General features: G+C 53.9%; 105 protein-coding genes and 1 pseudogene (2 of these 106 only partly in view). 60 read left to right on the forward strand and 46 right to left on the reverse strand.

Annotated elements, in window-relative coordinates; all coding sequences use genetic code 11:
- The 5 genes in view from ACR0IY_RS09230 to ACR0IY_RS09250 are tightly spaced (at most 55 nt apart) and all read left to right on the forward strand, a layout consistent with a single transcriptional unit that may run on beyond the window.
- On the forward strand, positions 1-577 hold the final stretch of the coding sequence (locus ACR0IY_RS09230) for an ABC transporter substrate-binding protein (RefSeq protein ID WP_480672476.1). It extends 998 nt beyond the left edge of the window; 577 of the gene's 1,575 nt are visible here — the last part of the coding sequence; the start codon falls outside the window, past its left edge; it ends in the stop codon at positions 575-577.
- A 55-nt stretch (positions 578-632) separates the two neighbouring features.
- Positions 633-2,186, forward strand: coding sequence for an ABC transporter substrate-binding protein (locus ACR0IY_RS09235; protein ID WP_480672478.1), 1,554 nt, complete (start codon positions 633-635; stop codon positions 2,184-2,186).
- On the forward strand, positions 2,187-3,155 hold the full coding sequence (locus ACR0IY_RS09240) for an ABC transporter permease (RefSeq protein WP_480672480.1): 969 nt from the start codon (positions 2,187-2,189) through the stop codon (positions 3,153-3,155).
- Positions 3,152-4,066, forward strand: coding sequence for an ABC transporter permease (locus tag ACR0IY_RS09245; RefSeq protein WP_480672482.1), 915 nt, complete (start codon positions 3,152-3,154; stop codon positions 4,064-4,066). Before ACR0IY_RS09240 ends, ACR0IY_RS09245 begins: the two co-directional genes overlap by 4 nt.
- Positions 4,063-5,751, forward strand: a complete 1,689-nt coding sequence (locus ACR0IY_RS09250; protein ID WP_480672484.1) for an ABC transporter ATP-binding protein — start codon at positions 4,063-4,065, stop codon at positions 5,749-5,751. Before ACR0IY_RS09245 ends, ACR0IY_RS09250 begins: the two co-directional genes overlap by 4 nt.
- 198 nt (positions 5,752-5,949) lie before the next feature.
- On the opposite strand, the gene ACR0IY_RS09255 is transcribed toward ACR0IY_RS09250, so the two are convergent.
- On the reverse strand, positions 5,950-6,378 hold the full coding sequence (locus tag ACR0IY_RS09255; RefSeq protein WP_480672486.1) for a hypothetical protein: 429 nt from the start codon (positions 6,376-6,378) through the stop codon (positions 5,950-5,952).
- A 284-nt stretch (positions 6,379-6,662) separates the two neighbouring features.
- Here ACR0IY_RS09255 and htpX point away from each other — a divergent pair, with 284 nt between their 5' ends.
- Entirely contained in the window at positions 6,663-7,568 is a 906-nt protein-coding gene (gene htpX / locus ACR0IY_RS09260; protein WP_480672488.1) for a zinc metalloprotease HtpX, read from the forward strand.
- Between the two features lie 278 nt (positions 7,569-7,846).
- Here htpX and ACR0IY_RS09265 read toward each other — a convergent pair whose 3' ends face one another.
- Positions 7,847-9,283: a LuxR C-terminal-related transcriptional regulator gene (locus ACR0IY_RS09265; RefSeq protein WP_480672490.1), complete on the reverse strand. Its 1,437-nt coding sequence runs from the start codon at positions 9,281-9,283 to the stop codon at positions 7,847-7,849.
- 169 nt (positions 9,284-9,452) lie between these two features.
- Between ACR0IY_RS09265 and ACR0IY_RS09270 the strand changes: the two genes are divergently transcribed.
- Entirely contained in the window at positions 9,453-9,833 is a 381-nt protein-coding gene (locus ACR0IY_RS09270) for a nuclear transport factor 2 family protein (protein WP_480672492.1), read from the forward strand.
- A 347-nt stretch (positions 9,834-10,180) separates the two neighbouring features.
- Here ACR0IY_RS09270 and ACR0IY_RS09275 read toward each other — a convergent pair whose 3' ends face one another.
- Positions 10,181-11,092, reverse strand: a complete 912-nt coding sequence (locus tag ACR0IY_RS09275; protein ID WP_480672494.1) for a LysR family transcriptional regulator — start codon at positions 11,090-11,092, stop codon at positions 10,181-10,183.
- A gap of 214 nt (positions 11,093-11,306) precedes the next feature.
- On the opposite strand from ACR0IY_RS09275, the gene ACR0IY_RS09280 reads away from it, so the two are divergent.
- Together ACR0IY_RS09280 and ACR0IY_RS09285 are read left to right on the forward strand one after the other, a co-directional pair.
- Complete coding sequence (locus ACR0IY_RS09280) at positions 11,307-12,974, forward strand: GMC family oxidoreductase (protein WP_480672496.1); 1,668 nt, start codon at positions 11,307-11,309, stop codon at positions 12,972-12,974.
- A gap of 41 nt (positions 12,975-13,015) precedes the next feature.
- Positions 13,016-15,526, forward strand: a complete 2,511-nt coding sequence (locus ACR0IY_RS09285) for a CoA transferase (RefSeq protein WP_480672498.1) — start codon at positions 13,016-13,018, stop codon at positions 15,524-15,526.
- A gap of 534 nt (positions 15,527-16,060) precedes the next feature.
- Here ACR0IY_RS09285 and xylB read toward each other — a convergent pair.
- On the reverse strand, positions 16,061-17,497 hold the full coding sequence (xylB, locus tag ACR0IY_RS09290; RefSeq protein WP_480672500.1) for a xylulokinase: 1,437 nt from the start codon (positions 17,495-17,497) through the stop codon (positions 16,061-16,063).
- Positions 17,498-17,605: 108 nt separating this feature from the next.
- On the opposite strand from xylB, the gene ACR0IY_RS09295 reads away from it, so the two are divergent.
- The 7 genes from ACR0IY_RS09295 to ACR0IY_RS09325 all read left to right on the forward strand — a co-directional run bounded on the left by ACR0IY_RS09295 (position 17,606) and on the right by ACR0IY_RS09325 (position 25,146).
- Positions 17,606-18,631: a LacI family DNA-binding transcriptional regulator gene (locus ACR0IY_RS09295; RefSeq protein WP_480672502.1), complete on the forward strand. Its 1,026-nt coding sequence runs from the start codon at positions 17,606-17,608 to the stop codon at positions 18,629-18,631.
- Between the two features lie 95 nt (positions 18,632-18,726).
- A complete protein-coding gene (locus tag ACR0IY_RS09300) occupies positions 18,727-20,031 on the forward strand; it encodes an ABC transporter substrate-binding protein (RefSeq protein ID WP_480672504.1) in 1,305 nt (434 codons plus the stop codon).
- Positions 20,032-20,138: 107 nt separating this feature from the next.
- Positions 20,139-21,005, forward strand: a complete 867-nt coding sequence (locus ACR0IY_RS09305; RefSeq protein WP_480672506.1) for a carbohydrate ABC transporter permease — start codon at positions 20,139-20,141, stop codon at positions 21,003-21,005.
- 12 nt (positions 21,006-21,017) lie between these two features.
- On the forward strand, positions 21,018-21,848 hold the full coding sequence (locus tag ACR0IY_RS09310; protein WP_480672508.1) for a carbohydrate ABC transporter permease: 831 nt from the start codon (positions 21,018-21,020) through the stop codon (positions 21,846-21,848).
- A 12-nt stretch (positions 21,849-21,860) separates the two neighbouring features.
- On the forward strand, positions 21,861-22,865 hold the full coding sequence (locus ACR0IY_RS09315; RefSeq protein WP_480672510.1) for an ABC transporter ATP-binding protein: 1,005 nt from the start codon (positions 21,861-21,863) through the stop codon (positions 22,863-22,865).
- Positions 22,862-23,635 (forward strand): L-iditol 2-dehydrogenase, encoded by a 774-nt coding sequence (locus ACR0IY_RS09320; protein ID WP_480672512.1) that lies wholly within the window; start codon positions 22,862-22,864, stop codon positions 23,633-23,635. Before ACR0IY_RS09315 ends, ACR0IY_RS09320 begins: the two co-directional genes overlap by 4 nt.
- Entirely contained in the window at positions 23,635-25,146 is a 1,512-nt protein-coding gene (locus tag ACR0IY_RS09325; RefSeq protein ID WP_480672514.1) for a mannitol dehydrogenase family protein, read from the forward strand. Before ACR0IY_RS09320 ends, ACR0IY_RS09325 begins: the two co-directional genes overlap by 1 nt.
- Before the next feature lie 198 nt (positions 25,147-25,344).
- Here the strand turns inward: ACR0IY_RS09325 and ACR0IY_RS09330 are convergent.
- Positions 25,345-25,698 (reverse strand): annotated as a pseudogene (locus ACR0IY_RS09330) (DDE-type integrase/transposase/recombinase); the annotation flags it as partial.
- Positions 25,699-25,864: 166 nt separating this feature from the next.
- On the opposite strand from ACR0IY_RS09330, the gene ACR0IY_RS09335 reads away from it, so the two are divergent.
- Positions 25,865-27,004, forward strand: a complete 1,140-nt coding sequence (locus tag ACR0IY_RS09335; protein WP_480672516.1) for an NADH:flavin oxidoreductase/NADH oxidase — start codon at positions 25,865-25,867, stop codon at positions 27,002-27,004.
- A 68-nt stretch (positions 27,005-27,072) separates the two neighbouring features.
- On the forward strand, positions 27,073-27,705 hold the full coding sequence (locus ACR0IY_RS09340) for an FMN-binding negative transcriptional regulator (RefSeq protein WP_480672518.1): 633 nt from the start codon (positions 27,073-27,075) through the stop codon (positions 27,703-27,705).
- Positions 27,706-27,815: 110 nt separating this feature from the next.
- Here the strand turns inward: ACR0IY_RS09340 and ACR0IY_RS09345 are convergent, their stop codons facing one another.
- Positions 27,816-29,204, reverse strand: coding sequence for an aldehyde dehydrogenase family protein (locus tag ACR0IY_RS09345; RefSeq protein WP_480672520.1), 1,389 nt, complete (start codon positions 29,202-29,204; stop codon positions 27,816-27,818).
- Positions 29,205-29,635: 431 nt separating this feature from the next.
- Between ACR0IY_RS09345 and ACR0IY_RS09350 the strand changes: the two genes are divergently transcribed.
- Together ACR0IY_RS09350 and ACR0IY_RS09355 are read left to right on the forward strand one after the other, a co-directional pair.
- Positions 29,636-30,364, forward strand: coding sequence for a GntR family transcriptional regulator (locus tag ACR0IY_RS09350; protein ID WP_480672522.1), 729 nt, complete (start codon positions 29,636-29,638; stop codon positions 30,362-30,364).
- Positions 30,361-31,497 (forward strand): mandelate racemase/muconate lactonizing enzyme family protein, encoded by a 1,137-nt coding sequence (locus tag ACR0IY_RS09355; protein WP_480672524.1) that lies wholly within the window; start codon positions 30,361-30,363, stop codon positions 31,495-31,497. The genes ACR0IY_RS09350 and ACR0IY_RS09355 overlap by 4 nt, the downstream gene beginning before the upstream one ends.
- A 281-nt stretch (positions 31,498-31,778) precedes the next feature.
- On the opposite strand, the gene ACR0IY_RS09360 is transcribed toward ACR0IY_RS09355, so the two are convergent.
- The 20 genes from ACR0IY_RS09360 to ACR0IY_RS09455 form a co-directional block, all read right to left on the reverse strand.
- Positions 31,779-32,186 (reverse strand): carboxypeptidase-like regulatory domain-containing protein, encoded by a 408-nt coding sequence (locus tag ACR0IY_RS09360; protein WP_480672526.1) that lies wholly within the window; start codon positions 32,184-32,186, stop codon positions 31,779-31,781.
- Positions 32,155-33,000 (reverse strand): carbohydrate ABC transporter permease, encoded by an 846-nt coding sequence (locus tag ACR0IY_RS09365; protein WP_480672785.1) that lies wholly within the window; start codon positions 32,998-33,000, stop codon positions 32,155-32,157. The genes ACR0IY_RS09360 and ACR0IY_RS09365 overlap by 32 nt, the downstream gene beginning before the upstream one ends.
- Positions 32,972-33,880 (reverse strand): carbohydrate ABC transporter permease, encoded by a 909-nt coding sequence (locus ACR0IY_RS09370; RefSeq protein ID WP_480672528.1) that lies wholly within the window; start codon positions 33,878-33,880, stop codon positions 32,972-32,974. Before ACR0IY_RS09370 ends, ACR0IY_RS09365 begins: the two co-directional genes overlap by 29 nt.
- Before the next feature lie 63 nt (positions 33,881-33,943).
- A complete protein-coding gene (locus ACR0IY_RS09375) occupies positions 33,944-35,191 on the reverse strand; it encodes an ABC transporter substrate-binding protein (RefSeq protein WP_480672530.1) in 1,248 nt (415 codons plus the stop codon).
- 41 nt (positions 35,192-35,232) lie between these two features.
- The gene (locus tag ACR0IY_RS09380; protein WP_480672532.1) at positions 35,233-36,258 is read right to left on the reverse strand and encodes a Gfo/Idh/MocA family protein; all 1,026 of its coding nucleotides are present in this window, start codon (positions 36,256-36,258) and stop codon (positions 35,233-35,235) included.
- The gene (locus ACR0IY_RS09385) at positions 36,255-37,337 is read right to left on the reverse strand and encodes an ABC transporter ATP-binding protein (protein ID WP_480672534.1); all 1,083 of its coding nucleotides are present in this window, start codon (positions 37,335-37,337) and stop codon (positions 36,255-36,257) included. Before ACR0IY_RS09385 ends, ACR0IY_RS09380 begins: the two co-directional genes overlap by 4 nt.
- Positions 37,338-37,339: 2 nt before the next feature.
- Complete coding sequence (locus ACR0IY_RS09390) at positions 37,340-38,173, reverse strand: HpcH/HpaI aldolase family protein (RefSeq protein ID WP_480672536.1); 834 nt, start codon at positions 38,171-38,173, stop codon at positions 37,340-37,342.
- Positions 38,170-39,261 carry an alanine racemase gene (locus tag ACR0IY_RS09395; RefSeq protein ID WP_480672538.1) on the reverse strand — a complete coding sequence of 364 codons (1,092 nt, stop codon included), beginning with the start codon at positions 39,259-39,261 and terminating at the stop codon, positions 38,170-38,172. Before ACR0IY_RS09395 ends, ACR0IY_RS09390 begins: the two co-directional genes overlap by 4 nt.
- Positions 39,262-39,362: 101 nt before the next feature.
- A complete protein-coding gene (locus ACR0IY_RS09400) occupies positions 39,363-40,538 on the reverse strand; it encodes an amidohydrolase/deacetylase family metallohydrolase (RefSeq protein WP_480672540.1) in 1,176 nt (391 codons plus the stop codon).
- A complete protein-coding gene (locus ACR0IY_RS09405) occupies positions 40,532-41,203 on the reverse strand; it encodes an SDR family oxidoreductase (RefSeq protein WP_480672542.1) in 672 nt (223 codons plus the stop codon). Before ACR0IY_RS09405 ends, ACR0IY_RS09400 begins: the two co-directional genes overlap by 7 nt.
- A gap of 19 nt (positions 41,204-41,222) precedes the next feature.
- A complete protein-coding gene (locus tag ACR0IY_RS09410; protein WP_480672544.1) occupies positions 41,223-42,107 on the reverse strand; it encodes an SMP-30/gluconolactonase/LRE family protein in 885 nt (294 codons plus the stop codon).
- A complete protein-coding gene (locus tag ACR0IY_RS09415) occupies positions 42,100-42,978 on the reverse strand; it encodes an aldose epimerase family protein (protein ID WP_480672545.1) in 879 nt (292 codons plus the stop codon). Before ACR0IY_RS09415 ends, ACR0IY_RS09410 begins: the two co-directional genes overlap by 8 nt.
- Complete coding sequence (locus ACR0IY_RS09420) at positions 42,963-43,463, reverse strand: RidA family protein (RefSeq protein WP_480672547.1); 501 nt, start codon at positions 43,461-43,463, stop codon at positions 42,963-42,965. Before ACR0IY_RS09420 ends, ACR0IY_RS09415 begins: the two co-directional genes overlap by 16 nt.
- Position 43,464: 1 nt before the next feature.
- Entirely contained in the window at positions 43,465-44,247 is a 783-nt protein-coding gene (locus ACR0IY_RS09425; protein WP_480672549.1) for an IclR family transcriptional regulator, read from the reverse strand.
- Positions 44,248-44,808: 561 nt separating this feature from the next.
- Entirely contained in the window at positions 44,809-45,606 is a 798-nt protein-coding gene (locus ACR0IY_RS09430) for an SDR family NAD(P)-dependent oxidoreductase (RefSeq protein WP_480672551.1), read from the reverse strand.
- Between the two features lie 191 nt (positions 45,607-45,797).
- Positions 45,798-47,222 (reverse strand): sulfatase family protein, encoded by a 1,425-nt coding sequence (locus ACR0IY_RS09435; RefSeq protein WP_480672553.1) that lies wholly within the window; start codon positions 47,220-47,222, stop codon positions 45,798-45,800.
- Positions 47,219-48,016, reverse strand: a complete 798-nt coding sequence (locus ACR0IY_RS09440) for a shikimate dehydrogenase family protein (protein WP_480672555.1) — start codon at positions 48,014-48,016, stop codon at positions 47,219-47,221. The genes ACR0IY_RS09435 and ACR0IY_RS09440 overlap by 4 nt, the downstream gene beginning before the upstream one ends.
- Positions 48,013-48,828 (reverse strand): carbohydrate ABC transporter permease, encoded by an 816-nt coding sequence (locus ACR0IY_RS09445; RefSeq protein ID WP_480672557.1) that lies wholly within the window; start codon positions 48,826-48,828, stop codon positions 48,013-48,015. The genes ACR0IY_RS09440 and ACR0IY_RS09445 overlap by 4 nt, the downstream gene beginning before the upstream one ends.
- A complete protein-coding gene (locus ACR0IY_RS09450; protein ID WP_480672559.1) occupies positions 48,825-49,727 on the reverse strand; it encodes a carbohydrate ABC transporter permease in 903 nt (300 codons plus the stop codon). The genes ACR0IY_RS09445 and ACR0IY_RS09450 overlap by 4 nt, the downstream gene beginning before the upstream one ends.
- A gap of 102 nt (positions 49,728-49,829) precedes the next feature.
- The gene (locus tag ACR0IY_RS09455) at positions 49,830-51,203 is read right to left on the reverse strand and encodes an ABC transporter substrate-binding protein (RefSeq protein WP_480672561.1); all 1,374 of its coding nucleotides are present in this window, start codon (positions 51,201-51,203) and stop codon (positions 49,830-49,832) included.
- A gap of 177 nt (positions 51,204-51,380) precedes the next feature.
- Here ACR0IY_RS09455 and ACR0IY_RS09460 point away from each other — a divergent pair, with 177 nt between their 5' ends.
- From ACR0IY_RS09460 to wrbA, 6 genes are all read left to right on the forward strand, one after another.
- The gene (locus ACR0IY_RS09460; RefSeq protein WP_480672563.1) at positions 51,381-52,112 is read left to right on the forward strand and encodes a FadR/GntR family transcriptional regulator; all 732 of its coding nucleotides are present in this window, start codon (positions 51,381-51,383) and stop codon (positions 52,110-52,112) included.
- A 4-nt stretch (positions 52,113-52,116) separates the two neighbouring features.
- A complete protein-coding gene (locus tag ACR0IY_RS09465; protein WP_480672565.1) occupies positions 52,117-53,199 on the forward strand; it encodes an ABC transporter ATP-binding protein in 1,083 nt (360 codons plus the stop codon).
- A gap of 95 nt (positions 53,200-53,294) precedes the next feature.
- On the forward strand, positions 53,295-54,266 hold the full coding sequence (locus ACR0IY_RS09470) for a formylglycine-generating enzyme family protein (protein ID WP_480672567.1): 972 nt from the start codon (positions 53,295-53,297) through the stop codon (positions 54,264-54,266).
- A gap of 626 nt (positions 54,267-54,892) precedes the next feature.
- The gene (locus ACR0IY_RS09475) at positions 54,893-55,066 is read left to right on the forward strand and encodes a hypothetical protein (RefSeq protein WP_480672568.1); all 174 of its coding nucleotides are present in this window, start codon (positions 54,893-54,895) and stop codon (positions 55,064-55,066) included.
- 15 nt (positions 55,067-55,081) lie between these two features.
- Positions 55,082-55,585, forward strand: coding sequence for a hypothetical protein (locus ACR0IY_RS09480; protein ID WP_480672570.1), 504 nt, complete (start codon positions 55,082-55,084; stop codon positions 55,583-55,585).
- Positions 55,586-55,959: 374 nt separating this feature from the next.
- Positions 55,960-56,559 (forward strand): NAD(P)H:quinone oxidoreductase, encoded by a 600-nt coding sequence (gene wrbA / locus ACR0IY_RS09485; RefSeq protein WP_480672572.1) that lies wholly within the window; start codon positions 55,960-55,962, stop codon positions 56,557-56,559.
- 622 nt (positions 56,560-57,181) lie between these two features.
- On the opposite strand, the gene ACR0IY_RS09490 is transcribed toward wrbA, so the two are convergent.
- The 4 genes from ACR0IY_RS09490 to ACR0IY_RS09505 are packed head-to-tail and all read right to left on the reverse strand — an operon-like array spanning position 57,182 to position 61,144.
- The gene (locus ACR0IY_RS09490; RefSeq protein WP_480672574.1) at positions 57,182-58,627 is read right to left on the reverse strand and encodes an NAD-dependent succinate-semialdehyde dehydrogenase; all 1,446 of its coding nucleotides are present in this window, start codon (positions 58,625-58,627) and stop codon (positions 57,182-57,184) included.
- 41 nt (positions 58,628-58,668) lie between these two features.
- Positions 58,669-59,589 carry a flavin reductase family protein gene (locus tag ACR0IY_RS09495; RefSeq protein WP_480672576.1) on the reverse strand — a complete coding sequence of 307 codons (921 nt, stop codon included), beginning with the start codon at positions 59,587-59,589 and terminating at the stop codon, positions 58,669-58,671.
- A gap of 25 nt (positions 59,590-59,614) precedes the next feature.
- Positions 59,615-60,208 carry an amino acid synthesis family protein gene (locus tag ACR0IY_RS09500; protein WP_480672578.1) on the reverse strand — a complete coding sequence of 198 codons (594 nt, stop codon included), beginning with the start codon at positions 60,206-60,208 and terminating at the stop codon, positions 59,615-59,617.
- 60 nt (positions 60,209-60,268) lie between these two features.
- Positions 60,269-61,144, reverse strand: coding sequence for an NAD(P)-dependent oxidoreductase (locus tag ACR0IY_RS09505; protein ID WP_480672580.1), 876 nt, complete (start codon positions 61,142-61,144; stop codon positions 60,269-60,271).
- Between the two features lie 107 nt (positions 61,145-61,251).
- Between ACR0IY_RS09505 and ACR0IY_RS09510 the strand changes: the two genes are divergently transcribed.
- From ACR0IY_RS09510 to ACR0IY_RS09545, 8 genes are all read left to right on the forward strand, one after another.
- Positions 61,252-61,929, forward strand: coding sequence for a hypothetical protein (locus tag ACR0IY_RS09510; protein WP_480672582.1), 678 nt, complete (start codon positions 61,252-61,254; stop codon positions 61,927-61,929).
- Between the two features lie 5 nt (positions 61,930-61,934).
- Entirely contained in the window at positions 61,935-63,128 is a 1,194-nt protein-coding gene (locus ACR0IY_RS09515; RefSeq protein WP_480672583.1) for an amidohydrolase family protein, read from the forward strand.
- A gap of 66 nt (positions 63,129-63,194) precedes the next feature.
- Positions 63,195-64,232 carry a C4-dicarboxylate TRAP transporter substrate-binding protein gene (locus ACR0IY_RS09520; RefSeq protein ID WP_480672585.1) on the forward strand — a complete coding sequence of 346 codons (1,038 nt, stop codon included), beginning with the start codon at positions 63,195-63,197 and terminating at the stop codon, positions 64,230-64,232.
- 200 nt (positions 64,233-64,432) lie between these two features.
- Entirely contained in the window at positions 64,433-66,277 is a 1,845-nt protein-coding gene (locus ACR0IY_RS09525; RefSeq protein ID WP_480672587.1) for a TRAP transporter large permease subunit, read from the forward strand.
- Positions 66,278-66,364: 87 nt separating this feature from the next.
- Positions 66,365-68,071 carry a thiamine pyrophosphate-binding protein gene (locus tag ACR0IY_RS09530; RefSeq protein WP_480672589.1) on the forward strand — a complete coding sequence of 569 codons (1,707 nt, stop codon included), beginning with the start codon at positions 66,365-66,367 and terminating at the stop codon, positions 68,069-68,071.
- An 11-nt stretch (positions 68,072-68,082) separates the two neighbouring features.
- The gene (locus tag ACR0IY_RS09535) at positions 68,083-69,621 is read left to right on the forward strand and encodes a 4-hydroxyphenylacetate 3-hydroxylase N-terminal domain-containing protein (RefSeq protein ID WP_170609233.1); all 1,539 of its coding nucleotides are present in this window, start codon (positions 68,083-68,085) and stop codon (positions 69,619-69,621) included.
- A 3-nt stretch (positions 69,622-69,624) separates the two neighbouring features.
- Positions 69,625-70,815, forward strand: a complete 1,191-nt coding sequence (locus tag ACR0IY_RS09540; RefSeq protein ID WP_480672591.1) for a CaiB/BaiF CoA transferase family protein — start codon at positions 69,625-69,627, stop codon at positions 70,813-70,815.
- A gap of 2 nt (positions 70,816-70,817) precedes the next feature.
- On the forward strand, positions 70,818-71,198 hold the full coding sequence (locus ACR0IY_RS09545; protein ID WP_480672593.1) for a YciI family protein: 381 nt from the start codon (positions 70,818-70,820) through the stop codon (positions 71,196-71,198).
- Between the two features lie 1,212 nt (positions 71,199-72,410).
- On the opposite strand, the gene ACR0IY_RS09550 is transcribed toward ACR0IY_RS09545, so the two are convergent.
- Positions 72,411-72,872 carry a cupin domain-containing protein gene (locus ACR0IY_RS09550; protein WP_480672595.1) on the reverse strand — a complete coding sequence of 154 codons (462 nt, stop codon included), beginning with the start codon at positions 72,870-72,872 and terminating at the stop codon, positions 72,411-72,413.
- A 140-nt stretch (positions 72,873-73,012) separates the two neighbouring features.
- Between ACR0IY_RS09550 and ACR0IY_RS09555 the strand changes: the two genes are divergently transcribed.
- Positions 73,013-74,023, forward strand: coding sequence for a cupin domain-containing protein (locus tag ACR0IY_RS09555; protein ID WP_480672597.1), 1,011 nt, complete (start codon positions 73,013-73,015; stop codon positions 74,021-74,023).
- 139 nt (positions 74,024-74,162) lie between these two features.
- On the opposite strand, the gene ACR0IY_RS09560 is transcribed toward ACR0IY_RS09555, so the two are convergent.
- The 8 genes from ACR0IY_RS09560 to ACR0IY_RS09595 form a co-directional block, all read right to left on the reverse strand.
- On the reverse strand, positions 74,163-75,197 hold the full coding sequence (locus tag ACR0IY_RS09560) for a branched-chain amino acid ABC transporter permease (RefSeq protein WP_480672599.1): 1,035 nt from the start codon (positions 75,195-75,197) through the stop codon (positions 74,163-74,165).
- Positions 75,194-76,057 carry a branched-chain amino acid ABC transporter permease gene (locus tag ACR0IY_RS09565; protein WP_480672601.1) on the reverse strand — a complete coding sequence of 288 codons (864 nt, stop codon included), beginning with the start codon at positions 76,055-76,057 and terminating at the stop codon, positions 75,194-75,196. The genes ACR0IY_RS09560 and ACR0IY_RS09565 overlap by 4 nt, the downstream gene beginning before the upstream one ends.
- A 1-nt stretch (position 76,058) precedes the next feature.
- Positions 76,059-76,766: an ABC transporter ATP-binding protein gene (locus tag ACR0IY_RS09570; RefSeq protein ID WP_480672603.1), complete on the reverse strand. Its 708-nt coding sequence runs from the start codon at positions 76,764-76,766 to the stop codon at positions 76,059-76,061.
- Positions 76,759-77,490: an ABC transporter ATP-binding protein gene (locus ACR0IY_RS09575; RefSeq protein WP_480672605.1), complete on the reverse strand. Its 732-nt coding sequence runs from the start codon at positions 77,488-77,490 to the stop codon at positions 76,759-76,761. Before ACR0IY_RS09575 ends, ACR0IY_RS09570 begins: the two co-directional genes overlap by 8 nt.
- Before the next feature lie 101 nt (positions 77,491-77,591).
- Complete coding sequence (locus ACR0IY_RS09580) at positions 77,592-78,872, reverse strand: ABC transporter substrate-binding protein (protein WP_480672607.1); 1,281 nt, start codon at positions 78,870-78,872, stop codon at positions 77,592-77,594.
- 564 nt (positions 78,873-79,436) lie between these two features.
- Entirely contained in the window at positions 79,437-80,579 is a 1,143-nt protein-coding gene (locus tag ACR0IY_RS09585) for a DUF6081 family protein (protein WP_480672609.1), read from the reverse strand.
- Positions 80,580-81,177: 598 nt separating this feature from the next.
- Entirely contained in the window at positions 81,178-82,671 is a 1,494-nt protein-coding gene (locus ACR0IY_RS09590; protein ID WP_480672611.1) for an aldehyde dehydrogenase family protein, read from the reverse strand.
- A gap of 85 nt (positions 82,672-82,756) precedes the next feature.
- Positions 82,757-83,308, reverse strand: a complete 552-nt coding sequence (locus tag ACR0IY_RS09595) for a MarR family winged helix-turn-helix transcriptional regulator (RefSeq protein ID WP_480672612.1) — start codon at positions 83,306-83,308, stop codon at positions 82,757-82,759.
- Positions 83,309-83,446: 138 nt separating this feature from the next.
- Between ACR0IY_RS09595 and ACR0IY_RS09600 the strand changes: the two genes are divergently transcribed.
- The 4 genes from ACR0IY_RS09600 to ACR0IY_RS09615 are packed head-to-tail and all read left to right on the forward strand — an operon-like array spanning position 83,447 to position 86,982.
- Positions 83,447-84,208: a citryl-CoA lyase gene (locus tag ACR0IY_RS09600; RefSeq protein WP_480672614.1), complete on the forward strand. Its 762-nt coding sequence runs from the start codon at positions 83,447-83,449 to the stop codon at positions 84,206-84,208.
- Between the two features lie 49 nt (positions 84,209-84,257).
- Complete coding sequence (locus tag ACR0IY_RS09605) at positions 84,258-85,250, forward strand: TRAP transporter substrate-binding protein (RefSeq protein ID WP_480672616.1); 993 nt, start codon at positions 84,258-84,260, stop codon at positions 85,248-85,250.
- The gene (locus ACR0IY_RS09610; protein WP_480672787.1) at positions 85,250-85,720 is read left to right on the forward strand and encodes a TRAP transporter small permease; all 471 of its coding nucleotides are present in this window, start codon (positions 85,250-85,252) and stop codon (positions 85,718-85,720) included. Before ACR0IY_RS09605 ends, ACR0IY_RS09610 begins: the two co-directional genes overlap by 1 nt.
- Complete coding sequence (locus tag ACR0IY_RS09615; RefSeq protein ID WP_480672618.1) at positions 85,717-86,982, forward strand: TRAP transporter large permease; 1,266 nt, start codon at positions 85,717-85,719, stop codon at positions 86,980-86,982. Before ACR0IY_RS09610 ends, ACR0IY_RS09615 begins: the two co-directional genes overlap by 4 nt.
- Positions 86,983-87,066: 84 nt before the next feature.
- On the opposite strand, the gene ACR0IY_RS09620 is transcribed toward ACR0IY_RS09615, so the two are convergent.
- Positions 87,067-87,417: a winged helix-turn-helix transcriptional regulator gene (locus tag ACR0IY_RS09620; RefSeq protein ID WP_480672620.1), complete on the reverse strand. Its 351-nt coding sequence runs from the start codon at positions 87,415-87,417 to the stop codon at positions 87,067-87,069.
- 252 nt (positions 87,418-87,669) lie between these two features.
- On the opposite strand from ACR0IY_RS09620, the gene ACR0IY_RS09625 reads away from it, so the two are divergent.
- The 5 genes from ACR0IY_RS09625 to ACR0IY_RS09645 are packed head-to-tail and all read left to right on the forward strand — an operon-like array spanning position 87,670 to position 91,403.
- Positions 87,670-88,905 (forward strand): hypothetical protein, encoded by a 1,236-nt coding sequence (locus ACR0IY_RS09625; protein WP_480672622.1) that lies wholly within the window; start codon positions 87,670-87,672, stop codon positions 88,903-88,905.
- A 12-nt stretch (positions 88,906-88,917) separates the two neighbouring features.
- A complete protein-coding gene (locus tag ACR0IY_RS09630) occupies positions 88,918-89,748 on the forward strand; it encodes a hypothetical protein (RefSeq protein WP_480672624.1) in 831 nt (276 codons plus the stop codon).
- 35 nt (positions 89,749-89,783) lie between these two features.
- A complete protein-coding gene (locus ACR0IY_RS09635; RefSeq protein WP_480672626.1) occupies positions 89,784-90,398 on the forward strand; it encodes a glutathione S-transferase family protein in 615 nt (204 codons plus the stop codon).
- 2 nt (positions 90,399-90,400) lie between these two features.
- Positions 90,401-90,976 (forward strand): hemerythrin domain-containing protein, encoded by a 576-nt coding sequence (locus ACR0IY_RS09640; RefSeq protein ID WP_480672628.1) that lies wholly within the window; start codon positions 90,401-90,403, stop codon positions 90,974-90,976.
- On the forward strand, positions 90,969-91,403 hold the full coding sequence (locus ACR0IY_RS09645; RefSeq protein ID WP_480672630.1) for an SgcJ/EcaC family oxidoreductase: 435 nt from the start codon (positions 90,969-90,971) through the stop codon (positions 91,401-91,403). Before ACR0IY_RS09640 ends, ACR0IY_RS09645 begins: the two co-directional genes overlap by 8 nt.
- An 830-nt stretch (positions 91,404-92,233) precedes the next feature.
- Here ACR0IY_RS09645 and ACR0IY_RS09650 read toward each other — a convergent pair.
- Positions 92,234-93,010, reverse strand: coding sequence for a DeoR/GlpR family DNA-binding transcription regulator (locus ACR0IY_RS09650; protein ID WP_480672632.1), 777 nt, complete (start codon positions 93,008-93,010; stop codon positions 92,234-92,236).
- A gap of 203 nt (positions 93,011-93,213) precedes the next feature.
- Between ACR0IY_RS09650 and ACR0IY_RS09655 the strand changes: the two genes are divergently transcribed.
- From ACR0IY_RS09655 to ACR0IY_RS09670, 4 genes are all read left to right on the forward strand, one after another.
- The gene (locus ACR0IY_RS09655; RefSeq protein ID WP_480672634.1) at positions 93,214-94,212 is read left to right on the forward strand and encodes an ABC transporter substrate-binding protein; all 999 of its coding nucleotides are present in this window, start codon (positions 93,214-93,216) and stop codon (positions 94,210-94,212) included.
- Positions 94,213-94,332: 120 nt separating this feature from the next.
- Entirely contained in the window at positions 94,333-95,373 is a 1,041-nt protein-coding gene (locus ACR0IY_RS09660) for an ABC transporter ATP-binding protein (protein WP_480672636.1), read from the forward strand.
- Positions 95,373-97,067, forward strand: coding sequence for an ABC transporter permease subunit (locus ACR0IY_RS09665; RefSeq protein ID WP_480672638.1), 1,695 nt, complete (start codon positions 95,373-95,375; stop codon positions 97,065-97,067). The genes ACR0IY_RS09660 and ACR0IY_RS09665 overlap by 1 nt, the downstream gene beginning before the upstream one ends.
- A gap of 5 nt (positions 97,068-97,072) precedes the next feature.
- On the forward strand, positions 97,073-97,783 hold the full coding sequence (locus ACR0IY_RS09670; protein ID WP_480672640.1) for an HAD family hydrolase: 711 nt from the start codon (positions 97,073-97,075) through the stop codon (positions 97,781-97,783).
- A gap of 128 nt (positions 97,784-97,911) precedes the next feature.
- On the opposite strand, the gene betI (ACR0IY_RS09675) is transcribed toward ACR0IY_RS09670, so the two are convergent.
- Positions 97,912-98,505: a choline-binding transcriptional repressor BetI gene (gene betI, locus ACR0IY_RS09675; RefSeq protein WP_480672642.1), complete on the reverse strand. Its 594-nt coding sequence runs from the start codon at positions 98,503-98,505 to the stop codon at positions 97,912-97,914.
- Positions 98,506-98,675: 170 nt separating this feature from the next.
- Between betI (ACR0IY_RS09675) and betB the strand changes: the two genes are divergently transcribed.
- The 5 genes from betB to choV all read left to right on the forward strand — a co-directional run bounded on the left by betB (position 98,676) and on the right by choV (position 104,738).
- Positions 98,676-100,127: a betaine-aldehyde dehydrogenase gene (gene betB, locus ACR0IY_RS09680; protein ID WP_480672643.1), complete on the forward strand. Its 1,452-nt coding sequence runs from the start codon at positions 98,676-98,678 to the stop codon at positions 100,125-100,127.
- An 8-nt stretch (positions 100,128-100,135) separates the two neighbouring features.
- Positions 100,136-101,779 carry a choline dehydrogenase gene (betA, locus tag ACR0IY_RS09685; protein ID WP_480672645.1) on the forward strand — a complete coding sequence of 548 codons (1,644 nt, stop codon included), beginning with the start codon at positions 100,136-100,138 and terminating at the stop codon, positions 101,777-101,779.
- Positions 101,780-101,875: 96 nt separating this feature from the next.
- Entirely contained in the window at positions 101,876-102,802 is a 927-nt protein-coding gene (gene choX, locus ACR0IY_RS09690; protein ID WP_480672647.1) for a choline ABC transporter substrate-binding protein, read from the forward strand.
- Between the two features lie 76 nt (positions 102,803-102,878).
- Positions 102,879-103,709 (forward strand): choline ABC transporter permease subunit, encoded by an 831-nt coding sequence (choW, locus tag ACR0IY_RS09695; RefSeq protein WP_480672649.1) that lies wholly within the window; start codon positions 102,879-102,881, stop codon positions 103,707-103,709.
- 3 nt (positions 103,710-103,712) lie between these two features.
- Positions 103,713-104,738, forward strand: a complete 1,026-nt coding sequence (gene choV / locus ACR0IY_RS09700; RefSeq protein WP_480672651.1) for a choline ABC transporter ATP-binding protein — start codon at positions 103,713-103,715, stop codon at positions 104,736-104,738.
- Between the two features lie 13 nt (positions 104,739-104,751).
- On the opposite strand, the gene ACR0IY_RS09705 is transcribed toward choV, so the two are convergent.
- Positions 104,752-105,654: a LysR family transcriptional regulator gene (locus ACR0IY_RS09705; protein WP_480672652.1), complete on the reverse strand. Its 903-nt coding sequence runs from the start codon at positions 105,652-105,654 to the stop codon at positions 104,752-104,754.
- Between the two features lie 81 nt (positions 105,655-105,735).
- Here ACR0IY_RS09705 and ACR0IY_RS09710 point away from each other — a divergent pair, with 81 nt between their 5' ends.
- Both ACR0IY_RS09710 and ACR0IY_RS09715 read left to right on the forward strand, forming a co-directional pair.
- Positions 105,736-106,899, forward strand: a complete 1,164-nt coding sequence (locus ACR0IY_RS09710; RefSeq protein ID WP_480672654.1) for a CaiB/BaiF CoA transferase family protein — start codon at positions 105,736-105,738, stop codon at positions 106,897-106,899.
- A gap of 2 nt (positions 106,900-106,901) precedes the next feature.
- Positions 106,902-108,044, forward strand: coding sequence for an acyl-CoA dehydrogenase family protein (locus ACR0IY_RS09715; protein WP_480672656.1), 1,143 nt, complete (start codon positions 106,902-106,904; stop codon positions 108,042-108,044).
- A 46-nt stretch (positions 108,045-108,090) separates the two neighbouring features.
- Here the strand turns inward: ACR0IY_RS09715 and betI (ACR0IY_RS09720) are convergent, their stop codons facing one another.
- The gene (betI, locus tag ACR0IY_RS09720) at positions 108,091-108,732 is read right to left on the reverse strand and encodes a transcriptional regulator BetI (RefSeq protein WP_480672658.1); all 642 of its coding nucleotides are present in this window, start codon (positions 108,730-108,732) and stop codon (positions 108,091-108,093) included.
- Positions 108,733-108,842: 110 nt separating this feature from the next.
- Here betI (ACR0IY_RS09720) and choX (ACR0IY_RS09725) point away from each other — a divergent pair, with 110 nt between their 5' ends.
- The 4 genes from choX (ACR0IY_RS09725) to ACR0IY_RS09740 are packed head-to-tail and all read left to right on the forward strand — an operon-like array spanning position 108,843 to position 112,561.
- Positions 108,843-109,778 carry a choline ABC transporter substrate-binding protein gene (gene choX / locus ACR0IY_RS09725; protein WP_480672660.1) on the forward strand — a complete coding sequence of 312 codons (936 nt, stop codon included), beginning with the start codon at positions 108,843-108,845 and terminating at the stop codon, positions 109,776-109,778.
- Positions 109,778-110,680, forward strand: coding sequence for an alpha/beta fold hydrolase (locus tag ACR0IY_RS09730; protein ID WP_480672662.1), 903 nt, complete (start codon positions 109,778-109,780; stop codon positions 110,678-110,680). The genes choX (ACR0IY_RS09725) and ACR0IY_RS09730 overlap by 1 nt, the downstream gene beginning before the upstream one ends.
- A gap of 11 nt (positions 110,681-110,691) precedes the next feature.
- Positions 110,692-111,528, forward strand: a complete 837-nt coding sequence (choW, locus tag ACR0IY_RS09735) for a choline ABC transporter permease subunit (RefSeq protein ID WP_480672664.1) — start codon at positions 110,692-110,694, stop codon at positions 111,526-111,528.
- Between the two features lies 1 nt (position 111,529).
- Positions 111,530-112,561 carry a quaternary amine ABC transporter ATP-binding protein gene (locus ACR0IY_RS09740; RefSeq protein ID WP_480672666.1) on the forward strand — a complete coding sequence of 344 codons (1,032 nt, stop codon included), beginning with the start codon at positions 111,530-111,532 and terminating at the stop codon, positions 112,559-112,561.
- A 12-nt stretch (positions 112,562-112,573) separates the two neighbouring features.
- On the opposite strand, the gene ACR0IY_RS09745 is transcribed toward ACR0IY_RS09740, so the two are convergent.
- Both ACR0IY_RS09745 and ACR0IY_RS09750 read right to left on the reverse strand, forming a co-directional pair.
- Complete coding sequence (locus ACR0IY_RS09745) at positions 112,574-113,272, reverse strand: GntR family transcriptional regulator (RefSeq protein WP_480672668.1); 699 nt, start codon at positions 113,270-113,272, stop codon at positions 112,574-112,576.
- Positions 113,272-114,642: a formimidoylglutamate deiminase gene (locus ACR0IY_RS09750; protein ID WP_480672670.1), complete on the reverse strand. Its 1,371-nt coding sequence runs from the start codon at positions 114,640-114,642 to the stop codon at positions 113,272-113,274. Before ACR0IY_RS09750 ends, ACR0IY_RS09745 begins: the two co-directional genes overlap by 1 nt.
- Before the next feature lie 109 nt (positions 114,643-114,751).
- Here ACR0IY_RS09750 and hutI point away from each other — a divergent pair, with 109 nt between their 5' ends.
- Positions 114,752-115,343, forward strand: partial view of an imidazolonepropionase gene (gene hutI, locus ACR0IY_RS09755; RefSeq protein ID WP_480672789.1) — the 5' portion only. The gene runs 569 nt beyond the window's last position; the window shows 592 of its 1,161 coding nt (coding positions 1-592); the start codon lies at positions 114,752-114,754; its stop codon lies beyond the right edge, outside the window.

The raw sequence follows: 115,343 nt of genomic DNA on the forward strand, positions 1-115,343 counted from the left end.
TAACGGCTGGACCGCCGACATGGACGGCGAAAGCAACACGGACGTCGAAGGGGCAAAAGCCCTGTTGGCAGAGGCAGGCTATCCTGACGGATTCTCAATCCGACTGGACTGCCCTAATGACCGCTACATCAACGATGAAGGCATCTGTCAGGCCGCTGTCGGGATGCTGGGCCAAATCGGTATTACCGTGAATCTTGATGCCAAGCCGAAAGCGCAGCACTTCCCGCTGATCACTGACGGAAAGACCGATTTCTACATGCTGGGCTGGGGCGTTCCGACTTATGATTCGGAGTACATCTTCAACTTCCTGGTTCATGGTCGCGAAAGCGATATTGGCACGTGGAACGGCACTGGTTTTAACAACGATGAGCTGGATGCCAAGATTAAGTCATTGGCCTCGAACACTAATCTTGTCGAGCGCAATGAGGATATCGCAGAGATCTGGCGTGTGGTGCAGGACGAACAGCTGTATATCCCGATCCACCACCAGGTGCTGAACTGGGGCATGGCAGAAAACCTGGATATCAACGTAGATCCCGAAGATCAGCCAATGGTTAAACATTTCGGCCTGAATTAAGAAACGTGGCCGGGCCTCGGTATCCGAGGCCCGCCACCAAAAAGTGGGAGCAATCATGAAACGTCTGACCACTGCCGCGCTCTTAGGGGCGCTTGCCTTACCTGTCGCAGCCAAAGAGTTCACGTTTGCCGTCGAAACAGACCCGCAAACGATGGATCCTCATGCGGTCAACTCTGCCCCCGTGCTGGGGTTTCTGAATAATGTCTACGAAGGTCTTGTTCGGCGGGGTAAGGATATGACCATCGAACCGGCGCTCGCGACAAGTTGGGAAACTATCGGTGACGGCGCAGGTTGGCGGTTCAAGCTGCGCGAGGGCGTTACATTTCATGATGGGGCCGAGTTCAACGCGGATGACGTAATTTTCTCATATCAACGCGCCTCGGACGAGAATTCGGACACCCGCAGCTGGTTCGCACCGGTCAGCGAGGTGGTGAAGGTTGACGACTTTACCGTCGATGTCATGACGACTGCGCCCAACCCGATCTTCCCGGACAGCATCGCCAACTGGATGATCATGGATAGTGGTTGGGCCAAGACAAACGATGCAGCTCTTCCCGACAAAGAGGCTGGCAACTACGCGACCCTGAACGCCAATGGCACCGGTGCCTTCCGCGTCACAGCGCGAGAACCAGGCTTACGTACTGTTCTGGAACCCTTTGAGAACTGGTGGGACGAGGCCGAACACAACCTGACTCGCGCTGAACTGGTTCCGATCCAGAACCCAGCGACAGCTCTGGCGGCGCTCATGTCTGGTGATGTGGATTTCATCAATCCGGTGCCCATTCAAGATATCGACCGGTTGCAAGGCAACCCAGAAGTGAAGGTCATTCAAGGCATCGAAGCACGTGTTATCATGTTGGGCTTTGACCAGCAGGAAGGCGCAAACGAGGCCGGGCAAGGTGGGTCCGACGTCTTCCGCGACGCGCGCGCACGTGAGGCGGTTGCCAAGGCGGTGAATGTACCTGCCATCCTGCAAACCATCATGCGTGGCAACGCCGAAGTAGCAAGCCAATTAGTCAGTCCAGCGATGCGGGGGTACTCTGCTGCGAACGCAGACCCTTATGATTATGACCCTGAAGGTGCGAAAGCGCTGTTGACTGAGGCCGGAGCGGAGGGTGCCGAGGTCAGCTTTAAGTGCTCTAACAATCGGTATCTGAATGACGAATCCGTATGTCAAGCGATCACCGCTATGCTGTCACAAGTTGGATTTAATGTGACGCTCGACGCGATGCCGGTGCAGAACTACTGGCCGGAACTGCGGGCCGACAATTTTGACATGTACCTGTTAGGCTGGTCGCCAGGTACTTTTGATGCCGAACATCCCGTGCGCTTTTTGGCCTCTACTCCGAACGAGGAAAAGAAGTTGGGCTCGTGGAACTTCGGCGGCTACTCCAACGCACGCGTGGACGAATTGCTGCCGATGATCCAATCTGAGATTGACGAGCCTAAACGTCAGGCGATGCTGGATGAGGTCGCGGGTATCCTGCAAGACGAGGTGGCCTATGTACCACTCTATGTCCAGCCACTGGTCTGGGGCGTGCGCAGCAATATCGAGCTGACACAACGGCCCGACAACTTCTTCCTTCTACGCTGGGTCACGGTCAACTAAATGCTATCATACATAATCAAGCGTGTAGCCCAGTCGGCACTGGTTCTGTTCGTCGTGGGCCTTGTCGCCTTTTCCATGTTCCGCTTTGTTGGCGACCCGATCGACAATATGCTGGGGCAGGAACGGACTATGGAAGACGTGGAACGCCTGCGCGCTCAGCTGGGCCTCGATCAGCCGTTTCCGGTGCAATATGTGAAATTCTTGCAGGAAGCGGCGCAGGGAAATTTTGGCGTCAGTTTCCGCCAGGGCCGCCCGGTTGCGGAAATTTTGGTAGAACGCGCACCGGCCACGTTGGAATTGGCATTGGTCTCAGCCTTATTTGCCATTGTTTTGGGCATCGCCCTAGGTGTGTTCACCGCGATCCGACGAGACGGGTTTGCGGCGAATTTCATCATGTCGGCTTCTCTGATCGGTGTATCCCTGCCCACCTTCCTGATCGGTATCCTGCTCATTTACATTTTTTCGGTTGAGCTTGGATGGCTGCCCAGCTTCGGGCGCGGAGAGGTGGTGGATCTGGGCTGGTGGAACACCGGGTTACTGACCAGCAGTGGGCTTAAAGCCTTGATTTTGCCTGCGATAACGCTGGGTCTTTACCAGATGACCTTGATCATGCGGCTGGTTCGCTCCGAGATGCTGGAAGTACTCCGACAGGACTACATCCGCTTTGCCCGCGCCCGTGGTCTGAGCGATCGGACCATCAACTATCGCCACGCACTGAAGAACACGATGGTTCCCGTTATCACCATTATCGGCCTGCAACTGGGGGCGATCATCGCCTTCGCGATCATTACCGAGACAGTGTTTCAGTGGCCAGGCCTTGGCCTTCTGTTCATCAATGCAATCCAGTTTGTGGATATTCCTATTATGGCAGCATATCTGATGATGATCTCGGTCATCTTCGTCACCATCAACCTCGCGGTCGACATCCTCTATGCCTTCATTGACCCGCGCCTGAGGGTCAGCGCATGAGCCGTATGAAACGCATTCTGGACAGCGACCAGTTCTACGCCTTTCGACGCTCGCCTGTAGCCATGGTGTCGGCAGCGGTGGCGTTGATCCTTATCCTTGCCACCATCTTTGCGCCGCTGATTGCGCCGACAAACCCGTTTGATCCGTCGAGCCTCAATCTGATGAACGGCTTCACCCCACCAATGGAACCCAATGCCTTTACCGGCGAAAGCTTCCTGATGGGCACTGACGATCAGGGGCGTGATGTGTTCTCGACAATCCTGTACGGAATGCGGATTTCGCTGTTTGTAGGGGTCGCGGCGGTTCTGTTCGCCATGGTTTTAGGGATCATTCTAGGTCTTTTGTCGGGCTACTTCGGCGGCTGGACCGAAACCATCATCATGCGTACTGCGGATGTGCAGCTAACCTTCCCGTCAATCCTTTTGGCGATGCTGATCTTTGGCATCGCCAAGGGCATAACGCCCATTGAATACCGAGATCAAATGGCGATCTGGGTGCTGATCCTTGCTATTGGCTTGTCCGACTGGGTGCAGTTTGCCCGCGTCGTCCGGGGCGCAACGCTGGTGGAGAAGAACAAGGATTATGTCGCCGCCGCGCGTATCATCGGGCAAAACCCTATGACCATCATGCTGCGCCACATTTTGCCGAATGTGCTGTCACCGGTGCTGGTGATCGCCACCATCTCACTCGCACTGGCGATCATTGCCGAGGCGACGCTCAGCTTTCTAGGCGTTGGTGCGCCACCCACGCAGCCGTCGCTGGGCACGCTGATCCGCATCGGGCAGGGCTTCCTGTTCTCAGGCGAGTGGTGGATCTTGTTCTTCCCGGCGTGCACCCTTCTGGCGCTGGCGCTGAGCGTAAACTTGCTGGGCGACTGGCTGCGCGATGTTCTTAACCCGAGGCTGAAATGACCGATCCCGTTCTTTCGATTCGCAACCTGACGGTGGAAATCCCCACCCGCCACGGTGTCTTCAAGCCGGTAGAGCATGTGACCTACGACCTACATCCCGGTGAAATCCGTGGCGTTGTTGGCGAGAGCGGCGCAGGCAAGTCCATGACCGGCAATGCGGTGATCGGTCTTCTGGACCCCCCGGCTCATGTCTCCGAGGGCGAGGTCTGGCTGAACGGCCGCCGCATCGATGAACTGGACGCCGAAGACAAGCGCCGGATCAGGGGCAAAGAGATCGGGATGATCTTTCAGGACCCGCTGACCTCGCTGAACCCACTGTTCACAGTGGGTGAGCAATTGGTCGAGACGATCCAGCTGCACCTCGGCCTGTCCGCGTCCGAGGCCAAAAAGCGCGCCATTGCCCTGCTGGATCGCGTATCCATCCCGGACCCGGCGGATCGGTTCAACCAGTACCCGCACCAGTTTTCCGGCGGGATGCGTCAGCGGGTGGTGATCGCACTTGCGCTTTGCACCGAACCCAGCGTTCTGATCGCGGATGAACCCACGACCGCCCTGGACGTGTCCGTGCAGGCCCAGGTACTGGATCTGATCAAGGAACTGGCCAAGGAGCGCCAGGTGGGAGTGATCCTCGTGACGCACGACATGGGTGTTATCGCCGACACTACCGATACGGTCACCGTCATGTATTCCGGCCATGTGGTCGAAAGCGGCACCACTGATCAGATCCTCGGCGCACCGACGCATGAATATACCAAATCCCTGATTGCCGCTGTGCCACGACCCCACACTAAAGTAGAACGCTTTCCGGTGGTCAGCTATGGCGAGCGGGAAAGAACCTTCAAGATTGATGATCTGGCGGCGCATTGGGAAAAGACCGATTTGTCAAAATCCGGCAAGCTGCTTGAGGTCGAGGCCATCACCAAGACGTTCCTGCAAAAGGGCGGCCTGTTGCCATCACAGCGGAACTATCTCACCGCCGTCGATCAGGTCAGCTTCGACATTAGGGACGGTGAGGTTTTTGGCCTTGTTGGTGAAAGCGGCTCTGGCAAGTCCACTGTCGCGCGGATGATAGGCACACTGTATCCCGTTGACGGTGGACGAATAATCTTTGACGGGCAAGATGTGACTGCCATGGGGGCCGACGCCCTACAAGCCTATCGTCGCCAAATTCAAATGATCTTTCAGGATCCTTTCTCAAGCCTCAATCCACGCATGAGGGTTGGGGACCTCGTGGCCGAGCCGATCCATCATCATAAAATTCTGCCCAAGCCCGCTGTCGAACCTCGTGTGCGCGAATTGCTTGACTGGGTTGGGCTGGCCAAGGACGCGTGGCGTAAATATCCACATGAATTTTCCGGTGGGCAGCGTCAACGCATTTGTATTGCTCGCGCCCTAGCAACTCAGCCCCGTTTTCTGATCTGTGACGAACCGACCAGCGCCTTAGATGTGTCCATTCAGGCGCAAATCCTCAATATCCTCAAAGATCTGCAAGACCACCTCGGCTTGACTATGCTCTTTATCAGCCACGATCTCCCGGTCGTACGTCAGATGTGTGACCGGGTGGGCGTGATGCGTCATGGGAAGCTGCTTGAGGTTCAGGAGACGGACTCATTGTTCGTAGCTCCAGAGCATCCGTATACGCGGGAACTTTTGGATTTGATGCCCCGGCTAAAGCAATTGGCCTAGTTGTGCCGGCTTGGTCTTGCATCGTTTTTTACAGAAGCACTTGACTTGCGAAGTGCAGATGCAAGTTACCGACGGTGATTTAAACGCGGACACCATCTTGATAAGGTTCCGTCACCAAGTATCGAGTCGATCCTGTAGACCTAAGAGTGTCTCAGGTTCACGGTGATGGGCCGGACACTCACAGCCATTCATCGCACTTCAATTTTGACGACTATCCGGCTCCCTATCGGCTTGTCCAGCGACGCCAATCACCCGGTCATCGCCTATCCGGACGCAGGTTGCAGGTAGCTTCCAACCCAATTCCCTTTTGGGTGAGGTCATCCAAAACGCACATTGCCATGGTGTCATGTCGCGCGGCAGCGCCTTTAGCACTTTTTCCATTAACGGCAGCGGCGTGCCGTCTTCAGCGAACTGAAACGAAGGATAGGCGTCTGCGCCTTCGTAAGGAACCGACAGTATTTTCCCCGTGCGTTTCCAGATGTCCCCGATGCGTGTGATCTGCCACGAACCGTTCTTCCATTTTGCGTGAACAGCAGCGTCATCCAGCAATGGGTGTTTCCGCGCAAACTTGTTTCGCTGAACGTCGCTTGTAGCATCACAACGCCGGTCGATCTTCGACAAATACATCTACTGACTCACAATACTCGTCAACCACATGTGATGTATTCTACCCGAAAGCGCTTCCCACCAAAGTGAAACACTTCACTTGTTGAACATCGGATGCCAACGTGTCCAAGTTGCCGTTACTGTGCATGGGAGAGTGACAATGGACGACCTACAGGGCGTGAAAAGCCAGCTTTGACGCATTGGCGAATGCCATCCACTTTGTCACAGTCCATGGAAACCAACCCCGCAGACAATATATGATAGGGTGATTTCTTACCTGGTGATTTTGCACGAGACCGCAACGCATGGGCTATACGAAAACTGCGATCCTGATGGCCGCTATGACGGCTTTGTTCATGGGGTTGGGATATCTTCTCGCCGGTACCGGGGGGATGTTTCTGGCTCTGATCATTGCCGCTGGCATGAATGTGATTACGTGGTGGAACTCGGACAAAATGGTTCTTCGCATGCATAATGCACGGCCCGTTCCAGACGGTGACCGGTTGGGGCTTTCTCAGATGGTCGAGGATCTGGCGAAAAACGCCAACATGCCGACCCCTGCTGTCTATTTGCTGGACACACCTCAGCCAAATGCATTCGCTACAGGGCGCAACCCGAATAACGCGGCGGTAGCTGTCACTTCGGGGCTGATGCAGACGTTGTCCCGCGACGAACTTGCTGGTGTCATTGCCCACGAGCTTGCGCATATCAAGAACCACGACACCGCCATAATGACTGTCACAGCCACCTTCGCAGGTGCCATTACAATGCTGGCAAATTTTGCGCTGTTCTTCGGAGGAAGGCGGGACAGTGCGATCGGTCTGGTTGGAACAATCGCGCTGATGATCCTGGCGCCACTGGCCGCAGGGCTGGTGCAGATGGCAATAAGCCGAACACGAGAATACGCGGCAGACCGGATCGGTGCCGAAATTTGTGGCCAGCCGCTGGCCCTGGCTTCAGCCTTGGATCGTATCCAGCAGAGTGCAGCCCGAATTGATAATGATGCGGCCGAAAGGAACCCGGCGACTGCGCATATGTTCATCATCAATCCCCTGCATGCCCATACCCGCGACAAACTGTTTTCGACGCACCCCTCGACTGCAAACCGCATTGCGGAGCTAAGGAAACTTGCCCGGCAAACGGCCTCTCCACGCCAAAGCGACACTGGGCGGGAAAACAAGGGGCGGATTGATTCAGGTCCGTGGGGATAAGGTTTTTCAAGCCGGGTTGAGACGCCCCCGCTGGTATCGGTGTACCATTGTGGAAATGCAAACAATGTGAATGGAGGTGTCGGAACAAGTACTGCACCCTATCGTCGGACGCTTCGCATTCAGAGGAGGACAGCCCATAGCGGGCACTTGATGGGCCGAGCCTTGCCGCGTTGCAGCTTCACCAAACCAGTCATTCGCTGCGCATTCCAACCCTAAACTCAATATGTATTCGCCGGTAGAAAGACACTGCTGTTCGCTTCTCCGCGCTCGGATAACTGCTACTCGCGCAATCCGGCCTCACGCAAACAATCTTTAATCCGTTCCATCTCGGCGGCATCCTTCAGTGCCATACGATCAAGATCGGAAACCGATGCGTTGGGTAAGGCAGAGTAACAGCTTTCGACAGCAGCCTTTGCGTCCTCGTGCCGACCTGCCCTTACATAGCTGGCTATTAGAAGGAATTGACCGAAATACCATTGAGGCATGAGGTGAACAGCTTTTGAAGCCCACTCGATTGCCGTATCAAAGCGCTCTGCCAGATAATGGGCTAAAGCCATACCACTAAAACGAAAGAATATGCTGGGATCGCGCGGGTTGGATCTGATGGCGATTTCCTGACTTACGATCGCCTCGTCCGTGCGGCTCAGCAATCCCAGCGCGGTTCCCAGTGATCCTTGGGCAACCGAACAATTTGGATTGAGCTCTATCGCTCTTTCCAAGGCCGTGACAGCTTCCTCATGACGGCGCAGAGCAAAACAGCTAAGCCCAAGGGCCCATTGCGCATATTCGTTTCTATCATCCAGACGTGTTGCGCGCCTGCCCTGTTCGTACGCTTTTTTTGCGGTTGCCGAAGCGTCGTCGGCAAAGCCCAAAACGAAACTATGATAAAGGATCACCGAATAAACCAAGTGTGCTTCAGCACTCTCGGGATCGCGCTCCAGCGCCTGTCCAAGCAATGCTTCGGCTTTGGCATAGCTCTCGGCATCGAAATCATAGAGAAAATGCCAGGCGCGCATGGTTAGCTCCCATACCGTTAGGTCCGGGCGCAGGCGCTTTTCTACGGGTTCACCTGCAGTCAGGTGTACCCTTGTCAGAATTGAAGCAACAACATTTCCTGTGATCTCGTCCTGAAGGTCGAATACATCGGCAAGCAGACCATCGTATCGCTCTGACCAGACATGCCCGCCAGATAGGCCATCAATCAGCTGCGCAGTCACCCTGATCCGATCGCCGGATCGACGAACGCTACCTTCGAGCACATATCTAACACCCAGATCATCAGCAACACGCTTCACGTCAACCTTCGCGCCCTTATAGGTAAATGTTGTATTTCGGGCGATAATGAACAGCCACGGCGAGCGCGACAAAGCCGTAATTATGTCGTCGGTAATTCCGTCCGAGAAATACTCCTGATCCGGATCCCCTGACATATTTTCGAAGGCCAATACTGCTATTGAAGGTTTGTCAGGAAGTGGTGTGCCACGACTGATTGCGTCCTCCGAGTTCGGAAACGCTTCCTCAAGAAACTTGTGCAACTCCAGCTTTGAGGAAACCCCAAGTTTTCGATAAATGGTTGTCAAATGTGTCCTGACGGTCGAAGGCGCAATAAATAACCGATCTGCAATCTGGTTGTAGCTTTCCCCATCGGAGTACGCTTTTGCGATCTCCTCTTCCCGAGGACTCAGTTGTTCAACCTGCGCAGAGGGTTTTTCCACAACTCACCTCGGTAGCCATCTACTGAGAGCGGGCGCAAACCGGAGCTCATCCAAATGCAGTACACCATTTACTGCAGCTGCAGTAACCAAAATGGAGCACTCGGCTGATACCGTACTGTTTAACCGCTCCCTAATGTTGCGAGACTACTGCAACAAATGGAGAAGTAAAATGCTGGATACAAAGCGATCAAGTGATGCAGAAATAGTTGAACGCGGATGGGGCGCGGTTGCCCGGGGTGATTGGGATACACTGCTTGCGGACTACACCGAAGACATGATTTTCGCGATGCCGGGTCAGAATGATGTGCTAATCGGAAAAGCCCTATTTCGCAACGCACTAAAGGATCTTGGGTCAGCATTGCCGCCCGGCTTTGAAATAACTTCGATCCGACAGATCGGTGAAAGCGGCGAAGTTATCTCGATTGTTGAGTGGACCAGTGATAGCGTTCCCGAGGGCAGCCAACTGGCCGTATTGTTCAAATTCACCAACGCAAAAATTTACGAGGAGCGTTGGTTCGTGGACACCGAACAATGGAAAGCTGCATTCTGAAACTCCCTCGCATCCAGCTGGACCTGCGGTATTGGTTCGAAAACCAACCTCGGGCAAATGCTCAACGGCGGCGTTCCTGAAAATACGTCCATTCATTTGACGTGTGCCATCTGCCGTGGACGGCCCTTAGCTGCCGTCTAACGGAATATCCGAATGCCGCGCTGCGGCCTGCCAGACCGGACTTTCAGGTGTTGGCCTGAGCTTATTCCTTGAAGTCTGGACAGAACATAGCACTTGGGGCCGAGCAGGTTTATAGGGCCGCCCACCATATCACTCGCAGAACGCGCCAGATGGTAATACGCGCTACGCCTCCAGTGGGCATCTTTGTGCCGCTCCTGATGATAAGATCACCAGGACCGGCGCAACAGGTCGAATGTTTCGGCAATCATAGGGTTGTCTTTGCGCCGTTCTAACGCCACGAAACACAGGCAAGCAGGAACTGACACAGAATTGCAGACGGCAAGCCCGAAGGATTGTTTTTGATGGAGCGCGATGGAATCGCGACAGAGGCTCAGGCCAATGCCCGATCTTACCATTTCAAGCATCGAAGCTTCTTGATCCACCAAGGCAACCACATTCGGGCGGCTGCCGTGATGTTCGAAAATCTTGGCCAATAAGCGATGGTGGACAGAGGCTTCGGGTGTGCCAATCCAAGGAAGGGCTGCAAGCGAGGACCAGTCGGACTCTTCCACCTGCTTCTGCCAGCCAGCCGGCCCGATCACGCGATACGTAAAATCGGCCAGCTTTTTGGCGTGCACCGGATCGCCTCCGTCCGACCCAATGCTGGAAAGGTCATCGGGGCCACATAGGTAGAACCCGGCATCGACTCGACCCCGTCTGAGCCATGTCAGGATGTCCCCGCTGACCCCGTGCATCAGCTCGGTTTCTACATCAGGATGCTCTGATCGCAGATGCGCTAACAGACGGCCCAATCGAATGAATTCCGGATCGACGATTGTGCCGATCGTCAGTTTTCCACTCAAACGACCAATACGCTGGCGGGCGCTGCGTTGGAAATCACTGACTGCATCGAGGACTTGTTGAGCCTTCGCTAAAACCGCAGCGCCGTCATGGGTGATCTGCAACCCTGTTGCGGTTCTGTTGAACAGCGTAAGTCCCGTCTCTTCACTAAGACGCTTGATTTGATGGCTGATGGCCGGTTGGGTCAGGTTCAACACTTCGGCAGCGCGTGAAACGCTCCCTTCACGGGCCACCGTCACAAAGGCCAGGATGGTGTTAATATTCGAAAACCGGTCCATATAAAATTTTCTAATATGGCATTGTGCGAATTGTCATTAGCTTTTTGTGTGCCGCTCCCGCAGAGATCAGTGAAACCAACGTTGTGCGGTGGCGTATGGATCGCTCCCCGACCTTCGGAGGTGAATTGAAAAGGCCGCGTACCAGAAAACAGGATTCCGTTTCCTGTCCGGTGCGCAAATGGCGAAGCAACGACTGAATAGGTGGAAGACAAAGATGTCTGACGGCGCAAACAGGTTCGACTATATCGTGATTGGTGGCGGTTCAGCCGGGTGTTTGATGGCCAACAGGCTGAGCGCTGACGCTAATAACAGAGTATTGCTGCTTGAGGCGGGCAAGCCCGATACCTATCCATGGATACACATCCCTGTTGGCTATCTCTACTGCATCGGCAACCCTCGCACAGACTGGATGTACAAAACCCAACCGGCCAAGGGCCTGAACGGACGCAGCCTGCTTTACCCGCGCGGTAAGACGCTCGGCGGGTGCTCCTCGATCAATGGGATGATCTATATGCGGGGTCAGGCCCGCGACTATGACAATTGGGCCACGCTCACCGACGAAGAGGCCTGGAGTTGGGAAAACTCGCTGGCCGACTTTAAGGCACATGAGAACCACTACAGATTGGATGACGGTGCCGATCCACGCACCGGCGACAACAGCCGGTTTTCTGACCTGCACGGGCATGGCGGCGAATGGCGGGTCGAAAAACAGCGGTTGCGTTGGGAAGTTCTGGACAGTTTTGCCGATGCCGCAGTCGAAAACGGCATCCCCAAGACCGATGATTTCAACTCTGGCGACAATACCGGGGTGGGCTATTTCGACGTCAACCAGCGATCGGGCTGGCGTTGGAACACGTCCAAGGCGTTTCTGCGCCCCGCCAAATCGCGTCCGAACCTGACGATCTGGACCGAAGCACAGGTCGAGAAATTGACCTTCGATAAAGGCGAGGATGGTCGGTTGCGTTGCACCGGCGCTGTTGTCCACCACAAGGGACAGCCCGTCACGGTCCAGGCCTCAAAGGAATTGGTTCTTTCAGCGGGTGCCGTGAACTCTCCGCAAATCCTGCAACTATCGGGGATAGGCCCGGCGGCGATTTTGAAAGAGTACGGAATAGATGTGGTGATGGATGCGCCTTACGTGGGCGAGAACCTGCAGGATCACTTGCAAATTCGTGCGGTCTACAAGGTCAAGGGCACCAAGACGCTAAACACCCTTGCCAATTCTCTGGTGGGCAAGGCCAAGATCGGCTTGGAATATGTGCTGAAACGCTCTGGTCCGATGAGCATGTCGCCCAGCCAATTGGGTGCTTTCACTAGATCGGATCCAGAACGCCCGCACGCCAACCTTGAATATCATGTCCAACCGCTGAGCCTGGAAGCCTTTGGCGAAGACCTACATGACTTCCCCGCCATTACCGTCAGTGTTTGCAACCTGAATCCGACCAGCCGCGGCCATGTCCGCATCGCGTCTTCGGATTTCCGTCAGCCGCCCGAGATAACTCCCAATTATCTGGACACAGACGAAGATCGGAAAGTGGCCGCCCAAAGCCTGCGGCAGGTGCGAGAAATCATGGCGCAGCCCGCAATGGAAGCTTACGATCCGGAAGAATTCAAACCGGGCATCCAATACCAAACCGACGAGGAGCTGGCCAGGTTGGCAGGCGACATCGCCAGCACGATCTTTCACCCTGTCGGCACGATCAAGATGGGTCGCGAGGACGATGAAACCGCCGTTCTCGACCCGCATCTACGCATGAAGGGGGTGGCTGGCCTACGCGTAGTCGATGCTTCGGTCATGCCAGAGATCACAAGTGGAAACACCAATTCACCCACGATCATGATCGCAGGAAAGGCCGCGGGCTGGATGCTGGCAGGCCAATAAGACCTGTCAGCATGCAGGTATAAGAGTTTCTGGGAGGAACCATGCGCAACTCGTTTTCCAAACTGCCGCTGACAGGCGTGAAGGTCGTCGATTTTGGTCAGTACATCGCGGGTCCTGCCGTCGCGATGTTGCTGGGCGATCTGGGCGCAACCGTGGTTCACATCGACCCACCTGACGGCCCGATGTGGGACAGCCCGGCAAACGCGGCGCTGAACCGGAACAAGGTGATTGTGAACCTTGATCTTAAAAACCCAGAGGGGCTGGACAGGGCCAGAACGCTCTGCGCCGAAGCCGATATCATCGTCGAGAACTTCCGCCCCGGTAAGCTGGCCGCGCTTGGGATTGACTTTGCCGCGATGCGCGATGAAAGGCCCGAGCTGATCACGCTCTCAATCCCCGGTTTTGCCTCGAACGACGAAGAACGGCGCGAGTTACGCGCATATGAAAGCATCGTCGCGGCAAGTTCGGGCGTGTTCACCGACATGGGGCTGAATCGGGTTCTGATGGGGTTGAACCCGTCATTCTCGCCGCTGCCACTGGCCTCGGCATACGCCTCACAAATCGCTGCATCCGCCGCGGTGCTGGCGTTGCAGTCCCGGCAGCTGACGGGCCTTGGCGACCAGATCGAAGTTCCTCTGGCTGCCGCCGTGATGGAGGGGCTGTGTTACAACTCGATCAAGGTCGAAAACATGCCCGAGCGCTATCTGACTCAGCGCGAAGTCGAGATCGAACGTCGGCGCATCGAAGGTCTGCCGATGAACGTTGCATATGAAGGCCTGCAAGAACTGCTGGACCCATTCTTCCGTAGCTACATGTGCAAGGACGGGCGCATGTTCTACGTGGTCTGCCCCAGCCATAAAAACCACGCCCGCCGCTGTCTGGAAGTGCTCGGCATTTATGACGAGTTGGTCGCCGATGGGCTGACATCGGAAGAAGACACATACAAGCCCTGGTCGGAATGGACACACGACACCTCACTTGGGGTCTATCCGATGCCGAAGTTCTGGGCCGACAAAATCGCCGCGCGTATGAAAGAGGTCTTCATGACCCGCACATCGCACGAGTGGAAAAAAATGTTCGGGCGTGGGCTGATCCCCGGCGCACCGCAACGCTGGCTGCAGGAATGGATTCACGACGAATACGCCGAGACCTCGGGGCTGATGATCGACGTCCACGACCCGATCTATGGTGATATGACGCAACCCGGCCCGGTGGTTTGGATGGAGGAAAGCGGCGAAGAAGCGTTGCAGCCAGAGCCCCGCCGATGGGTCAATTTCGACGAAGCGTTGAAACTATTGAGGACCCACCGCACAGAGATACCGGAACCTTCTGAAGAAACAGCCAACGAAAGCTGGCTGTCCGGCGTACGGGTTTTGGACCTGTGCAATGTGATCGCGGGCCCGCATTCGGCCAGCTATCTGGCACGCTTCGGGGCCGAGGTTATCAAACTCGACCCGTCGGTGCCGATGTATGACAGTTGGAACACCGTCATCTATGGCATGTCGCAGATGCGCGGCAAACGCTCTGTTCTGGCAGACATCACCTCGCATCACGGATGCCGGATTTTCGAAGATCTTGTGAAGTCTGTCGACGTCATCGTTTGGAACGCACCCGACAATCAGATCAAGAAAATGGGTCTGGATGCTGACAGCCTGCGCAAGCTCAACCCTGATGCGCTGTTCTGCAAACTCGACTGTTTCAGCGGTGTGCGTCGGGGCACGCGCACCGATTACATCGGCTACGATGACCTGGTTCAGGCCACAACCGGCATCATGCTGCGCTTTGGTGGTGCCATGGACCGACCAGAGGAACACGCCCATGTAGGCACGATCGACGTTATGTGCGGATTTGGTGGCGCACTTGGAGTGGCCGCAGCACTCTATCAGAAATACCGCTTCGGTCGTGTTGGGCGCGGGCGGACTTCGCTCAATGCCAATAGCGGCCTTTTGCAGATCCCCTTTGCTTTTGACTACATAGGCCGTGGGCTTTTCGACGAACCGTCGGGCCCCGAGGCAAATGGCTATGATGCACTGACCCGGTTCTATAGTACTGCGTCGGGGCGTTATGTGCTGCTCAGCGCCTATGAAGCCGATCTGCCACGGTTCCGAAAAGTCGAAGGCTTGGAGGATCTGCCTGATCTTCCAGAAGAAGACCGCGCGGCCTACCTGGCGACTGCATTCCAATCTCTGCCTGCATCGGATTGGGTAGACAAGCTGCACGCAGCCGATATCGGTGTGGCAATATGCGAAAACCTCGACGCTTTGCGTGCGCGGAATTCACGCGCGGCAGATGGCACACCGGGCACCGAAAATGGCAGCTACTCTTTCTCGATTTACACCGATCACCCCAGCGGGCATGAAGTGACACAGCTTGATCCTTACGCGGTGCGTCCAGCCCGCGCAAAGGTGATTGCTGTCGAGCCATCCGAGAAGTTTGGTACTTCAACCCGAACGATCCTCGGTGAACTCGGCTATGCGGACGAGGCCATCGAATTGATGATCAGATCTGGCGATGTAGCCGAATCCTGGAGTGAGGAATATCTGCCGAGCTAAGTGAATACCCAAATCGCTTGTGGCAGGGAGCAGAGGCAAATCTGTTTTTGCGACTGGCAGCCCAAACCGGGCTCTCAACACCTCGCTCGAAAGCTTCGGATGCAGCCCGCGTACCGGACACTCGCTGCGAACGCATATTTGGGAAAGTCTTCGGAGTGTGGCACCGCAGGCGAAGCTGTCTGGCGCTGTAGGGCGGACCCAAATGCCCGTTCCACGCCTGCCTTGCGGAAATAACTGGCGCGAGATAGTGCCTGAACGGATGTCTGCCTACAAAGATGGTTTCCACTGGGACGACGCGGCGACCACACTCCACGCCGCAGAAAAGATCTCAGAGGGCCAGATAGTTGCGGAATTCGTGTGGCCGTTTTGAATCAGTTTGGATTGTGTTCGGTCAACGCGGCATACGCCAAAGCGGATATTGTCACGCGACGCGGCAGTCGAAGATTTGGACGAAATTCCAGACTTCATGCGATCATGCTAGGCTTCTCGCCGCAAATCATCGTTGTGTGACGTCTGCCTTCGACGAGAAGGCAGCTAATCGACCGTACTGACTGCAGTGTAAAGCCTGCGAAACCGCAACAATCTTTCGGGCAATGCTACCATGTCAGCGGGCTCGAACCGATTGGTTGTCGGCGGTTGAAGTGCTAGGTCGTCTTTACTCAAAGCACCGTCACCCCGGGCCGCCAATCGGGCCGCGCCAAAGGCTGGACCGGAATCCGCACCTTTCGAGCGCACAATCGGTTTCCCAGTTACCGTCGCAATCAGTTCCAGCAAAAAGTCTGAACGGCTGCCTCCACCGATGGCTGCCAGTTCCGGCAAACTGTCTATCGTGTCACCGAAACTCTGCGCGGCATCGGCAAAGCAGAAGGCAATTGCCTCGATCACTGAACGACAGATATCCGCACGCGTCGTGGCATCGTCGAGACCAAAGAAACAGGCCCGGATATGAGGATCTCCAAGAGGGCTGCGTTCGCCCGTCAAATACGGCAAGAAAATCGGAACGCGATCACCGTTGACCGTCTCGGCAAGAGCAACAACTTCGGCAGCCGACAGCCCCAGCTGACCTCCAATCCAAGAAATAGGCCGTGCACCGTTCAGCATCGCCGCCATTTGATACCAGCGGTCGGGCAGCGTGTGGGCAAATGCGTGCACATATCGTTCTGGGTTGGGCTTATAGACCCGATCCGCCACGAACAACTGGCCGGACGTCCCCAGAGAGATAAAGCCCCGCCCCGGTTCGGTGGCACCCAAAGACACCGCTCCGGTTGCTGCATCTCCTCCTCCGGCAACGACGGGCACGCCGGGCTTCAACCCGGTCTCGGTAGCGGCTTGCATCGTCACACCTCCAACGACTGCGTGGCCGTCGAACACGTGCGGCAACCAGCCGGTCGCGACACCAGAAGCTTGGGCAACTCCGGCATGCCAATTGCGCGATGCCTGATCCAGCCACAATGTCCCTGCGGCATCTGACGTGTCGGTTGCCAACTCTCCATGCAGGCATAAGCCGATATAGTCTTTGGGCAGCAGGATATGGCAAAGCCGGGCATAAGCGGCCGGTTCATGCTTTTTCAGCCAGGCAATCTTGGGCGCAGTAAATCCCGGCAATGGAAGAACACCCGCGATGAGGCCAATCTGCGGCTGTGCAACACGCAGTTCATCACACTCCCGTACCGCCCTGCTGTCATTCCACAGAATTGCCGGACGGATCGGGCGAAGATCGCGGTCCAATAAAACAGCACCGTGCATTTGGCCGGACAACCCGATGGCCTTGACCTCTGACAGCGCGATTTGCCCGGCGAGCTGGTTCAACGCATCGCACGTAGCCTTCCACCAGAGATCCGGGTGTTGTTCCGACCAACCTGACTGCGGCGAGGACGTTTGGATCGCAACGGAAGAAGACGCGAGAATTCGATCAGTATCCGCACAGACAAGCTTGACTGCTGACGTTCCGATATCGATCCCGAGATACATTCAAACCCCTTGCCTGACTTATGCATGGCTATTGATTTTTTTGCGCGCGAAAAGAATATGTAAAACGATGATAAGATCAAGGCGGCTAAGTTCCGCAGGCAGACTGGCATGACCAAAATTAAGAACATGGAAGAATTCGCAACCCTCAGCGGTATCTCGCGACCCACGGTGTCAAAATACTTCCACGACCCCGACAGCGTGCGCCCAACGACCCGTGCCCGCATCGAAGAGGCGCTGGAGAAGTTCGACTATCGCCCGAATATCTACGCCGTGAACCAGAACCGGAAGCTGACCAAGAATATCGGTATCGTCGTACCCTATCTGGCAGATCCGTTCTTTGCCGAAATCGCGCGCTATCTTGAGCAAAGCTGTATAGCTGCGGGATACCGCCCCTCCCTGTTCAGCTCTCACGGCGAACAAAAACTGGAAAACGAGATTCTGGACGGCTTGCAAGCACTGAAACCCGCCGGAGTTCTTCTAGCACCACTGGGGCGGATTTCTGACCGATCAGCGATCGAGAAATTCTGTACCAATGTGCCGACCGTTTTGTTTGACAGTAACTTGGATGGCCTGGGGGCAGCCTTTATCGGGTCGGACAATTTTAGCTTTGTGTCGCAGACCGTGGAATACATGACCCGGACCGGCGAGCCGCCTTCGTTTTTTGAAATGCGCACTCCGGCAAACCCGAACGCCAACAAGAGACGGAAGGCCTATGTTGACGTGATGGAGCGGCTTGGGTTTGAGCCTCACATCATCAAAGTCGACGGCAAGGGCTGGGCGTTTGAAGAGATCGGCCACAAGGGCGCTCTGAAAACTCTGGAGGAACGCGCGTTGCGTACGGACTCGGTGCTGTGCAGCAATGACCGTCTTGCCATTGGCTTTCTTGCGGCCTGTTTCGAACAGGGGATTCGGGTTGGCCGGAAAGAAGATTGCACGCTGCGCGTGGCCTCAAATGACGACCACCCGTTTGCAAAATTTACGTGCCCCTCTTTGACCACGGCAGCGCATGACTATGACAACGTGGCCAGCCGTAGCGCGGAAACCTTGTTCGAACTTATTGAAAGTGGGGGAAAATTCGACACACGAACGGAAACTTTATTTTCGGCAAGGCTTGTTCTAAGGGAGTCTGCCTGATTATCTATTTTTAACGCGCGTAAAGTTTTTATTGACGGCGCGATAATTTACGAACTACGCTCTCTGCACAGCATCCAAGCTCAGGGAGGACAAGGATGTATTTGAAACACGCACTTCGTGCGGCGACAGCACTAACATTCGTCGCAACGGCCGCAGCCCAAGCGGAATCCATCACGATCGCCACAGTGAACAACGGCGACATGATCCGGATGCAGGGCTATACCGACAAATTCACCGAAGCGACCGGCATCGACGTCGAATGGGTGACGCTGGAAGAAAACGTGCTGCGTCAGCGCGTGACCACCGACATCACCACCAAAGGTGGTCAGTTCGATATCATGACCATCGGCATGTACGAAACGCCGATCTGGGGTGCAAATGGCTGGCTGGTGCCGCTGGAAGGGATGTCCGCCGAATATGACGTGGACGACATCCTGCCCGCGATGCGCAACGGCCTGAGCAATGACGGCACGCTGTACGCCGCGCCGTTCTATGGCGAAAGCTCAATGGTGATGTATCGCACCGACCTGATGGAAAAAGCCGGTCTGGAGATGCCCGACGCGCCGACCTGGCAATTTATCCGTGAAGCGGCGGCCGCAATGACGGATCGCGACAATGACATCAACGGCATCTGCCTGCGCGGCAAGGCCGGCTGGGGCGAGGGCGGTGCCTTCATCACGGTGACCGGGAATTCCTTTGGCGCGCGCTGGTTCGACGAGGAATGGAAACCTCAATTCGATCAGCCCCAGTGGAAAGAAGCGCTGACTTTCTTTGTCGATATGATGAATGAATCCGGCCCGGCGGGTTACGCCACCAACGGCTTCAACGAAAACCTGTCGCTGTTCCAGCAGGGCAAGTGCGGCATGTGGATCGACGCGACAGTTGCGGCGTCCTTCGTGACAAACCCTGATGACTCGACCGTAGCCGACCAGGTTGGCTTTGCGCTGGCTCCGAATTCGGAAGGTGTCGACAAGCGGGCAAACTGGCTTTGGGCATGGGCGCTGGCAATTCCAGCGGGCACGCAGCAAGAGGATGCCGCCAAGCAGTTCATCGAATGGGCTACGTCCAAAGAGTACATCGAACTGGTGGCCGAGAACGAAGGCTGGGCCAATGTGCCCCCTGGTGCGCGGACCTCGCTGTATGAGAATCCCGAATACCAGAAGGTTCCGTTCGCACAGAAGACGCTGGACTCGATCCTCGCAGCCGACCCAGATAACTGCTGTGCGCAACCGACGCCCTATGTTGGCATCCAATTTGTTGCGATCCCGGAATTCGCAGGCATCGCCACGCAGGTGAGCCAAGAGTTCTCGGCAGTCTACGCCGGGCAGCAAACAGTGGAAGAAGCGCTGGAAAAAGCACAGGCCTTCACAGCCGAAGAAATGGAAGCCGCAGGGTACTAAAGGCTTCTCCCCGCGGGTGGGCAGAGGTCTGCCCCCCCGCCTTTCCCTTCCACAATTCGCGTTTTTCTCGCAGGCTGGGTTACGCCTGAACAGAGAGGGTTTGCGTTATGGCAACTCAACATTCCCGATCCGTCGCGCGCCTGATGATGGCACCCGCAGTGGTCCTGCTGCTTGGCTGGATGCTCGTGCCGCTGACGATGACGCTGTACTTTTCCTTCAAGAAGTACCTGCCTCTGCGGGGCGGTGATCTGGGCTGGGTCGGGTTCGACAACTACGTCCGGTTCGTCTCGTCCAGTTCCTTCTGGCCAGCGGTTCAGGCAACTTTGGTGATCGTAGGCGGAGTTCTGGTGATCACCGTTGTTTTGGGCATCCTTCTGGCCATGCTGCTGGATCAACCCATGTGGGGCCAAGGCGTCGTCCGAATCCTGGTGATCGCACCCTTCTTTGTGATGCCCACGGTATCGGCGCTGGTCTGGAAGAACATGTTCATGGACCCGGTCAACGGACTGCTGGCGCATTTGTGGCGCTTTTTCGGGGCCGAGCCGATCTCATGGCTGTCCGAGGCGTCGATGACCTCGATCATCATGATTGTCTCGTGGCAATGGCTGCCCTTTGCAACGCTGATCCTGCTGACCGCAATCCAGTCGCTGGACAGTGAACAGCTTGAAGCGGCCGAAATGGACGGCGCTCCGGTTATGAAACGCTTTTACCACATCATCCTGCCGCATCTGAGCCGTGCAATTACCATCGTGATCCTGATCCAGACGATCTTCTTGTTGTCGATCTTCGCCGAGATCTTCGTGACCACCGGCGGCGCATTCGGCACCCGCACCCTCACCTACCTGATCTTCCAGCGCGTGCTGGAAAGCCAGAACGTTGGCCTCGGATCAGCCGGAGGCGTCTACGCCATCATCCTTGCCAATATCGTTGCCATTTTCCTGATGCGCATCGTCGGCAAAAACCTGGACGCGTGAGGAGGGAACACCATGGCCCGCGCCGTCACAACACAACGCAAAACACTGAACACCGCCATTGCCTGGGGTATAGGTCTGCTGATCTTCTTTCCGATCCTCTGGACTGTCTTGACCAGCTTCAAGACCGAAGCGCAGGCAATCGCTAGCCCGCCCCTGTTCCTGAACTTCGATTGGACGCTGGAGAACTATGCCATCGTGCAGGAACGTTCGGACTACATGCGCTTCCTTTGGAATTCAGTCATCATCGCAGGTGGCTCGACCATTCTGGGGGTAATCATTGCAGTGCCCGCCGCGTGGGCGATGGCCTTTGTACCCTCGAAACGTACCAAAGACATCCTGCTGTGGATGCTGTCGACCAAGATGCTGCCTGCGGTTGGCGTGCTCTACCCGATCTACCTGCTGTTCATTCGGTTGGGTCTGCTAGACACGCGTGGGGGGCTGGTCGTGGTGCTGATGCTGATCAACCTGCCGATCATCGTTTGGATGCTTTACACCTATTTCCGCGAAATTCCGGGGGAGATTCTGGAAGCCGCGCGAATGGACGGCGCAACGTTGAAAGAGGAAATCCTCTATGTCCTGACCCCTATGGCCATTCCGGGCATCGCCTCGACCGTGCTGCTGAACTTCATCCTAGCCTGGAACGAGGCGTTCTGGACGCTCAACCTGACCGCCGTCGACGCAGCCCCGCTCACGGCCTTCATCGCCAGCTATTCCAGCCCGGAAGGCCTGTTCTTTGCCAAGCTCAGCGCGGCCTCGACCATGGCGATTGCACCGATCCTGATCCTTGGCTGGTTCAGCCAGAAACAACTTGTCCGCGGCCTGACCTTCGGCGCTGTGAAATAAGGAAGACATCTTATGGGACGCATTCAACTCAAGTCCGTGACCAAAAGCTTCGGCGACGTGCAGGTCATTCCCCCGCTGGACCTAACCATCGAAGATGGCGAATTCACGGTCTTCGTCGGCCCCTCGGGCTGCGGTAAATCCACCCTGCTGCGCCTGATCGCTGGGTTGGAGGATATCACTTCGGGCTCCATCGACATTGACGGGTCGGATGCCACCGATGTGCCACCTGCCAAGCGCGGTCTGGCGATGGTTTTCCAGTCTTATGCTCTTTACCCGCATATGACCGTTCGCAAGAACATCGCCTTTCCGTTGCGCATGGCGAAGCTGGACCAAGCCGAGATCGACAAACGCGTCGAAGGCGCGGCGAGCGTGCTGAACCTGAGCGACTATCTGGATCGCCGTCCCGGGCAGTTGTCCGGCGGTCAGCGTCAGCGGGTCGCTATTGGGCGTGCGATCGTGCGGGAGCCAGCGGCGTTTCTGTTCGACGAACCTCTATCGAACCTCGATGCCGCGTTGCGCGTTGGAATGCGTTTAGAGATCAGCGAACTGCATGAACGCCTCGCCACGACAATGATTTATGTGACTCACGATCAGGTCGAGGCCATGACCATGGCAGACAAGATCGTTGTCCTTCAGGCCGGGGTGATCGAACAGGTCGGCTCTCCGCTGGAGCTTTACCGGACCCCGCGCAACCTGTTTGTTGCGGGCTTTATCGGATCGCCCAAGATGAACTTCATCGAAGGCGAAGAGGCCGCGAAACACGGCGCGCATACGATCGGGATACGTCCCGAACATATTGCTGTTTCGGAAAGCGAGGGCACATGGTCCGGTGTTGTCGGCGTATCGGAGCATCTTGGGTCAGACACGTTCTTTCATATCCATGAAACTGGTCTGGCAGAAACGATCACCGTCCGGGCAGATGGCGAGGTCGGGTTTCGCCACGGCGACCGCATCCACCTGACCCCACGGGCAGATGTGATCCACCGCTTTAACGCGCAGGGGCTACGGATCGAATGAACCGCCTGGCAGGCAAAACCGCCCTGATCACCGGGGCCGCGCGTGGCATAGGATTAGCCTTTGCCAAGGCTTACGTCGCCGAAGGCGCGCGCGTCGCAATTGCAGACATTGACGGCCCTCGGGCGCAAAAGGCCGCGAACGAAATCGGTGACGCCGCCGTGGCCGTTGAGATGGACGTGACCAACCAGCGCAGCATTGACGCAGCCGTTTCACAAACGGCCGCCCATTTCGGCCCCGTCGACATACTGATCAACAACGCCGCCATCTTCACCGCTGCCCCAATCGTCGATATCGAGCGCGAAGATTACAACCGCGTCTTCGACATCAACGTTGCGGGCACACTGTTTACGATTCAGGCCGTCGCGCGCCACATGATCGAACACGGAACCAAGGGCCGGATCATCAACATGGCGTCTCAAGCTGGGCGCAGGGGTGAGCCTTTGGTCGCCGTGTACTGTGCGAGCAAGGCCGCGATCATATCTCTGACCCAATCGGCGGGTCTGAACCTCATCTCCCATGGGATCAACGTGAACGCCATTGCCCCTGGTGTTGTCGATGGCGAACACTGGGACGGTGTGGATGCGTTTTTTGCAAAGCACGAAGGCAAACCCACTGGCCAGAAAAAGCGCGAAGTGGCGGCGGCCGTCCCTTACGGCCGGATGGGACGTGCCGAAGACCTGACCGGCATGGCTGTGTTTCTGGCCTCGGACGAGGCCGAGTACATCGTCGCGCAAACCTATAACGTCGATGGCGGAAACTGGATGAGCTGATGACTCCACTGGCGAACGCAAATCCCCCGATTCAGCTGAACAGCGACAGCCTCTCAGACTTGCCTGTTGGTGTTGGCATTCCGAAATACCGGCGCAACGATCTGCGCCCCGGTATTGTTCATATTGGTCTGGGCAATTTCCACCGTGCCCATCAGGCGTGGTACATCCACCAGATGATGCAGCAGGGTCTGGCCAATGACTGGGCAATCATAGGGGCCGGCGTGCGAAATTATGATGTCGTGATGCGAGAGAAGTTGCTTGCACAAGACTGCCTGACCACCTTGATCGAACTCGACCCGCAAGGAATATCCGCCGAGGTGATTGGCCCGATGATCGACTACCTGCCGATTGACGAGGGCAACCCCGCCTTGATCCGCAAGATGGCCGACCCATCGATCCGGATTGTGTCGCTGACAGTAACAGAAGGCGGGTATTTTCTGGACGCAAACACCGGAGCGTTCGACGCCGATCACGAAGATATTCGTCATGATGCGAGGAACCCGAACCAGCCCCGCACGGCCTTTGGGTCCATTGTCGCGGCACTAAAGCAGCGTCGAGCGAACGGCCTAAAACCCTTTACTGCGCTCAGCTGCGACAACCTTCAGGACAACGGCAGGATCCTGCGCGACTGTGTAGTTGGTCTGGCACGCATGTCCGACCCTGATCTGGCCAACTGGATTGATGACACCGGCGCATTCCCGAATTCGATGGTGGATTGCATCGTACCGGCGACGACGGACCAAGTGGTGTCGCAATGCCTCGCGCTTGGCGTCGACGACCGCGCTCCGGTCTCGCACGAGAATTTTCGCCAATGGGTGATCGAAGATGACTTTTGTGCGGGTCGGCCACCTTTGGAACAAGTTGGTGTAACGCTCACTCATGATGTTCACAGCTATGAGATCATGAAACTGCGGATTTTGAACGGCGGCCACCAGCTGCTCGCAAATGCCGGGGAAATTATGAACATACCGACGATTTCAGACTGCATGCAGGACCCGGATATCCAGGCTTTTTTTGAGAAAGTTCAATCGGAAGAAATTCTACCTCATATCCAAGCCGCGCCCGGGACGACGGGCAAGGAATATCTTGAGTTGGTAAAAAAGCGATTTTCCAATTGTGCAGTTCACGACACTACTCGCCGGGTCGCGTTTGACGGATCTTCCCGACATCCGGTTTTTCTGCTGCCATCTTTGCGTGATGCGATTGCAACCGGGTCTTCCTTACATGGGCTGGCACTGGCCGAAGCGTTTTGGTGCAGGATGTGCACTGGCATTCGTGAAGATGGCACCGAAATCGCCCCAAACGACCCGCATTGGGACAACCTAAAGAATGCGGCACTGGCATCCAAAGCCGATCCGGAACATTGGCTAAACCAACGCCAGTATTATGGTTCATTTAGCATCAGCAAACAGTTTTCCGAAGCCTTCACCAGGTGGATGAACGCGATCTGGCAAAGTGGTGGTCGGGCAGCCATAGCAGAATATGTCGCGCTGGATTTGAAGTCACACTGAACTCCCACCGCTAATCAGGGTCAGTTTCAGAAATAGTTTTCGTCTTGCGATGATCAGAAATATTGCGCCGACGTATGTTACTTGGGCCTCTATGAAAGCACATTCAACGAAGATCCGCTTCGGTTGTTTCGCAAACTTTCAAAGTGACCAAAGCCAAGGTCTAACTGGGCACACTTATCTTGCGGTCTCCGCAAACATTCAAAGTCCAGAAACTGTCGCGGTTGGAAATTGGTGTTTTCGGATCATGTTGGCTACTTCTATACCTTCCAACGTCGCGGACCCGGATGTGAATGACTTGAACCCGCACATGGGTCGTACGCGGCGTTTGATAAACCTGTGATCCTGTTCCACGATGTTGTTAAGGTATTTGGACCTGATTGTCTGCACTTTGGCTTGGCTGCCAAACCGCCTGAGGATCCTGTTCACTTCCCGAATTCCAGCTGTGTTGGCACCACTCTTGTCTATTACGATCTTGTTGGGGATCCTGTTGGACGTCAGTGCTTTCGCAAAGAACCTGGTTGCCGCTGGACCGTTCCTGCGCTCAGACAGCAGTGCGCTCGAACTGACGGATGCTGCGTCGTGACGTAACTGTTGATTTCTCCTGAAAGCGGACCTTACCTTTCCAAACTTATAGTGCCCTGGCTTAGCTCGCTGTCAAAATTTCTTCGGTCGTGCAGGCTGCGGCCGAAGCATACAATAACTTCGAAAGCACACGCACATGTCACTCCTCTTTTCCCCCTGCCAACTCAGAGGAGTGCAATTCAAGAACAGGATCGCAGTTTCTCCTATGAGCCAATACCGGGCTTTGGACGGGCATGCTAACGCCTGGCATCTCGTGCATCTTGGACGATTTGCGATGGGTGGCGCGGGGCTGGTTTATATCGAGGCCACGTCCGTGGAACGACGGGGCCTGCGAACGTTGGGCGATCTGGGGCTGTGGGATGATGCGCATGTTGAGGGGTTGTTGCCGATTGCTGCATTCCTTGAACAGGAAGGTTCGGTGCCCGGTATTCAGCTGTCACATGCCGGGCGCAAGGCGTCGGAACGACGACCATGGCATGGCGATTCACCGCTTGACGATGAGGATTTGTCTGAGCGGGGAGAAAAGCCCTGGGCTACAATTGGGCCATCTGCCATTCCATTCGCCGATGGGTGGCCAATCCCGCACGAGATGACAGCGGCTGAAATCAAACAGGTGATTTCTGATTTCGGCCAGGCGGCGCGCCGGGCATACGAGGCCGGAATCAAAATAATCGAAGTTTACGCCGCACACGGGTTCCTGTTGCATCAATTCCTTTCACCCATCAGCAATCGACGCCAGGATGAATGGGGCGGTTCTGCCGAGAACCGCCGCCGATTTGCCATCGAAGTTGCGCGTTCCATTCGCAAGAACTGGCCGGAAGACTATCCGCTAGCCTATCGGCTGTCGGCTACCGATTGGTTGCCGGGAGGTCTGGAAGTTGAAGACACTGTAGAAACGGCCAAAGCCCTGAAATCCGCGGGCGTAGATATAATTGATTGCTCCACCGGTGGCATCGGCGGTACGGAACGACCACGCCGAATGATAATCGAAGACGGCTATCAGGTTCAGTTTGCAGAGCGGGTACGGCGGGAAGCAGATATTCCGACGATGGCGGTCGGGCTTCTGCGAGATGCGCGTGCCTGCGACGATATCATCCGGTCGCAACAGGCGGATTTCGTGGCCCTTGCCAGAGAACTCCTGGATGATCCGAACTGGCCGCTTCATGCCGCCAGCGCGCTAGGGCTTGATGACAATCACGACATGTGGCCCCCAGAGTTCGGGTGGTGGCTGATGAAACGCAAGCGGTTATTGACCAAGCTTGGACTGCAGAAGTAGCCTTCGAACCGGTCGATTGACCACAATGTACCATGGCTCGCTGCCAATCTGGTTTTTCAGGAGTTCTCATGTACAGCCCATCTCATTTTACCGAGGAACGGGTAGAAGTTTTGGTTGCAGCAATGCGAGACATTCAGTTTGGCACCTTCATTACGCAGGCGGAAAACGGCCTGGAAATCTCGCACGTTCCTACCTTCGTGCATCATCGGGACGAGCAAGACAAGATTATCATCGAGGCACATGTTGCCCGAGCCAACCCACATTGGAAGGCGCTGAACGATCAGCACACAACCGTTATCTTTTTGGGACCGCAAGCCTATGTTTCGCCTTCCTGGCTTCCATCCAAACAAGTGGACGAAAAGGTTGTCCCGACGTGGAGTTATGTTGTTGTTCATGCCCGCGGCCACCTTGAGGCGGTTACCGATCCGAATTGGATGTTGCGCCACCTCAATGACCTGACACGTCAGAACGAAGCCCGAATGGAAGACCCTTGGGAGGTTTCGGACGCGCCTGAAAAGTTCACTGCGGCGCTCATGAGGGGCATTGTCGGGTTTAGGCTAACCGTTGAGCATCTGGAAGGCACATGGAAAATCAATCAGAATATGCCGGAAGCTGACCGCCGCGGTGCTGCCCGTGGGCTGGCAGAATCGAGCGAGGCGGGTGGTCAGCTTGCAGCTGCCTTACGAGATGATTTCGCCTGACTCCTCGTATCGGTTTTTGCGGCCAATTCGCGAAATAGGTAGAACTGAGATGCCGGTGCCGTGTCCAAACCCCTGTATCTACCCGGGTGGTGCTGAACTCAGACAAAGGGTTAGACCGTTGCCCGACGATAAACCGTGTGCTCTGTCGTATAAAACTGGATTGTCGAAGGCCCATTCGAGCCGCCAACACCCATGGCGCTGTCCTTTATCCCAACAAAAGGTGCGTGGTTCTCAGGGAAGCTTCCGGCATTGACATGAATCATGCCGCTTTCGCTTTCCGCAACAAATTTTTCGACCACATCGGTACGTTCTGAAAAAAGGCAAGACGACAAACCAAAGGCCACGTCATTGGCGATGCTCATAGCCTCGTCAATCGTATCATAGCCGATCACAGAGAGGACCGGTCCAAAGACTTCTTCGCGAGCAATTTCCATATCCCGGGTGACGCCGGAGAGAACGGTTGGTGCGAAGAAATGCCCGCCTGCCGCCGTTGCAATCTTCTTTCCGCCCGCCGACACAATTGCACCCTCGGCCTCGGCGCGGGAGACAAAGGCATCGACGTCGCGAAGCTGTTTCGCACTGGAAAGCGGTCCAAACCTTGCGCCTTTCGCCATGCCGTCCATCGGTTGGATCGCTTCCACTCGTGCAACCAGGCCTGCCACAACCTCTTTTTCAATTGCTCGGTTTACGATAACCCGGCTGACGGCGGTACAACGTTGTCCGCAAACGGAAAACGCCGCAGCGGAAATTTGATCAAGGGCCGCGTCCAGAGCGCTGGCGTCATTCAGGATTGCGGGGTTCTTTCCCCCAAGCTCTAACGAGACCTCTGCCAGATGCCCTGCCGCCGCCGCTGCAACACGTTTGCCGATCTCGACCGAGCCAGTGAAGCTGACCGCATCGATGCCTGTGTGTTCAGACAGGGTCTGCCCCAATTCACCGCCGCCTATTATGGCTTGAACAAGGTGCGGCGGAAAAATCTCGATGGCAATTTCGGCCATCAAAGCAATCGCGCCTGGGGTAAGGGACGCCGGTTTGAGAAGGATCGCATTGCCGTACAAAAGCGCCGGAATAGCTTTGCGCATCGGTGTGCTGAACGGAAAATTCCATGGATTGATGCCAAGTATCACACCTCTTGGGCGACGGGTCGAATAGACCACAGTGCCAGAGACTTGTGACGGAAGAACCTCGCCAATCGGCGCGCCTGCGCGTCCGATGCAAGCGCGCGCTTCGCCGATTGCCTTCTCGACCTCGCCACGCGCTTCGACCAAGGGTTTGCCCATTTCCTTGGTGATTGACTGGGCGATTTCGTCGGCGCGCATCTGCAAAGCATCGACAAACTTGCCGACAAGCACGCCGCGCTCGGGCTGTGGTAATTCAGCCCAGGCAATTTGAGATCGGCGTGCTCGCGCGACGCAATCGTCTAACGCATCTATCGACGTTGCTTCATAGGTTGCAACGATCTCGTTAGGAGCGGCGGGGTTGCGGATTTCAATGGGCATGAGCGGATTCCTGTTTTGAGCCAGTAACGTCGGCGCGGATCATGGCGGAAGCTACTATTGCGACTATGGCGGTGGGTGCGTGGGTATCGGCCAAAGCCCTTTTCGGAAAAGCAAAACATCCGACGATTTTTTCAATAGTCGCAGCGCATCGTTGGATGATCGGCCTTCAGTAGTAGGCTCTGCCAAGTCGTCAAATCTCGTGGTCGGCCTGTAAATGTAAATCAGCCCTGGGCCAGATCTTGGCCCGCCCGACATATGAATCCAATGACAATTCAATGCCTGTCCACTGATACCGGACCAGACGATGATGCCGTTAAAGTCCGTCACGCTCCGCTCCAAAAGTTCTTATTCTGGGAATAATTGAAATGTCCTAGCGGGGCAAATAAAAATTCTATAAGTAGAACTTTAGAATTAATTGGAATCAAACGTCAATGACCGACACCCTTCGTCAGAGCCGATCCCCGCTATACCTTCAAATCGCTGAAATCCTGAGGCAGGATTTGGATCGGCGCGCTTGGAAACCAGGTGAATTATTACCAACAATTTCAGATCTATCGGCGAAGTACTCAGTTGCTAAGATCACTGTGCGACAAGCCGTCAAGATACTGGAAGAAGAGGGCTTGCTGGAATCGCGGCGTGGACGTGGAACAAAGGTACTTCCCCGCCCCCCTGCCCGCGACCGGCTGCATTTGGGTACGCGCCTTTCCAGTGTGGTTGACCTAAATCGTGGCGATAAGCCGTCCGACGTACTCTTGGAAGATTGCGAATCCGATGTGCCGGGCGTGCCGATTATCGGTACTTTGTCTCAAGGTGGTTATCATCTGTTGCGGCGAACCCATACACGCGAGGGCGAGACGTATTGCGTTATTTCGATCTACCTGGAAAAAGAACTCTTTGCGCGTTACGAAGCCGAGTTCAGAACACGCCTTGCCTTGCCGCTGTTGGTCGATTCTGATGACATCGAAGTCGCTCGTGCCCGGCAGTCGCTGACCATCAGCAAATGCGATTATGACACGGCGGGCCTGCTGGGGCTTGCAGTCGGCGACCCCGTGGTCGACGTCCGACGCGTCATCTGCGACGGTCAGGATCGCGTGATCTATCTGGCTGATGTGACCTATCGCAGCGACTTTGTTTGTTTAGAGATGGACCTCCTCGCATGATCAATATTGCACGCATTCAGGCCTGGGCATTTCGGTACCCAACGAAAACACCCGTCGCAACATCCTTTGGCATCATGCGCGACCGACCGGCGGTGCTGGTCCGGCTCGAAGACCGCGACGGTTCCTATGGATGGGGCGAGATCTGGGCCAATTGGCCTTCTGCCGGTGCCGAGCATCGCGTTCGCCTGCTGGAAATGGACGTGGCGCAATTGGTCCTTGAAATGCAGGCTGAAACGCCGACTGAGTTTAGCCAATTGCTGGAGGATCAAACGAAGATTCGTGCTGTACAATGCGGCGAGATCGGCCCGTTCGCGCAAGTCGTAGCCGGGCTGGATATCGCTTTTTGGGACATGGCAGCGCGCCGCCAAGGGGTGCCCCTTCGCCGATTGATAAGCAGGGCCGCACCGGACTGCGTCCCGGCCTATGCCAGTGGAATCCAGATTACGGCCGCAGAAGACGTTGTGCCGCGCGCGCGCGCCAATGGGCACAAGAGATTCAAGCTGAAAGTCGGCTATAACATGGAGACCGACATTGCGGCGCTGCACAAGATATCGGTGGAAATTGCCGAGAACGAGTTGATCGCTTGCGATGCGAACCAAGCTTGGTCGTATGATCAAGCTAAGGAATTCCTTTCCGGCAGTGATGGCGTGCCTCTGCACTGGCTAGAGGAACCGCTTCCGGTATTTAGTGATGCCGCCGAATGGCAGATCCTCGCTGGTCACACATCCATTCCGTTAGCCGGTGGGGAAAACATTGTCGGCAAATCTGACTTTGATCACGCGATCAGAGAAGGAGCCTTGTCCATCATCCAGCCCGACGTAACCAAATGGGGTGGCGTTTCCGGCAATCTTGCGGTGGCAAGAAACGCATTGGCAAACGGCCGCCGATATTTCCCACACTATCTTGGCGCAGGGGTCGGCATGGCGGCCTCGGCCGAGTTGCTGGCGGGCGCCGGTGGCGATGGTTTGTTAGAGGTTGACGTCAATCACAACCCGCTTCGCTCAATGTTCTACCAGGACGGCGAGCCTGTGTTGGACGGATTGTGGCGCTGTTCTGAAAAGCCTGGGTTGGGTATCGACACCATTCCGCAAGAGCTGATGGCGTTCCAGTCACTTTATGCCGAGATCTGCTAGAACAGACGGAAGGGCAGCGCCGTTTCAATCTTTCTGGCTCTGCCTTCGCGTGACATGCGCCCTGAACGCCACATAACCTGCCGAGGTAACAGAGGCCGGTTTGCCCCCCAATCAGCTTGTCGGCGGCCATTCGAACGCATCAAGACATCAAAAAGCCTGATCAGCAAGGGCAGCAAGTTGCAACTCTTTCTCAGTCCTGTGGTTGCAATCTTGCTGGCCCTCCACTGCCCGTCGTTCACTAAACACTGGCCGAAAATAATATTCGCTCAAAGACTCGCATATCAGGGATTGACCACAATGGGTTCCTCCATGACAAGGTTCTGATTGCGAAACCACAGCCGGATGGTCATTCTTTCAGATTTGGCGTCGCCGGACGACGCCATCAGAATCAAGGCGTACTCGCCATGTTCATCAAACGTGAAGATGCCACTGGAATCTGTTGTTGTCTTATCGGCCACCTCGACAGATGTGACTGTCTCGCGCGAGAGAGTAACGTTGGCACCCGCGATGCCGTTCCCGGATGCATCAACCACCCGGCCCTGTATTTTTCCCTCATTGTTCTGCGAAACATAAATGTTCCACGCCACAACAACCACTAAGGCAGTCGTCAGTGTTATGACGAAACGGTTCAAAACTAACGGACGCAATTCCATATCATCAGCCTTTTGTTGCCCCAGACGTAAGTCCACGGATGAAGTCCTTTTGCGCCAGCAGGAACACCAGCATACTGGGGAGTACGACCAAAACACAAAACGCGTAAAGCGAGCCTGTCGTATCTTCAAACGAGGCCAAGAATGACACGAGGCCAAGAGGCAACGTTTGCTGGTCGGGGCTCCGGACCACAATAAGCGGCCACAGGAACTCGTTCCAGGACCAGATAAAGGACAGGATGACATTAGTCGCTACCGCCGGTTTTGAGAGCGGCAACATGATCTTGGTCAGAATCTGCCACTCTGAAAGTCCGTCCAGTCGCGCTGCTTGAACCAATGACGACGGCACAGCCTCGAAATTGGACTTGAACAGCAGAATACAAACGATGTGGCTGAGTGCTGGCAGCGCAATACCGAGTTTGCTGTCGAGCAGGCCAATTTTTGCTGTCATCAGGTAAGCCGGAATGATTGTTGCGTGAAACGGAATCATCATCGACATCAACAGAAATGTAAGAACGAGGCCCTTACCCGGAAACTGCTTGGTCAGAGCGTATCCGGCCATTGCATTGAGGAATAGATTGCTGATTACGACAAGCGTTGCGATAACCAGGCTGTTGGAAAACATCTTGACGAAGCTGACCGTGTACCACGCCTCAACATAGTAGAACAGGTTAGGCTCGACCGGAAGGATGGATGGCGGATAGGTAAAAAGATTGTCGCCGGTCAGACTGGTTTTCAGAACCCAATAAATCGGCGTCAATATCAGGATCGATACCAGTGTGAGCAATATATGGCTGACTATTTTTGGGGATGTTCTCATTGGATTAATCCGCAATATCGACTTTGCCGGCATCACCACCCGAAAGCCGATTAGCGACGATGGCAAGGCAAAGATAAGTCAAAAACATCACGACCGTGACCGCAGCGGCATAGTCGAAACGGCTGAGCGTAAAAGAGAGCTTGTAGATATACGTGATCAACAGTTCAGTGGCCAAACCTGGTCCACCTCCGGTCATCGTGTATATGAGATCGAAGCTCGTGAATGAGGCGATGACCCCAAGGATTACGCAAAGGAAGATTGAGGGGCGCAGTAAGGGCAGCGTGATGCGCCAGAACCGGTGATGCGCACGTGCGCCGTCGATAATAGCTGCCTCGTACAGGTGCGTGGGAATGTTCTGAAGCCCTGTGAGCATGATGATCATGAAAAACCCGGTGATTTGCCAAATCGCTGCAACCATCACTGAGAGCATTGCGAAGTCGTAGGATTCCAGGAAAGCCACCGGTTGATCGATAATACCTAGAGATCTCAGAAGGTAGTTCACCAACCCTACGTTGTCGTTGTAAAGCCAGCGCCAGACAATTCCGACCGCCACAATCATCATTGGATATGGTAAGAAGATTAGAGTTCGGTAGAGTGATCGCCCTTTAATTTTTTGGTCGACAAGCAGCGCAAGTCCGAGCGAAATGGTGATAGCGATTGGCGTTGCCAGCATGAATATTGCCGTGTTCTTCAAAACAACCCAGAACGAATCGTCGAAGTAAAGCATCTCTTCGTAATGATACAGGCCGGCAAACTCGAATGGCTTTCCGGGCGCCCAGAACGAAAACGACAGAACCATGTTCCACAACAGTGGAATGACGCGGTAGAAGAGATAGATGGCAAGCGCAGGAAGCAGCAACACCCAAACAAAGGCTAGCTCCCGGCTTCTCTTGGTTTTGAACAGCGATGACACTATCGAAACTCCTACGTTGGCGTTTGGGCCCGCGCCAAGTCACGATGCGGGCCCAAACTGGTTTCAGGGTCGCGAAAGGATACGGTTGACCTTCGCTTCGGCGGCGCTAAGGGCCTCGCTCGGATCGGCCTGGCCCAGAAGCGCAGGTTGTACCGACGTCCAGAAAGCATCTTTGATGCGGGCCTCGAGTGGCGACTTGATGTAACCGGTGATTTTGTCGAGCTTTGAACCTGCAAGTTCCAAAACCTGTGCCTTCAGCGGCGCCTCGGCCTGGAATTTCTCAACCAGCTTTGGGTCAACGCTCTTGTTCAATGTCAGGATCGAGAATGTGCTGGACATGGTATCCTGCCATTTGTCCGATGTCGCGATCTTGACCAAATCGACAGCGGCGTCCGGATGTTTGGATGAAGCGGATACGCCCCAGCCGTGATGGTTCGGAGCCCACCAGTCGCCCGGCACGTCATAAACCTCGACACTTTCTTCATTGATCCAGTCAGCTTTGCTGGCTGCCCAAAACAAGGCCGAGTTAGGTGCCATATACATGCCAACATTGCCCGCGCCGAATGCGGTGTTGGGCTCCACCCAGCGCCCGGTCCACGAAATGTTGTTAATCGCGCCGCTCTTTGTAGCTTCGGCAAGCTGCGTCAGGGTCTCGACGGCTTCCGGCGTGTTGAATGCGGCCTTGGTCATATCCTCGTTGAGGATCTCAACGCCGTTCATCTTGAACAGCGGCCAATAAAGCCAGTCGAAATTTGTCGTCAAGAAGCCAGACTTGCCTTCGCCCTTCATCTTGTCGGCAGCCGCCATCAAATCGTCAAAACTTTCAATCGGCGTTTCGATGCCAGCTTCCTCGATCATCTTCTTGTTCAGATAAAGCAGCGTGCGGTTGAAATACCACGGCACCAAGTAAGTCTTGCCATCATCGGTCTTCCAAAGGTCCAGTGCACCATCGACGAACCGGTTGGCAAACTCTTCATCGGCGTCAAGATAGGGCGCCAGATCCAAAAGTTGCCCGTTTGCGGCATATTCGGACCACAATGCCCCCTGGATGTTAACCACGTCCGGCTGTGTACCGGCCGCAATCTGGGTCTGGAAGAAAGTTGCCCATTCCGTCCCCTTCTTGTCGATCCACTCGACTTCGATATCGGGATGCTTTTGGTTGAATTCCTCGATCCAACCCTCGATTTTTTCGCCATAGATCGGCAAATTCCAAGTTAGAACCGTTATTTTGTCGTCGGCGAGCGCCGGTGCCGTCAGCACCATCGTAGCGACCGAAGCGGCTCCGATCGTTTTCATGATTTGTCTTAGCATTTTGTTTCTCCTTTTGATGCTCACAAAGAGCGAAAAGTCCATTAATTTGCTAACTCGACGGGTTGGCCCTGGCGAAACGACTCTTCTGCAGCAAGGCAGATTTCGACTGCGCTCCGGGCTTCATTTGGTGGTAAGATGGAATGGCCTTGCTGAAACCCAGCAAATGCCGCGCGCAGATTTTCCTCTAGTTCAAAGACTTCGCCCGACCGTGGAATGTCCACGGTCTCGACGTCCAGTGTTCCGCTCTTCACTTTCAGCTCGAAACTTGGATCGAGCGTGCGGTCGAGTGCACCGGACCACCAGCTCCTTACACCGCCATCCGTGCCACCTATTTCCAGCAAGGTGTGATGTTCAAAACCCGAAAGGCATTGGTTGAGAACGGCCATTGAGCCATCAGACCATTCGAGAACGGCAGTGAAATTGTCGGTCAGTTCACCATGCAATCCGTTGCCGTAGGCAGTGACTTTCGCTGGTTTACCGTTTTCGTGGGCGTACCAGATAATGAGATCGAAGAAGTGGACGAGTTCCTCAAGAATCCACGATCCCACGCGGGCCGGATCGTACCGCCAACCTTCTGACCCCTGGCGAAACGCATTCCGGTATAGGGACAAATGTTGGTAGCGAACCGCTCCTATAAGACCGTCCGAAACGACGTCGCGTACAGCACGCCATTGATGCGACACTCGTAGTTCGTGGTTGAGGGCGACCAAGCGGTTATTACGTTCCGCAGCCTCTGCAACAGTGTCGCACTGTTCAAGAGTCAGTCCCAATGGCTTTTCAAGGAATACATTCGCACCCGCATCAAGAGCCGATATTGCAAACCTCGAATGAACGTCATTGGGCACTGTGATATCGACGACGTCATAGTCGCTTTTTTCGAGCATTTCATCATAGTCAGAAAACCGTTCCGCATCAGGCAAAAGCTGCGCTGCAGCGTTTGCCGAACGTTCGGAGTGGCAATAGACCGACACGATCTCGACGTGATTGATGTTGGCAATTGCACGAGCATGCTGTTGCCCCCAAGCGCCGAATCCGGCCAGTGCGACTCTGATGGGCTCGGTGCTCATCCAATAGCCTTTCCGGTCGCCGCATCAAAAAGATGGGTACGTGCCATGTCGATCTCGAACATCACAGTTTCGCCCGCACTGACTTTGACTTCCGGTCGGACGCGCGCCGTGATCGTGTGCCCGCCAACGTCAGCGAAGACCAAAGTGTCCGGCCCCAGCGCCTCGACAACGTCGACGACACCTTTGGCGATTGCGTTGTTCGGATTCGGGCTACTGTCCGCGACCTTGATGTCTTCCGGCCTTACGCCAAAGACCAATCCGCCACGCGCTCCCGCTTTCCCTTTTGGGGGATTTACAACGAACCCGTCAGCCCCGCAGACTTTAATGCGAGTATCCGAGATCGGCTCGGCCGGTAAAAGGTTCATGGTCGGAGAACCGATGAAGCCAGCCACGAACAGGGTTTTTGGCGAGTAATAAACCTCCTCCGGTGTTCCGATCTGGTCGATTTCGCCAGAATTCATGACTACGACCCGGTCGGCCAGGGTCATAGCCTCGATCTGGTCATGCGTGACATAGACAGTGGTAACGCCAAGATTGCGGTGCAATTTCTTGATTTCGAGCCGCATGGATCCGCGCAGTTTTGCATCAAGGTTTGACAGTGGCTCATCAAACAAAAATACCTGCGGCTTGCGAACGATCGCACGACCCATGGCGACCCGCTGCCGTTGCCCGCCGGACAACTGCTTTGGTTTGCGATCCAAAAGGTCAGTTAGTCCAAGAACTTCGGCCGCTTCCGTTACGCGCTGTCTGATCTGACTTTTGCCGGTGTTACGATAGCGCAGCGAAAATGCCATGTTCTCATAGACTGACATATGTGGGTAAAGCGCGTAGTCTTGAAACACCATCGCAATGTCGCGGTTGCGCGGTTCAATTTCATTTACGACCCGGTCGCCGATGCGGATTTCACCGGAAGTTATGTCTTCCAGGCCAGCAAGCATGCGAAGCGATGTGCTTTTCCCACAGCCGGACGGACCGACCAGAACAATGAACTCACCGTCGTTTATGTCCAGGTTGATGCCGTGAACAACTTGCAGTTCGCCATATTTTTTTACGAGATTTCGGAACTCAACGGTCGCCATCTTCAGATTCCCGACTTTGAAATTTTTGATCGAGCCATCTGACCAAATCGCTTGGCCGTTTCTCCTGCGGTCGAGAACAGCATCGCCGCTTCGTTGGCAACCGAGACGAAATCGTAACCGGCCTCAAGGTGGCGCTCACCAATCTTGGGGTTGGGAGCAAGAACACCCACGGCCTTTCCGGCAGCCTTAACCTTTTCGGCGGCTTGATCGATTGCGGCCGTAACGTCCGGGTCTGCAGCCCGCCCAAGTTTGCCCATGCTCGCAGCCAGATCGCCAGGACCGAAAAACACGGCGTCTACGCCATCAACTTCGGAAATGGATGTAATGTTGTCGAGCGCCTGGGCAGTTTCCGCCTGGACAATCAGGTAAACCGAGTCGGATGCCTGGCTCAAATATTCGCGTTCAAAGCCAAATCGACCGGCGCGATGCATCGCTGCGACACCTCGCTTGCCATGCGGTGGGTAATGCATGGCCTCGACCGCAGTCTTCGCCTCATCTGCGGTTTGCACATATGGCAACATCAGCGTCTGCGCCCCGGCATCAAGAAACTGTTTGAGCAACACACTGTCATTCCATGGCAATCGCACGATCGGTATTGTCGGCGTCGCGCAAAGGGCCCGCATGTGCATCATCGCATCGGCCAATGTGATTGGCGCATGCTCACCGTCAATCAAAAGCCAGTCGTATCCGGCCCAACCGAGACCCTCGGTTGCATTAACTGAGTTCAGCATTGACCAGATTCCGATCAAAGGCCGCCCGTCGGCCAGAGCACGCCGAAACGGATTGGAAAGTTGGCCATTGCCATCACGTATTCTTGTCTTGGTGTCCAAGGTCACCTTACCCTCCCACGAGCGTCGATTTTCAACATGCGTCCCCTGCCCTTCCCTCCAATCACGACGATTTCGTCAAAAAGATTAACCACCGGACAGGCATGGTTCGGAAGAATTCGCACGATCTCACCGACTTGCGGCACGCTGGCGCAGTTCGACACATCGACGAAGCCATGTTCTTCGGCAAAGCGTTCCAGGCGCGCTTCCGGATAGTCGATAAGTACGCCGTGGTCCTTGAAGCCCGCCAAATCGCTGGTCAGGGTCTTAGAGCCGGCGTCCAGCATGACTCGCCCCGGTTCAGGACTTGAGATCACGGTTGCAAGCACGAACAATGCGCAATCCTTCGGATCCGCAGCGCCCACACCAACCATTTGCCTGTCATTGAAAATCGAAGTTCCGGATCGAAACTCGGTTTCGCCAAAACTGCCGACACTGGCGAGATTGGGCGTGCCACCGGCAGAGACAACCTGAATGTCGAGCCCAAGAGCAGAACAGCGCTCCCTGGTTTCATCGACAAAGGCGGAGGCCTCGCGCCACTGACCGTTAGGCGGATAAAGCAGCAGCCCGGAAAACTTCAGCCCTGGGAGTTTGTCGATCTTGGCAGCAAGCTCGGCAGCGGAAGCGGGTGTGACAACACCACATCGATGTCGCCCGGTGTCGCACTCAACAAGCACCTTGAGATCCCGACCGGACGAAGCAACCGCCTCTGACAAATCCTTCGCAACCACTTCATTGTCGCAACAAACGGTCAAGTTTATTTTCGAATGAAGGTTTGCCAGCCGAGCGTGTTTCGCCGCGCCAATCACATTGTAGCTGATCAGGATGTCATCGATCCCGGCGCCTGCCATCACTTCTGCCTCGCCAAGTTTTTGGCAGGTGATACCGCGGGCGCCATGTTTCAACTGCAGCTTGGCAAGTTCAATTGACTTGTGGGTTTTGATATGTGGCCGGTTCGCGATTCCGGACTTGTCGCAGATTTCCTGAACCTTCTTGATGTTCTCTTCAACGGTTTCAATGTTCGCAACAACAACCGGCGTATCCAAGAGCGCAGGCTCAAGATTGTTAATGACGCTAGCTTCCCAGTTCGGTGGCATCCGATTTCCCCAGCTTTGTCCCCTATTTCGGAACTATACTGAAAAAACGGTGTGATCCAAGAATAATCTTATATATTGATATCAAGTATCACATCGTGAGACTAAGGCGTCTCAAAGGCGCGCGGCATGCTGTCAAAGAACGCTCCGCGCACATAACCACCGCAGCAAACAAGACGCGAGTTACCGATTCGCTCGACGCCTTGAACGTCGGCAAAGCGGATGGGTGCTTCCTTCACCTTCAGCAATGTCAGGTCCGCTTGGCTGCCCTCAGCCAGATCACCGAGATCTGGCCGCCCTATCGCCTTCGCCGCACGATCGGTAGTCATCGCGACGATGTCCGACAACGCGACTCCGCAATGCATGAGCTTGCTCATTGTGTGCAGAAGATCGAAAGCTGGGCCGTCGACACATAGCGCATGGACATCGCTGGAAATGATGTCGGGCAGAAAACCCTGCGCAATGGCGGCTTCGGCACTGTCAAAACCGAAAGCCCCCATCCCATGGCCAATGTCGAACAAGACGCCTCGTTTCCGGGCCTCGATCAGCGCCGGAAGTACGCTGCCCGCTTCATCGATCGGGGCATTTGGCGCCGGACGAAAACAATGGGTCAGTACGTCGCCGGGGCGGAGCCGGGCCAATATTTCCGGATAAGTTGGCGGCGGTATTCCGATATGTGTCATTATCGGCAGATTCGTTTTCTCAGCCGCGTCGATGGCACGGTCCAGCGCAAGCAGCCCAATATCACCCGATGTGTTTACACCAAGCCGAACCTTCACGCCGACAACCACGTCGCGATGAGCGTTGACGGCATCGACGCAATGATCCACAGACAGCAATTCGCGTACAGCTGCCTCACCAATCACATAGTCGCGGTCAAACGCGAAAATGCCCGGATAAGAGATGTTGACATAGGCGAGAAGACGTCGTGGCGAATTGGCAATCACAAAATCGCGAAGGCCTGCAAAGTTGCCGGCACCGGCGCTTCCAGCATCCACCATCGTAACGACACCGGATCGCCTCGCGACCGGTTCCGGATCCACACCATACGAAGTCGCACGGTGATAGATATGTGTATGTATGTCGATAAGGCCAGGCACGACAAACATGCCTTCGGCGTCGAATATCTCACGAGCCTGGTTGCGCGGTAGCGACGGGCCGATCGCAGCAATTTTGCCATCTCTAATTGCAACATCACCGACCATATCAATGCAACGCCTGGGATCAAGGATACGTCCCCCTGCAATCAGTTGGTCCCAGGAAGTTTTTGGATTCAACATGTCAAAGGCGTCCCGTCGTAATTGTAGATCTGGCCGGTTTCGTGGTTGCCAAGCCGTCTGATTAGTTCGCGCATCGCTGCCACACTTTCGCCAACGGGCATTGCAGCGCTTCCTCCACCGCCAGCGGTGTCGACCCAACCCGGATGAATCGATGTAACGGTGATACCGCGGGCAAAAAGGTCGATCGCCAAACTGCGCATTACGGCGTTTAGTCCAGCCTTGCTGGCACGGTATCCATAGTGACCACCCGAAAGATTGAGACCGATGCAACCCATGCGGCTGGTGATCGAAACGATCCGTCGCATATTGCTGGCAGCGATGTTTTCTGCCAACACCTCGATCAGACGAAGCGGACCAATGGTGTTGATCTCGAACATGGTTCGAACATAAGTGAAATCCAGATCACCCAACCGGCCTACATCCAGACCAACACCGGCATTCGATACGAGCAGATCGATCGGTTCGTCTCCGAGCGTTTTCGATAACCCCGAAAAGTCCTCGTCGACCGTCAAGTCGAGTTTCAGGTTACGCAACACTTTGCTTTCCGGAAGTGCATTTAAAAGATCGCGATGAGTGGCGATTACGTCCCAGTCGTCGCCGGCAAATTGCTCTGCAAATTCTCGCCCAATTCCGGCATCGCAACCGGTGATTAATACTGTAGGCATTGTGCTTTGTCCCGAGTTGCTATTGCACGACCGCTCCGAAAAGCGGTTCCGGTACGCCTTTCGCTCCGAGGCCATCGATGCGAAACACCTTGCCCGCATTTGGCCATTGCCCCTTTTCGCTTTCGTCAAGCAGCACCGACGCAGAAGTGACGTAAAGAGTGGAAAGATCGGCGCCGCCAAATGCGACCATTGTCGGATGGCGACACGGAATTTCTATGCGTTCAATCATCCGTCCTTCCGGCGAGATGCAGGCAATTGCCCCAGCGTGAACCAATGCGCACCAATAGTTACCTTGCGTATCACAAGCCGCGCCATCGACACGTCCCTCGATGTCTGCGGTTGAAAAGAACTTGCGGCGGTTTGAAATTGAACCGCGATCCAGGGCGAAATCGTAGACCCAGACAGTTTCATCGCGGCTGTCCGCAAAATACATTCGGTCATCGCTTGGTGGAAATGCAATGCCATTGCCGATGATGAAACCGCTGTCCATTTGTCTGACGGAAAAATCGGGATCCAGCCGGTAAATGGCTGCCTGCCTGCCGACAAAGTCTGAATGAACGCTGGCACACCAATATCTTCCGCGACGATCGCACTTGCCATCGTTGAGCAACAGCCGCGAATCCGGACCCAGAGGATTGACGATTGGCTGCACCTCGCCGGTTGCAATATCGATGCGGTGAAAACCACCGCGCATACCGGCAATCACGCTCCCGTCTCGTGCAAAAACAAAAGAGCCGATGTCGGCTGGCAAGTCCAAAGTCCATACATTGCCTGCGCCCGGGTCGACACGTCTTATGGCTGGCGCAAAACTGTCGACCCAGTAAAGCTTATTCTCACCCGCTCGCCATTGCGGGGCTTCGCCGAGAAGGTCAGCGACTTTGGTAACTTCGGTCACCTTAATCATGGTTGGTCACTAACGCGGTGATGGAAACCCCATGACGGCCACGCATGCCCGGCTCGAGAAAGCGCATAGAAGGTTTGTCGACAAGCTCGCCATCAAACGTTTCAGGATCGCCATGGCCGGTCCAACTTTCGATCGACAAGAAAGGAGCGCCCGGCACGGTCCAAACGGCGATGTGAGGAAAATCCTGATTTTCGATCAGGATCGCCGGACGTCCGGTTTGGCAAAAGGTGATCTTGCGGCTTCGCGCATTTAAAAAGCAAAGCGCATCAGAGGCGAGATTCGCATCGCACAGATCAAGTGTGCGACCGTGCATTTCCACCGCGCGCTCGCTATCGCTGAACAACCCATTGCCGGTGATCACGGGAACATGCTTCCGTTCCTCTGACTCAAATACCACATTGGCACAGTGATCGATGCCTCTTTGCGGCCAGCAAAAGCCAGGATGAAACCCAATGGCATAAGGCATTGCAACGTCGCCGGTATTGGCAATGACGAAGTCAACAGCGATCGAACGATCCAAGATGGTATAGGTTACAAGAAGTTCAAAGCGAAAAGGAAAATGTTGGTGGCTGTTTAACGTGTCGCCCAGCCGAAACGTCACTGCATCGTCTGAAACATCGGCAATATCGAAGCGAGAGACCGAAGCGAAGCCATGCACACCTATCGGGTAAGACACCCCGTCAACGCTGATGGAGCCATCCCTGCACCGCCCGATGACAGGAAACAACACAGGAGCGGAACGCGACCAATATCTACCATCGCCCTGCCACAACAACTGTTGTCCGTCGACGGACCAGGACGTCCACTCTGCACCCACTGCCGATGCACTAAGGAAATCGTTGCCGTTCGATATTGTCACGGTGTCTTGCACGTTGTCACCCGAACGATCATTTCGATCTCGACAGTCATTCCGTTCGGCAAGCCACCGACACCGAATGCCGTGCGAGCATGTCGACCCTTTTCACCAAAGACATCGATCATTAGCTCAGAGAATCCATCGATGACCTTCGGGTGTTCCGTGAACTCCGAAGTGGCATTGACCAGCCCCAGGACCTTGATAACTTTGTCGACTTTTTCAAGGGACCCAACCGCCGAGTGGATGGCCGCCATCAGATTTATGCCAGTGACGAAAGCATCTGCGCGCGCTTCTTCCAGGGTAACATCTCCGCCGACCTTTCCAACCCTGCGAGTGCCGTCCGCGCGCCGCGGACCCTTTCCCGATAGGTAAAGCAGGTCGCCGTCCCGGACAGCATCAACATAGGCGTTAAACGGACTGGCCAAATTGGGGAGAGTGATACCGAGTGCCTTCAGCCGTTGGTCACTGCCGTCCTTGCCGATTTGATTTGGATGGCCCATGTCAGGCGACGGCCCTGTGGCCAAGTTTTTCCGAGATCCGTTCGCCGGCATTGCTCGCAACTTCGACTATCTTGAAAAACTTCTCCGAATTGATTTCGGTCCCAAAGCTCGAGATACTCAGGCTGCCGATGGTACGCCCTGAAGCGTTGCGCAAGGGCACTGCGGCGCAAATCACCAGGTCGTTGTATTCACGATTATCGACCGCATAGCCGTTTTGCCGTACTTTCTCTAATTCCAGCCGATATTTGTCAGGCTCAACAATCGTTCGCTCGGTTTTTGGCTGCATGCCAGACTCGCGAAGCATGGTTGCAACTTCGTTCCAGGGCATGTTCGCGACAAGCACTTTGCCAAGTGCCGTACAATAGATCGGCCGCCGCGTGCCAACCTGAGTGTTAATACGCAGCTCCAAGTCTTCAGGCTCGACCTTCTCGACAAAAATAACTTCTCCACCGCCCAAAATCCCCAGCTGAATGGTTTCGCCAATCTCACGGCAAGCAGTTTCCATGAATGGCCGCGCAATTTCGCGAAGATCATTGCCGCGACTGCTACGTGACACGATTTCATATAATCCGGCGCCGATCGTCCATAGTTTGCCGACACGCTCCTGCTCAACGACACCATTGTGCTCAAGCGATTTCAAAAACCGAAGTACCGTTGCCTTGTGCAGGCCCGTTTTCGAAGTCAATTCAGTTAGTGTTATCCCGTCGGGGTCGCGCGACAACGCGTCCAGCAGCTCAAAGGCACGGTCAATAACTTGAATTTTCGATCCTTGTTTGTCCATCATTCCTGCGCCATTTCCAAGTTAAGCCACTACAAACACGCAAGAGTGCGTTCAATTTCGACCACTCCGGTCATCCAAAGGTTCGTGCATTTAGCTTTTTACATAGCGCGCCAAGAGTTTCAACATGTAATTTTTAATATCATATAGTGATACTATTTGTGACACGATCGGTGACCTGTTCGCCTTGAGGTCACCCTACCCCACCTCATCAGAATTTGCGGATTCCGAGGATTTTGGGGCATTTTGTTCGGATGTGTCGAAATTTTTTGAGACGAAAGAGGCCCCATACCTTTAGACACCTTAACGTGCAGGCTTCTCGAACAGACGAAACCCAGAAAGTTCCGCATTCGCGAATTCGCGTTTTCTGATCCTGTCGGCGGTTTCAGCCTTTGTTGGGCATCCACGCATTTCAGGATTCTGTCTGTCGCTCGGTTGCCAACGGTATCTGATCTGATGCTGGACAAGCTGATCCTTAAGGAGGCAGCAAAGGGAAACGACTAAGCCCCGCTCGTCGTCGCGCATGCATTGAACACACGCGTAGCGAGTACAAGTCTCCTTTCACCTTTAGCTTTTTGTGGCCGCAGCAACATGGAATCCTCCTCCACCTGCATTTATATGGGCACCCGTCACAAGAGAGGCGGCGTCTGAAATTAACCAAAGCACAATGCTAGATACTTCATCCGGCTGTCCTAGACGTCCCATCGGTATGGTCGCCTCTATGGCTTTTTTTAAGGCAATGTCCTCTTGTATATGCGTCGACATCCCTGTGGCAATAACGCCAGGGCGAATAGTGTTCACACGCACGCCCTGATCGGCCAATTCTCTCGCTATGCCCGTGCTGAAAACATCGACGGCGCCCTTGGATGCTGCATAGACACTAGATCCTGGTCGTCCACCGATAGTCGCTGCCATAGATGAGATGTTGACAATAGAGCCGCCGTTGCCGCCGAGTTTGGTCGACATACGGCGCGCGCCCTCTCGACAGCACATCATAAGCCCAACAACGTTGATAGCCATGGTTTGCGAGACAACGGTGAAATCCAACGATTCAACAGACGCCGGGATAGATATACCAGCCGAGTTTACGACTGCGGTGATTGGGCCATTCGCTTCCGTGGCTGAGTCGAATGCAGCAACAATGTCTTCCTCGCGAGTCACATCTCCCGTAACTACGACGGCTCGACCGCCAGCGCTCTCAATCTCTGAGGCGATATTATTTGCTGCGCTGCGCCCGGTCTGCCGAGCCATCAATGATAACGAATATCCTTGTTTTGCAGCATGCCTAGCAGTTTCTGCGCCGATGCCCCCCGACGCGCCAGTAATAAAAAGATGACCCATGCGCTTATCACTACCAACGTTCAATTCCGTTCTCCTCGGATTTCATAGTGCACTATTCAGCGATCATTTTATTAGAAATGTTCGAAAGAGGCGGCGGCCGCGCCGCGCAAAAACGTAATAAAATAGCGGAAAAGGGCCATGTCGATGGCGGCAACTCCGCCGAAAGATTTTGCATTTTTTGACTGCGCATTGGAAAGTGTCTCAAAAGACTGAAGCTACCGGCTGTCAGCAGTTAAATCCATTGTCTCGACCAAGCTGTGTTCTCGCCACGCTAGGACAGCCCGTCGGAGCCTTTCACGATGCTCATGGTGATCTTTGTCGAACCATAAGTTGCGAACTTCTTTTGGGTCGTCCTCCAAGTCAAACAACTGCCCGTCATCAGCGCCCAGCACGAATACAGCTTTGTATCGATCATCTCTTGCCATGGTCACGAGCCGCGCACCAGTCAACGAAAGGTCACCTGCCTGTTCGCAAAACACAATTTCACGCCCACTGAAATGTTGCCCTTCCAAAGCTGGTCTGAGGCTTTTTGCCTGCATTGGATTTGGAGCCTGGGCCCCAGCAAGTTCGAGGATCGTTGCTCCCAAATCGAATAGCTGAATCTTTTCTTGCACTATAGCAGGCTGGTACCTATCCGGTGCCCAAATGATGCAGGGAACCTTTACGACAGGTTCGTACATCGACCATTTTTGAGAGAGGCCATGTTCGCCTAAGGAATCTCCATGATCCGAGACGAAGATCAGAATAGAGTTGTCAAGATAGCCAGTGCGTTCAAACGCATTAATTAGCTGTCCCAATTGGTCATCAATCATTGTCACGTTTGCGCAGTAATGTGCCCAAAGACGGTGGAGCTCCTGTTTGGTCGGTTTGTCCTTCCAGGCCACTGCATCGTGGTCGACCCGCACATCGTGCTGCCGCTTTTCTTTGAGGTAACTAGGTAGACCTTCAAGATCAGCTTCAGACACGACGGGTGACGGTAATTCACTTTCTTTATAATGTTCGAGGAACTCAGGGGTGGGATCATATGGCGGGTGAGGGCCTGGGAAACCGATCTGCATAAAAAGTGCATCTGGCTTGGGTCTTGTCGAAATCCACCATTGCGCAGTTTCGGACACGAAAACATCCGGATGCAGAGATTCAGGCAAGCTCCATTCAACTGCACCAAGTCGATCTCGATAGTCCGGAAGCGCCCGATACTTTTCGCGAGAAGGCTTTTCAAGTTTGTGCGCCATTATCGCTTTGTCGAGCTCGTCTGCAAACCAACGTCCCTCAAAGAAACGATCCTTATTTTCGACAACGAAGCGTTCATGAAAACCCGCTTTGTGGTCGTAAGGAATGGTATGCATCTTACCGATGTTAACGCAGTGGTAACCTACATCTGCAAGGTTCGATACCCAGGTATTTCTCCAGCTTTGGCCATTTTTCAAAACACCGGTTGCATGCGGCTCCAGTCCGGTAAAAAGCGAAGCCCGCGAAGGAACACAGGATGGAGCGTTTACAAAACAATTCTCGAAAACAACGCCTTCTTTCGCCAGACGGTCAAGATGCGGCGTTTTAATGTGTTCTGCGCCAAGTTCACGGATTGTGTCGAACCGCTGCTGGTCTGTCATCACAAGGATTATGTGCGGACGGTCTGTCATGTGTGAGATCCTTGCCAAAAAGCGATTTGCGGAACCATTTGGTGAATAATCATTTGCTCACCGCCAATCACAGTGTGCCCGCGCGCGCGACAAGCCTTCATGAACGGAGTCACCGTGGCGGCTATAATATCAAAAATGATAGCATCCTTTCGGATACGGGTTGGATCAATTGGCATATCATCGCCATCCTTCAAACCAAGCGGGGTCGCATTCACAACCAACCCGACGTCTGAAAGATCATCTTTCGTATCGGCCTCGATCCCGATGTGGTTAACTGCAAGATATTCCGCGAGGTGGCGAGCGGCACCAAGGTCTCGGTCGAGTATGCCAATACGCTGTACCCCAAACCCAGCAAGTGCGTGTACGATGGCTCGTCCTGCGCCGCCTGCACCGACAACAAGAACACGAGCCGATGGTTCAAAAGAAGCGTTTGCCTTTAAAGCACCTATGAAACCTGCACCGTCAAAACTTTCACCAATTAGCCGCCCGCCTTCGAAACGAACGGTATTTACCACCCCTTGGACTTGTGCGGCGGGCCCAAGTTCGTCACATAGGGCGAAAACCGCTTTCTTATGCGGCATTGTGACGTTCAGCCCAATCATGTTCCTCGTTGCGGCGAAAACATCGACAGCGTCGGCCAGATTGGCGGAGGATATCTCAAAGGGTACCATGTGCCAATTCAAGTCGACCTCCCAAAATTTTGGGGAGTACATTTCGGGAGCGCGCACATGAGTGACGGGATGGGCAAGTAAGCCGATAAGATTTGAGTGACCGTTTGGAATACGTTTGGTCATCCTTTCACTGCTCCAGCGGTAAGTCCGCTAACCAGATATTTGCGAACCGCCAGTGAGAAGATTAGAACCGGGGCCATAACCAACGATCCGCCCGCGGCTATCCTTCCCCATTCCCAACCTTCATAGTTCATGAAGTTCACCACCGCGACTGGGGCCGTGCGAGCCTCAGTTCGTGTGAGGATTAGCGCAAAGAAGAAATCGTTCCATGCATACAGGAAACAAAGTATCGCTGTCGCGGCAATACCAGGGGCTACCATTGGCATCACAATTTCAACAAACGTACGTGCCGGGCGCGCACCGTCAATAAGTGCCGCTTCCTCGAGTGATCCGGGTACTGCATCAAAGAACGGCTGCATCATCCAAATGACCAGCGGCAGATTGAATGTGGTATAAATCAACACGAGCCCGGTCACAGTGTCGAGCAGGCCGATGTATTTGTAGACTAGGAAATATGGTATTGTGAACGCGATAGGCGGTGCCATTCGGGTGACCAATATCCAGAAGCCAAGAGCATTCTTTCCACGTCCACTCCACCGCGATAGTGCATAGGCCGCAGGAATGCCCAAGACCAACGCAAGAAGCGTTGATATTGAGGCCGAGAGTAGGCTGTTGATAAATGAATGGCGGAAACTGTCGTCCCAAAGCGCCACGTAGTGCTCAATAGTGGGATCAAAAAACAGCTTTGGCGGAAACGCCATAATGTCGATGTTTGGCTTAAAGCTCATTTGTAGAAGCCAAAGAAATGGTATCAAAATGAGCACGAGAACCAGCCCAACAGCGATACGGCGGCGCAGTGAAGCATCCCGATTCATATCGTTGCACTCCTTTCCCTGCCAGCGCGTGTGGCAGCCCAACTCATCACGACTATGATCAAGAGGAGAATTACTGTGATTGCAGAGGAATAGCCTATCTCACCGTTATTGAACGCAAGTATGTAAGCATAATAGTTGGTGACCTCCGTAACAGTTCCAGGACCGCCTTGTGTAAGAAGGAAGATCAGCGGGAATGCCTTGATTGAATCGATAAGCCGGAAGAGTGCCGAAACTATCAAAATTGGTGTGATAAACGGCAAAGTAATGTGAAAGAAAACTTGTACTCGATTTGCACCATCCATTACGGCGGCTTCCGAGTATTCATCGGGGATGGTTTGCAATGTAGCCAAAACCATCAGAAACGTGAAAGGAAACCACTCCCATGTGTCTGCAATAACGATGGCTGTTAGGGCCCATTCCACCGACGATGTCATAGCCGGGAGCGATACATCAAACAGTCTTGCAACGAGGTAGAATGGACTAATGTCTGGCGTATAAAGCAGCTTCCAGATCACAGCTACAACGATTGGCGGAAGCACCATAGGGATCAGGAAGAATGTACGCGTTACTTCGATAAATGTAGAACGTGTGTGGAGTAAGAGAGCGATGAGAGTGCCAAGCAAAACCTGCGCCGTCACTCCATATATAGAGAGCCTGAGTTGAACGAAGAGCGAGTTACCAAAACGTCCGTCTTCGGCAAGAAACCGATAGTTTCTCAACGGTTCGGAAAAGTTGGTACCACTTCCGGGCAACACCATTGAGAATGGTGTCAGACTTGTTGCGAGAAGATACACTGTTGGCAATCCGGCGATCGCCAAAAGGACGAGCAAACTTGGAGCCAATGCGGTGCGAAGGAAACGTTGGCGCTCCTGATCGATAGGTGTGGTATTGATAGACATGCCTATACTCGACGAAACCTCGGTATGTTGGTGGCCGGGAACAAAGCGGGAGGAAATTGCAGCGCTCCCGGCGCACCTGAGAATCCAGATTGACTGGATCGATCAAAGTTCTACACCAGCGCGTTTCAGCGCTGAGATCGCCTGCTCTTGTGCCGCATCCATTGCAGACTGAGCATCGAGTTGTCCACTTGCGACCTGCTCGACGGCCTTATTCATAATGTCAGCTGTCAATGGAAATTCCTTCACGGTGCGGTAGGCCATGTAGTTTTCGGTCCTCGCCGGTTGCTCCAGTACATCCATATACAGCGCACCTATATCTTGACCGTTTACGATGTTCTTGGCCTTGTAGACTTCCGACTCAATTACCGAGCGACGGCAAAGCGACGAATGTCCCGTTTCCTCGACGATGCGCATCGAAAGCTCAGGTGAAAGTGCCCACTTGATGAACTCCCAGGCGGCATCCTTGTTTTTTGCGTTTTTCGGAATTCCAAGGCCTTGGCTGTTTGAAGCAGGAAAATCATTGACAGGTCCTGCTGGCATCCGCGCTACGGCAGCAGTTTCCTTTACTCGGCTGTCCTTTGAGAGAAGAATGGGAGTCACCCAACCGGATGAGTGAACAAACATATTCGACCGCCCGTTCAGCATTGCTTGCCGAGCTTGATCTTCGGTGAAGGTGATTACACCCGAAGGACCATAGTTCCGCAGCAATCCGGCATAGAAATCGACGCCGGCGACAGTTTCGGGCGTATTTAGGATGGGCATGATATCGTTGGGAGGGTCACGGAATACGTCTCCTCCGAAACCCATCATGTAAGGTGGGACAGCCCAATGGTGAATGTTGTGGCCAACAAACCCCGTCACGTCATCGGTCCCGTGAATTTCTCTGCAAACGTTCTCCATCTCCTCAAATGTGGTGGGGATCGATAGGCCTTTCTTGTCCATAAGGTCCATCCGCGAGAGGCCCATGACCATTGCGCCTCCTTCCCACGCATATCCGAACGTGTTGCCCTCTGCATCACGGTACGGAACTTGAGCTCCCTCGACAAAATCAGAGGGCATCCAATCGTCCGGGGTTTTGTTCGGGTCACCTGCAAATTCGTCGAGGTTTGCAAGAAGACCAGCCGCAACCCAGCGTGCTGCGAGTATGAATGTCACGTTTACGAAATCATAGGCATCACCGCCCGACGCCAGCTCCAAGTCCGCCTGTTGGTTGTAGACAGGAAACGCCGAAAGTTGCAGGTCGACGGTCATTCCAGTCTGCTCTTCAAACTCGGGGATGTAGTTTTGAAGGATCGTGAAGAATGTATGCTGGAAGGATGCGCCGCGTAGAGTAACCCCGTCGAACGGCTTCGACTGCGCTATCGCAGGTGAAGCGAGAGGCGGCACGCCGGCGAGCGCCAGGCCCGCAGCGCCGGATTTCAGCAACGATCGCCGATCGACGGAACGCGCTTGATTGAAGGTCTGCGATTTTTTCATTGTCTACCCCCTGTGTGGCTGCGGCCATTTTTCTACCGCTGAGGGCGTTATGTCAGACATAATAAGAGAAGTAAATATGTCTGACATAAAAAATTATTTAGTTATTTAACACAAAAATGGCCAGTTATGTTGACAGCACCACTTATATGTCGGACATAAAACTAAATGGAGATGTAAATGATCGAAAACCACACACCCAAGCAGCAAGCCTCAAGAGTCGCGTTTGAAATTGCGCGACGCGTTACAGGTGGAGCTTTGACTGAGGGTGAGGTGCTGCCCAGAGAAACCGAGCTGGCTGAAGAGTTTCAGGTTAGTCGTGCATCAATCCGAGAAGCACTAACAAATCTGAAGGCAAAAGGACTGATTGAAAGCAGGCAGAAGGCGGGCACGCGAGTTCTGCCTAGGTCCTCTTGGAACATGCTGGACCCTGAGTTGCTCAATTGGACTTGGAACCAGAGACCCGTTGAGGAGTTTGCGAACCGGCTCAACGAAGTTCGCAGAATAATTGAGCCGGAAGCCTCCGCTTTGTGTGCGATAAATGGTTCTGACTCCGAAATTGCTATCATCGAGCGGGCATATCAGGAGATGGACAACGCCGGAGGGAACTTAGACTCGTTTGCTGAGCCAGACCTGCGATTTCATCAGGGTATCTTAATAGGAACCGGAAACGAGTTTCTTGTTGCCTTCGGCGCGACGATCCAAGCCGCCCTTCGGATGTCGTTCGATCTGTCAACAAAGAATGCTGATGCGCCGCGTCGAGCACTGCCGCTCCATCGCGCGGTTCTAGACCGAATTTGGGCTCGCGACCCAGACGGATCTCGAAAGGCCATGATTGCTCTTCTTGAATTTACGCAAAACAACATTCGCGCCGATATCGAGGCGCTTGCTCGAAATAACTCAGAAAGGTGAATGGATGGCAGGGATAGAGTTGGCGCAGGTACGCAAGTCTTATGGCGCACACGAGGTCATTCCACAACTTGATCTGGACATACCAGATGGTGGCTTCACAGTCCTGCTGGGCCCATCCGGCTGCGGCAAGTCCACAATTCTGAGAATGATCGCAGGTTTGGAAGGTGTCAGTGACGGTGAGATCAGAATTGACGGCAGCCTCATCAACGATGTCTCACCTTCCGAGCGCGGTTGCGCGATGGTTTTCCAGAACTATGCACTTTACCCGCACAAGACAGTTCGATCGAACCTAAGCTTTCCACTTCGTATGGCTGGTGAAAATCAGAAGGAAATTGGCAAGCGCGTTCAGGAGATAGCGGAGCTTTTGGAGTTGACGCCTCTCTTGGATCGGTTCCCGCGGCAGCTATCAGGTGGCCAACGGCAGAGGGTAGCCATGGGTCGCGCAATGATCCGCAAGCCGAAAGTTTTTCTTTATGATGAACCACTCTCAAACTTGGACTTGGAGTTACGTGTTCGGCTGCGATTGGAAATTGCAGAGATGCAGAAACTCCTTAAATCTACGGCTGTTTATGTAACTCATGACCAAACTGAAGCTATGACGCTTGCCGACAAGGTGGTAGTGCTCAGGGCGGGTAAAATTGAGCAGGCCGGACCACCGCAAGACCTTTATCATAAGCCGGCAAATCTGTTCGTTGCTGGTTTCATCGGCACACCAAAAATGAACTTTTTTAAGGTCGACCAGACAAAATGCCTGGGCGAAGTGTCTCGACTACGGATTGGTAGCAGTGAAATTAGCCTTAATCGCATCTTTGATAAAAACGTCGATAGGATAGGAATTCGACCCGAATTTTGTTCAATATCCGATCAGCCGGTCTCGAACTGCGGGTATATTGCGTTGGATCGGACAAGGCTATTGATGACCGAACATCTTGGCGACAGGAGCTACGGCTACCTGGCCTACGACAAAGGGGAGTTGACCTTTCTGATTTCAGGGGAACAAGAGGAAGAATACAACTCAAGTACAGGCATAACGTTCCCGTTATCTGCGGTACTTGCATTCGATGATGACGGCAACCGTATCGAATAGCAGCGAATGGAGTTCTTGGTCGTCTTGTGATCAAAGGCCGCCGATCAGACTGTCGATGGGCTTTTTCGCAAAACGAAAGTCCAGGATGTTTTACGATGGACTCTGAACATATCTCGTCGAAAGGATTGTGCTGCCCTTCTTTCCCCCAAAAGAGAAAAAGACAAAACAGAAGCAGCCTTTTCCACTCAACGAATTTGGACAGTTCTGACACCGCAAAAATCCCTGGCGGTCGAGCGGAAGTTGGCACGCAGAACCCTCGCATTTTGGCTGATGGCGAGAGCCCCCGTCGATGGAAAAAAGTGGCGCCATTTCGAATAGACACTGAGGCCGTAACAATCGCAAGGTTCGCCGCATTTGTTGAGGACACAGGTTATGTTACTGAGGCAGAGGAGTTTGGTTGGTCTTTAGTATTTTTTGATATGCTTCCAGAAAGCGCAATAACTGAGGGCGTCGTAGGACTTGAATGGTGGCGCAAAGTTATTGGCGCGAGCTGGCAACATCCTGAAGGCCTGGGTTCCGACGTGGTTGGAAGGGAAGCACTACCTGTTACACATATCAGTTGGGCGGATGCTCGTGCATTTGCATCATGGGCAGGAGGCCGGCTCCCGACGGAAATCGAATGGGAACATGCGGCTCGTGGAGGCCGCACAGGATCAGTGTACCCTTGGGGCAATCGTGAGCCTGATGATACCGAATTCACACCTTGCAACATTTGGCAGGGGTCTTTTCCGGCCGAAAACTCCTCATTGGACGGTTATCGTTGGTTGGCGCCTGCGCGAAGTTTTCAAGCTAATGGCTATGGTCTGTACAACTGCTGCGGGAATTGCTGGGAATGGACCGCGGACATGTTTCGCGTTAGGTCAAACTCCAAAAGTGCCCATGCAACGAATGCAAAGGCTAGGAAAGAAGGTGCTCGCGTAATGAAAGGTGGGTCCTTCTTGTGCCACAAAAATTACTGTTACCGATACCGGATCGCTGCGCGGTCCTGCGGTTCTCCCGACACTTCGGCAGCCCATCTTGGTTTTCGTTGTGTTTACGATGTTTCAACCAATACAAATTTTAAATAACTAATCCCTATTGAATTGCAGATGATGGTTTTGTTTAGGCAAAGTGCTTCAGCAACAGCGCCGTCAACGTTGATTTACCCGGGTCAGGGCTTCGGTAACGGGATCGCCTCAGTCAAGCTTTTTTGCGTAGTTAAACTGATCCGCTAGGCGGATTCTTCAGACTGGCCGCTCCCGGCTTTGCTTTCTGGCGACTTTAGAAGGTTCAGCCCTTTGTTGGTCCGGACCCCTACAGAGAGTTCACTATGGTAGCCGATTAGATGCGCGGCGCGGGGTCTCGGATTTGCTGCACAAACTACTGCCCGCCTGACAGATGAGGATCCGGCTTTCGTGAATGATCTTGTCGACCGGATGCTCGACAATGCGGAAATCAAACAAGGAATAACTGACCTGTTCTCGCCGAAGCGACCAGCCACTAAAGAGGAGAGCGAGTAATGCTGAATGCCGAAATCCTGGCGCGATAGGGGCTAATCAAAGACTGGCATGCAGCTGGCTTCAATGAGACCAAGAACCATCGTCAGATCACCCACACTGTCCGGGCGGGCATTGGGACCGGACGCCTGATCGCTGTAACAGGCCCAGTTGGCACCGGCAAGACTGTGTTCCTACACCGGTTGCAGGATGAATTTGTGCGCGAGAAGAAGATCACTATCGCCGAAAGCCTGTCGGTGGACAAAGCCAGGGCAACCGTTCCGGCACTGAAATCTGCATTGTTCCATGACCCTTCGCGTGAGAACGAACCAAAGATTCCAACCCAAGGTGAGAAGCGGGAATTTCAGAAACTGGTTGCCCGTTCTGGTTAGCCGGTGGCGTTTTTCGTGGATGAAGCACGCGATCTTCACGACAAGACACTTATTGGGCTGAAACGTCTGCAGGAGGTGATCGCACGCGGCGATGGCAATCTATCTGTCATTCTGGTCGGGCACCCGAAACTGCGAAACGACTTACGCCGCCCGACCATGGAAGAGATCGGCCATCGCACAGATACCCTACCCTTCGAAGAATTCGGAGAAAATGCCCGAGTTTACCTCGACTGGTTGCTGGATCAGTGTACCGAAGACAGCTTTTTGCTTGACGAAATTATCGAACCGGCGGCTCTGAACCTGCTGGCAGAGCGCCTGACCACCCCCTTACAGTTAGCCGAGTATTTGAACTGGGCTTTGGAGGCCGGGTTCCGCACCGGACAGAAACCAATCATCGCGTGTATTGTATCGGCCGCGCTGGCACCCGACTTCGATGACCTGGAGCCGCGCCTGACCCCGCAGGCCTATTCCTTGAAGCGATTGGCAGATCAGTTCCAGTCCAAGCCTGCCGAGATCTAGCGCTTTCTGAGCGGGCACTTGAACCCGCGCGGACGTGCGAATCGGCAGAGCCAATGAGGATGGCAACGTTGTCGTTGTGACGGCGCCGGATGGTCTCACATCGGCGATCCCAGTCTCAAGAATGTGAGCGTCTCAATTATTCTGAGGCAGAAAAAGCGATATTCTCGCGCCGAACGGATTATGATCTCAAGCCGCTACAGGTAATGGCGCACCTTTACTCATAATGACGAGCGCCGCATTGGCATCAAAGTCTGCAATTCCCGCCCAAAAATGCCAATATTGACATCTTTAAAAGGTATATTGCATAACTATATAGCGTTGCTGAATACGATCACCAAGGCAAACGACTTTCTAAGAATTCAAAGGAGTTGGACATGAGTAAGGTCCTTGTTCTGTACCATTCAATGTATGGGCATGTTGAACAGATGGCGGAAGCCATCGCAGAAGGAGCCAGAAGTGCTGGCGCTGAGGTAGATATCAAACGCGTGCCCGAGACAGTACCTGAAGAAGTTGCTAAATCTTCCGGCTTCAAACTCGACCAGAAGGCACCTGTCGCTGAAGTGAATGATTTGCCGAATTACGATGCAATCATCCTCGGCGCAGGTACGCGGTACGGCCGCCTTCCATCGCAAATGGCTGCGTTTCTCGACCAGACCGGCGGACTTTGGATGAAAGGTGCGTTGAATGGTAAAGTTGGGGGGGCATTCGTCGCCACAGCGACGCAGCATGGCGGTCAGGAACTCACGCTGATGTCGCTCATTCACAACTTGATGCATTTCGGAATGACCATTGTGGGCCTTGACTACGGATTTCAGGCGCAAATGGGAGTTGATGAGGTGAAGGGTGGTGCACCCTACGGTGCAACGACAATCACCGACGGAGATGGAAGCCGCATGCCCAGTTCTGTCGATCTTGACGGAGCACGCTATCAAGGTCGGCGTATCGCAGAAGTAGCAAACAAACTTTTCGACTGATCCGAAAAACTCGGTATTCGCGGATACTTGTTCGCGGATACCTTTCTGCACACGCTCGATTTTACAATCCAGAGCTTGTTCGTTGCGTTTTACATTAGTTTAATGAAAACACGGAAAGAAACTTCTTCTGAAAGTCTTTTTCATATTTCGATGATTGGCTCGACTGGTCATTTGGTATCGGACCTGTCTGGCAAAAGGAAAACAATGCCAGTTCGTTTATTCCCTTTGGGCCACCTTACCTGACCAAGAACGCTAGGCTTTAAGACTAACTCACGGTCCCAACACTTGGGAAGTCGTTATGATAGATAACGTTTAGCCACGCTCGTATCATTACGTTTTGCGTTGGTCGCTTTTGGCCCTTTCGCCTCAAGTTTAGGGGCACCCAAGCCATTCAGAAGCTATAACTGCGATACTGTTCCTCAGCATTAACGCTATCTAAATACACTTAGGTCATATAACCGAACTATTTATTTTAGATTCTGCGCCAGTACTTCGTTGTTAAACTGGGCGAAGTACTGGCGCGCCGATGGGCAGGCTTTTGGGGGTGCGAGCCATCGGCTAACTTTTTAGTTGGAAGAAGTTACACAAAGTGCACTCTGAGCGTGTAGGTGGACCTGGAAAATCAAACCGACATGCACATGTATTTTAGTTCGAGATAGTCCTCGATCCCATATTTGGAGCCTTCCCGGCCTTGCCCAGATTGCTTGATCCCACCAAACGGTGCGACTTCGGTAGATATTAGACCTGTGTTGATACCGACAATTCCGGCCTCGATCTGCTCAGCAACGCGCCAAACCCGGGACAAGTCATTGGCGTAAAAATATGAAGCTAGTCCTACTTCTGTGTCATTCGCCTGTTGGATCACGTCTTCTTCTGTTTCAAAGCGGAAAATGGGCGCCAAGGGACCGAATGTCTCTTCCTTCGCAACGGCCATGTCTTTTGTTATCTCGGAGATGACAGTGGGAGAGATGTAGTTTTCACCCAATTCGGTGGCCCCACCCCCTGACACTATCTTCCCGCCTTTTGCTACGGCGTCATCAATGTGTTGCTGGACTTTGACCACCGCATTGCTGTCAATCAACGGCCCAATTTGGGTTTCCGAAGACAGGCCATCGCCTACTCTGAGTTTCCCTACCTTTTCCGCCAGTTTATTGACGAATTCATTGTAGATACCCGATTGAGCGTAAATCCGATTTGCACATACGCAGGTCTGCCCAGCGTTGCGGAACTTTGAAGCGATAGCACCGTCAACCGCTGCATCAAGATCTGCGTCATCAAAAACAATGAACGGGGCGTTACCACCCAGTTCGAGGCTGAGTTTTTTGATCGTCGACGCGCTTTGGCTCATCAAAATACGGCCGACTTCGGTGGATCCGGTGAACGAGATTTTTGAAACAATCGGGCTTTCGCAGAAGAGCTTTGACAACCCACGGGTATCGCGACCGGTAATGGTCTGATAAGCGTCTCTAGGAACCCCTGCTTTATAGGCCAATTCTTGCAATGCCATGGCAGACAATGGTGTAAGCGTGGCTGGTTTCACAACCACGGAGCATCCTGCGGCAAGCGCTGGCGCAACCTTGCGGGTTATCATTGCATTCGGAAAGTTCCACGGTGTGATTGCAACTACTAGGCCAACGGGCTGTTTCAGCACAACCAGCCGCTTGTCCGGCATGTGTCCTGGAATTACGTCACCATAGATTCTTTTAGCTTCTTCCCCAAACCATTCGATGAAGGATGCGCCGTACGCAATTTCGGCTTTTGCTTCGGACAGGGGTTTGCCCATCTCAAGAGTTAGGATTTCAGCGAGTTCGCTCTGATGCTCCATGACCAGTTCGAACCACCTGCGCAGAATCTGAGCTCGTTCCTTGCCGGTTTTGGCGGCCCATTCACCTTGCGCTTGTTTCGCGCTCTCAAGAACCGTCTGTGTGCGGCCTACGTCGAGATCCGGCACATGTCCCACTGTTTTTCCATTGGCGGGATTTTTAACGGCAATTGGGTTGGGGCCGAGCAGATTGTCCGAGTGCGAACTGGCGAGATAGCCAAGGAGCAGTGGTCTTACCTGAGTCATGGAGTCTCCGATTTTTGGAGTATCGATTTTCTGCTGTCGTCTTACCCGGACACGGGATGGACATTTCCACCAGCAGCGGGGCCAACATAAAGACCGAAGTTCTGGTTTTGGTGTTCGACACGAAAGCGGTCCAGAATCCGTTTGAGAGTGTCAGTCTCCAGAACTGACATGTCGAGGCTTTCCAGGTCGAAAAACTGGCCGTTGGAACAGACAGCGTCGTTTGTTGTTGTACGGTAGACGACTTCCTGCGGCTTGCCGGTTTCATCATCAAAAACCGAGTATAGGAAACCGACATTCGCGTTGAGGCCATGAGCGTGCAGAATTCCTTCTAGAGCGGGAAGCGTTGCCTCTCCTTTCTCAAGAACGCGCCGGGGAAGTTTTAGTGTTCCAGCTTCCTTGCCGGGAGTGAGGAAAACCTTTCCGTCGCACTCTACGATTGTACTGACTGCAATCCTGTTGTCATTCGGGCGTTGCGCGACTTTGCGTTCAAGGTCCATCGTAACGTAGCCGCCACGCGCATAACCCAACGGACCGCCATCGTTTGTCGCAAACCCTTCAACCTTTCCGACGAGTATGAAATGGTCACCGGCATCAAAGACATCATGAACTGTGCAATCGAACCAGCTTAGCACGTCGTCGATCACGGGATTCCCGGCAGGACCCTGAGTCCAAGATGCCTTCTCGAATTTCTCCGGGCTCTTCGAGGCAAAAAGGTTTGACGTTTCGATCTGGCCTTCGGCAAGAATGTTGACGGCAAAGCCCGATGCATTGCGAAAGACGTCAGCACTAAAAGCCGTGTTTGCGATACAGATTAGCAATAGCGGGGGGTCAAGAGAAACCGAAGAAAATGAATTGGCTGTAAAGCCGCGTGGCGTGCCATCTTCTTCCTTTGTCGTCACGACTGTGACGCCGGTCATGAATGTTCCGAATGCATTTCGAAGCTCGATGGCGTTGGTCGTCATCACCTTGTTCCCCGTTGCTATTGCATTACTCTGTAATGTCTGTGTCACCCAAGATGGCCAGATCCTGATACCGGTCACCGATGCGGTGATGCGGGCGTCCACCATTCGCGGCCCCCAACACAATCAAAATCTCATCCGGCCCAGGCGCGTCAGCGACCGTGAACTGCATCGTCAGGAAATGAGACCGCTGGCCCTCGTCGTGTTTGTGTGCCAGCGGCATGAGGATCTGCATCCCTGCTGGGCCGCGGACATTTGTCGACGCGAGAAAACTCTTGGCTCCAACCGCCTTGCGGTAGTTGTTCCCAAAACGCAGTGTGTGGATAAGACCGCATCCATGTTCGATCTCGCCATTGAGACCCACGACAACGGCCTTACCATAGGCTTCGATATTGTCCGGCGATCCCGCGAGCTTAAGGATTTGTTCGGTTAACAAGACGCCCAAATCTGGGGCGATAGCTTGGATCGCAGGTTGCAGGTCTTCAACATAGCCCTGCCCGGCCCATGGATTTTGGATAACCACGCCCGCAGCATAAAGATCGAGAGGTTTTGCTGCTGACTTCCCTCCTTCGACCAACGTTGTTTCTGTTTGGGTGACGATTTTCCGGATTTCGGGCTTCATTGCTTTACCTGATGTTAGCAAACTATTCAAAATAGCTATACTGCATAGCTAAGAATTTTGTCAAGGAAACTTTTTTGAAGCAACCGTAATGCTTTCGGCCACATCCCTTTCCCCAAGTCCGGCGCTTACCGCCTTTTCGAACCGCGGCAGAACAGTGTCGATCAGATCGGTCTCAAACCCGATTTCGCGAGCAGCGTCCTGAATAACCTGCAAATCCTTTACAACCAGAGATGAACTACCGAGTGGCTCCGGGAACTCTCGTGATGCCATCATTGGCCCGCGCATCTTCAGCTGATTAGAGCCTGCGCCACTGTCTTTCAGAATTTCGACTACAAGGCTTGAATCCAGGCCCAGGGCTTCTGAAAAGCGGATCGCTTCCTGTGCGGCGAAGATATGCGCGCCCACAAGCATGTTGGCGATATATTTCACCTTCGAGCTATTTCCGAATTCACCGCAATAGATTACCTGATCGAGACAGTTCTTCAAAAGCGGTTGAACCGTCTGAAAACAAGATTCGTCACCGCTGGTAAGAATAAGCCCTTTCCGGTCTTTCGCCATGCCTGGTGTTCCTGAAACCGGGCAATCCAGCAAGTCACCTCCTCGTTCACGCAGTTTGTCTCTCAGCTTCAGTTTTTCGGTAACAGGGAAAACACCCAGCTCAACGACAATAGGTGCGGGAGAGTTCAGGGTCAGGAATTCTTCGACTGTTTCCTGCAGAGAGGCAAGCGTCGGCAAGCAGGTGAAAACCACCCGCGCTTTGAGCGCAACATCAGCTGCACCTTCGGCGGCAAAACCTCCAACCTCACGAAACTGCGTCATATCAGACCGCCGATACCCGTGTACCGCCACTCCCCGAGCAATCAAGTTCTGAGCCAGCACCAACCCCAGGCTTCCCAAGCCGATAAAGCCTGCCTTTTTGTAATCGTTTTGGTTCATTTCTTACTCCCGACCCCGCCAGAGCGCCGATGTGCAACGCGGCGTTGACAAGCATTTATAACTAATATAAATAGCTATCTTACATTACTAATTAACGGGGTGCAACTGTGAAGCGATCCACAATACTTTTCTCCGAAATGACCCCAGACGCGTCATGGGAACAGGAGTTCCATGACTGGTACAATGACGAGCACATTCCCGTTCGGATGGCGGTCAAAGGGTTTCAGGGCGCGCGTCGTTATGCGGCAAGCGACAATGGCGGGTATCTAGCGGTTTATGAAATGGATGGCCCGGATGTGTTGCAAGGACCAGCCTATGCCGAGGTCAAAGGTAAGCCATCAGAACTGACCAAGCGAATGCTCAGTGAGGTAAAGGGATTCACCCGATACACCGGCAACACTTATTCCGTGAAATGCCAGCCGGGGCTTAGCTACGAAGAGGCGCTGGACTCACCTTTCCTTTACAGTGTTCTGTTTCGGGTTCCCGCAGACGAATATGACGATTTTAACAACTGGTACGAAAAGGATCACGTACCAACCCTGATGGAATGCGAAGATTGGCTTATGGTGCGTCGTTTTGATGTTTTTGACGGCCATCCCGAAAACTTTACGCATTTGGCCCTGCATCATCTGCGCGACCTGTCCGCGCTGGACAGCGACGCGCGCGCAAAGGCTCGCGCATCAGATTGGCGCTCTCTTCTGGCGGACAGAGCCTGGTTCAAGGGGACATACCGCACGTTCCGCCATATGCGCAGTTTCGCGTCCACCCACGACAAGCAGGAGTGACAATAATGAAGTCCGCCATCGTGAACTTGGGCACAATTGTATCCGGCTCTTCGCGCGACCCATTCGTTGATGCAGATTCGATTCTGATGTCGGGCGGGCTGATTGAGAAGGTCGGAACGCTTAGCGATGAAGATATTTCCGCCTGCGATGTCGTGATTGACGCAGCAGGTGCGACTGCCGTACCCGGTTTTATCGACAGCCATGTCCACATTACGTTTGGTGACTACACGCCGCGCCAGCGAACCGTTGGTTACCTGGAAAGCTACCTTCACGGCGGGACCACCACCTCGATCAGTGCCTCCGAAGTTCATACACCCGGCCGCCCCAAGGATCCCGAAGGGGTCAAGGCGCTGGCCGTTGCTGCGCAACGCTGTTTTGCCGAATATCGCCCGGGCGGCATGCGGGTTCACGCAGGTTCTGTCATCCTGGAGCCGGGCGTGACGCCGGAAGACCTGAAAGAGATTGCCGACAAAGGTGTCTGGCTGGCAAAGGCCGGGTTCGGGGCCTTTGACACCCCGTTTGACTATGCACCTTTGGTTCTTGCTGCGCGAGACGCGGGAATGATTACAACAGCCCATACGGGCGGCGCGTCGATCCCCGGTTCCTCGGCCATAACAGGCGATCACATACTAGAAATGAATCCGCATGTGTCATTTCACATCAACGGCGGCCCGGTTGCTATGCCGGACCGGGACTTCGACAGGATCGCAGCGGAAAGCGATATCGCAATGCAGGTCTGCACGGCTGGAAATCTGCGGACAACTTTGCTCTGCGCAAATGTAGCGAAAAAGCGGGATGTATGGGATCGCTTCCTGATTGCCACCGACACGCCGACCGGTTCCGGGATCATGCCGCTTGGAATGATGTACACGATGGTCAACATCGCATCGCTTTCGGAGATTTCCCCCGAGGACCTGATCGCGGCTGCGACCGGCCATGTTGCTGATGTCTACGGCCTGAATAGTGGTTACATCGCGCCGGGTCGTGAAGCTGATATCGTTCTGCTGGATGCGCCACTGGGTGGCACGCAAAATACGGCGCTCGACGCAATGAAGCATGGCGACATTGTAGCAATCGGAGGGGTTTTGACGGCAGGAGTTCCCAGATTTGTGGGCCGAAGCCGAAACACTCCACCAACCATTCGGGAAATTCAGGTGGCCCGGAACACGTGTCCAGCAGACTTTTCCGGGATGGCCTAGGAAAAGTTGTCCTCGGATCGGACAGCAGGCGAACAGAAACTGGCCGCTTTTTTATGGGAGGTTATCATGAACTTGAATGGAAAAAATCTATTGGCAGTCGGCTGTCTTTCTTTGACAACTATTGCAGCCAATGCGGACCAGCTATACCTAACTGCTGGTGCCAGTCATCCGCCGGTATCACCAGAAGTCGGTGCGATAAAAGAGGTTGTCGTCCCGCGTGCGGCCGAGCAACTGGAAGCCTTGGGGCATAACATCGAATGGACCGAGGCTTATGCCGGTGCGCTATACAATTTCAAGAACACTTTGGAAGGGGTCGAAACAGGGTTAGCGGATATAGGCTGGGTTGGAACCTTATTTGAACCGGCGAAGATGCCACTTCAAAATATTGCCTATTACACACCTTTCCTGACCACTGATATGAATGCCGTTTCAGAAGTCATGCATGAATTGCATGAACAATTTCCGGAAATGGACGGAGCCTGGACGTCCCAGAACACTGTATATCTAGGTCAGAGCGTCGCTGACAGCTATCAGATCATCACTACTCGACCAGTGAATTCTTTCTCAGATCTTGAGGGAATGAAACTCATGACCGGCGGGGCTGCATCAACTTGGTTGACTGGAACTGGCGCGGTGGCAGTCAATGGCGGTGTTCCGGCATATTACAACAACATTCAGACCGGCGTAGCAGATGGCGCGGTCATCACGCCCAGTCTGATGATGGCATTCAAACTCTACGAAGTGGCCCCTTATGTCACCATCGTCGACTTGGGTATTCCCGCGTCGGGTGGCTTGGCGATGAACCTAGATACATGGTCTGGACTGGACGCTGAGTCTCAGGACGTGTTCCGAAATCTGGGTCGAGAATACTCCAGCGCAGTGGTTGAGCGGTTCCTCGCGGCTGAAGCCAAAGCCATGGAAGTCATGGAAGCCAATGGGGCAACGATTTCAACCCTCCCCGAGGAAGAACGTCAGAAATGGATTAATGCGTTACCTGATGTTTCGGGCGAATGGGTTGCTCGGGTCGAAGCAGAAGGGCTTCCGGGTCAGGCGCTCATGGATGCTTACGTCCACGGCCTGAGTGAACGCGAAGCCTTGCGCTAACCATATCTCCCCGAAGGGAGTTAGCTAAAGATTTGGCTACTCCCTTAACTATGGGCGCATCACTGCGCCCATTTTTTCCAGTCGCCAGCGGAAACAGTTTCATGACCGAAGCTTTGACAAATACCATGCAGCCTCGAAGGCTCCCTACCGCGTTGCAACGCGTTTATGATAGTATCACATTGGGTTTTAGCACCCTTGGGATGCTAACAATTTTAGCGCTGATGATACTCATTTGCGCTGACGTGTTCGCCCGCAGTCTTTTCGACTTTCCCATTCGCGCGGCAAATGAACTGATCGGGTATTTCATTGTAAGCGCTTTCTTTCTTCAGTTGCCCCGCAGCCTGGGGCAAGGGCGCGTTGCGCGGGCCGAACTGATTATTGATCCGTTGAAGCTCAACAAGCCGTTTGCAGGTTTCCTGCTTGACGCCATCTATTTTTTGCTGACGGCACTTGTTTGCTACCTCATCGCAGATGGCGTCACAGATGGCGCGCTGACAGCGTACCAGGACGGTGAAATTTCCGGCGTTCCGGGTGATTTCACGTTTCAGATTTGGCCTTTCAAGTTCGTGATCGTTCTTGGTGCGGCAATATCATTCGTCGCCTGCCTGACACTTACCGCGCGTTCGGCACTGACTGCCTTTTCATCTGATGCCCTAGGGCGCCCTAAGGGATGGCTAGTGTTAGGTTTTATTGTCGTGGCGGTAGTCGCGATACTGATGGTGCCAAGCGCTATCGAATTGTCGCGCAACGGCATTGGAATACTGATGATTGCATCTCTGGTTTTCTTTGTGATTTTCGGAGCCCCAATCTCAACTGCGCTAATTCTGGCGTCAATCATCGGAATATGGTTGATGAAGGGCACCCCCATTCTGGGAATCCGAGCCTTGGTTCTGGCGAGCAGTGAATACCTCGCCAGCTACTATTTTGCGGTTGTTCCTCTCTTCGTGATGATGGGACTGATCGTCAGCGAAAGCGATATCGGCAAGAACACCTTTGACGTCGTACGGCATTTGACTAAAAGACTGACCGCTGGCCTTGGGATCGCGACGATCGGAGCGAATGCAGTTTTTGCCGCAATCACCGGATCATCAATCGCATCGGCCGCCGTGTTCTCCAAAATTGCCGCCCCAGAATTGATGCGTCACGGATATACGCCGCGCTTCGCTGTAGGCGTCGTTGCGGGCAGTTCGGTTTTGGGCATGCTGATTCCGCCCAGCATCCTGCTGATCGTATTTGGTTTTCTGGCAGAGGCGTCCGTCGGCAAGCTGTTCATTGCGGCTATTTTGCCGGGCATTCTGCTGGCGCTCAGTTTTTGCGTCGGATTGTTGGTGATTGCTAAGTTTTGGCCGTCATTTCTGGGTGATCCCGACCATGATGACAGTGAGGAAAGCGAAAATCTGCATAGCTCATTTTACAAGGTTGCCCCAATCATCGGGCTCATGATTCTGGTGATCGGAGGTATTTACGCTGGGTTTTTCACGCCGACGGAATCTGGTGCAATTGGTGCACTCGGCGCGCTGATAATCGCAATTGCACAGCGTAAAATGAATGTAGTGAAGTTCTGGAAGGTGGTTCGGGAAACCGGGCATGTCACGGTAACCGTCCTTTTCCTGATTCTTGCGGCAAATCTGTTTTCCCGCTTCATCGCGCTTTCAGGGATACCGCAGAATCTGACAAGTTTCATAGAAAACGCCGATCTAACTCTGATCGCCTTCACCCTGATTTATGTGGCTCTTTTAGTCGCGTTGGGGATGATCCTGGATTCGGTGTCGATAATGTTGATTGTTGTCCCGCTTGCCCTTCCGCTTGTACAGGCTTTGGACGGGGATGTGATCTGGTTCGGCATTGTGACGGTGGTCGCTGTGGAGGTTGGGTTACTAACGCCCCCGGTCGGCCTGACATGCTTTGTCGTCAAGAGCTCCATGGCAGATCCCAGAATCACTTTGCGAAGCGTTTTTGAGGGCGCGTTTCCTTTTGCCCTGATCATGTTGATTGTGATCGGAATTCTCATTGCATTCCCCCAAATCAGCCTAATGTTGATTTGAGCGTCATGATAATTACCTATTTGACATAGCGATCTTACATAGGTTATATATTCAGCAACCTTCAAACTAGTGTCCCGGGAGAGCAAATTGGAAAATCAGATTGATGAGATGACGGCAGCCCAAGCCATCGTGGATGGTTTGATCCGGGAAGGCATCAAATACGTATTCGGCATTACCGGTGATACCGTACTGCCGTTGCTGGACGCACTGCACGCCCGCCAGGATGAGATCACCTATGTCACCGCACGCGGTGAAATGAGTGCGACCTCGATGGCTGACGCCTACAGTCGGATCACTGGCGAAGTGGCCTGTTGCCTTTTCCATGTCGGACCAAGCGTTGCCTATTCCGTTCTCGGAACTTGGTCAGCCCACAAGGACTGGGTGCCACTTCTAATTTTGTCTGCCAACATGGACCGCTATCGTTTGCGTCGGAACATCTGGCACGAGTTTGATGTCGAGGGCGTTTTCTCGAAGATCACCAAGTGGAACGACCAGCTGGTCGAGGCAAAAGACAGTCGACGCCTGCTGCGCAGCGCATTGCAGGCCGCCAAGTCCGGGATGCCCGGCCCCGTTCACATCGATCTGCCCAAGGATCTGTTCAACCAGCCGGTCAATGTCAGCAGCGCCGATCTTTCGCTGAAAGGCGCAACGCATATGGGGATGGTCGAGAACGCGGTGCGCCCCTCGCAAGCAGCGGTGGATCGCGCAGTTGAACTACTCGCAAGCGCAAAATCACCCGTTATCATCGCTGGACGCGGTGTTATGTGGGCCAGAGCGTTCGACGAACTTGTCGCCTTGGCCGAAGCAACGGGCATTCCTGTTGTTACAACGGAAACGGGCCGCGGCGCCATTTCTGAAGATCACGCGCTCTGTGCGGGTCTTGTGGGACACTTCGGTCGGCAAACGGCAAATGAGATTACGGCGCAGGCTGACGTTATCCTCGGTCTTGGTACCGGCTTCCTGAACGTTAACACGATCAATTGGCAGCTTATCCCCGAGGACACCAAGGTCATTCAGGTTGAAACTGACCCGCAGGAACTTGGCAAGCAATACGCTGTGGAACTGGGTGTTCACGCATGTTCAGGTGAGTTCCTAAGAGACGTGCTGACCGCATACAAAGCAGCTGGACACAATAGGGACGACAGTGCCACGCGGGCACGTATCGCAGTTCTCAAGGATCGAGAGCGCACGCTTTACTATGACACCGATCTGGACGCGAGCCCGATCAAGTCCCAATACATAACCAAGGCAATTGAAGAGGTCTTTGACGAAGACGCCATCTATGCCATTGGCTCGGGATACCACACGCATTTCGCAAACTTCCTGACTGTGCGAAAGCCCGACCAGTATTTGTGGCCCGCAGGATCTGGAACGCTTTGCTATGCCTTCGCGGCTGGTTTGGGTGCCAAGATGGCGCGACCTGATCGTCAGGTTGTCGTTCCGATCGGTGATGGCGATTTTGGTATGAACGCGCAGGATTTGGAAACTGCCGTGCGCATGAAGCTGAACATCACGGTCGTGATCTACAACGATGTCAGCTATGGCGCCCTGCGCATCTTCCAGAAGAACACGTACGACGGTCGTTACATCGGATCGCATTACGGAGAAACGGATTTCGTAAAGATGGCCGAGGCCTATGGGGCGCAGGGTCTGAGGGCCGAAACCCCAGCCGAGCTCAAAGCCGCGCTAGAGCGTGCACGCGATGCCGATGTCTGCACAGTGATCGACGCACGGATTGACGAATGGGAACCGGCGCACCGCGCCGCGGAATTCGGCGAATTTCATAAATTCTAAGGAGAACTGACATGACTTCCTTCAATAACGACGGACGGTTCACTGGAAAAATGCGCACCGGCGCTGAATTTCTGGCTGGCATCAAGAACGATGGTCGGCAGGTGTATTATAATGGTGAATTGGTTGACGATGTGACAACGCACCCGGCCTTTGCCGAGGGCGCCAAAACCATCGCACGCATGTTTGATGTGGCCAGCGATCCGGCCAATTCCGAACTGATGACCTACAAGTCACCCAAGAGCGGTAATCCTGTCAGCCGCATCTGGCAAATTCCCTACTCGGTCGAGGATCTGAAGGCACGGCGTGGAGCACTGGAGCGCCTGTCAGAAGAATCCTTTGGCTATTTCGGTCGTTCACCCGAGCATGTGGCGACATTCTTCGTCGGTTTCGCCTCCGAACCAGAGGTTCTGGCAAAGAACGGTAGGCAGGATCTGGCGGACAATTGCGTCGCCCATTATGAATTTCTACGCGAAAACGACGCGTATATCACCTACACGATTGTTCCGCCCCAGATCGACCGCTCAAAACCAGCGCATCAGCAAGAGCCGAACGATCTGTACGCCGGGGTTGTGGAAGAGCGCGAAGACGGCATCGTCATTCGTGGCGCGCAAATGCTGGGGACCGGGACCGTTTACTCGGACTTTGTGCAGCTTTCAACGATCACGCCGATGCGGCCCGGTGACGAAAACTATGCGATTTCGGTCTCCATCCCGGTATGGTCGAAAGGGGTCAAAATCTTTTCGCGCCGGTCTTATGCCGATGGGGCGAATTCGATGTTCGACTATCCGATGGCTAGCCGATTTGACGAGACCGACAGCTTGCTTGTGTACGATGACGTGTTCGTGCCCTGGGAAAATGTCTTTGTCTACAAGGACACTGATGTGGCGCGCGCGCAGTGGTTTGAAGGCCCGGCACATGTCATGGGGAACAACCAGGCGCAAACTCGCTTTGTGACCAAACTGCGGTTTATGGTTGGTTTGGCGCAAAAGATCGCTGAGATGAACGGCGTCGACAAGTTGCCACCGGTACAGGGATTGATCGCCGACCTTGCCTTGCATGCTGCGACCTATGAGGGGCTTCTGGATGCTCAAATCGCAAAGGCGGCACCAAACCGGAATGGCGTGTACATTCCAGACAAACAGATCACCTATGCGGCGATGACGCAGCAGTCACGTATGTATCCTCAATTCCTGGACATCATCCGAGAACTTGCAGGTGGTGGGTTTATCCAACTTCCATCCAGCGTTCAGGATTTTGACAATCCAGAAATGAACAATGTGATTCAGAAATACATCCAGTCTCCGAACATGCCGGCAGACGAACGGGTTAAGTTCATGAAACTCGCTTGGGATTGTATTGGATCCGAGTTTGCATCGCGTCACACCAGCTATGAAAAGTTCTACGCCGGTGCACCATTCATCGTGAAGTCGCACCTGTATCGCGAATACAACTTTGGCAAGTCCAAGGAACTGGTGGCCAATGCACTGGCGGGCTACGATAAGGACGGTCGGATTGATCTTCCGACATCAGCCGTCGAGAAAGCGAGCTAAGCGATGGCCGGACCTTTGGATGGAATCAAGATTCTTGAATCCACAACCATGATCACTGGCCCTCTCGCCGGGCAGATGCTGGGCGACCTGGGGGCCGAGATTACTAAGGTCGAGACCCCCAAAGGGGGCGACCTGTTCCGCACCTTTCGGGGCGGAACCTACAGCCCCTATTTCTGCGCCTACAACCGAAACAAGAAATCGGTGGCGCTCGATCTGCGGGACGACCAGGGTCTTGATATCTACAAGAAGCTGGTTAGCGAGGCGGATGTTCTGATCGAGAACTTCCGCCCAGGCGTCATGGATCGGCTGGGTTTATCCTCGGATGTTCTTAAGGCGCTGAATCCACGCCTCATTCAGTGTTCGATTACGGGGTTCGGACCGGATGGCCCCTACAAGAAACGTCCCGCCTATGACACTGTGGCGCAAGCTCTCAGCGGCATGTCGAGCCTGTTTCTGGGCGAGGATGCCCAGATTACCGGGCCCACGCTGTCTGACAATCTGACAGGGATCTTCGCCTGTTACGGTATTCAGGGCGCGCTGTTGGAACGCGAACGTACAGGCGCTGCCCGGCGCGTTGAGGTCAATATGCTCGACAGCTCGATTGCCTTCATGCCGGACCCATTCCTGAACGCTTCGCTTCTGGGGATCGAACCAGGCCCCCTTATGAGGGTCAAGGCATCGCAATCCTATGCAGTACGCTGCGCTGACAACAAGATGATTGCCATTCACATGTCCAGCCAGGAGAAATTCTGGAAGGCGATGCAGATCTCCTTTGAGCGCGAAGACCTCGGCACCGACCCGCGCTTTGATGATCGGGTCAAGCGGATCGACAACTACCTTGAGCTGGCGCAAGAGTTTCGCGCCACCGCAGCTACGAAAGCCTCGACCTATTGGATGCAAAGGCTTGAGCAAAATGACGTTCCGCATGCTCCGGTGAACACACTGCCCGAGGTTTACGAAGACCCCCAGGTAAAACATCTGGATACGTTCGTTACGATAACGCACCCCGAACACGGCAGTTACACCGGGACGCGGCGACCTGTCTATTTTGATGGCAGCCGTGCGGATCAGAATCTGAACCCACCCCCTGACCTGAATGAACAAGGGGAAGAGGTTTTGAAATCTCTGGGGTTGTCCGAAGGCGAAATCGCCACGTGGAATGCGCATAACAAGAAACTGGTGTCCGGAGCATAGGTGTGGCCGGTCCCTCTGACAGAGCCAAGGCGCTGGCGGCGCAGATGAAATCCACGGATTTCGTCTGCGTTCGCATGTCGCCTGCAACTGATCGTGATGCGATGATGGAGTTGCTGGAAGCACATTTCGACTTTCTGATCGCACTGGAAAAAAGTGGGTGCCTGTTTCTTTCCGGCCCCTTGCTTGACGACGAAGGTGCGCCTTTTGGCGAAGGTATGACCATCCTGCGCGGCCTTACCCTTGATGAAGCGCGAGAGAAATGGGTTGATGAGCCATTCTGTAAAGCCGGTATTCGGGAACCCCGCTTCCACACTTGGCGCGTGAACGAAGGTCGTATTTCACTTAGCTTTGATTTTTCTGATGGTCGGGTCGAGATCGGATAACTTGCAAGCAGGAGCGCTGAGTCCGCACAGCAAGGCAGAAAACCAAGCTGCACACTATTTCTTTTTGGAGTTCGGCAGGCTGTGGGACAAGGAAGGCAAATGCGCCTTGTAACACTTGGCCAACCTTGGCACCCGTTCCTACAACAATGTCTAAGGGGCCATTGTTTTTGCATGGGATTTCTATCCTGACCCGATAAAGCCTGGCTCAGGACACTTCGTTTATTAGATGACAATGGCCATCCTAGTCATTCGGGTGTTTGGGATACAGAATGGGCGCCATCAATTGTTTCAAGCGAGACGCTATTTGTCACCGACGCTGCAGAATTTGTGGGGACGGGCTAAATTACACGAGAAGAATTGACTGTGTCTTGCTTGCTGACACGCTAGATGGAAAGGCGTCACTACGTGAGTTCTGGACACTTCGGGTAAAAACCAAGGCTCAATTCTTCGGATAGGAAAGTGACGGTACCGCAATCGCTTATACCATCGTAAAAGCCGATGCGACTGAGATCTCAGCCTCAAACTGGGATGTTGAGAAAGCCGTGACCATTGTTTTCGAGTTTCCAAAACACATTCTGGCTACGATGATTTGGTTGCCACTTCACAGAGTCAGTTTTTAAGTGGTGGGCGCTTACAAAATTGCAGGACGTTTGGATTGGGTGTTTGGTTGCCACTGCAATCAACGAACAGTCTATTTTTGGCTTTTGCCGCGTCAGGCATTTTGCGTTTTTGATTGTATTACTAATGCAACATAGCTATAATACTAACCTTAATCCTGAACAAAATCTTGATTGGAAACTGCCGAGTTTTCGATTGATGGAGAGGTTTATGTCGGACAGGCCCGATAAAAAATCTGGAGTCATACTCAAGAGATTGAACCCGTCCAAAACGCCGGAGACTATCTATGGCGCCGCGCAATCGCTGTCAGTTAATTGGTGCTTGATCGCAGTATATAGAATACGTGAAGTGGCTAGCAGGTGGAGATATGGCTATGGTATTTAGGCAGCCACCGGGTGACCCAGGTATTTTCAGCAAGGAGAGGAGCTTTTCTGAATGTCGGACCATTCTTCCAGGTGCGACGGAAACTAAAGCAATTCAGGCACTGCAGATAGGAATCTCTTCGGTAGGAGATTTGTGCAATCTAGAAAGATCAGATTCAGAACCGCCCAGAAGCCAGGCGGTTCAATTAGGCAATGGTGATATCTTTTGGCCTTACGGAGTGGGCTCTACATCAAGAAATGAATTCTCGTGGAGTTCACCCAAGCGCTTGAATTCGTCCAAGTCAGTTAGACCATCAAGCGCAACAAATAGATCATATAGTTTGCGTGTTGGAGAAACCGCAAAAATGCACTTGGCCGGCTTGTCCGAACGGTTGTAAACGCCATGAGCCACACCCATCGGCATACGCACAGTGTCACCCGGTTTGGCAACGTTGGGCTTTACATTGCCTTCTTCAAATCCAAAATCGACCTGAAACTCTCCTTCCAGAACCATAATGAATTCGTCTTGGGTCGGGTGAATATGTGGTGGTACGAAAGCACCGCTTGGCAAAGTCGCCTCCCACATGAAAAGATTGTCGCAGTAGACTTTTGGGACATAGATCTGACCCAAAACATTCCACTCAACGTCATCAAGCCCTGCACCTACTTTGGTGATCCCGGATGTCTGTTCCATAGTTTTTTCCTCCTCAGATTCGTGTTTTTCAGAGTACTGCGAAGGTTAAAAATCGTTGTCCAAATTGCGCAGGTAAAAGCCTTGAGGCAACCAAATTATTCTGGTTTCTGCGGCTTCGATCGCACCGAGGATAGGCTAGCATGAACCAACACTCAGCCATATCAGAACCTTTAAAATCTCATCGAATCTTTCGATCGTCAAATGTCAACGTCGCGCGACATGCCGTCGGTCAAAAGTTCGGGTCTCATAATTTACAGATTCAAGAAGGCAGAAATCCGTTTGTCGCTCGATACAACCATGCGCCGGGCGATCACCTGTCGCTGAACTACCTTAGTTACGGAAGTGCAGTTGAAATCGAACCAGGCGAACTCATCCACTATTACCAAGTTCAACTTCCTTGGGAAGGAAGCGCCGAAATTTACAGTGGGCAGGAACGAGTAGTGTCGGCACCGCAAACTGCCGTAGTTCTGAACCCTGTGCGAAAAGTCAGAATGATTTGGCAGGAGGGATGTGAACAGCTGCTCCTCCATATCCACAGAAATGCTTTGCATACTGCGGCCGAAAGAATGTTGGGTTGTCATTTACCACAACCCGTCCTGTTCCGGGCAAGGATGCCCCTGACCAGTTCAGCTGAAAAGGTTTGGAGTCAAAAGTTACTCGCCTCATTCCAGATAGCTGAGAGGAATCTAGCCTTCAATGGAAGCAAATCTCGTCGTCAGACTTTGATGGAAGAGGAGCTGATTACTGGTTTACTCGTGGCCCATGAAAGCTCCATCAGCCCCTTGTTGAGACACATGGGGAATGGTTCACCTAACCCGCTGGTTAAGCGAGCCACGCGATTTATGATCGATAACCTCTCGGAAGAGATGTCTATTTCCCAAATTGCGCAAGACGCAGGATGCAGCGTGCGTACGATTCAAACTGCTTTCAGAGAACAAATGGACTGCACTCCAATGCAATTTCTTCAGACCGCTCGATTGAACTATGCTCATTATCTACTGCATAGTGCCCCAAAGGATAGTCTGGTTCGAAATATCGCTTATGAAGCCGGGTTCTCACATCTGGGAAGATTTTCTATTGCATATCGGAAAGCATTTGGAACTCGCCCTGGGACGGTACTGGCCGCAGAAACCGATGCAGCCGACCGTTGAGTTTTAAATTCGTTAGCTTTTAGAATTTCCTAGCCCAATAGGTCTTCAAGTTTCCATACATCTGAGACCGTGGACGAAGCCTTAAACGCCCAATGACGAGCGTTTAAGGTGTTTTCAGATGTGGCTTTAGCGGTGAAGATCAGTTTCCATCCTGACCTTTGGCCGCCTTAAGATGGACGCGGTAACTAAGCGGGAAGAATTCCAAATCATATCGGCTTCGGATCAGGCCCCAAATGCCTCTGGGTGCTCGGAGCATGATGATAATTGCCACAAACCCAAGAACAATCAGATAGACCGTTCCCAAATCGGCAAGGGTTTCGCGTAATGCGAAAAACACTAGTGTTCCGATGATTGGACCCTCGATCGTTCCGATTCCTCCGATCACGACGATGAAAATTACAAAAGCCGTCCAATCATAAACACTGAAGGCGGCATCTGGCGTGATACGAAGTTTCTGAAGGAATATCAGTGCTCCTACCATCGCGGTCATAGCCGAAGTGACCACATATACGATGAACTTGTTCCGCCAAATGTCGATACCCAAACTCCCAGCTGCCAGTTCATTGTCGCGAATTGCAGTGAGTGCCAGGCCCTGACGAGACCGGAGGAAAAGATAAACGGCTGCAATCACGATAACAGCGGCACCCAGAGCCAACCAGTAACTCAGGGCTTCTCTCATAGCGCGCTCTGAAGCCAACGATTTAACGATACCAACCGGTAAAGAAGTACCCGATCCACCTCCCAGCGACGAGACCTGAGCGAAACCAAGCCTAAAAACTTCGGCCACGACCCAAGTGCCGATGGCGAAATACGCACCACGTAGGCGAAACATCAAGATTGCAACAGGCACTGAAACGAGCGCTGCCAAAAAACCTGCGAAGACTATTGCGACCAGTGGATCTATGCCGAGGAAAATTGTTGAAGCAAACAACATGTATCCTCCAAAGCCGACATACGCTTGCTGACCAACCGAAACCAAACCTGCGTAGCCTGCCATTAGGTTCCAAAGACTTGCTAGAGCGAGGTAAAGAAACAGTTCCCCCATCAGACGCATATCGGCGCGACCAGCCCACCAGGGTGCCAAGAAAAGAATGACGAGCAAAAGAGCTGTAACAACTAGTGCTACCCTTGCGGCGTGTGTCGAACGAGAGACCGTGTAGTCCTGAATATTCATCCGGATATCCTCGGGAATAGGCCGTTGGGCCGAACGGCAAGAATGACAAGAAAGGCCAAATGCCCGGCCAACAATTGCCAGCCTGGGTCAATCTTGGCGCCGACGGTCTGAGCCACACCCAAGATCACCCCACCGGCTAGCGTACCCCACAGGTTGCCGAGGCCGCCGATAATCACCGCCTCAAATCCGAAGATAAGACGGGCGCCGCCGACAGAGGGATCAAAGCTTGTTCGGATGCCTAACAATATCCCGGCAACGGCGGTCACTGCCAGGGCCAAAGCCATAGCCAGCCCAAATATGTGACGGCGGTTCAGCCCCATAAGCTGTGCTATTTCCTGATTGTCGGAGACCGCCCGAAAAGCACGGCCAAGAGCGGTGCGATAGAAAATCCACTGCAGACCCCAGATCACGCCAATCGCGATCAGGAATGTGATCAGCGGTAGAATACCCATCGTGAGTCCACCGAGCGAAACGCTTGCCGTTTCCAATGCGCCCGCGTCAAGTTTTTGCGGATCAGCCGTATATGCCTCCAGCAACGTGTTCTGAAGGATGACGCTGAGGCCAAATGTCACCAGAAGCGGCGGCAAAATATCCTGACCAATCGTCTGGTTCAGCAACCCTCGCTGCAGGCCGTAGCCGATCAACCCCATCGCAGGTATGACCAGTATCAAGGCTAGCAGCGGATGAAGTCCCGTACCGACGGTGACCGTCAAGCCAAGATAGGCGGCCAGCACAATAAGATCGCCATGTGCGATATTAACCAACCGCATGACACCGAATATCAGCGAAAGCCCCGCTGCAAAAAGGGCGTACAGCCCGCCGAGCAAGGTGCCCTGCAAAATAGCGTTCAGCCAATCCATATCATTCTATCCCGAAATAGGCGCGGGAGATCTCCTCGCGCGAAACTCTGTCTGAGGAGCCTTCCAGCGAAACCCGGCCCTCTTGCAGGCAATAGACTCGCCCTGAGACGGCCAACGCCTGCCCAATGTCCTGTTCAACGATGATGGCGCTCATACCCTCGCCGATGATATTGGGGAGCGCAGCATAGATGTCTCGGATGATGATCGGCGCCAATCCTAGGCTGATCTCGTCGAACAGGATCAGGTCGGGATTGGCCATCAGCGCCCGTCCGATCGCAACCATCTGCTGTTGCCCACCCGACAACGAGGTCGAGGCCTGATCCGCGCGTTCTTTCAGAATCGGAAACAATTCGCACACTGTATCCAGGTTCCATGGTCCCTTGCGGCCGACCTGAGCACCGATCATCAGATTTTCCCAAACAGAGAGCGACGGGAACAATTGCCGCCCCTCGGGAACCATCGCAAGACCTTGCAGCGCCACTTCGTCCGCGCGCTTGGCGCTGATGTCCTGCCCGCCATACTGCACCTGCCCGGCCCCGTTTCGCATGAGCCCCGAGATTGAGCGCATCAGAGTGGTTTTACCGGCACCATTCGCACCAATGATGGCCAGTACCTCACCACGATCAACGTGCATGTCGATCCCGTAAAGAGCCTGAAAATCGTCGTAGAAGGCCTCAAGCCCTTGAACCTTTAGGATGGGGTCAGACATCGGCTTCAATCCCCAGATAGATTTCCTTGACTTCGGGGCTCTCCATGATGGCGCGGGGTTCGCCCTCTGCAATTTTTCGGCCAAAGTCGATCACGATCAGGCGGTCAACAACCGCCAGAAGCGCATGAACGACATGTTCGATCCAGATAATGGTCACACCGGACGCATGGATGTCCTTGATCGTTTGAACCAAAGACTGGCATTCGGCTTCGGTCATTCCGCCCGCAATTTCGTCCAGCAGCAGTAGTTTAGGTTTGGCGCACAGCGCACGAGTCAACTCCAGCCGTTTGCGCTCCAGAAGAGTCAGGCTGCCTGCCAGCACGTTGGCCTTGGGGAAAAGACCAGTCTGTTCCAGCACGTTAAGACACAGTGTCTCGGCTTCGTCTCCGTGTAATCCGGCTGATTGGGTCGCAGCTATCATGGCATTTTCGAACACTGTCATGTGGGCGAAGGGTTGCGGGACTTGAAAAGACCGCGCGATCCCTGCGTGACTGCGGCGGGCAGCGCTTTGGCTGGTAACGTCAGTCCCGTCGAACGTAATGCTGCCACCATCCGGCCGTAGTGTCCCTGTGATAAGGTTAAACATGGACGTTTTACCGGCGCCGTTTGGTCCGATTATCCCCAGAGCTTCACCTCTGGTGACGTCGTAAGTCAGCCCGTCAGCCACCTTCACGGCTCCAAAGGCCTTGGATAAATCATCCAATTTAAGAATAGCGTCCATCATCGCCCCATCGCCGCTTATCTTTTTTCCGCGAAACAGACCGATACTGTTTCTAGTTTGTATTTTGTCTCTGGCTGTCAAATTGTGACAGCCAGAGGACTGTGTCAGCCGAGGAGCTTCAGCTCACCGGTTGTTGCGATATTTGGCGCTTCTGCATTCGCAACGATTTTCAGGTCGAAGGAATCCCCTTCCTTCTGCCACTGTCCGGCAACCAACGGTGTTTTACAGACATTTTTCACCGGGCCGTTGGCCCAGTTCACGTTGCCAACAATCGTATCGAGATTTGTATTGGCCACCGCAGCGGTGATCGCTGCTGGGTCATCGAGATCGTCTGCACGCGCTGCGGCGTTGGCTACAACCTCGAACAAGGCGTGAACGAACCCAATGGGTTGTGTCCATGGGCGTCCGGACGATGCTGAATACCCGTTGGCCAGGTCACTGGACGACGCGCCAGTCAATGAAGACGAGAAAGGATGATGCGGTGACCACCAGACTTCGGACGACAGGCCATCGCCGCGGTCTCCCAGGCTTTCTACAACTGACGGGAACAACAGAGCCTTGCCAACTGTAACAATCTTAGGATCGAAACCTTGTTGCGCGGCCTGCGCCCAGAATGTTGCAAAATCCGGGGGAATGACCGCACCAGTCACGATCTCACATCCAGAACTTTTGAATGCTGAGATAATGTTGGAGAAATCATCGGTTAGAGGCTGGTACCTACCTGGATCGATCAACTCGTAGCCATTGGCTGCCAAAGGTTTGGCCAACCCTTTTTCAGGATCGCCCCAAGCGTTGCCGTCCGCGTCATTCGGGAACAGTCCGCCGACAGTCTTCGTGACGCCGGCGCTGCCCCACATGTCCATGAAGGCTCCAAGGACATCCTCAAGACCCCAGAAGAAATGATACGTCGAGGAAAAACCCTCGCCTGGCACACCGTTGCGGCCAAAAAAGTAAGCTTGCCACGGTGCCACCGACGTAACACACGGCACTTCGTTAACCTCTGCCTGATCGGCAACTGGGTTGATCGTGTCGGGTGTGGCGGCTGACACGATAATGTCCACCTCGTCGCCCAGGATCAGGTCAGCGGCCACTTCAGCGGCGCGGTTTGGATTCGATTGGCTGTCTCTAACGATGATCTCAACGGCCCAGTTTTTACCGTTGTTCTCTATGCCCCCCGACAGAGCCTCTTTGATTCCCGCTAGGATATACTCATCAGCCTCTGCAAAACCTGCCAACGGCCCAGTGGTCGGCGTGACATAGCCAACCCGTAGTGTTGGCGTTGCCGCATAGGCTCTAGTCGCCGACAGAATCGCCGGGCTGGCAATTGCTGCCGCCGCGCCGGTAAGAAAATTCCTGCGATTTGGTTTGATTTTGAGTTTAGACATGTTTCCTCCCGTCGTCGCCGCCCAGCACCCTTGTGCATGTATTCCATTGAGCTTGGTCAGGAGCGGCCTCCAACCTCGCTGACAACTCACTAAGCCTTTGCGACCAACAGGGGCATCTCGGCTTTAGTCTGACTTATTCGCCAATATCCCCTTTACCCTGATCCTACACTGCGTTGCCCCTCCTCAGGCGCGCGGCTTTGGCAGAACTTGCTGCCCATGACCCAGTGTTGTTCGCGGCATGTATGATATTATTTATACCTATATAACATAGGTTATTGAGTCAACAATTTTAATCGGAATGCGCAATCTATAATTAATGCATTCATTTAATAACTTGCCCATATCCCAGGTCAGTCAGAAATAGACATACGTCGCTTTCATAAGCTTCGCATCTCAGCAATTTCTTGTGTAAGCGCATGGGTTTTGGAATTGAATGACGCGGCTTTCTTCGATCTATTGGGGTGCTTTTAGGAAGCCGGCGATAACGGTTCAAATCAGTTCGCCGACCCCCTGTGACCAGAGGATCGGCGCGTAACCCCTTATGGGGAAAGACCCTGGCTCATTTTATTGAGCTGGCGTGGCTCCGGCCGAATATTCGTAGACCTTCAGTTCCACCCCTTGTCCAAACAACCGACTTTCCGCTGCACTATCTTCATCGACGAAAGCTGCAGCATGTGGCTGGCCTTTTGCCGGATCGAAGTAGAAATCGGGAGCATTGGAGATTCGAACCAGCGGCTTACCCGACGGCAAAGATGCATCCAGGAGTGTAAAAATACCCATGCCACAGTTGAACTGATTCATTACAATCGGCTCGCTCGGCTCTTCGCCCCCATGGTCAATCGCCATGTGCTCTCGGTCTAGCAAAAAGCCAACTCGATCTACCTTGAAGACCTCTTCTCCTTCAACGAACCAGTTCACCGTGCCCGCAGCGCGGTCATAACTGATCCGAAGACGATGTTTGTCTTCTGGCGTTCTTTCAGCGACCGGAACCATGAAAGTAAATGCAGCATAGTTCCCCAGTTTGTCACGCCCATAGGGCAGTCGTTCGTAAAACGCATAGATGGTTTCGTTGGTGATAAAAAAGTCAAACACCATCCAGGATTCTAGGTCGATCGTATTTAGGGCAGCTGCTGCAAGTCGCAGGTCGTCATTGTGATTGATAACGGCATCCCCGAACGGATGGTTTTCTGTGCCAAATGAGCGGCTGGCCAACACACCTTCACAGAACAATACTTCACCATCTTTAGCATCAAAACCGGGCAAGCCACTTGATGAAACGCTATTGGTGTATGTCAGCCATTTGACGTGATCAAATCCTCCGGGCATTCCAGCAGCGTTTTCTTCCGATCCCTCTTGAGCCATTGTCAGAGTCATCGTCGGCTCAGTAATAACATTCAGCACACCATCCGACACTGATTCCACGCCTGCATTTCCGACAAACGGACCGGCACCGAAGTAGGTCCATTTAGCGTTATCAGCTCCGGTTCCGTCAGCGCCTTGAATGTTGAAACCATTGGAAAAGTCATCCCACACCTGATCTGCAAACGCAGATCCTGAGCCCAACCCAAGGGCTCCGGCAAATACCATTGCACCAAAAATAGACGCCCGCTTGACGCTTTTTTCAGGAGCGGTGTTAGAATCTGTTTCCCTAATGGTCATCGGATGCCCAAATGACAATTTATGGCTAGTTAGCTCTTTGGTGAACATGTTTATGTTTCCTCCCTGGATCAAGAACCGGATCACCGGCTTGTTTCACCACCGCAATCACGCACCAAGTTGAACAAACCCAGGAGATGACCTTGCAAAGCGCCAATCGGAAGTGATTGTTTGTCACAGCCATTTGCTGCATTTCGGATGGCGCTTCAGCTGTTTTCAATTCCCCGGCATCTCAATTATTTAACCCCGCCTGGCTGCCTTGCTAAGTATCATGCCTAGTCAGCCAATTTAGGTGAATTGAAAATGATGTGGGTGGGCTCGTACTACTCCGAAAGCTTAATTGAGGATGTAATATACCTATGCAATATAGGTTTAAAAGTCAATGCATCAAACTTCGTTTCCAGGCTAAAGAGCATTTTTCGTGCGTTAGTGATGTCGCCCTACAGAGGAACGTTCATCGCATTTCGCTTAGATTTGGTACTTTGAAAGGCGCTCCTAGAAACCGTTAAAAGGGGCACAATAACCCTAATTTGTGAGGCACCTGAACTCACGGATACTTTCGGGAAAACCAAGGGGCCATAATGCCAAAAAGGAAGCCAGTCAAAGACCAGCTTCCTAAGAGAACTTCAGACGGATTCAGATTCGAAGGTCAGCTCGCTGCTGGCCAGGAGATATGCTTATATTCCAGAAACTCCTCGAAACCGCGTTCACCCATTTCTGCCCCGTTACCGCTTTGCTTGTAACCACCGAAGGAAACATCAGGACGAAGTGGACCGCCACCATTGATAGTCACATTTCCGGAATTGATCTTCATCGCGATTTTAACCGCCTCGTCATGCTCGCCCCAAATATTGGCGTTCAGCCCGTAACGGGTGTTGTTAGCAAGGGCGATCATCTCGTCCAGAGAATCGTATGGCAACAGAACACCTACCGGACCGAATTGTTCTTCCTGGCAGATTTCGTCCGTGATCACAACGTTGCCTAACAGCACAGGATTCATGAAGTAACCCTTATCGATGTCGGGGCGCCCCCCACCAGCCAGTATCTTGGCTCCTCCAGATATTGCGCGCTGAACAAAACCCTCAACCCGATCACGATGCTCTGCGCGGATCAGAGGTCCGACCCAAGTGTCATCTTCCCATGGGTCGCCCACCTTCATTTCGGCGACGACTTCAGCCGCAAGTTCAGCGTAGTCATCATAGATTTCCCGCGGCACGAAAGTTCGCGACGTTACAGCACAGCCCTGACCTGCATTGCGGAACAGACGGTGCAGAGATGCCGACACAACATCCTTTGCACTAACCCCAGGAAGTACGATATTGGGAGACTTTCCGCCCAGCTCCAGGACAACGCGCTTCGCGCTCGCAGCAGCCTGGGAGGTCACCATGGCACCAACTGCATTGGACCCCGTGAAGGTCACCATATCGACGCCATCCGCTTCGGTCAGCACCTTTCCGGCTTCCGGTCCACCTAGAATCAGGTTCAAAACTCCCGGAGGAACACCCGCCTGCTCGGCCAAACGCGTGAAGGCAACTGCAGTCAAGGGAACACGGGGCGAAGGCATGATAATGGTTGTGCAACCCGCTGCCAGAGCTGCACCAGCTTTCCAAACATAGGCGATGTAAGGAACGTTGTAAGGGCAAAGTGATGAAACGACACCGATGGGCTCCCGCTGGAGTAACCCAGAGGTTCCCGACCAGGGGTGGCGATCAAGCTCTTGAACCCACCCACCTTCGGGCCCTGTAGCGGCTTTGTCGGCCAACCAGCGAAGATGCTCGATTGGAAGATCTGTATTCAAGCTCTCGGCCAGAGACTTGGGGCATCCACCCTCCTGCACGAAGATAGACACAAGTTCATCACGATTATCCTGCATGAGATCCGCAAGCCGGTGCAGGATTCGGGAGCGATCCTCCGGGGATAGGTCCGTCCAACGCCCGTCGTCAAAAGCATTCCGCGCTGCATCCACAGCTAATTGGGCCTGTGCCGGGCTAGCCATCGGGACATCCAGCAGCGCATCCCCGGTCGCAGGGTCAAAAACGGTTGCAGATGCTTCAAGACCGTCTTGCCACGAGCCATCAATGAAACACTTTGGTTTCTCAATCAGGAGTTGCGCCTTTTCTGAGAGGCGAGGTGAAAACGACATGTGAGACTCCATTTATCGCGGCGTTCCCACAAAACCTATATGATATAGGTATTTTTTGTCAACACTTTCCACTCTAGTCTCTTGTCTATGGCTTCATTTCCTTGTCCCAATTAACAAGCTTGGAAGCATAAATTGCGGACTGATACTGTGCGATCAAGCGCCTCATGAAATTTTCCGCATGAACAAACTCATCTTCAGTTATTCCTGCGAACCAGGTGTTATTTACAGAACGCAACTTGATAGTAAAACTGTCCAATGCATTGCGCCCTTTGGGCGAGAGAGAAATGTTGAGCGCGCGCGAATCTTTAGAGTCCTCCCGTTTTTCGATCCAGCCCTCGCGTTCCAGATTGTTGATTGAAGCTGTGACATTCGCAGCAGCGATATGCAGCCGATCCGCTATCAACCTTACGCGCAGCCCCTCGGCGTCCTCGGCCGTGTAAAGGGCCATTAAGACCGAAAAGTCCGTAACACTTAGCTCCAGATTGCGCGCCAACTCCTTGCGTATGCCCTGAAATCGACTCGCAAAGCCATACATTACCGACAGTAATTCTCGAAACTTCTTGTCCTTCCCGTCACTCACAAATTCATCCAACGACACCGTAAGTTCGCTGACTTCAGAACGTTTCTTTTTTGCCATCTAGGTTCACCTCAATCTACTGCTGTTCAACATATCGCCTTACAAGGGAAACTTCTACCAATTTAATACCTATTTGACATAGGTGTTTTGAATCATTAATACTACCCCAAACCGGCAATTATGCACATTGGGCATCTCATGAGAAACACCAAAACCAAAATCGGCACCCCCACCTCAGACACTGAAAACCTGAAGATGAGGGGTGTCGACGTTCTGGCAGATGTTGTCGGAAACATGTCCTTCGCTGAGGCGTACTATTTCATTGTGACAGGGCGCAAGCCGACGCAGCAGCAACTGAAAGTGTTCGACGCGGCCTTGGTTATCCTAATGGATCATGGGCTGACACCGACCGCTTTGGTGGCGCGTCTGGTTGGCGATTCACTGGTCGACAATCCCCAGGTTGGCGTCGCGGCTGGGATTATGATGGTGGGCGACAAATTCGCAGGCACAATTGGCGGCGCAGGTGCACTCTTGCAGGAAGGCATTCAGGCGGCGGACAAGCGCGCTTGGGCCGAGGATACTGTCGCACAGTTCAGGGCGAAGAAGCACCGGCTTCCCGGGTTCGGCCATCCATACTACAGCCCGACGGATCCGCGCGCCGAACGCCTTTTTGAAATCGCTAGAAATGCCGGCGTTAAGGGCGACTACATTGAGTTAATCCAGATTTTGGGTGACGAACTAAACAAGGCAAGCGGACGCATTTTCACGATGAATGCCACTGCCGCGCTTGGTGCAATTCTGAGCGAGATCGATTTCCCAGTTGCTGCAATGCGTGGTGTGGCCGTCGTTGGGCGGGCCGCCGGACTAGTGGCCCATGTCATGGAAGAACACCAGGAACCTATTACTCCTGCATTGATGCGGTTTGCAGGAGAAATCCCTTACGAAGACCCAGAGGGATAGCTCTTGATCCTGGAGGGACCTAAGCAGCAATGCAACTGAGGGAGAAATCATGAAACTTCTGAAAGCCCTAGTCCTCGCAATTGCAAGTACAGGCGTTACCAGCGCCGCGATTGCAGCTGATTTTACGATGAAAATCGGCACACCCACTCTCAATGACATTCAGCACGAATGGATGAAAAGGGCGGAAACCCGGATCGAAGCCCGCAGCAATGGCCGTATCGAAGTAGAGCTGTTTCCTGCAGCACAGCTTGGCACTGTACCTCGAATGATCGAGGGGCTGCAATTTGGCACGCTGGAAGGCCTGGTAGCACCGTCCTTCTTCTTTTCCGGCCTCGAAAAGCGGAACGCGGTACTTGCGGCCGCTGGGCTATTTCAGGATCTCGATCATTGCCGCCGAACATCATCCGATCCAGAGTTTCGCGAAATAGTTTTTCCGATCATGCGGAATGTTGGCATAGAAACGCTGGCAATCCTCTGTTCGGCTCCGCAGGCTTTTCTTACTAAGACCGAGTTGAATTCGGTCTCGGACCTGGAAGGGCTGAAAATCCGAGTCTTGGCATCGCCGTTTGAAATCGAGCCAATGACGGCCTTTGGCGCGAGCCCGATCCCAATGCCTTTGGGAGAAGTTGCACCGGCCCTTCAGCGGGGTACTATTGACGGAGTTAGTTCACTTCCGATCGTATTCTCTAAATTTAAGATGCATACCATTGCGTCGCACATAACCATGACCAGGCTGTCGCAATTCGCCGTACCGGTGTATGTCAGCAAACCTTGGTTCGACAGCCTACCACCTGATCTGCAGCAAATCCTTCGAGAAGAGGCTAGCGCGATTGAAAAAGAGCTGCCGGCGTGGGCCGACCGAGAAAATGCCGCAGCAGTTTCGACCTGGATTGAGAATGGCGGCACCGTTTCAGAGTTACCCGCTGGCGAACAAGAACTACTGATCGACCTCGCGCTCAAAGCTACCAATCGTGTTTTGGATCAGGATCCGGAATTACGAGCATTCTACGATGCCTTATCTGCCATTGCAGTGCGGAATTGATGCCGTTTCTCCAGTCCGTTTTTAGAAATGTGGCGGCCGCAATTCTCCTTGTGGTCGTCATTTTGAACTTCTCAAATGTTATGCTGCGCTATGTTTTTGGCCAATCTCTTATCTGGGCCGAAGAGGTTCTGATATATTCAAACATCTGGGTGGTGGCGGTGGCGGCAGTTGCAGTTACAGTCGATCGCGGTCACCTGACGATCGATGTGCTGGGACAGGCGACAGATTCCAGATGGCGTCGTGTCCTTGCATTCCTATCGGACGGCATTGTGCTTGCGGTTAGTCTGGGCGCGGTCACGGCATCACTGGCTGCCATTAAGATATTTTTGTATTCGTCTCAAAGCTCGGTGTCGGCCAAGATACCGATGTGGCTTCCACACAGCGCATTTCTTGTCTGCTTTTCTGCCATTGCAGGAATATCCGCCTATGGCCTGATTCAGCTTGCACGGCGCGGAGCGAAGTCAAGATGATGTTTCTTTCGCTCGTCGGACTACCCGTCGTTCTTCTTTTTCTTGGCGTACCTGTGTTTGCTGCATTGATGGCCGCAGTCCTCGTTACAATGGTGTTTTTCACCTCAATGCCGATCGTAGCGTTGCAGCAGATCATGTTCGGGTCGCTGGACAAGTTTTCATTGATCGCAATTCCATTTTTTATTTTCGCCGGCGAAATGATGGGAGTTGGCGGGATTTCCAGGCGGATCATCAATTGGGTTCTGTCGATGTTTGGAGGCCTGCGGGGCGGACTGCCCGTGACTACGGTCGGGGCAAGCACATGTTTTGGTGCAATTTCGGGGTCCTCGCCCGCAACAGTTGCCGCAATTGGACGGCTGCTGTATAAACCGTTGCTGGACAAAGGATACGACAAATCCTTCGCCGCCGGGCTGATCACGTCTTCAGGCGCCATTGCAATAGTCATTCCTCCGTCGGTGGCAATGATTCTGTACGGAATTGCAGCTGAACAACCCATCACCAAGCTGTTTATTGCCGGAATTCTGCCAGGACTTTTACTGGCAACTATATTGTCGGCGTATCTCTATGTAACTGACCGAAGCACCCGGGAAAACAAGACCGAGCGCTTGTCGTTCTTGTCGGCCACCAAAGAAGGTTTTTGGGCACTTTTTGCGCCAGTACTGGTTCTTGGAGGCATTTACTTGGGTGTATTTTCGCCCACCGAAGCCGGTGGGCTGGCTAGTGTTTACGCAATCATTGTGTCAGTTCTTGTTTACCGCGAAGCGACTTGGCGCGATGTTTTGCTTGTCGCTGGGTCGGCGGCCATGTTGACGGCGCAGGTCATGCTAATCATCGCCGCTGCGGGTGCTTATTCTTGGCTGTTGACGGTCAACGGCATTCCTCAGCACGTTACAAATGTGCTGGGTGCTCTAGGCGAGAATCCCGCTGCTTTTTTGATATTGGTCAACTTGTTGTTTTTGGCTGTTGGTTGCGTGCTTGACCCGAATTCCGCCATTCTGGTCCTGGCCCCTCTCTTGGTTCCGGTTGCCATAACCATGGGAATCGACCCGATACATCTTGGCATCATTATGACAGTGAATCTGTCGATTGGCATGTTCACTCCACCGTTTGGATTAAACATTTTCGTTGCACAGGCCGTTCTCAACGTCCCTCCAACGACAATCTACAAAGGAATAATTCCTTTTTTATTGCTGAACCTACTGGCCCTCTTGGTCATCACTTTCGTTCCCGAAGTGTCGTTATTCCTTACACACCATCTTTGACGACTTTAGACCTTCGATCTTGAATCGAAAATCGGCATTAATTGCCTGATGTAAGATAACACTCGAGCCACAAAATAACTTGCTCTATTGCTGTGCCTTTGTCGCGGACAGTCTGCTCTTGATCGCCCAATTCTCCAAAGCATCGAGTACAGGGCCAAGCGACTGACCCAATGGGGTCAATGAGTATTCGGTTCTAGGAGGGACCTCGGCATAGACTTTTCTGTGAACAACACCATGATCCTCCAGCTCCCGCAACTTTCTGGTCAGGATGCGTTGCGTTACATCCGGGATTTCCCGCCTAAGGTCCCCAAAACGTTTCGTGCCATCCTGCAATGTATGCAGAATCTGGCACTTCCATTTGCCACCAATGATTTCAATTGTTTCTTCCACGGCGCAAACATGAATTTCGGCGCCCTGATCCGGTGCTTCACTCATTTTAGAAATTCCTGTCACTTTGCTCGCTTTCCTGTTTTTCGCGTGTTTTCTTGCCATTTTGGCGGGAAACTCAACCCACCCGAAAAAAATCCTTTAGTATTCTTTTTGTGCCTACTAACCGAATTGAGGTGTATAGTCTATATGACCAAACAGCTCAGAAATCACTCTCTGCATTACTAACAGGTTAAAAATGTAGGGCAGGTTTTCTAAAGGCTACTAAATGTCAAGACTGCGTTCAGACCCGGAGGCTCCATGAAACACAAACTGACACACACCCTGGCCACGAGCCTGTTTTCCCTGACCCTGGCATCGGGCGCATTTGCCGATGCACCCCAATCTGCGACCGTTCTGGAATTTGCAGATGCCAACACGTTGTTTGTTGCCGATTCAGATGGCGGCAAGGTTTATAGCTACACCTTGCCTGATGCCGAACCAGCCACGGAATCCCGCAGCTATAACCTGATCGGGCTGGGCGCACGACTGGCTGAGACGTTGGGCGTAAACCCCTTTGGCATCAGCTATCACGATGTGGCCGTGCACCCTGTTTCGAAAGAGACCTTTATCTCTTTCTCGGTCGTGAACGGCGGTGGAAAATCGGCGCATGTCGTTCGCGTAGATCAGGACGGCACCATCACGGAGCTGGATCTGGCTGGTCTCGAAAGCACCTCGGTCGCACTCAGCGACACACCGGATGACAGCGTGACATTCTGGCGCGATATTCCGGCCTCGACTTACACAGTAACTGATCTCGACTACGTTGATGGGACGCTGTTTGTTGCCGGGCTGTCCACAGGCGAGTTCTCCTCGACCCTACGTCAGATCCCCTACCCGTTCGACGGCTCAGCGGCGGTCAGCAGCATCGAGATGTTCCACACAGTACACAATCAGACCGAGACGCGTGCGCCTATCCGCGCGATGAGCATTCTGGACCTTGATGGTGTTCAAACGGTAGTGGCCGCATATACCTGTACGCCGCTTGTCACGGTTCCCTCAGCGGATCTTGTCGATGGTGAGCACGTGGTCGCTAAGACCGTAGCGGAACTGGGGTATGGCAACACGCCGCTGGAAGTTCTGCATTTCACCGCTCCGAATGAACGTTTTGAGCCGGAAGACTATGTTCTGGTCATCAACAAGGAACGTGATGCCGATCTCATTCGCGTCTCGGACCTGGCCGAAGCCGCCGCCGGAGAGGGCCTTAGCCAACAGGAACTTTGGGGTGACGCAGGTGTTGCCACCGCAGCGCGCCCTCTGGGGGCCGTGTTGCAGGCGGATGATCAGGATGAACAATTCTTGCTGACCCTGCGCCGTAACCTCGATACCGGAGATGTCGATCTGGTCTCGTTCCGCAAGGGCGTGTTCTTCCGTCTCAGCGATTTTGTCAGTGAATACAACTTCGCCAGCTATGAGTATTCGGAGGAACAGGAATTCTACCGTAATTTCCAGAATATGCTGAAAGCAGATGCCGGTTATCCGGATCTGGCACGCTAAGGAAAACTGAAAATGCCTAAGGTTGCACATTTGCTTCCCTTCGCGTTGGCCACCGCAATGGTGGCCGTCGCGCCCGCCTCGGCGTGCACGACGGGGCAGGCATCGGAAGCACAGGTTGAACAGGTTTACCCCTCAGCGGATTACCTGCCTGAGAACCTGTTGCGATTCTACATTTATTTCTCGGAGCCCATGGCGCGGGATGATATCTGGGATGCCGTGGTTCTTCTGGACGCAGAAGGCAAAGAAATGCCCGGTGCCTTTATCGAGAACAAATTTGACCTGTGGTCCCCGGATGACCGCCGGCTGACCGTTTTGTTCGACCCCGGACGGGTCAAGACCGGGCTGGTTGCGCACAACACGCTAGGTCGGGCGCTGCAAGAGGGCAAGACCTATACGTTGCGCGTGGAACAAAGCGCCCAAACCCGGCAAGGCTGTGCCCTAACCACAGGCTTTGACAAGACGTTTACCGCAACAGCCGAGGATTTCACTGCACCCGATCTGTCATCCTGGCAGGTGAACCGCCCCGTCGCAGGCACGACCGATCCGCTACGTATCGATTTGCAGTCCCCCGCCGACCACCTTTCGCTGGCCTATCGCATTCGCGTGGCGGATGCTGGCGGCAACAGATTGCGCGGTGCGCTTCAGTTGGGAAACGATGAACAGACATGGGTGTTCACGCCAGAACATCCCTGGTCCGACGCTGCCCATTCGATCGAAGTTGACACCACGCTTGAAGATATCGCGGGCAACCGTCTGACAGGTCTTTTCGACCGCCCTTTGGCCAAAGACGGCAACAGCGCGCCTGCGCCTGATACCGAGATCCTCACCTTTACGCCCCGCTAGAACCAAGGCACCCCTTCTTTAGAAAGGCCCTAAAAATGAAGCTCTTCTATGCTCCCGGCACCTGTGCCCTTGCCCCTCATATCGCGCTTGAATGGACCGGAAAACCATACGAAACCGAACTGGCCGAGCTGGGCTCGGAGGCCTTTCTCAAAATCAATCCGCTCGGAATGGTGCCCGCGCTGATCGACGGGAATAGTCGCGTCATGACACAAGCCGACGCAATCCTGAAATATATCGAAGTAAAGTTCCCAGAGGCTGATCTGGGGATACACGGTGGCGCGTTCGAACATTTCGAAATGGACGAAGTGCTTGCATTCCTGACTGGCGACTTTCACCCCGCCTTTTGGCCGTTCTTTGTTCCCGAGCGTTTCACTACAAGCACCGATGAGACCGACGTGAACGCGGTCCGCGAGGCCAGCTTTGCCCGGATCGACCGCGTCATGACCCATCTCGATTCTCTACTGGACGGCGGTGTACACGTCGTCGGTGGCAAACGAACTATCGCCGATCCTTATGCCTTTGCGATGACCAGATGGACCGCGAATGCGCCCAAGTCCTGGCGCGACTATCCGTCGGTCAAACGATTTATGGAAACCATGCTCGCAGATCCGGGTGTTCTGACTGCGATGAAAGCACAGGGGCTTCAGTAGCCATGAGCCATTTCGATTACAACGCGCTGGAATACAACGTGGCCACGCGCAGCGGCGTATCACCATCATTGCTGGCTGGTATGTTTCCCGCTGATCGCAAGGCTTGGGACAACGACCCGCAATTTCTGGGCTGGCCGGCGCATCTTCAGCGTCTTCATGCGGCGATTTCCGAAGGTAGCGCCAGGTTGGTTGGTGGGCTCGAAGCCATATTGGACGAACCAGAAGGCAGCGTACAGGAAATGATGGGCCTGACGGGAATGAACCGCCTTGGGCTGGATCTGGTGTCGCATGTGCATGGGCATCATTCTTTCGAAGACGCTAACGTTCTACCCGGATTTCTGGGGCGTTTCCCACAACTGGCCGGGGCTATCGATCTGCTTGAAAACGACCATGAGTTCTTGGATCAGGCGCTGGATCAATCCGAAGGTGCGTTTGTCGCGCTCCGCAACGAAGGCGCATCGAAGACCGATGTGGCGCGGGCGCTGGAACAGGCGAAGGTGCTGAACAAAATCATCAATCGCCACACCTATGATGAAGAAGACATCCTTATCCCGGCGGTTCTGAAGGCCTATGCCTGAGACACCAGAGGATATTCCGCACCTCTTTGCAAAAGCCTGGATGGCACGCGATGCAAAAGCGCTGGCCAGGCTTTTTGCGGAGGACGCGGACTTTGTGAATGTCGTTGGCCTATGGTGGCACAACCGCGCGGATATCGAGCGCGCACATGACTATGGGCTGAAAACCTTTTTCCAAGAATCCGAGATCCTGCCCCGGCGCATCAAAGTCAGGTTGGTCGGAGAAAACATTGCGATCATCCACACGCGTTGGAAATTGACGGGTCAGATCGACAAACAAGGTGAAAAACTTGGTGTTCGCTTTGCCATCATGGTGTTCGTCGCCGAACGCACCACCAATGGCTGGCACGTTCTGGCCGCGCACAATACGGACGTGGTGCCGGGCAAAGAGACCAACGCCAACAAGGATGGCACCATGATCTCGATATAAATTGGTCTAACAGAATTTATCTTTAGTTCGGTCGAAAAATTAGCGGGCTGGGAAACTGGGTTCTTTGTCAGTTGATTTTTTCCAAGCCCGACAAATGGCAAAGGCCATTGTCCTAGCCCCCTAAGACTGTGCCATCACACTATTTGCGAAAAGGGTATTTGGCATGGCGTGGAAGCGACATTTAGACGTGGACATCTTTAAGCCGCACCGAGAAATTGAGCTGAAGCTTGCAGCAGGGGATGATGTGGCAACAGCTTGTCGTATTATCGGGACAAGCGATGCTGAGTATTGCAATTGGAGTATGCGTTTTGGCGGGATGGGCTGAGCGCAGTTATTTGGACTAAAGATCCTTGAGAAATAGAACGCTCGATTAAAGAAAATCGTGGCTGTACTTGAACTGGGCAATCTAATCCTCAAAGAAGCCGAAACCACTAATGCCCAGAGCCTGACCATAGGGGATTTTCGTCTGGCCGCCATTCGCGCGCACCAGGAGTTGGCAGTGACTCAGCGACTGACGTATCGGGTGATCGGGTCGGCGCAGAGCTCGTTATACAACCAACCGGCACCAAGAGATGATGATACATCTACGCCATTCTCTAGTCCGTCTACCCGCCTTCAGCTCGTTGCCACAGGCGTATAATGGCGGAATTCTCCTCCGCAACGACCATAGCATCCGACCGTTTGATTGGTCCTAATTTGTTTCCGGGATCCACGCACAACCAAATCGAACAAAATTTGATCAGTGCGTTCCGTTCAACATGTGGACAACAGCGCCCGGTAGGGCATTTGTGCACGACGTCAAAAATTCGTCTTCCGTCTAAAAGCTTGAATTAATCGGAATAGACCAGGCGTACGTCATTCTTCTTGGCGAGCTGTTCAAGCACCGGGTTTGGCTCCCTCTCTACTACAGCGCAGGAGATTTCATCGAAATTGGCCAGATTCACCAATGCGGTCACGCCAATCTTGTCAGAGGTTAGCGCCAGAATTGTTTCGCGGGCCTTGACCATCGCCGCACGAACCTTGTTGACCTCGAAGGCGTCATCGTCACTTAGGCGACCAGTATGATCTAGACCTGATACCGCGATCACTGCGTAGTCGAACATGAATTGCTCGATGAAATCGTCATCCTGAGGCCCAATAATTGCACCATCAATGTGCCGGACAAAACCACCTGGGATGGCCACCACAAAGTCACTTCGGTCTGAGAACTGTGAAGCGCAGCGTATGCTGTAGGTAACGACCCGGAGATTGCGACGCTCCAACAAGGCGCTGGCGACAGCCTCACAGGTCGTGCCGCTGTCAAGGAATATAGAGGCCCCATCGGGGATCAGGTTTGCTATTCGCCTGGCAATGCTGGTTTTTTCCGACGTCTGCGAGCGTTGCCGCTTTTGGTAGGTTTCGGAATCCAGTGTACCGATAAATGCTGCGCCCCCATGTGTGCGGCGAACTTTGCCCTGTTTGTCCAGCTCCATTATGTCGCGCCGGGCGGTTTGTTCGGAAACACCTAGTTCTCGGGACGCTTCGGCCAACCTCACGTAGCCGCGCCGCTCGATGAGGCCCAACAGAAATTGGCGACGAACCGATTTGGGGGTCGGACTGTTTTGCAAGTGTAAATTTCCTGACATTGTTGCCACTAGATTGATTGTTTTGCGAGAGATTTTCAAATGGTTTTTAGCCAAAATTGCTTGCTTTTAAACATGTTCAGTCTCATTTTTTGTTTTTGTAAGTTTTATTACATTAATGTTGTAATTTTTCTAACTCTTCTTACAATGCCTTCGAGCCTAAAGCTCCAACACCAACAGGAGGTCCCATGAGGAAACTATCAACAACATCCGCATTGATCGCACTTCTGGCTTCGCCAACCCTGGCAGGCGAGCTTACAATCTACACATCCTACGAAGAGGACGAGGCCGCCGCGTTTTTGGATCTGGCCAAAACTGCTATGCCTGACGTCACCTTCAACATGTTGCGCCTTTCCACTGGTGATTTGGCAGCGCGCATTATTGCCGAAAAAGGCAATCCGCAGCACGACGTGGTCTGGGGCTTTGCCGCATCGACCATCGTGAATCCCGAAATTGCGGAAACGCTAGAGGCCTATAAGCCAGCAGGCGTGGACAATATCCCGTCGGACTTCCGTGCAGCAGACGACTCGTGGTTTGCCGTCACGGGCTACATGGCTGTGTTTTGCGTAAACAACGAACGCATCGAAAAACTAGGTCTTGAGGCGCCAACGTCGTGGGCCGATCTACTGAAGCCCGAATTCAAAGGCGAAGTTGTCATGCCGAACCCGGCCTCGTCGGGCACGGGTTACATTCAGGTCAGCTCGCTTCTGCAAATGAAGGGCGCCGACGAAGGATGGGCGCTTTTGGATCAGCTAGACGGCAACGTTGCTCAATACATCAAATCGGGCTCCAAACCCTGCCATGCAGCGTCGTCCGGCGAATACGCTGTTGGTGCCTCTTACGATATGCGCGCGATCAAGAACATCGCAGAAGGCTTCCCGATTTCGATGGTCATCCCTTCCGAGGGTTCAGGCAACGAGCTTGAAGCCAACGCTCTGGTCGCCTCGTCGAGCAACAAGGAAGATGCCAAACGCTTCCTGGATTGGACTGTCACGCCCGAAGCTGCAAACGCCTATCTGGATTGGAAGGCGATCGTCACGATCCCGGGCGGAGCACTACCGCAGCGCTTTGTTGACGCTGGCTTGCCCCAGGACACCAACACGGTTCTTCACCCGACCGACTTCGAGGCCGCGGCCAACGACCGGGATGCGATTATTTTTGAGTGGCAAAAGCGTTACGAGCAGTAGCCCCCTCGCTGCTTACAAGGTCCCGGACACTCAACCTCCCTGTGGAGTGTCCGGGACAAACTCCGGAACGATTACAAATCGTTCCGGCCTTTCCTGCCCGAAAATATATGGAAACAAAAAATGGCCCTCGAAATCAGAAAACTGTCCAAGCTCTATGGCACCATCCGCGCGCTGGACGATCTCACGCTGACGATCCCAAAAGGAAGCTTTACATGTTTTCTCGGCCCTTCCGGTTGCGGGAAAACAACTCTATTGCGGACGATTGCGGGGCTTGAAACTGCTGATTCCGGCACAATTCACCTTGATTCAAACGACCTTTCTGACAAGCATCCGTCCGAGCGAAATTTCGGCGTTGTTTTCCAGTCCTATTCCTTGTTCCCCAACCTGTCGGCCTTAAAAAACGTAACCTATGGGCTTGAGTGCCGAGGCTGGGATCAGAAACGGGCAAAAGCCCGCGCAATGAAAATGCTGGACATGGTGCACCTGGCCGACCAGTCCCATAAACTTCCAGACCAGATGTCAGGCGGCCAGCAACAACGTGTTGCGATTGCCCGTGCCATTGCGACCGAACCTTCGGTTCTACTGCTGGATGAACCACTTTCCGCGCTTGACGCCAAGGTTCGAACAGAGTTGCGCCAAGAGGTGTCGAAAATCCAAAAAGACACCGGCATCACAACGATCATGGTTACACATGACCAGAGCGAAGCGCTTGAAATGGCAGATCAAATTGTTGTGCTACGCAACGGCAAGATTGAACAATGCGGATCAGCTCATGAACTCTACAACAGTCCGAAAACGGAGTTCGTTGCCAACTTCATCGGCAACAGCAACACGCTGCGTGTCACCCGCGGCCAGGACGGAATGCCCGTATTCGGGACGCAAGCGCTGGCGGGATTGGAGCCAATTGCGCGCGATACGATGTATGGTGTGCGCCCCGAAATGGTATCGCTGTCCAACGATCAGTCACAGGCTGCGCCATCTTTGCGCTCAACCGTTAAAGCGGTTCGCTATCTTGGGAATTTCAACATCGTCGAAGTAGCACCCGATTGCGCGCCCGAGCAAACGATCACGGTGGAATTGCACGGCCCCACTGCAGCACCAAGCGTTGGTGAACGTGTGTTTGCAAACTTGAACCCCGACTATATTCGCGAGCTTCAATAATGACCGATACGACCACCCAAAGGCCGACGATGGCCGCCAATCCCCGGTCAGGTTTCAGCGTAAGCGACAATGCAGTCGCAATGATCTTGTCGGTGACTGTCTTCACAATGATGCTCGCCTTTTTGATCGTGCCTGTTCTTGCGATTTTCTGGCGCAGTTTCGACACGGGCTCTGGCCTTGGCCTTAGCAACTATATCGACACGCTGACTGCCGGTCGCGTCTGGATGCTGATCGGAAACAGCCTAGTGATGTCATCGGTGTCCGCCAGCATGGCCGTCGTTTTGGCCTATGCCTATGCCTATGCCCTGCAGCGGACAAATATCCCGCTAAAAGGCTTATTCCGGATTGTGATCATGACCCCGCTTTTCGCGCCCTCGCTGGTGCAAGCGCAAGGTCTGATCTTCATTTTGGGGCGCAATGGCGTATTGAACCGGTTCCTGGGCTTCGACATTGATATCTACGGGTTCTGGGGCGTCGCCCTGGCCAATGCGCTGTATACGTTCCCGTATGCTTTCCTGATTTTGTCCGCCGCTTTAGCTGTTACGGACGCGCGCCTCTATGAAGGTGCGACTGTTATTGGTGCAAAGCCGCTGCGTATTTTCCGTACTGTAACATTGCCATCCACACGATACGGCATCGCAGCTGCGATTTTCGTGACATTCTCGCTGTCGATCACCGACTTCGGGAACGCCATTGTCATTGGTGGGGATTTCAACGTCCTGGCCACCGAGATCTACAACAAAGTTATCGGTCAGGGGAAATTCGGGCTGGGCGCTGTTATCGGTGTAATGCTCTTGGTCCCCGCCGTTGTGTCAAAGATCATCGAGCGCCGAATCTCCAAGCGTCAGCACGCCCAGATCACGGATGGGTCTACCACACTCAGCATTCGCGCAAATCGGCGTCGGGACTCCATCTTTGGTGCGTATACCAGCTTGATTGCGCTGATTTTCATGGCAATTCCCTTGATCGTGATCGTGGCCAGCTTTGTTGTGCTGTGGCCTTACAACATGTCTTTCTCGTTCAAACACTACGCGTTTGACGTGCAGAACGGCACAAAACCGCTGTGGAACTCGATCATCGTGGCCATCTCGACGGCGACGTTTGGTGTGGCAATTGTGACTACTGCGGCAATCGTTTCGCAGAAGTTCAAGACCGTCTTCACCGGCCCCATATCGTTCCTGTCGATATTGCCAGCTTCGATCCCGGGTATGGTTCTTGGTTTGGGTTACGTTCTGGCCTTCAACAGCCTGTCGAACCCGCTGAATTTCCTGTATGGAACATTCCCGCTGATCATTCTGTTGTATATCTACTACAACCACGCCCAGGGCTTTTTGATCACCACAACCAGCCTGAAGCAGATCAGTAAATCGTTTGACGAGGCCTCGACCGTTTTGGGGGGCGGCACTCTGCGCACCCTGTTCAAGGTGACACTGCCGCTGTTGTGGCCCACATTGCTGGGTGTCGGGGTGTTTTTCTTCATGCGCGCCATGGTGTCGTTGTCAGCAGTGATATTCCTGATTACGCCCAAAACTCAAGTTGCCGCTGTCTCGGTTCTGCAACTTGCCGATCGGGGTGCAAGCAACCAAGCGGCTGCGTTTTCGGTCTGCATCATGGCGATCGTGCTAACCATGCTTTTAATTGTGCGTACCATCCTTTGGGTGGCTGGCGTCAAAAACGTTTCGCTGATCAGGTGAGCCAAATGGATTTGCGCAATATCAAAGGCATCCTGTTCGACAAGGATGGGACCCTTCTAAAGTATGATGAGACATGGGGGCCGGTAAACCGGAGGGCAGCAATGTCCGCCGCCGGGCGGAACCAAACACTTGCGAACGAGCTTCTTGTTTCAACCGGCTATGATCTTGAAACCGGGACCGTTCAGGTCGGTTCAATTCTGGGCGCTGGCAATTCGCACGAAATCGCATGCGCCTGGCGAAAGTTTGGGGCTGTTTTGTCCGAACCGGAACTGATCGGAATGCTGGATCAGTACTTTTACAAAGCGATGCAGGACGCGGTTCCGGTTAGAGACATCGACGGAGTCACTCAGGCGTTTCACTCGAACGGATACACTCTTGGTGTCGCCAGCAGCGACAGCGAAAATTCGATCAACATGTTTCTGACCTCTCAGGGATTGTCTTCTTTTTTTGACTTTGTTGTGGGTTACAACTCTGGCTACGGGCACAAGCCCGAACCGGGAATGCTCAGCGCGTTTTGCGATCAGAAAGGTTTGGACCCATCACAGGTAGCGATGGTGGGGGATAACCCGCAGGATATGGAGATGGCACGTCGAGCAAATGCAGGCCTGCGGATCGCAGTTCTGAGCGGGAATGGCAAAGCCGAAGATCTGGAACCACTGGCCGACTTCACCTTGAATGATATCTCGGAGATGCCGGTGCTTTTTGACCTGAGCTAAGCGAGGTACACTAAAGCACCAGTGTTCGGTAACCGCAGCCTGCTTTAACGCGACTGTAGAGTATCCCAAGCGTCATCTCGATTTCAGTCGAAACAACAGCGGCCCCTCGTTTGGTGCCGCTGCTTTTACTAGCGCAGCTCTTCTGACGAATCGAGGATCAATTCCACGAATTTCCGTGCTTCTTTCCGCGCCATTTTCCCATCAAGCTCGCGCCGAGCCTGCGCCGCTTCGATCCAGACACCATCCATATAGGCCTGAATCGACCGCCTCGTGATCTCCTCTAGGTCGTCGTGAATCAGTGATTTCAGGACGCTTCGGAAATTGCTGCGCACACGGGTGCGATTGATGCGATGAAGCCTCTCCAATTTGGGAGAGTATGGCGCTTCGCCCCAAAATTGCATCCATGTCGAACATTTTTCCAACGTAAACAGGTCATCATCAAAATTTGCTTCTATCATAGCAAGCAAGCGTTCTCTGGGTGTGTTTGCTGAGCTCAGCCGCCGCAACACGCAGTCCCGCAACGTGGTCATCAGCTTGCGCATGACCGCCATCATCAGTTGCTCTTTAGAGCCAAAGTAATAGTTGATGGAAGCAGGCGAAATATCCGCTCTGCGGGCAATTTCAGCCAGCGTTATTCCTGAAAAACCTTTTTCGTGAACTGCCGAAATCGTTGCCAGGACCAGTTCTTCGTGACGAACATCTCTAATTTGTTTTCTTGCCATGCCAAACTCTTAATGACACCTGAGCTACTTCGCAAGAAAACTCCTTGAAAATCAGCTTCCTGGTGATGGGAAATAATTTTAGTTTGATTATTCAGTCAATATAAACTAACACAAGTTGTCACTCAAGGATCAGGCATCGCCGATGCCGATTCCCCTTCAAGGACGGGCAAATGAAGTTTCAACCTGATGCAAGCCATTACGCTTTCGGAAAATACGTCGAAGACTCCGATGGGGCTGAACTGAAGTGCATCTATCCTGCGACGGGAAAGGTCATTGCCACTCTACACGAGGCAACCCCGAAGCTGGTTGACGCCACCATTGCTAAAGCTCTTGAAGCACAGGTGGAGTGGGCAGCCCTTCCGGGTGTCGAAAGAGGTCGGGTTTTGCGTCGCGCTGCAGATATCATGCGCGAGCGCAATCGCGACCTTTCGATCCTTGAAACGCACGATACCGGCAAGCCTCTCTCGGAAACGCTGATCGCAGACGCGACCTCGGGTGCGGATGCGCTGGAGTATTTTGGCGGGCTCGCTGGCAGCCTGACGGGCGAACACATTCCATTGGGGAAAGACTGGGTGTACACCCGCCGCGAACCGCTGGGGCTTTGCGTTGGTATCGGAGCGTGGAACTACCCGACACAAATTGCGTGCTGGAAAGCGGCCCCTGCCCTTGCCTGTGGGAACGCGGTAATTTTCAAACCGTCCGAAGAAACCCCGCTGAGCGCATTGAAAGTCGCAGAGATTCTGACCGAAGCTGGTCTTCCCGCGGGATTGTTCAACGTCCTTCAGGGGCGCGGAGCAGTCGGTGCGCAACTGGTTACAGATGCGCGTGTAGACAAGGTATCGTTGACGGGCTCCGTACCTACCGGCAAAAAAGTTTATTCCGCAGCAGCGGAAGGTTTGAAACACGTCACCATGGAATTGGGCGGCAAGTCCCCCTTGATCGTGTTCGACGATGCCAATCTTGACGATGCGGTAGGTGGTGCAATTCTGGGGAACTTCTATTCTTCAGGACAAATCTGTTCGAATGGCACACGCGTGTTTGTTCATCGCAGCATCAAAGAGAAATTCTTGAATCGTCTTGTCGAGCGGCTGCAGAATGCGGTTATCGGTGACCCGATGAATGAGGTGACGAATTTCGGTCCTCTGATCAGCCAAAAACAGGTCGATATTGTCAGCTCCTACATCGCCAAGGGTCAGGACGAAGGCGCAAGGTTGGTCACCGGTGGGACTGTGATCGACAAACCCGGACATTGGATCACCCCGGCCGTTTTTGCCGATGTCACCGACGATATGGCAATCGCGCGCGAGGAAATATTCGGGCCGGTGCTTTCAGTGCTCGACTTCGACGACGAAGATGAAGTGATCGAACGTGCCAACGCAACCGAGTTCGGTTTGTCCGCAGGTGTTTTCACCCGCGATCTGTCACGCGCACATCGCGTCATCGCAAGGCTTCAGGCCGGTAGCTGCTTTATCAATTCGTACAATGATGCCCCTGTCGAAGCCCCATTTGGCGGCATGAAGATGTCTGGCGTTGGTCGCGAAAATTCCAAGGCGGCAATTGATCACTATAGCCAAATGAAAACCGTATATGTCCGCATGGGCGCTGTCGAAGCCCCCTTCTGAGGTAACAAATGAACGCAGATTTTGTCATCGTGGGCGCAGGTTCAGCAGGATGCGCCATGGCCTATCGGCTTGCAAATTCAGGCGCGTCCGTGATCGTGATCGAGCATGGCGGCACGGATGCGGGCCCGTTCATTCAAATGCCGGGGGCTCTGTCTTATCCGATGAACATGTCTCGGTACGACTGGGGGTATTTGTCCGAACCCGAGCCACATCTTGGCGGGCGTCAATTGGTTTGCCCGCGCGGCAAGGTCATTGGTGGGTCTTCGTCGATCAACGGAATGGTTTACGTGCGTGGCCACGCCGGGGATTTCGACCACTGGGAACAAAGCGGCGCGACTGGTTGGTCTTATGCCGACGTCCTGCCCTACTACAAACGCATGGAAACCTGGCACGGTGGTACCTCCGAATGGCGTGGAGCCGACGGGCCGCTTCATGTCACGCGCGGGCCGCGGGACAATCCGCTACACCAGGCGTTTGTCGAAGCTGGCAAACAGGCGGGCTACGAACTGACCGAAGACTACAACGGCCAAAAGCAGGAAGGTTTTGGGCCGATGGAGCAAACCGTCTGGAAAGGACGCAGATGGTCTGCTGCAAACGCCTATCTCAAGCCTGCTCTGAAACAGGACAATTGCACGCTGGTACGCGGGCTGGCGACCAAAATCGTGATCGAGGATGGCGCGGCCAAGGGTGTTGAAATCGAACGTAATGGTCAGCGTCAGGTCATTACCGCCAACCGAGAAGTAGTTATCGCGGCTTCAAGCATCAATTCGCCCAAACTGCTGATGCTATCGGGCATTGGGCCTGCGCAGCATTTGTCGGAACACGGCATCGATGTCGTCGCGGATCGCCCCGGTGTTGGGCAGAATCTGCAGGATCACCTGGAGTTCTATTTCCAGGTCGCGTGCAAACAGCCCATTACCCTCTACAAGCATTGGAACCTGTTTTCCAAAGCAATGGTCGGCGCGCAATGGCTGTTTACCAAAACCGGCCTTGGGGCTTCCAACCAGTTTGAATCGGCCGCGTTTTTCCGTTCGAACGCTGGCGTCGACTACCCGGATATCCAGTATCACTTTATCCCATTCGCCATTCGCTATGACGGCAAAGCCGCGGCCGAAGGACATGGCTTCCAAATCCACACCGGACCGATGCGCAGCAAATCACGAGGAGAGGTGACTCTGCGTTCCGCCGACCCCAAGGAAGCGCCGCGTATCTTCTTCAACTACATGTCAGATCCGCAAGACTGGGAAGACTTCCGCACCTGCATTCGTCTGACCCGCGAAATTCTGAGCCAGGATGCGTTCAAAGACTTCTACAAACACGAAATTCAGCCCGGAGAGGCGCTTCAGACCAACGAAGAACTGGATGGTTTCGTGCGCGAACATGTAGAAAGTGCGTACCATCCCTGCGGAACGTGCAAAATGGGTGCCCTGGATGATCCGATGGCAGTGGTCGATCCTGAGTGCCGCGTTATTGGCGTTGACAAGTTGCGGGTTGCCGACAGTTCAATCTTTCCGCGTATCACCAATGGCAACCTTAACGGGCCCTCAATCATGACAGGCGAGAAAGCATCCGACCACATTCTAGGGACGCGCTTGCCCCGGTCGAACCTGACCCCTTGGGTGCATCCTGATTGGCAAACGGCACAGCGCTAAAAACAGCCTTTGTTGTTGATTAGTGGTCATGAAGCAAACTAAAGTGAGCGAGCAAACAAAAAACTGAATAATCAATCAAACTCTAGGGAGATCAACATGAAATTCAAAACCACTCTTTCGGCGCTAGCCATGTCCGCTGTAGCGGGTACCGCCTTGGCGGAATGCGGCTCGGTTACGTTTTCTGACGTGGGCTGGACCGACATCACCGCAACCACTGCGGCAACCACGGTTGTCCTTGAGGCTCTGGGCTATGAAACCGATATCAAGGTTCTTTCGGTCCCGGTTACGTATGTTGGCATGGCCGAAGGGGACGTAGACGTTTTCCTGGGCAACTGGATGCCGACAATGGAAGGCGACATCGCACCCTATCGCGAAGCGGGCACCGTTGACACTGTGCGCGCCAATCTAGAAGGCGCAAAATACACGCTGGCCGCGAACCAGGCCGCCATCAATCTTGGCATCAAAGATTTTGGTGATATCGCTGGCCAAACAGATGCTCTGGACGGAAAGATCTACGGGATTGAGCCGGGCAATGACGGTAACCGCCTGATCCAATCGATGATCGACAGCGATGCCTTTGGTTTGTCCGGCTTCGAGGTCGTTGAATCGTCGGAACAAGGCATGCTGGCACAGGTTGACAGGCTTTCCGGCAAAGACGAGCCTATTGTCTTTCTGGGGTGGGAACCGCACCCGATGAACGCCAACTTTGAAATGGGCTATTTGACGGGCGGTGACGAGTTCTTTGGACCGAATTTCGGTGGTGCAACCGTCTTCACCAATACGCGCAAGGACTATGTCACCGAATGCCCAAATGTGGGTAAGCTGCTCCAAAACCTTGAATTCAGCCTCGCCATGGAAAATGAAATCATGGGTGCGATCCTGAATGACGGTGAAAACCCGCGCGACGCGGCAACCGCGTGGCTTGCTGCTCACCCCGATGCGATTGGACCTTGGCTTGACGGTGTGACTACCAAGGATGGTGGCGACGCCGTTGCAGCGGTCAGCGCCGCGCTGAGCAACTAATATCACAACAAAAAACCAAATGACCCTGAAGGATTCAGGGTCATTTTTTCCGTGGAGCAAGGGAAGCTGAAGAACAATGGATTGGTTGACAGAATACAAGATTCCGGTCGGCAAGACCTCTGAAGCTATCTTTGACTGGCTTCAAAAAATCGGCGAGCCTTTTTTCGAGGCGCTGTCCACTGTGATGGAACTTCTGATCGACGGTATCCTGTGGCTGTTGCAGACTCCAAATCCGTTGATTGTGGTGCTTGCATTTGTCGCGATCGCCTGGATTTTACAGAGAAACTGGAAAGTGTGCCTGTTTGTATTCGCCGGGTCTTTGTTCATCATCAACCAAGACTATTGGGAAGAAACAACCGAAAGCCTGACGCTGGTTTTGTCTGCTTGCGTCGTCTGTATGGCGATTGGCATCCCAATTGGGATTGCTGCCGCGCACAGGCCTAAACTCTATTCTGCGTTGCGACCTATTTTGGACCTAATGCAGACGTTGCCGACCTTCGTCTATCTTATCCCTGCGATCGTTTTCTTTGGACTTGGGATGGTTCCAGGGCTGATCGCAACAGTCATCTTTGTGGTTCCGGCCCCAATTCGCCTGACGCATCTGGGTGTTTCATCAACCCCGAAACCGCTTCTCGAAGCAGCCGAGGCCTTTGGTGCCAAGCCTCGTCAGACCCTATGGAAGGTTGAGCTGCCTTACGCGCTCCCCCAAATCATGACGGGTCTGAACCAAACAATCATGCTGTCCCTGTCCATGGTCGTTATCGCGGCCCTAGTCGGCGCGGACGGGCTGGGGGTTCCCGTGATCCGGGCTCTGAACACTGTGAACGCCGCGCTTGGGTTTGAAAGCGGGTTCATCATCGTGGTTGTCGCGATCATGCTTGATCGGGTCTTGCGGGTGGAGCACTAACAAATGAACAACGCTGTAGAATTCGACAACGTTTCGATCGTATTCGGAGACAAGCCGAAGAAAGCCTTGCCTCTGATGGACGCGATGAAAGATCGCTCCGAAATTCAGCGCGAAACCGATCAGGTCCTGGGTGTACACGATTGCAGCCTGACGGTCGGCGAAGGGGAAATCCTGGTGCTGATGGGCCTTTCCGGGTCCGGTAAGTCAACGCTGCTGCGCGCGGTGAACGGGCTGAACCCGGTCGTTCGGGGTTGCGTGCGCGTCAATGATGGTGACGGCATGGTAGACGTCACCAATGCCGACGCCACCACGCTTCGCAGGATTCGCCAGCATCATGTAGCGATGGTTTTCCAACAATTTGGTTTGCTACCGTGGCGCACTGTTCGCGAGAACGCCGGTTTGGGACTGGAACTTTCGGGCCTGACACGGGCTGAGCGCGCCGACAAGGTCGATGAACAACTCGCACTCGTCGGCTTGTCGGACTGGGCCGACCGCAAAGTCGGAGAACTATCGGGTGGCATGCAGCAACGTGTCGGACTGGCTCGGGCCTTCGCAACGGACGCGCCAATCTTGCTGATGGACGAACCTTTCTCGGCCCTCGACCCGCTGATCCGAACCCGCCTGCAGGACGAATTGCTGGATCTGCAGAAAAAATTGAAGCGCACGATTATCTTCGTGAGCCACGATCTGGATGAGGCCTTCAAGCTTGGCAATCACATCGCGATTATGGAAGGCGGCCGGATCGTCCAATGCGGCACGCCGCAGGACATTTATTCTGCCCCGGCAAACGAGTATGTCGCCGATTTTGTGACTCACATGAATCCGCTGGGCGTGCTGTGTGCCCGAGATGTGGTCGAGCCCGTCGTTGGAACACCCAGCTTTACAGTACCGGGCGAGACCGATATCCGCGAAGTCATCACGCAGGTCAGCAGCAGTGGCAAGCCTGTTGGCGTTATGGAGGATGGCGCGCTTATCGGGCAGATCACAAAAGATACCGTTCTGGCAAAGCTGCTTGACCCGAAAGGCTGAACACAGCGTTCATTCAGGTTTGGACCGTTTCCAAGCAAATCAACTTGAAGGCCTGAAACTCCGGAGTTTCCTGAAAACCGGGATTTCGGGCTAGGGCCACACGGTGTGGCGGCGTGTATCCTGCCAGCGGCAGCTTGACTATGTCGTCACCATCATAGGTTTTGTCATGCGGCAGATCCGTTGCCAGCAGACCGACCCCAAGCCGGTTGGCAACTGCCGAACGCAGAAACTCCACAGACTCGGTTTCAAATGCGATCCGGGTCTTGGCTTCATGACCCTGCAACAACGACAGAAAATACTCGCGACTTCCGGGCAGGCTGATGAGGATCAGAGGGTCATGCAACAGATCCTGAACGTTGATTTTGTCTCTTCCCGCAAGCGGGTGACCTTGCCAGACGACGCCATAGGGTTTCACATCTTTAAGGGCAAGGATTTCCAGGTCCGTCGGAAGCCCGAAGTCATATATGAGAGCCGTTTCAATCCGCCCGACTTCCAGCCAGTTTGATAAATCGCTCAGGTTGCCTTCGTACAACTTTACCCGGACAGATGAATGTTGATTTTGGAACTTCCGCACAAGTCTGGGGACATAGAGCGGTCCAAGGGTTGTCATAAATCCGATCGACAGTGAACCGATTAACTCTCCTTGGCTGTCTTTCGCAGCGAAGATTTCACCCAGCTGACTATAGGCTCCGCGCAACTGGGCAAGCTTGCGTGCGCCCTGTGCGGTCGGTTCCATACCCAGTCCTGGCCGGCGCACAAATAGCGGGAAGCCTAATTCGTCTTCTACCCGAGAAATCGCAAGAGAGACAGAGGGTTGTGATATGTTCAGCCGCCGCGCTGCTGCCGCGGTGCTTCCCTCTTCTGCAACGGCAAGAATGAACCTGATCTGGCTGAGTGTGATGGGTATAGTTTCCATTTATTTTGTATATATCAATACAGTATTTCTGTATATATCCCGAATTGCCGTAACCTACCTGAAACAACGGTGGGAACGCTAATGACTGATCCAGCACAATCACAACCTTTAAACGGGCTCCGCATCCTGGACTTCACGCGCGTTCTGGCAGGTCCATACTGTACTGCGCTGCTGGCCGATATCGGTGCAGAAGTCATCAAGATCGAAAGCGCGTCCGGTGATGACTATCGCCATATTGGACCCTTTCAGGACGCTGAAAGCCTGCTGTTCCAGTCCATCAACAGGGGCAAGAAATCGGTCGTCCTGAACCTCAAAGACCCAGATGATCTGACCCAATTGAAAGATCTGGTCGCCACCAGCGACGTGGTGGTCGAGAATTTTCGCCCCGGTGTCATGCAACGTCTGGGTTTGGGATATGACGCGCTGAGCGCGATCAATCCGGGGCTGGTCTATGTCAGCATATCCGGCTTTGGTCAGACGGGGCCTGACGCCGATAAACCCGCGTATGACATGATTGTGCAAGCCCTGTCCGGCTTTATGGAAATGACGGGTGAGCCAGACACACCACCCACCATGTCCGGCGAGGCGATCGGCGATGTTGCGGGCGGGATTTTCGCCGCCTGGTCGATGATGGTCGCGCTATTTGACAGGACGCGGACCGGAAAGGGTCGCTATATTGATGTGTCGCTGTTGGACAGCCTGATGGCCATGATGCCCATCGTTGCGTGCCGAACAGTTACAGCAGGCGGAAATCCCACCCGCACCGGCAACCGCCACGCGCTCTCGGCCCCGTTCGGGGTCTATTCTTGCCGCAACGGAAGCTTTGCGCTGGCGGTTTTGAACAACCAGATTTTCCAACGTTTTCTAAACGTGATCGGGGCGCCGGATTTGATCGATGAACCGCGATTCTCCACCGATGAAAACCGCAGAGCAAATGAAGCGGAACTAGCAGTGTACATCGAATCCTGGGCGTCCAAGCTGACTCTTAGCGATGTGATCGACGCTTTGACTGCCGCAGGCGTTCCCGCCAGTGAACTTCGTTCAGCGAAAGAAGCCTGGACATCACCCGGCACAAACGAGCGTCAACTGGCCACTCCGGTTGACCATCCTACATTGGGCCGTCTCAACATATTTGAACAGCCCGTGCATTTCGCAGGGCTGCCCCGCGGAAATCGGCACCCGGCGCCAGCGCTTGGGGCCAATCAACACGACTATTTTCCCGAACAGCCCGCAAAGGAGGTATGAACATGACGCCGCAACTCAACACCGACGAACAGGCGGTCATCGACCAGATCGAACGCTTTTCGGACGAGGTTCTGGCTCCGAAAGCTGCTGAGATCGACGAAACCTCGACATTCTCGACCTGCAATCTGCCCAGCATGGCGGAAATGGGCATCATGGGGATGAACCTGCCCGAAGAGTTTGGCGGCCTTGGCCTTTCAGGACCGGCATTGTATCGGGCGGTTGAACTGGTGGCGGGGGCCTGTGGCTCGACCGCGTCGATGTTGACCGCGCATTTCCTTGCAACAGACAGCATCCTGATCGGCGCAAACGACGACATGCGTAATCAGCTTTTGCCCAAGGCGGCCAGTGGCGAGGTGCTCGGAGCGTTTGGCCTGACCGAACCGATGGCAGGATCCAATCCCATGGATATGCGTACCAAAGCCGTGCGCGACGGGGATTACTATCACATCAAGGGATCAAAGTGCTTTATCTCGAATGCGGGTGACGCTGATTTCATCGTCGTTTATGCAAAGACCGACCCTGACAAGGGGGCACGAGGCATCAGTGCCTTTCTGGTCGAACCCAAAAAGATCGAAGGTGTCGATATCGCCCCGGCCGAACGGACAATGGGCCTTAAGGGCGGGCATGTTTTCGGCATTACGCTGGATTGCCAAGTGCCCGTCGAAAACCTGATCGGTGAAGAAGGAACCGGTTTCAAAACCGCGATGAAAGTGTTGGACAACGGTCGGATCGAAGTGGCAGCACAAGCCACAGGGATTGCCGAGGCTGCGATGAACGCAGCGATATCCTATGCCAACGAACGCCATATCGGCGGTCATCCGATTGGCGAATTTCAGGGACTTCAGTTCATGATTGCCGACATGGCCAATCAATTAGCCGCCGCACGCGCCTTGGCTTTGATCGCTGCTGGTAAACGGGGCACCGGCCAGCGGTTTTCAACCGATGCAGCGCACGCAAAACTGTTCGCATCCGAAGCAGCCTGGGACATTGCCGACAAGGCGCTACAAATCCATGGCGGCTATGGATACACAAGGGATTTCCCGCTGGAACGATACTTGAGGGATCTGCGTATCTTCCGGATTTACGAAGGCAGTTCGGAAATCCAACGCACGATCATCGCACGAGGATTGCTTGCCGCGGCCTGATCCGGCAGCCCAACCGCCAGAGCTTTGAGGCAACAATCAGGGCAAATCAGTGAGGGTTCAGAATACTGTTGATCTCGGCGATGCGTGCTTTGGCGGCAGTCCGCTCTGCATCGCCGGGAAAGACCGACTCCAAATAATGCGAGATGTGCTCAATTGACGTGTCGCGGGAAATCCCAGACGGAGTCGTTCCACAGCGCACCCATAATCCGTCAATCATCACCGAAAGTGAAAACGCCGTCTGACACGCCGTTTCACGATCGGTGACATGGTCAAGTGCGTGGATCAGGTTTGACGCTGTTCGCTTGTGAGTCGCGGTCTGAATGCGCTGATAAGCCGAACGGTAAGGCACCTCGGCACACAATGCGAGCCAGGCGTGGGCAACGCGAGGCTTGAAATATGCTCGGGAGAAGTTCCCTTCAACGACGGAATAGACCCTCTCCCATGGTGTTGCCGACCGCACCAATAGTTCGCGAACGTCCTTCGCGAAATCGGCATGGGCATAACGCATCGCCATCTCAAGCAATTGTGCCTTACTGCCGAAGTAATGGAGAATATTGGTTTTTGAGGTGCCCGCGCGCTCAGCCACTTTGTCAACTGTTGTACCGGAAAGCCCAAGTTCGCTGAGCGTCTCAAAGGCCGATTTCGAGTATTCCACACGCCGCAGCCGTGTCAGATTATTCCGCCCCATTCCATCACCTCATTCGCTGTAGGCCAAATTTTTATTGACTCAGCACCAAAAATTTATCAAGAGTAATTTAAATAGACCGATTGGTCTATTATTAGACTGGGAGGTTTGTTATGTTGAAATCTACAACGTCAATGGGATTTGCTGCTGTCCTGTTAAGCGCTGGAATCGCGCATGCGTCATGCGAAGAAGTGCGTATGGCCGAGCCGGGCTGGACCGATCTCGCTCTTACTTCGGCAATTGCTTCGGTTGTCGTGGAAGCGCTGGGATACCAACCCAAGCTGAATGTCCTTGGCACGTCTGTCATTTATGAATCGCTTGTGAATGACGACCTGGACGTCTTTCTGGGATATTGGGATCCCGCAATGGCACAGTTCTTTGCGCCCTATGTTGATGGTGGCAAAGTCGAAACGCTGAACCAAAACCTTACCGGTGCAAAATACACGCTTGCTGTTCCCGATTATGTACACGCGGCAGGAGTCAAAGACTTTGCCGATCTGGCGCAACACGCGGACAAGTTCGAAAACTCGTTTTACGGAATCGAGGCCGGGGCCAACAGCCAGACCATGTCCATCATCGAACAAAACGACTTTGGGCTGGGCGATTGGACCGTTGTGGAAAGCTCGGAACAGGGGATGCTGGCGCAGGTTCGTCGCGCCGTCGCCAAGGAAGACTGGGTAGTCTTTCTGGCTTGGGCGCCGCATCCGATGAACGTAGAATTCGACATCGAGTATCTAACCGGTGGTGACGCGTATTTCGGACCTGATTTTGGCGCAGCGTCCGTCCACACTCAGGCTCGTCTGGGATATGCCGAAGAGTGTCCGAATATGGGCAAGTTTTTCACCCAACTGACGTTTGACGTCGATCTGGAAAACGAAGGCATGGGCTATATCATCAACGACGGTGAAGATCCCGAAGATGCGGCCCAGATGATTCTCAAGAAACGCCCCGATGTGCTGGAGGCATGGCTGGAAGGCGTGCAAACCATTGACGGCAAGCCGGGCCTTGCCGCTGTACAAAGCCACCTGGGCCTGCCGAGCGGTTCGTGATGGCACTCGCAAGCACCACACATGACGACGGCAACGCAAATGCGGTTGGCCTTGCCTGCCGCACCTACGGCGCGGTCGATGCACCTGCTGTGGTACTTCTGATTGGCCTCGGCATGAACGCGTCGGAATGGCCAACGGCTTTTGTCAAAAACCTTGCGCGTCATTGCTTTGTCATTTGTCCCGACAATCGCGACTCGGGTGACTCTCCGGTTCTTGGACCGGAGAGTGAACCGGTCCTGCGTGAGATATGGCTTGGGCGCGACAAAGAGGCGGCGCAACGCGCAGCAGCCTACCGCCTTTCGGATATGCGCGACGACGTGCTTCGCCTGATTGATGGGCTTGGCGTCAAGAAATTCGATCTGGTCGGGTTTTCAATGGGTGGAATGATCGGTCAGATGGTTGCCGCTTCGGCTGGCAAGCGGGTTGGTCGCTTTGTGCAGCTGGCCGGCAATGACGGAACTGCAGAAATTGACGCCGAAGCCGACGCGACACGCAGAATGGCCAGGTTGTTTACCGTCCCGGAATGCCAAGGTGCTGAATACGAGTACCTGCTGAGCGACGCGCTTTACTACGGCGCCGGGCAACTGGAAGACGACAAAGAACTACAAGACGAAATCGCCAGAATTACGGCTGCCGGATATCGTTTTGGCGGCTCTGCACGGCAGGCTATCGCCGTTCTGGCGGAAGAGGATCGCACAAAAATGCTGAACAACATCACGGCGAAAACTCTGGTGCTTCATGGCGATTCAGATCCGTGCATTTCTTATCGACGCGGCAAGGTGGCGGCGGACAAGATTCCGGACGCCGAATTTCGTACTTTGCCCGGGGTTGGTCATGTCATCAGCGGTGAAATGTGCGACGCCGCTCTTGAGTGGCTTCTGTCCAATGACAACTTGAACTGAGGAAATCTGACATGGAATGGTTGGAAGAAAACAGTTTGCCAATCGGCAATTGGGCGAAATCCGGCGTTGATTGGCTGACAGGCAACATGTCAGGCTTTTTTGATGCCTTGTCCGCCGGAATTGAGGCGATCGTTGGCGCGGCACTTTGGCTGCTGCAGTTGCCGCACCCATTGCTGTTTGTCGCGCTCGTCGGGGCCCTCGCGCTCTACCTCCACCGATCAATTTGGTTAGCGCTTTTTTCCGTTTTCGGACTGCTATTGATCATCAATCTCGGCTACTGGGCAGAGACAATGGAGACCCTGGCCTTGGTGCTGGCGGCGACAACAACCTGTATGGTCATCGGCGTCCCCATCGGTATTCTCGCCGCTCGCCGCCCGGTCTTTTACAAAGTCCTGCAACCGATCCTAGATCTGATGCAGACGATTCCGACCTTCGTCTATCTCATTCCGGCGCTGGTATTGTTCGGACTGGGTGCGGTTCCGGCCTTGATCGCCACAGTGGTGTTCTCGGTGCCCGCACCGATCCGGCTGACCTATCTGGGTGTATCCTCGACCCCACCCGCGCTGATCGAAACGGCGCAAGCCTTCGGTGCCTCTGACCGCATGATCTTGTGGAAAGTTGAGATCCCATGGGCGATGCCGCAAATTCTGGCAGGTCTGACCCAAACGATCATGCTGTCGCTGTCCATGGTTGTTATTGCCGCGCTGGTGGGTGCAAGCGGTTTGGGCGTGCCTACACTTAGAGCGTTGAACCAAGTCAACATTGCAAAAGGGTTCGAAGTCGGCATCGCCATCGTCATCATCGCCATCGTCCTCGATCGCCTACTGCGTTTCAAAGGGAAGAATTGAGATGACCAAACCAGTATTGAGATTCAGCGCGGCAAATATTGTTTTTGGAGACAACCCAAAGTCAGCACTACCGCTGATGGACGCGGGGAAATCCCGAGAAGAAATTCGCAAGGAGACGGGGCAAGTGTTGGGCGTACACGATTGTACGCTGGATCTGAACGAAGGCGAGATTGTCGTCTTAATGGGACTTTCGGGATCTGGAAAATCAACCCTTTTGCGAGCCTCGAACCGCCTCAATCCGCTAACTCGTGGATCGGTCGAAGTACGCACCGAAAACGGACTTGTTGATCTTGCCGATCTGTCGGCCGGGCAACTGCGCGACGTACGACGCAAACAGATTTCGATGGTCTTCCAGCAATTCGGCCTGCTACCGTGGCGCAGCGTGCTGGAAAACACCGCATTTGGGTTAGAGGCTGCCGGCGTAGATAAGGCCGAGCGCCTTGAAAAAGCCATGAAACAGCTTGAAACCGTGCATCTGGCCGACTGGGCTCATATGCAGATTTCAGAGCTGTCCGGCGGGATGCAGCAACGTGTTGGCCTAGCTCGAGCGCTGGCGACCGAAGCGCCGATCCTGTTAATGGATGAACCCTTCTCAGCGCTTGATCCTTTGATCCGCAATGAGCTGCAAGAAGAGTTACTGGAACTTTTGCGGGTTCTGGACAAATCGATCCTGTTTGTCAGTCACGATCTGGACGAAGCCATGAAGCTGGGCAATCGGATCGCCATCATGGAAGGCGGGCGAATGGTTCAGCTTGGCACTCCGCAAGACATCGTACTGCGTCCGCAGACTGACTATGTGCGCAAATTCGTGGCCGAGATGAATCCGCTTGGCGTATTGCGCGCAGCCGAAGTCATGCAACCCGCCGAGGGCCCCGCCCCCGCCGATGCGGCTGTCCATCCCATCTCGACACCCGTCAAAGAGCTCATCCGGTTCCACATTGCGCGTGACGGTGAAAGCTATATCTCTGACGGTGATCAGATCGTTGGCAAATTGAGCGACAAGAACATCCTGAAAGCCCTTCTGCGGGACTAAGGCACACCAAGATCAGGTTGTCGCCACTAACTGATAGCCCGGTTGCGTGAAGGCTTTGACCAGGGTGATAGGGCGCTCGTCTTCAAATGTCGCGCGCTCAATCACGAACAGCGCGTCACCTTGGTCGATCTCCATTTGCTGTGCTGTTGTGGCATTGGCTTTCTGCGCATAAAGACGCAGTTCGTAACGCGAATAGGGTTTGTTTCTAATCAGCCACTCGTTTGCACTGACCCGAGTCAAGTCTACCTGCAAAATTTCGGGGGTGGTCTGCGTACAGATCCATCGTTCTTCCAGAATGTATGGTCGTCCATCCGCCAGATGCAGCGCATCCGCCCGCAACAGCGGTCGCGGCGCAGCAATACCCAGCTTGGCAAGGACAGACATGGGTGGCGCGTCCTCTTCAAGCGAGATCAGCTGATAACCGTATTCCCGACCGCTCTGCTCAATCTCCAGCCGGGTAACAGGGATATCGAGCGTTGCGCGCGCAATCGGTTCCCGCCGAACATGCGTCCCGCCCTTGCGCCTGCGTTCGATGAGCCCGCTATCGACCAGATCCTGCATCGCGCGCTGAACTGTGGAACGCGCGCAATTCAGTGTTTCAGCAAGGTCAGCATCGCGTGGCAAACGATCACCGGGCCTGAAGCGACCGGCCAGAATGTCATCTCGGACACGGTCGCGGACAGATTTCCATGTTGTCTTTCTTTCAACCATTAGATCTCCAATTGGAGCGACTTCATCAGCGCAACATAGTCCGCAACAATCCTGTCGCGAAGCACATGTCGACCATTCTTCACCATGTGTCGTCCTGCACTCCACACGTCAGTAATCGCATTACCGCCTTGCCCGGAAAACAGCAAACTGTCCAGCAATTGATCGGAACCCCGCCCGGCAAGTGCAGGAGTGTCCGTGCCGAGACCAATGAGATCACCCCACTCGCCAGCTTTGATCTGGCCAGAATTGCGCCCTCCGGCCTGGGCCCCGCCTCGCGCAGACGCTTCGTAAAGAACACGCCCGGTCGACTTTTCGGGTGTCGCCAGCGCCGCGCGGCTACGGTCTCGCAGGCGTTGTGAGTATTCAAGCGTCGTCAGCTCATGGAACAGCGAGATGTGCACGTTGGAATCCGACCCTACTCCAAAAGATCCTCCAGCAGGCAGATAAGTCGTGCCTTCAAAGATGCCATCGCCAAGGTTGGACTCGGTGAGCGGGCACAGCCCGGCGACTGCTCCGGTCGCTGCCAGACCAAGCGTTTCGTGATCTTTCATCTGGGTGACGTGAATCAGACACCATCTGTCATTCACATCGTGGTTTTCCAACAACCACTCAACCGGGCGCGCACCCAAATAGGCCTCGACTTCTTCAACCTCTGCAACCTGCTCGGCCAGATGCATATGTACAGGACCATTTGCTGCCGAACTTTTCACCAGTTCGCGCAACGCCACGGTGGAAACGGCCCGCAATGAATGGGGCGCGACGCCGATCGAAAAATCACTTGCAGCCCTACCAATCAGGGCCGCACTCTTGTCATGCAGCATCAGAAACTGGTCCAGATCATTTCCGAACCGGCGCTGTCCACCCTGCAGCGCGCGCCCGTCGCACCCGCCGTTGGAATAAAGGACAGGCAAGAGCGTCAGGCCAATTCCGGTCTCGGTTGCAGCCGCCGTGATGCGCGCAGCCATTTCAGCAAGGTCATCATAGGGCCGCCCACCCACATCGTGGTGCAAATAGTGGAATTCGGCAACTGAGGCATACCCCGCTTCAAGCATCTCCATATAGACCAGCGACGCGATAACTTGCACCTGATCCGGGTCAAGCTGATCCAGAAAGCGGTACATCAATCGGCGCCACGTCCAGAAACTGTCGCGCGGATCAGGCCCGCGTGCTTCAGTTAGGCCTGACATAGCCCGCTGAAAAGCGTGGCTGTGCAGATTGGTCTGGGCCGGGAGGATCAGATCATGGGTCGCCGGGCCACTTTCCGCGCCAGGTGTGACCGAATCAATACGACCATCATCGCCGACGACAATCGTAACGTCTGATCCCCAACCGTTTGGCAGAAGTGCTTGTTTTGCCTTGATTTCATACATCTCAGATTGCCCTTGACTTATTATGTAGCGACATAATAGCAATATGTAGAGATTTAACAAGGGGGCGATAGTGGGAACAGAAATCCTGACAGACCTTTCAGCGGCTACAATGACCGGCAGTGGCTATGGCTTGATTTCCGATGCTGCGATCGTAATTCAGGATGACTCTGTCGCCTGGGTCGGACCCCATTCGAATTTGCCAGCCGAGTACTCAGATTTCAGCCGCCGCGGCCTTGACGGCCGGCTTGTCACCCCGGGCCTGATCGATTGCCACACGCACATCGTGCATGGCGGAAACCGCGCCCGAGAATTCGAGATGCGTCTGGAAGGGGCCAGCTACGAAGAAGTTGCTCGCGCGGGCGGTGGGATAGTCTCAACCGTTTCCGCTACGCGAGAGGCATCAGAAGACACATTGCTCCAATCTGCGTTGACGCGCGCTGACGCGTTGATTGCTGAGGGCGTCACAACGATCGAGGTCAAGTCCGGTTACGGCTTGGACCGCGACACCGAACTCAAGATGCTACGCGTCGCCCGCGCTATCGAGGCTCACCGACCGGTGCGGGTGTTGACCAGCTTTCTTGGCGCCCATGCCGAACCGAAAGAGGTGGACGCCGACACCTATATCGACACAATCTGTCTGCCGACCCTGCAAGAGGCCCATGCCGAAGGTCTGGTCGATGCGGTGGATGGCTTTTGCGAAG

It is taken from the genome of Ruegeria sp. BC1, assembly GCF_056539305.1.

Excerpts from the sequence above, each read along its gene's own strand:
- ACR0IY_RS09535 (WP_170609233.1), top strand. The coding sequence starts at position 68,083 with ATGACTTCCTTCAATAACGACGGACGGTTCACTGGAAAAATGCGCACC.
- ACR0IY_RS09465 (WP_480672565.1), top strand. The coding sequence starts at position 52,117 with ATGGCAGGGATAGAGTTGGCGCAGGTACGCAAGTCTTATGGCGCACAC.
- ACR0IY_RS09255 (WP_480672486.1), bottom strand. The coding sequence starts at position 6,378 with ATGTATTTGTCGAAGATCGACCGGCGTTGTGATGCTACAAGCGACGTT.
- ACR0IY_RS09335 (WP_480672516.1), top strand. The coding sequence starts at position 25,865 with ATGTCACTCCTCTTTTCCCCCTGCCAACTCAGAGGAGTGCAATTCAAG.
- ACR0IY_RS09670 (WP_480672640.1), top strand. The coding sequence starts at position 97,073 with ATGGATTTGCGCAATATCAAAGGCATCCTGTTCGACAAGGATGGGACC.
- ACR0IY_RS09655 (WP_480672634.1), top strand. The coding sequence starts at position 93,214 with ATGAGGAAACTATCAACAACATCCGCATTGATCGCACTTCTGGCTTCG.
- ACR0IY_RS09660 (WP_480672636.1), top strand. The coding sequence starts at position 94,333 with ATGGCCCTCGAAATCAGAAAACTGTCCAAGCTCTATGGCACCATCCGC.
- ACR0IY_RS09425 (WP_480672549.1), bottom strand. The coding sequence starts at position 44,247 with ATGATGGACAAACAAGGATCGAAAATTCAAGTTATTGACCGTGCCTTT.
- ACR0IY_RS09470 (WP_480672567.1), top strand. The coding sequence starts at position 53,295 with ATGGACTCTGAACATATCTCGTCGAAAGGATTGTGCTGCCCTTCTTTC.
- ACR0IY_RS09440 (WP_480672555.1), bottom strand. The coding sequence starts at position 48,016 with ATGACCAAACGTATTCCAAACGGTCACTCAAATCTTATCGGCTTACTT.
- ACR0IY_RS09550 (WP_480672595.1), bottom strand. The coding sequence starts at position 72,872 with ATGGAACAGACATCCGGGATCACCAAAGTAGGTGCAGGGCTTGATGAC.
- ACR0IY_RS09420 (WP_480672547.1), bottom strand. The coding sequence starts at position 43,463 with ATGGGCCATCCAAATCAAATCGGCAAGGACGGCAGTGACCAACGGCTG.
- ACR0IY_RS09520 (WP_480672585.1), top strand. The coding sequence starts at position 63,195 with ATGAACTTGAATGGAAAAAATCTATTGGCAGTCGGCTGTCTTTCTTTG.
- ACR0IY_RS09405 (WP_480672542.1), bottom strand. The coding sequence starts at position 41,203 with ATGCCTACAGTATTAATCACCGGTTGCGATGCCGGAATTGGGCGAGAA.
- betI (WP_480672658.1), bottom strand. The coding sequence starts at position 108,732 with ATGGGGCGGAATAATCTGACACGGCTGCGGCGTGTGGAATACTCGAAA.
- ACR0IY_RS09645 (WP_480672630.1), top strand. The coding sequence starts at position 90,969 with ATGCCTGAGACACCAGAGGATATTCCGCACCTCTTTGCAAAAGCCTGG.
- ACR0IY_RS09560 (WP_480672599.1), bottom strand. The coding sequence starts at position 75,197 with ATGAATATTCAGGACTACACGGTCTCTCGTTCGACACACGCCGCAAGG.
- ACR0IY_RS09580 (WP_480672607.1), bottom strand. The coding sequence starts at position 78,872 with ATGTCTAAACTCAAAATCAAACCAAATCGCAGGAATTTTCTTACCGGC.
- ACR0IY_RS09515 (WP_480672583.1), top strand. The coding sequence starts at position 61,935 with ATGAAGTCCGCCATCGTGAACTTGGGCACAATTGTATCCGGCTCTTCG.
- ACR0IY_RS09570 (WP_480672603.1), bottom strand. The coding sequence starts at position 76,766 with ATGTCTGACCCCATCCTAAAGGTTCAAGGGCTTGAGGCCTTCTACGAC.
- ACR0IY_RS09320 (WP_480672512.1), top strand. The coding sequence starts at position 22,862 with ATGAACCGCCTGGCAGGCAAAACCGCCCTGATCACCGGGGCCGCGCGT.
- ACR0IY_RS09445 (WP_480672557.1), bottom strand. The coding sequence starts at position 48,828 with ATGAATCGGGATGCTTCACTGCGCCGCCGTATCGCTGTTGGGCTGGTT.
- ACR0IY_RS09615 (WP_480672618.1), top strand. The coding sequence starts at position 85,717 with ATGATGTTTCTTTCGCTCGTCGGACTACCCGTCGTTCTTCTTTTTCTT.
- ACR0IY_RS09340 (WP_480672518.1), top strand. The coding sequence starts at position 27,073 with ATGTACAGCCCATCTCATTTTACCGAGGAACGGGTAGAAGTTTTGGTT.
- ACR0IY_RS09375 (WP_480672530.1), bottom strand. The coding sequence starts at position 35,191 with ATGCTAAGACAAATCATGAAAACGATCGGAGCCGCTTCGGTCGCTACG.
- ACR0IY_RS09435 (WP_480672553.1), bottom strand. The coding sequence starts at position 47,222 with ATGACAGACCGTCCGCACATAATCCTTGTGATGACAGACCAGCAGCGG.
- ACR0IY_RS09395 (WP_480672538.1), bottom strand. The coding sequence starts at position 39,261 with ATGCCACCGAACTGGGAAGCTAGCGTCATTAACAATCTTGAGCCTGCG.
- wrbA (WP_480672572.1), top strand. The coding sequence starts at position 55,960 with ATGAGTAAGGTCCTTGTTCTGTACCATTCAATGTATGGGCATGTTGAA.
- ACR0IY_RS09355 (WP_480672524.1), top strand. The coding sequence starts at position 30,361 with ATGATCAATATTGCACGCATTCAGGCCTGGGCATTTCGGTACCCAACG.
- ACR0IY_RS09595 (WP_480672612.1), bottom strand. The coding sequence starts at position 83,308 with ATGGCAAAAAAGAAACGTTCTGAAGTCAGCGAACTTACGGTGTCGTTG.
- ACR0IY_RS09715 (WP_480672656.1), top strand. The coding sequence starts at position 106,902 with ATGACGCCGCAACTCAACACCGACGAACAGGCGGTCATCGACCAGATC.
- ACR0IY_RS09555 (WP_480672597.1), top strand. The coding sequence starts at position 73,013 with ATGAACCAACACTCAGCCATATCAGAACCTTTAAAATCTCATCGAATC.
- ACR0IY_RS09490 (WP_480672574.1), bottom strand. The coding sequence starts at position 58,627 with ATGACTCAGGTAAGACCACTGCTCCTTGGCTATCTCGCCAGTTCGCAC.
- ACR0IY_RS09745 (WP_480672668.1), bottom strand. The coding sequence starts at position 113,272 with ATGGTTGAAAGAAAGACAACATGGAAATCTGTCCGCGACCGTGTCCGA.
- choV (WP_480672651.1), top strand. The coding sequence starts at position 103,713 with ATGAACAACGCTGTAGAATTCGACAACGTTTCGATCGTATTCGGAGAC.
- ACR0IY_RS09585 (WP_480672609.1), bottom strand. The coding sequence starts at position 80,579 with ATGTTCACCAAAGAGCTAACTAGCCATAAATTGTCATTTGGGCATCCG.
- ACR0IY_RS09385 (WP_480672534.1), bottom strand. The coding sequence starts at position 37,337 with ATGGCGACCGTTGAGTTCCGAAATCTCGTAAAAAAATATGGCGAACTG.
- ACR0IY_RS09630 (WP_480672624.1), top strand. The coding sequence starts at position 88,918 with ATGCCTAAGGTTGCACATTTGCTTCCCTTCGCGTTGGCCACCGCAATG.
- ACR0IY_RS09240 (WP_480672480.1), top strand. The coding sequence starts at position 2,187 with ATGCTATCATACATAATCAAGCGTGTAGCCCAGTCGGCACTGGTTCTG.
- ACR0IY_RS09640 (WP_480672628.1), top strand. The coding sequence starts at position 90,401 with ATGAGCCATTTCGATTACAACGCGCTGGAATACAACGTGGCCACGCGC.
- ACR0IY_RS09540 (WP_480672591.1), top strand. The coding sequence starts at position 69,625 with ATGGCCGGACCTTTGGATGGAATCAAGATTCTTGAATCCACAACCATG.
- ACR0IY_RS09280 (WP_480672496.1), top strand. The coding sequence starts at position 11,307 with ATGTCTGACGGCGCAAACAGGTTCGACTATATCGTGATTGGTGGCGGT.
- ACR0IY_RS09450 (WP_480672559.1), bottom strand. The coding sequence starts at position 49,727 with ATGTCTATCAATACCACACCTATCGATCAGGAGCGCCAACGTTTCCTT.
- ACR0IY_RS09635 (WP_480672626.1), top strand. The coding sequence starts at position 89,784 with ATGAAGCTCTTCTATGCTCCCGGCACCTGTGCCCTTGCCCCTCATATC.
- ACR0IY_RS09235 (WP_480672478.1), top strand. The coding sequence starts at position 633 with ATGAAACGTCTGACCACTGCCGCGCTCTTAGGGGCGCTTGCCTTACCT.
- choX (WP_480672647.1), top strand. The coding sequence starts at position 101,876 with ATGAAATTCAAAACCACTCTTTCGGCGCTAGCCATGTCCGCTGTAGCG.
- betA (WP_480672645.1), top strand. The coding sequence starts at position 100,136 with ATGAACGCAGATTTTGTCATCGTGGGCGCAGGTTCAGCAGGATGCGCC.
- ACR0IY_RS09505 (WP_480672580.1), bottom strand. The coding sequence starts at position 61,144 with ATGAACCAAAACGATTACAAAAAGGCAGGCTTTATCGGCTTGGGAAGC.
- ACR0IY_RS09350 (WP_480672522.1), top strand. The coding sequence starts at position 29,636 with ATGACCGACACCCTTCGTCAGAGCCGATCCCCGCTATACCTTCAAATC.
- htpX (WP_480672488.1), top strand. The coding sequence starts at position 6,663 with ATGGGCTATACGAAAACTGCGATCCTGATGGCCGCTATGACGGCTTTG.
- ACR0IY_RS09410 (WP_480672544.1), bottom strand. The coding sequence starts at position 42,107 with ATGATTAAGGTGACCGAAGTTACCAAAGTCGCTGACCTTCTCGGCGAA.
- ACR0IY_RS09625 (WP_480672622.1), top strand. The coding sequence starts at position 87,670 with ATGAAACACAAACTGACACACACCCTGGCCACGAGCCTGTTTTCCCTG.
- choX (WP_480672660.1), top strand. The coding sequence starts at position 108,843 with ATGTTGAAATCTACAACGTCAATGGGATTTGCTGCTGTCCTGTTAAGC.
- choW (WP_480672649.1), top strand. The coding sequence starts at position 102,879 with ATGGATTGGTTGACAGAATACAAGATTCCGGTCGGCAAGACCTCTGAA.
- ACR0IY_RS09245 (WP_480672482.1), top strand. The coding sequence starts at position 3,152 with ATGAGCCGTATGAAACGCATTCTGGACAGCGACCAGTTCTACGCCTTT.
- ACR0IY_RS09380 (WP_480672532.1), bottom strand. The coding sequence starts at position 36,258 with ATGAGCACCGAGCCCATCAGAGTCGCACTGGCCGGATTCGGCGCTTGG.
- ACR0IY_RS09665 (WP_480672638.1), top strand. The coding sequence starts at position 95,373 with ATGACCGATACGACCACCCAAAGGCCGACGATGGCCGCCAATCCCCGG.
- ACR0IY_RS09620 (WP_480672620.1), bottom strand. The coding sequence starts at position 87,417 with ATGAGTGAAGCACCGGATCAGGGCGCCGAAATTCATGTTTGCGCCGTG.
- ACR0IY_RS09310 (WP_480672508.1), top strand. The coding sequence starts at position 21,018 with ATGGCCCGCGCCGTCACAACACAACGCAAAACACTGAACACCGCCATT.
- ACR0IY_RS09605 (WP_480672616.1), top strand. The coding sequence starts at position 84,258 with ATGAAACTTCTGAAAGCCCTAGTCCTCGCAATTGCAAGTACAGGCGTT.
- ACR0IY_RS09400 (WP_480672540.1), bottom strand. The coding sequence starts at position 40,538 with ATGTTGAATCCAAAAACTTCCTGGGACCAACTGATTGCAGGGGGACGT.
- ACR0IY_RS09565 (WP_480672601.1), bottom strand. The coding sequence starts at position 76,057 with ATGGATTGGCTGAACGCTATTTTGCAGGGCACCTTGCTCGGCGGGCTG.
- ACR0IY_RS09300 (WP_480672504.1), top strand. The coding sequence starts at position 18,727 with ATGTATTTGAAACACGCACTTCGTGCGGCGACAGCACTAACATTCGTC.
- ACR0IY_RS09590 (WP_480672611.1), bottom strand. The coding sequence starts at position 82,671 with ATGTCGTTTTCACCTCGCCTCTCAGAAAAGGCGCAACTCCTGATTGAG.
- ACR0IY_RS09270 (WP_480672492.1), top strand. The coding sequence starts at position 9,453 with ATGCTGGATACAAAGCGATCAAGTGATGCAGAAATAGTTGAACGCGGA.
- ACR0IY_RS09325 (WP_480672514.1), top strand. The coding sequence starts at position 23,635 with ATGACTCCACTGGCGAACGCAAATCCCCCGATTCAGCTGAACAGCGAC.
- ACR0IY_RS09295 (WP_480672502.1), top strand. The coding sequence starts at position 17,606 with ATGACCAAAATTAAGAACATGGAAGAATTCGCAACCCTCAGCGGTATC.
- ACR0IY_RS09460 (WP_480672563.1), top strand. The coding sequence starts at position 51,381 with ATGATCGAAAACCACACACCCAAGCAGCAAGCCTCAAGAGTCGCGTTT.
- ACR0IY_RS09705 (WP_480672652.1), bottom strand. The coding sequence starts at position 105,654 with ATGGAAACTATACCCATCACACTCAGCCAGATCAGGTTCATTCTTGCC.
- ACR0IY_RS09250 (WP_480672484.1), top strand. The coding sequence starts at position 4,063 with ATGACCGATCCCGTTCTTTCGATTCGCAACCTGACGGTGGAAATCCCC.
- ACR0IY_RS09740 (WP_480672666.1), top strand. The coding sequence starts at position 111,530 with ATGACCAAACCAGTATTGAGATTCAGCGCGGCAAATATTGTTTTTGGA.
- ACR0IY_RS09285 (WP_480672498.1), top strand. The coding sequence starts at position 13,016 with ATGCGCAACTCGTTTTCCAAACTGCCGCTGACAGGCGTGAAGGTCGTC.
- ACR0IY_RS09710 (WP_480672654.1), top strand. The coding sequence starts at position 105,736 with ATGACTGATCCAGCACAATCACAACCTTTAAACGGGCTCCGCATCCTG.
- ACR0IY_RS09495 (WP_480672576.1), bottom strand. The coding sequence starts at position 59,589 with ATGACGACCAACGCCATCGAGCTTCGAAATGCATTCGGAACATTCATG.
- ACR0IY_RS09365 (WP_480672785.1), bottom strand. The coding sequence starts at position 33,000 with ATGCCGGCAAAGTCGATATTGCGGATTAATCCAATGAGAACATCCCCA.
- xylB (WP_480672500.1), bottom strand. The coding sequence starts at position 17,497 with ATGTATCTCGGGATCGATATCGGAACGTCAGCAGTCAAGCTTGTCTGT.
- ACR0IY_RS09345 (WP_480672520.1), bottom strand. The coding sequence starts at position 29,204 with ATGCCCATTGAAATCCGCAACCCCGCCGCTCCTAACGAGATCGTTGCA.
- ACR0IY_RS09600 (WP_480672614.1), top strand. The coding sequence starts at position 83,447 with ATGAGAAACACCAAAACCAAAATCGGCACCCCCACCTCAGACACTGAA.
- ACR0IY_RS09315 (WP_480672510.1), top strand. The coding sequence starts at position 21,861 with ATGGGACGCATTCAACTCAAGTCCGTGACCAAAAGCTTCGGCGACGTG.
- ACR0IY_RS09525 (WP_480672587.1), top strand. The coding sequence starts at position 64,433 with ATGCTAACAATTTTAGCGCTGATGATACTCATTTGCGCTGACGTGTTC.
- ACR0IY_RS09750 (WP_480672670.1), bottom strand. The coding sequence starts at position 114,642 with ATGTATGAAATCAAGGCAAAACAAGCACTTCTGCCAAACGGTTGGGGA.
- ACR0IY_RS09305 (WP_480672506.1), top strand. The coding sequence starts at position 20,139 with ATGGCAACTCAACATTCCCGATCCGTCGCGCGCCTGATGATGGCACCC.
- betB (WP_480672643.1), top strand. The coding sequence starts at position 98,676 with ATGAAGTTTCAACCTGATGCAAGCCATTACGCTTTCGGAAAATACGTC.
- ACR0IY_RS09575 (WP_480672605.1), bottom strand. The coding sequence starts at position 77,490 with ATGATGGACGCTATTCTTAAATTGGATGATTTATCCAAGGCCTTTGGA.
- ACR0IY_RS09455 (WP_480672561.1), bottom strand. The coding sequence starts at position 51,203 with ATGAAAAAATCGCAGACCTTCAATCAAGCGCGTTCCGTCGATCGGCGA.
- ACR0IY_RS09730 (WP_480672662.1), top strand. The coding sequence starts at position 109,778 with ATGGCACTCGCAAGCACCACACATGACGACGGCAACGCAAATGCGGTT.
- ACR0IY_RS09500 (WP_480672578.1), bottom strand. The coding sequence starts at position 60,208 with ATGAAGCCCGAAATCCGGAAAATCGTCACCCAAACAGAAACAACGTTG.
- choW (WP_480672664.1), top strand. The coding sequence starts at position 110,692 with ATGGAATGGTTGGAAGAAAACAGTTTGCCAATCGGCAATTGGGCGAAA.
- betI (WP_480672642.1), bottom strand. The coding sequence starts at position 98,505 with ATGGCAAGAAAACAAATTAGAGATGTTCGTCACGAAGAACTGGTCCTG.
- ACR0IY_RS09610 (WP_480672787.1), top strand. The coding sequence starts at position 85,250 with ATGCCGTTTCTCCAGTCCGTTTTTAGAAATGTGGCGGCCGCAATTCTC.
- ACR0IY_RS09275 (WP_480672494.1), bottom strand. The coding sequence starts at position 11,092 with ATGGACCGGTTTTCGAATATTAACACCATCCTGGCCTTTGTGACGGTG.